This window comes from Stenotrophomonas sp. YJH_SMC_81, from assembly GCF_059370875.1.
The window spans coordinates 681677-782258 of the sequence record NZ_JCAFUB010000001.1; the positions used below are offsets into that span (position 1 = coordinate 681677).

Consider the following 100582-nt stretch of genomic DNA (forward strand, 5'->3'; position numbering starts at 1 on the left):
CGCCGCGACTGCGTAGCGCCTGGGATGCTGCCATTGCGCCGCGACGGCATCATCAAGCACCACGGGCTGCCCGTGCAGCTTCGCGCCGACCTGCGCTTCCTTTTCCTCGCAGAACACGGCGAGCCGCTGCAGAAGACGAGCCTGGACAGCACCTGGCAGCGCTTCATCCAACTAGCGATCAGCGCCGGGGTCATCTCGGTCGAGGAGCGCTTCAGCCTCCACGACCTCAAGCGAAAGGGCGGTACCGACACGGCTGGCAACCGCGCTGAACGCCAGGACGCACTGGGCGTGACCGATGCGATGATGAAGGTCTACGACAAGAGCGTTCCACGCGTGAAGCCATCCACGATGAAGGATCGCTGAGGAAGGAATACGCGGGGATTTACGGAGTGAATTACGGAGGCGATGAAAAAAGCGCCACTCGGGCGCTTTAAGTCATTGATCGCAATGGTGGGCCGTGAAGGATTCGAACCTTCGACCAAAAGATTAAAAGTCTTCTGCTCTACCGACTGAGCTAACGGCCCATTGCACTGCCCCAGCCTTTCGGCAGGGTGGGCATTCTACCCTACTTTGGCCGGTCGCGTGAAACCCCGGTGTGTCGAAGTTGCCGGCCAGCGGCCGGCACTACCAGTGGGCTTAAACCTTTCGGGCCATTGTCGCATCCCATCTGTGATCCTTTCCCGGAGCCATGGATGCGTCTGATCGCCAGCCTGCTTGCCGCCCTGCTGCCCTGCGCAGCCCTGGCCGCCCCGCCCCAGGTCGTCACCGACGACATCGCCCGCTTCTGGGCCACCTATGATGCGGTGCGCGCCGAACCCGATGGCGAACGCCGGGTGGCGCTGGTCCAGCAACGCTACATCGATCCCGGCAGCCCCGGGCTGCATGCGCTGATGCAGGTGCGCCACTACACTGCCCGCGAATACGCCGTGGCCATGTGGGCGTGGCCGCGCTTCTGGACGTCGGTGCGGCCGCTCACCGCCAACGCACAGCTCGCCAGCGCCACGCTGGAGCGCGACCTGACTGCGTTCCGGGCGCTCTACCCGGCACTGCGTCCAGCCACCATCACCTATGCAGTGGGCGTGCTGCGCACAGGCGGCACCACGCTGGGCAACAAGGTATTGATCGGCGCGGAGATGGCGCTCGGCGATGAGCGCGTGGACGTGAGCGAGCTGCCCGAGCCGATGCGCAGCCGCCTGCGGATCTTCTACGACAGCCGCCCCGGTGCGAACAACGCGCAGAACAACCTGCACGAATACGTGCATACCCAGCAGCGCGAGACCACCGGCAGCCTGGCCCAGTACGCGGTACGCGAAGGCGTGGCCGAATACGTGACAGAGCGCATCAGCGGGCGCCGCCCGGCGTTGCCGCTGTACACCTATGGGCCAGCGCACGAAGCGGAAATCCGCGCGCGCTTCCGTGCGGAGATGCACGGGGACAACCTGGACAACTGGCTGTACAACAGCGCGCGCAATCCGTTCGGGGTGAGTGACCTGGGCTACTACGCCGGCTACCGTATCGCGCAGGAGTACATGCGCCAGCAGGCCGACGAGAAGGCCGGTATCGCGCGGATGATTGAGTTGGACTATGCCGATCCGGCTGCGGTGCGGGCCTTCATCGAGGCATCGGGATGGTTGCAGGCCCGCTAGGTCAAGGAGTGCGGACCAACGGTTGGCACCACCGAGGGAGTGATTGCCCCACCGGGGAAGCCGGCCAGCGGCCGGCTCTACCAGGCGCGGTCAGGCGTACCGCGTGGGGTCGGGCACGCCGGCTTCGGCGAAACCCTGCGCGCGCAGGCGGCAGGCGTCGCAGTGGCCACAGGCAGCGCCGTTGGCGTCGGCGTTGTAGCAGGACACGGTCAGGCCGAAGTCCACGCCCAGGCGCACGCCTTCGCTGACGATCTGGCCCTTGCTGAGGAACTGCAGCGGGGCATGCACCTTGATGCCGGCGCCTTCCACGCCCGACTTTGTGGCCAGGTTGGCCAGCGCCTGGAACGCGGCCACGAACTCGGGGCGGCAGTCCGGGTAGCCGGAGTAGTCGACAGCGTTGACGCCGCAGAAGATGTCATTGGCACCGAGCACTTCGGCCCAGCCCAGCGCCAGCGACAGCATGATGGTATTGCGCGCCGGCACGTAGGTGACCGGAATGCCGGCTCCGCCCGCCTCCGGTACGTCGATGTCATCGGTCAGCGCCGAGCCACCGATGCTGCGCAGGTCCACGTCCACGGTCTTGTGCGCGACCACGCCCTGGGCCTTGGCCACGCGGGCTGCGGCATCCAGTTCGGAGGTGTGGCGCTGGCCGTAGCGCACGCTCAGGGCATGCACGGCAAAGCCCTGTTCCTGGGCCATGGCGATGACGGCGGCTGAATCCATGCCGCCGGAGAGAAGCACGACTGCCTTCTTCATGGGAAATCTTCCGGTTGGGAGGGGAAAGCCAGCACGCTGTCCCGCGCCGGAGCTACATCAGGGAACGCTGCGCCGGCTCATCGGCCCGGCTCGTCGTTCCACAGGATTTTATGCAACTGCATCTGGAAGCGCACCGGCAGCCGGTCTTCGACGATCCAGTCGGCCAACTGCCGCGCGCTGATCTCGCCCTTGCTCGGCGAGAAGAACACGGTGCAACGCTCCACCAGGCCGTGCTCGGCGACCATGGCCTTGGCCCAGTCGTAGTCCTCGCGGTTGCAGATGACGAACTTGATCTGGTCGCGGACGGTCAGCAGCGGCAGGTTTTCCAGGCGATTGCGGACGGCTTCGGCCGAGCCCGGCGTCTTGATGTCGACCACGCGCGACACGCGCGGGTCCACTGCACTGACATCCAGCGCGCCGGAGGTTTCCAGCGAGACATCCATGCCCGCATCGCACAGCTTCTGCAGCAGCACCAGGCAGCGCTTCTGCGCCAGCGGCTCGCCGCCGGTCACGCAGACGTGGCGGACGCCCTGGGCCAGCACCTCGGCCACGATGTCGTCGATGTCCCACCAGGTGCCGCCGTGGAAGGCATAGGCGGTGTCGCAGTACTGGCAGCGCAGCGGGCAGCCGGTCAGGCGCACGAACACGGTCGGCCAGCCGGCGGTATCGGCCTCGCCTTGCAGCGAGGTGAATATCTCGGTGATCTTCAGGCGCGGCAGCGGCGACTGCACGATGTCGCTGGGGGTGGCGACGGCGTTTGACGGGGTAACGGCGGTCATGGCGGGTACTTCTTGGTGGGACACGTGGCGGGTGGGCTACCGTGGCCGGTAACGAAAGCAGCCGAGCATGGCTCGGCTCTACAACAGCAACCGGACGGCTTTGCTGGTCCGGAAACGAAAGCAGCCGAGCGTGGGCTCGGCTCTACAGGGCACCTATTGTACGCCCGCTCAGCGGATCAGCGGATCTGCCTGCCCAGGCGGATGGACTGCAGGCGGTCCTGCGCGGTGCGCGCGGCGTCCGAGCCGGGGTACTGCGCCACGACGGTCTCCAGCGTCTGCTGGGCCTGGTCGACCTTTCCCTCGCCGTACTGCGAGAGGCCGATCTTGAGCAGGCCGCCCGCGGCCTTGTCGTGGGTCGGATAGCGCGAGAGCAGCTCTCGGAACTGGGTCTCGGCCATCGGGAAATTGCGGGTGGCGTAGTAGCTCTCGCCCAGCCAGTACAGCGCGTTCGGCGCGTACACGCCGTTCGGGTACAACTCCAGGAAGCTCAGGAACAGCTGCGCCGAATCGTCGTACCTGCCGGCCTTCAACGCATCGAAGGCAACGTTGTAGGAGGTGCGCTCGTCGCCGGTGGCGGCAAGGCTGCCAGCATCACCATGGACCGAAGGCGGCCGCTCGGAAGTGGCCGCCGCTGCGGGTTTTGCCGGGGCCGGTGCGGCCTTCGGCGCGCTCGCCGGAACGGGCGGCAGGGCCGGGGCGGCGTTGCCCCCTTCCAACCGGTTCAGGCGGCTGTCCAGATCCAGGTACTGGTCCTGGGCGGACTGCTTGAGCTGGGCGTTGTCATGCTGCAACTGCTCGATCGAGGCCTGCAGGCTGGTGACCTGCTGCCGCAGCTGATTGATCTGGTTCAACAGGTCCTGGTTGGCACTGTTGTTGTACATCTGCTGCTCGAGCGCGCCGACACGGTCAGCCAGGCTCTGTCGCTGTGCGTGCGCCGGTGCGGCAGCCACGAGGGCTGCCGCAACGACCAGCATCAGTTTGATGCCAATGCGCATGGATTACTGCGCGGTGTAGACGATTTCGACGCGACGGTTCTGCGACCAGCACGACTCGTTCGACTCGGTGCAGACCGGACGCTCTTCACCGTAGGACACGACGGTCAGCTGCGAAGCCGAACCACCGTTGGCCTGCAGGGCCGAGCTGACGCCGTTGCCACGACGCTCACCCAGGGCCTGGTTGTACGCGCGCGAACCGCGCTCGTCGGTGTGGCCCTGCAGGGTGATGCGCGAGGACGGACGGTCACGCAGGTACTTGGCGTGGCACGCCATGATGGCCTGGAATTCCGGCTTCACGTCTTCCTTGTCCAGGTCGAAGTAGACAACGCGCTGGCGCAGGCAGGCGTCGGTGTCCAGGTCGCCCGGGCCGTACAGGCCGGAGGTCGACGGACCGGTCGGGGTGGTGGTCGAGGTGCCGGTGTCGACCGGGGCTGCCGGCTCTTCCTTCACCTTCTTCGAGCAACCGGCCAGGACGGCCACAGACAGCAGGGAAACAAGCAGAACGCGGGTGGACTTGTTCATGGCGATACCTTTGTGGCTCCTAAGCCGATGAGGGGTTCAAGACAACGAAAATATTAACACTCTTTTAGCGCTGGGTACGGTATGGGGACCATGCCGGTTCGCGCACATCACCGTCGGCCAGGACCAGGCGCTGGCGAACCCGCGCATCGGCCGAAACGGCATACAACACACCACGGCCACCTTCGCGGGCGGCGTACAGCACCATGCTTGCGTTGGGCGCAAAGCTCGGAGATTCATCCAGCGAACCCGGGGACAGCGTGCTCCAGCGGGGCGACCCCAGCGAGCTGTCCATCATCGCGATCTTGTAGCTGTTGCCCGAGCCCTGGGCGACGGCGATCTTCTTGCCATCGTAGGACACCGAGGGCTTGGCATTGTAGTTGCCCTGGAAGGTGACGCGCTCGGCGCTGCCGCCACCGGCACCGACCTTGTAGACCTGCGGACGGCCGCCGCGATCGGAGGTGAAGTACACCGCGCTGCCGTCCGGTGCCCAGGTCGGCTCGGTATCAATGGCGAAGTGGTTGGTCAGCTGGGTCAGCTGCTTGCTGCCCAGGTCCATCACGTAGATTTCCGGGTTACCGGAGCGCGACAGGGTCAGGGCCAGCTTGCGGCCATCCGGCGAGAACGCCGGGGCGCTGTTGATGCCGCGGAAGCTGGTGACCAGCTCGCGCGCTCCAGTGCCGATGTTCTGGATGTAGATGGCCGAATTGCCACGCTCGAAGCTGACGTAGGCCAGCTTGCTGCCATCCGGACTCCACGACGGCGACAGCAGCGGCTCGGCCGAGCGCACGATGGTCTGCGGGTTGAAGCCATCGGAATCGGCCACCATCAGCGCGTAGCGCATGGCGTCGCCCTTGCCACTGGCGGTCACGTAGGCGATGCGGGTCCAGAAGGCGCCGCGCACACCGGTGATCTTTTCGTAGATGGCGTCGGCCATCTGGTGGGCAACGTCGCGCATGGCGTTGCCACGGGCGGTCATCGCCAGGCCCAGCAGGCGCTCGCCCTTGGGCACGTCGAACAGTTCGTACTCGACGCGGTAGGCACCCGCACCGGCATCAAGCACGCGGCCGACCACGATGTAGTTCTGCTTCAGCGCGCGCCAGGTCGCGAACTGGATATCCCCCCCCCGCACGGGCTTCTCGACGATCTGCGCTTCCGGCAGCGTGCGGAACTGACCCGAACGCTCCAGATCGGCACGGACCACGCCGGCGACGTCGGTCTGCGGAGCGGCCGACGAACCCTGATAGGGCATCGGCACGATGGTGATCGGCAGCGCGGAGGCATTGCCGCCGATGATGTCGATATCCAGCCCCTTCTGCTGCGCGACAGCAGCAAAGGGCAGCAACAGGGCCGCAAACACGGCAAGCCAGCGAGGCATCTTTTTCATGGAGCGCTCAATAAGGGGAAACCGGAACGAGGGATAACAAAGCGGGAGTGAACCGCTTCGCAATCATGAACCAAGGGTACGTGAATTCCGGGTCAGTTCCAGCCCGTCTTCTCACGCACCGTTAACGTCGTGGCTAGCATCGCACCGTCTGCCCTGGTCACGCCGCCCCGGAGGACGGTGTTCGACAGCAGCCCACAGCCTGCCCGGTCGAAACCGAGCACACCAGAGGCAAGCGCGACAACCGTGGGCGCGGGTGGCTCGAGAGCCGCCCCGGCCCGCCGCCTCAGCGATCCTGGGCAGTAAACGTGAAGTTGAGCGTGCGTGCGAACACCGACTCGAAGCCACGGTACGGCAGCGGCTGCGCGTTGAGCACGGCGGCCTCGATCGAACGCTTGCCGGCCTCGTCGTACGGGCAGTTCGGGCTGACCTTGGCCTGCATCACCGTGCCACCCGGAATCTGGGTGATGGTGATCTGGCAGCGCTGGCCCAGCGGCACCGTGTCCGGCCGCACCCACTGCGACAGCACCTTGGCCTGGATCGCCGCGGCGTACTTGGCCGAAAGATCATCGCTGTTGCCACCACCACCGGCGGCCGGCTGGGACGCACCGCTGGAACCGGCGGCGGCACTGCCCGCGGCATTGCGCGCGGCGGCGACCTGGCGCAGCTTCTGCTCAGCCAGCTTGGCTTCCTTTTCGGCCTGTTCGCGGCGGGCACGGATCTCGGCGATCTTCTTCTGCTTCTCGGCCTCGGCCTTGTCCGCAGCCTGACGCGCCTGATCGGCCAGCTTCTTCTTCGCGTCTTCTTCCTGCTGCTTGGCCAGGCGCAGCTTCTGCTCGGCCTCTTCCTGGCGCTTGCGTTCGGTCAGGTCGATCTGCTCCTGGCGGCGCTTGGCTTCCTGCTCCTGCCTGGCCTTCTCCTGCGAGATGGCCAACGCGCTGACCGCTTCCTGGTCCTTGGTATCCGGCTGCGCGACACGCTCCTGTGCCTGTTGCTGCTGCGGCGTGGGGGCGTCCTGTGGGCGCGGCTCGGGAATCGGCTGTGGCGGCGGAATGGTGTCTTCCGGCACCGGAACCGGCTCGGCCACCGGCGGCGGCAGGTCCTCCAGCTTTTCGGACTGGCGCAGGGCCTGGCGGGCGGCGGACGCTTCGGACGCGGACAGCGCCAGGCTGGCCTCCACCGACGGATCACCGGCGGCGGCGTCGGTGTTGCGCTCGGGCGACCAGAACCAGGCCACGATGAAGACCAGCGCGACCAGCAGGTGCACCAGCAACGCCAGCGCCAGGGGCAGGCCCCAGCCGGGTTCGCGCTGCTGCGGAGGTGGCAGGGCGTCAGCGTGCATCGGTGGCCAGGCCTACCTTGTCTACCTTGGCGCGCTTGATGACATCCATCGCGGCGATGACCTTTTCATAGGCCACGGCACGGTCGGCGGCGACGATCACGCGCACGCCCTTGTCCTGGGCGGCGATGCCGGCCAGGCGGCCTTCCAGTTCCTCGGCCGACACGGCGGTCGGCTCCTTGGCGTCGGGCAGCTTCAGGCTGAGCTGGCCGTCCTGGCGCACCGAGACGATCACCGGGTCCTGCTTGCTTTCCAGCGCCTTGGCGTTGGATTGCGGCAGGTCGACGTCGAAGCTCAGGGTGAGCAGCGGCGCGGTGACCATGAAGATGATCAGCAGCACCAGCATGACGTCGATGTAGGGAACGACGTTGATTTCCGATTTCAGCTTGCGGCGCTTGCGGCGACCGATGGCAGCGGACATGGCTTGGACTCCCGGGTCAGGCGCTTACTCGTCGCCAGCGCTCTGGCGCTGCAGGATGGAGCTGAACTCTTCGGCGAAGGTCTCGAACCGCACCGACATGCGCTCCACGCGGGTGGTGAAGCGGTTGTAGGCCCACACCGCCGGGATCGCCACGAACAGGCCGATGGCGGTGGCGAACAGGGCTTCGGAGATGCCTGGCGCGACGGCGGCGATACCGGCCTGCGCACCGCTGCTGATCATGTCGTGCATGGTCACCATGATGCCGAACACGGTACCGACCAGGCCCACGTACGGGGCAGTCGAACCGATGTTGGCCAGCAGTTCCAGGTTGCGCTCAAGCTGGTCCACTTCGCGGGTGTAGGTGGTGCGCATGGCACGCTGCGCGCCTTCCAGCTGCGCACGGCCATCCAGGCGGCGCTTGTCGCGCAGGCGGGTGTACTCGCGGAAACCAGCTTCGAAGATGGCTTCCAGGCCGGTCACGCTGCGGCTGCGGTCGGTGGCGGCGCTGTACAGCTTGCCCAGGTCGGCGCCGGACCAGAAGCGGTTCTCGAACTCGTCAGCTTCGCGGGTGGCCTGCTTGAACACGCGGGCCTTGCGGAAAATGATCACCCAGCTGACGAACGAGCCGACCAGCAGCAGCAGCACGATGATCTTCACCGGCAGGCTGGCCTTGGCCATCAGTTCGAGGTAGTTGATGCCGCCGCCGGTGGTGGCCTGGGCAAGGGTCTGTGTCGCGGCGTTGCTGACGTCGGCCGGCAGTGCCTCGGTGACCGTGGCCTGCAGGGCCAGGAGCGTTGCGATCATCCGTTGTTCCTCAGTGTTCGGATTCGGGGTGGAGGTGGGGTTGCAGCATGGCAAGGACGGCCTCGTCCATGCCACGCGGGCGGAAACTGGCCGCTTCCAGTGCGGCGATGCGGACCCGGGCCGACAGCAGCAGCTCGCCGTCGCGCAGGATCTGCTGGTCGAAGACCATGCTGGCCTTCTTCAGCTGGACCAGGCGGGCGCTCACCTGCAGGGTGTCATCCAGCCGTGCCGGCTTGATGAAATCCATCTGCATCGAGCGCACCGCGAAGACCATCCCATGCTCGGCGCGCATGCGCTCCTGGCCGTAGCCGAGCGCACGCATCCATTCGGTCCGGGCCCGTTCCATGAAGGCCACGTAGCGGGCGTGGTAGACCACGCCGCCTGCGTCGGTATCTTCCCAGTAAATGCGTGTCGGCCAACTGAATAGTGGCTCAACCGACATCGGGAACCTCCGCGAACAGATCCTGCGGCGGGTTCTTCGGCTTCAAGCCCATGTGCCGGTAGGCCTTGTGGGTGGCCATGCGGCCGCGCGCGGTGCGCACCAGGAAGCCCTGCTGGATCAGGTACGGCTCGACCACGTCTTCCAGCGTGCCGCGCTCCTCGGACAGCGCCGCGGCCAGCGACTCGATGCCGACCGGGCCGCCATCGAAATAGTCGACCAGGGTCTTGAGCAGGCGCCGGTCGAGCTCGTCGAAGCCTTCCGGATCAACCTTGAGCATCTTCATCGCGGCCTGCGCCACGGCCTCGTCGATGTGGCCGCCCGCCTTCACCTGCGCGTAGTCGCGCACGCGGCGCAGCAGGCGGTTGGCGATACGCGGGGTGCCGCGCGCGCGGCGCGCGATCTCGCCGGCGCCATCAGCGGTGCAGTCGATGCCGAGGATGGTGGCCGAACGGCGCACGATCCGAGTCAGCTCCTCGACGCTGTAGAACTCCAGCCGCTGGACGATGCCGAAGCGGTCGCGCAGCGGCGCGGTCAGCAGGCCGGCGCGGGTGGTGGCACCGATCAGGGTGAACGGCGGCAGGTCGATCTTGATCGAACGGGCCGCGGGGCCCTCACCGATCATGATGTCGATCTGGAAGTCTTCCATCGCCGGGTACAGCACTTCCTCGACCACCGGCGACAGGCGGTGGATCTCATCCACGAACAACACGTCGTGCGGCTGCAGGTTGGTCAGCAGCGCGGCCAGGTCGCCGGCCTTCTCGATCACCGGGCCGGAGGTCACCCGCAGGGCCACGCCCAGTTCGTTGGCGATGACGTGGCTGAGCGTGGTCTTGCCCAGGCCGGGCGGCCCGAAGATCAGCACGTGGTCGAGCGCGTCGCCGCGCCCCTTGGCCGCTTCGATGTAGATCTCCATCTGCTCGCGCACCGGGGCCTGGCCGAGATAGTCGGCCAGGCGCTTGGGGCGGATGCTGGCGTCGGCGGCGTCATCCTCGCGGGTGGCGCCGGCGCCGATGATGCGGTCGTCGGTCATACCGTGATTATGCGGTAAATGGTTGCATTCCGGGGCCGGAAGCACGGTAGTGCCGGCCGCTGGCCGGCAACCCCATGAACACCGGTGGTGCGGCGGATGCCCGCCAGCGGCCGGCACTACCAGACCTCAGATCTCGACCTGGGCCCCGAGTTCGACCAGGCGGTTGCCGGGAATACGGAAGAAGCCCGTGGCCGGCGCGGCATTCCGGTGCATCAGCGCGAACAGCTTGTCGCGCCAAATCGGCATGCCGCGGTTGGCGGTGGCCACGATGGTTTCGCGGCTGGCGAAGAAGGTGGTGTCCATCGGGTCGAAGTAGATGCCACCGTGGTCGCACGAGCGCATCAGCGCCAGCGGCACGTCCGGGGTTTCCATGAAGCCGAAGCGCACATAGACGCGGTAGAACTCGTCGCCCACCGATTCGATCTTCAGCCGCTGCCCTTCCATCGCATACGGGATCGGCAGGGTCTCCACGTGCAGGAACACGTTGCGTTCGTGCAGCACCTTGTTGTGCTTGAGGTTGTGCATCAGCGCATGCGGGGCGACGGTCGGGTCGGCGGTGAGGAACACTGCAGTGCCCGGCACGCGCACCGGCGGTGCCAGCATCAGCCCAGGCAGGAAGGTATCCAGGCGGATGCCGTCCTTGCGGATCTCATCGCGCAGCAGTTCGCGGCCACGGCGCCAGGTGCGCATCATGGTGAACAGGAAGATCCCCAGTACCACCGGGAACCAGGCGCCCTGCAGCAGCTTGGCACCGTTGGCGATGACGAAGCCGAGGTCGATGATGAAGAACACCACGCACAGCGGCAGCAGCCAGGCGCGCGCCTTCGGCCACAGCGAACGGGCCACCAGGGCCAGCAGCAGGGTGTCGATCAGCATGGTGGCCGACACCGAGATACCGTAGGCCACCGCCAGGTTGGACGAGCTGCGGAAGGCCAGCACCAGGCCGATCACCATCACCGCGATGCCCCAGTTGATGCCCGGGATGTAGATCTGGCCGATGGTGTCGTGCGAGGTGTGCTTGATGCGCATGCGCGGGATGTAGCCCAGCTGCATCGCCTGACGCGAGACCGAGAACGCACCGGTGATGACCGACTGCGAGGCAATCACCGCCGCCATGGTGGCCAGGATGATCATCGGGTACAGCGCCCACGGCGGCACCGCCTCGAAGAACGGGTTTTTCAGCGCCTCGGGGTGGTTGAGCACCAGTGCGCCCTGCCCCAGGTAGTTCAGCACCAGGCACGGCAGCACGAAGAAGTACCAGGCGTGTCGGATCGGCTTGGCACCGAAGTGGCCCATGTCGGCGTAAAGCGCCTCGCCACCGGTCACCGCCAGCACCACTGCGCCGAGGATGAAGATCCCATGCCAGCTGTGCTCCATGAAGAAGCGGATCGCCCACCACGGGTTGAATGCCTTGAGCACTTCCGGCGCATCGACGATGTTGTAGATGCCGATCGCCGCCAGCGAGATGAACCAGACCGACGTGATGGGGCCGAAGGCCTTGCCGATCTTCTCGGTACCGAAGCGCTGCGCCGCGAACACCATCAACAGCACCACCACCGTGATCGGCACGATGAAGGCATGCAGGCCCGGCGCGGCCACCTCCAGGCCCTCCACCGCACCCAGCACCGATATCGCCGGGGTGATCACGCCGTCGCCGAAGAACAGCGACGCACCGAAAATGCCGAGGATGCCGACCACGTAGGCCGAGCGCGAGCCGTTGCGCAGCGTGCGCTGGGTCAACGCCATCAGCGCCATGATGCCGCCCTCGCCGTCGTTGTCGGCGCGCATGATGATGGTCACGTACTTCAGCGTGACCACGATGTTCAGCGCCCAGAACGCCAGCGACAGCACGCCCAGCACGGTGTCGTGGTCGCTGTTGAGCCCGTAGTGTGGCGAGAACGCCTCCTTCAGCGTGTACAGCGGGCTGGTACCGATATCGCCGAACACCACGCCGATCGCTCCGATGATCAACGCCATGCCTCCTGCTGGAGGGGCGTGACCGTGGCTGCCGGGGGCAGCTGCGTGCGGGGTTTGACTGCTGGACATGGGACTCCTGGCGACGCTCAGGCGGTTCGTTGAAGGAAAGGGACGCGGCTCAGCGCAGCGCCGACTGCAGCGCCTTGCGGATCACGGTGGCCACTTCGTCGCCTTCATTGAAGGCGTCGCGGGCCATGCGTGCCGCTTCGGCCGGCTTGTAGCCCAGCTGCTGCAGGGCCACGGTGGCATCGGACAGCGGGTCGGCCGGGGCTGGGCCGCTGCCGGTGGGCAGCGCGCCGCCGGCGCCGAACTGGGCTGCACGGTCACGCAGTTCCAGCACCATGCGTTCGGCAGTCTTCTTGCCGATGCCGGGAATGCGGGTCAGCGCGGTGATGTCACCGGCCTGGACCATGCGCGCGAACTCCTCGACGGAAACGCCGGACAGCACCGCCAGCGCGATCTTCGCGCCGATGCCACTGACCTTCTGCACGTTGCGGAACAGGCGCCGCTCCCCCTCGCGCAGGAAGCCGTACAGCGAAACGCTGTCTTCCTTCTGCGCGTAGTGGGTGTACAGCGTGACCTCGCGGCCGAGCTCGGGCAGGTCGTAGAAGGTGCTCATCGGCGCCTCCAGTTCGTAGCCCACCCCGTTCACGTCCACCACCAGCCACGGCGGCGCCTTGTAGGCGACGATGCCGCGCAGTCGACCGATCATTGCGTGCAGCTCCTCATTTGCGGCCCCACGCCTGGCGGGCACTGAGCCCCAGGCGGTTGGCCGTTGCCCGTACGTGGGCATGGGTGATCGCCACCGCCAACGCGTCGGCCGCGTCGGCCTGCAGCTTGGTTTTCAGGTTGAGCATGAGCCCGACCATGTGTTGAACCTGTTGCTTTTCGGCGCCACCACGGCCAACCACGGCGAGCTTGATTTCGCTGGCGGCGTATTCGTGCACCGGCAGGTCGCGCAGCACCACGGCCGAGATCGCCGCGCCCCGGGCCTGGCCCAGCTTCAGCGCCGAATCGGGATTGCGGGCCATGAACACCTTTTCAATGGCCACTTCCTGCGGCTGGTACTCGCGGCACAGGTCGGCCAGGCCCAGCACCAGCAGCTTCATGCGCTGCGGGAAGTCGTCGGCGCCCAGCAGCACCAGTGGCTGGTGGTGCACGTAGGTGACGCGGCCGGCGGCATCGACATCGATGATGCCGACCCCGGTCCGCTGCGAACCGGGGTCGATGCCGAGGATGCGGGTCATGCTGCACTCCTGGCGGGGCGGAACGGGATGCGCTGGCAGGCGTAGGGGGCTCATGGCTGTCCGCGGTGACCGTTCAACGGCCCGCGCCCAGGCCGTCGCAGACGGCTCAGGCGTAGGCGTCGGCGCCGAGTTCGGCGTTGGAATACACGTCCTGCACGTCGTCCAGGTCTTCGAGCATGTCCAGCAGCTTCTTGACCTGCAGGGCGACGTCGCCTTCAACCTTGATGTCGTTGTCCGCGCGGAAGGTGATCTCGGCGTGGTCGGCGACATGGCCGGCGGCGGCCATCGCATCCTTCACCGCGTTGAACGCGTCAGGGCTGGTGACCACATCGATCGAGCCGTCATCGGGGTAGACCACGATGTCATCGGCACCGGCCTCAATGGCCGCTTCGGTGATGGCTTCCTCGTCGGCCCCTGCGGCGAAGCTGAGCACGCCCAGGCGCTTGAACATGAAGGCCACCGAGCCTTCGGTGCCCATGTTGCCACCGCACTTGCTGAACGCATGGCGGACGTCGGCCACAGTGCGCACGCGATTGTCGGTCAGGCAGTCGACGATCACGGCCACGCCACCCGGGGCGTAGCCCTCGTAGCGGACTTCCTCGTAGTCGACGCCTTCCAGCTCACCGGTCGCCTTCTTGATGGCACGCTCGATCACGTCCTTGGACATGTTCACGGCCAGGCCCTTGTCCACGGCCACGCGCAGGCGCGGATTGTTGTTGGGGTCGCCTCCACCGCCGCGCGCGGCAACGCCGATCTCGCGGATGATCTTGGTGAAAATCTTGCCGCGCTTCGCGTCGGACGCGTTCTTGCGGGCTTCGATGGAGGGGCCTCTACCCATGGGTGCTACCGTCTGGCTGCTTCAGGATCAAGGCGCGGATTCTACCTGATCGGGCGCTGCAACCGTGTCTAGGCCCGTATTGTTGTAGAGCCGAGCCAATGCTCGGCTCAATGGGCCCGACGGAATGCAGCCGAGCATGGGCTCGGCTCTACAGGGCGGCCTGCCTCCCCTGCCCCTATGCTGCCGCCGCGTCGCGGCTGTGGTCGAACTTGCCATGGCGCAGGAAATGCGCGGTCTGCCGCGCAGCGTCGGGCGACACCACCAGGCCGCTGTGGCTGGTGCGGACCACGCAATGGTCGGCCAGGCCCGGCAGCCGGGTCTCGGCCAGTGCCACGGTGCCGTCGGAGGCATCGTCGATGGCACCCAGCAGGCTGCCCAGCCCGTGCGGCACCGAGCCGGCAATCAGGCCAACCTCGGCCCTGCCCTGCCAGTCCGGCAGGCCATCGAGCAGCAGCTCGCTGCTGCGTCCCAGCGCCAGGCCCCAGCCGTGCTCGGACAACGAGCGTGCGGTGCCACTGCCGCGCAGCGGTGAACCCAGGCAGACCACGCGCTGCACCGGCAGCTGCGGATTGCGCCGCAGCGCTTCCAGCGCCAGCAACCCGCCCAGGCTGTGGCCGACCAGCGACAACGGCCCGGCGTCGGCCAACCGTTCCAGCAGCTGGGGCACCGCCACGTCGGGACCACCGAACACCGAGGAGTAACCGAACGCATGCACCTGGAAACCACGCGCGCGCAGGCGCCAGGCCAGCGGCCCGACCCAGGCGCGGGCATTCCAGATGCCATGCAGCAGCAATACGGGGGGAGTCATGCAAACAGCCTGGCGGTCAGCGGGGCAGGAACGTGAGGTGATTGAACACGCGCGCGCAGCAAGCGGCGGTGAACGTCAGGCCGCGCGCGGTGCGCGGCGCAGGATGAATTCAAGATCGTTGGTATCGCCAACCGGGAACAGGTACTCGCCGGCCTTCTCGAAACCATAGCGGGCGTAGAAGCGTTGCGCGCCGAAGTTCTCCGACCACACGCCCAGCCACAGCGTGCGCGGGCCTTCGCGCTCCAGCCAGGCCAGTGCGGTTTCCAGCAGGCGGCTGCCCCAGCCGCAGCTCTGCTGCGTCTTGATCAGGTACAGGCGCTTGAGTTCGCCGTCACCGGGTTTCACATCCGGATGCGGCAGGCCACAGGGGCCGGCGGCGGCATGGCCGACCGCCTCCCCATCCAGTTCCAGCAGCCACACTGCGTAATCGGGGTGGGCCAGGATCACGCGCTGGCGCTCGACCGTGTAGGCCTCCTCCAGGAAGGCCTGCAGGTCCTGCGGCGGGTACAGATGGCCGAAGGTTTCGGTGAACGTGCGGGCGGCCAGCGCCGACAGGGTCGGCGCATCGTCCACAGTGGCGCGGCGGATCGAATACATGCAGGAAGTTGACGCCAGGGCGAAGCGGGGGTCAAGCCTTTTCAGGCGACTCCTCTTCTTCCTCGTCCTCTTCCTCGTACTCTTCTTCGTCCTCGTCCTCGTCCTCTTCTTCCTCGCCTTCCTCGTCCTCGTCGTACTCTTCCTCTTCGTCGTCCTCGTAATCCTCGACGCCGAAGTCTTCACCGTCCCAACGGCCTTCGCCGTCGGCGACGAAGGTCAGGGCCATCGCCGCCGGGTTGGTACCGACGCGGACCAGCCAACCACCGAACACGCGTGCACGCTCGGTGACCAGGTTGGCCTCGGAGCCTTCATTGCCCAGCTTTTCCCACTCCAGCGAAAACGCAAACTCGGTCATTGCCTGGATCTCCTGATCAGTTGGTCTTGGGGCGAACCTGGATGTGCACTTCGGCCAGCTGCGCGTCGACGATCGGCGACGGCGCGTCGGTCATCAGATCCTGTGCACCGGTGGTCTTCGGGAACGGGATGACGTCGCGGATCGACTCGGTGCCGGCCATCAGCGCGGCGATGCGGTCGATGCCGAAGGCGATGCCACCGTGCGGCGGCGCGCCGTAGTTCAGCGCGTCGAGCAGGAATCCGAACTTGGCGCGGGCCTCTTCGGCGCCGATGCCGAGCAGCTCGAACACTGCGCTCTGCATGTCCGGACGGTGGATACGGATCGAACCGCCGCCGATTTCATTGCCGTTGAGCACCATGTCGTAGCCGCGCGAGACGGCGGTACGGGCGTTGGCGCGCAGGTCGGCGATGTCGTCCACGGCCGGTGCGGTGAAGGGGTGATGCAGGGCGACGTAGCGCTGTTCTTCCTCGTCCCATTCGAACATCGGGAAGTCGGTGACCCACAGCGGCGCCCAGCCATCGGCGATCAGGCCGAAGTCCTTGCCGGCCTTCAGGCGCAGCGCACCCATGAAGTCGGAGACCTTGTTGTAGCTGCCGGCACCGAAGAACACGATGTCGCCATTGCCGGCGCCAACATGGGCGACCAGCGCAGCGAAGGAAGCCTCGCTGAAGAACTTCTGGATCGGCGAGCTGACTTCGCCGTTGTCGGCGATCTTGATGTAGGCCAGGCCCTTGGCGCCGTACTTGGCGGCGTGCGCGGCGTACTCGTCGATCTGCTTGCGGCTCAGCGCTGCACCGCCCGGGATGCGCAGCGCGGCGACGCGGCCTTCGGCATCGTTGGCCGGGCCGGTGAACACTGCGAACCCGCTGTCCTTGACCAGTTCAGCCACGTCGACCAGCTCCAGCGCGATGCGCAGGTCCGGCTTGTCCGAACCGTAGCGGCGCATCGCCTCGGCCCAGGTCATGCGCGGGAAGCTGGCATCCAGCTGGACGTCGACCACTTCCTTGAAGATGGCGCGGATCATGTCTTCGACGAAGTCCTGCACGTCGCGCTCGCGCACGAAGGCGAATTCCATGTCCAGCTGGGTGAACTCCAGCTGGCGGTCGGCACGCAGTGCTTCGTCGCGGAAGCAGCGCGCGATCTGGTAGTAACGGTCGAAGCCGGCCACCATCAGGATCTGCTTGAACAGCTGCGGGCTCTGCGGCAGCGCGTAGAACTCGCCCGGGTGCATGCGCGCCGGCACCAGGAAGTCGCGCGCGCCTTCCGGGGTTGCCTTGGTCAGGATCGGGGTCTCGATGTCCTGGAAGCCCTTTTCGTCCAGGTGGCGGCGCAGGGCCTGCACCAGCTTGATGCGGGTGCGCTGCATGCGCTGCATTTCCGGACGGCGCAGGTCCAGATAGCGGTACTTCAGGCGGGTTTCCTCGCCCGGGTTCTCGTGGGCGTGGAACGGCAGCGGCGCAGCCTTGTTCAGCACGGTGATGGCGGTGGCGATCACTTCCACCTTGCCGGTGCGCATCTTGTCGTTCACCGCGTGGCGGGCGCGCACGACGCCCTCCACCTGCAGCACGTCCTCGTAGCCCAGCGAAGCGGCCACGGCGAACACTTCGGCGTTGTCGACCTCCACGGTCACCTGCACGATGCCTTCATGATCGCGGAGATCGATGAAGCAGACGCCGCCCTGGTTACGGGCCACGTCGGTCCAACCGGCGAGGGTGACAGTCTGGCCAATCAGGGTCTCGTCGACCAGGCCGCAGAAGTGGGTACGCATTGGGGGAAGCTCCGCTGGAGAACGCCGGCACCGGATGGGGGCCGGAAAGCCCCGTATTCTGCGGCCGAGGCCCCGGCCGGGGCAAATCCGGCCAGTCACACCGGCTTGATCATCCCCCTCCCTATAGTCAGGCACCTGCCACCGTATGGGATGCCGCCATGAATCCGCTGTCCCTGGCCCGCCTGGCCGTGACCCTGAGCCTGGGCACCATCGCCACGCTCGCCCTGCCCTCCGCCCCGGCCGCCGCGCAAAGCGGGGTGATCCGTTGCGAGAGCCAGAACAACCGAGAACGCGTGTGCAATACAGGCTGGCGCAATGCGCAGCTGGTCCGCCAGCTGTCCGGCAGCGCCTGCGACGAGGGCCGCACCTGGGGCAGCCGCAATGGCAGCATCTGGGTCAGCAATGGCTGCCGCGCCGAATTCGTCGAGGCCCGTGGTGGCTGGGGCGGCGGCAACGGCGGTGGCTGGGGCGGCAACAACGGCCGGCCCGGCGAGACCATCCGCTGTGAGAGCCAGAACAATCGCGAACGCAGCTGCCCGGTCGGCTGGCGCAATGCCCGCCTGGTCCGCCAGCTGTCCGGCAGCCCCTGCGACGAAGGCCGTACCTGGGGGGTGCGCAATGGCGCGGTGTGGGTCAGCAACGGCTGCCGCGCCGAATTCGCCGAAGCTCGCGGCTGGGGCGGCGGGGGCGGTGGCTGGGGCGGCGGCAACAGCAACTACTCCATCACCTGCAGCAGCAACAACAACCGCACGCAGAACTGCGACTGGGATGAGCGCCAGGGCCGGCCGGTGCTGCAGCAGCAGCTGTCCGGCAGCGCCTGCCAGGAGGGCCGCAGCTGGGGCTACGCTCGGGGCCAGGTGTGGGTGAGCAACGGTTGCCGGGCGCGCTTCGGTACGCGTTGAGTTGAGGGGTTGGGGTCAGAGCCCTCCGCAGGTGGGGTCCGACCCGGGATCACGGCGCGGGTGCTGTGTCGTCGCCCCACGGTGGCGGTGGCAGGTCGACCGGCTTGCTCAGGTCGAACTGCACGCGGAAGCGGCGACCGTCCGGGCGCGTCAGTTCGTAGACGAACGTCTGATCCGGATCGATCTCCATCGCCCAGGTGTTATGCGTGGAAGCCAGCATGTCGGCGCGGCGGAACATCGCCACCGAATCGGCATCGGCCGGGAACTGCTGGCGCTCGGCGGTGCCCGGCGGCGTGCTGTCGCCACCGTACAGGGTGATCGCGTCGGGGCTGCCGTCTTCGTGGCGATGGTCGTGCTTCAGCCGCAGCCCGTTCGGCGTGCGGGTCAGCACCCAGGTCCGCGAGTGGTCATCACCGACATGGAACGGGATGCGCAGTTCGTGCGCCGGGTCGGCGCAGCCGCGCACATGCATGACCAGGCGCTGCCCGGCGAACGGATCCTTGGCGGTCGGTGCAGGCGTGTCCTCCACCACCTTGCCGACGTAGGCCTGGCCGCAATGTGCGGCGATGGCGGCCATGAACGCATCGGCCGGTGCGGTCGCCAGGTCATGGGCGACCGTGTCGGAGCGCTGCGTGCACGCAGCGAGGCTGAGCAGGAGGGCGGCGGTAGTGGCAACGGCAATCGGTCTCATACCCCAACCCTAACGGCCATGGACGATGGGCGCAAACCGCGCGCCAGTCCCGCTCAGCGCTCGGCAGACGGTGCTGCCGGCAGTGCTTCGGTCGCCGCCGCTACCGGCGCGGCCTCGCCCTCGCCCGCCGGTTCCTGCTCCACCGGATCGACGTCGAACGGCGTGCGGAACACCAGCGACGGCAGCAGCGTGGTCAGTGCGGCGTACAGCAGCAGCGCGCCGAACAGCACCGCCGGAATCTGGAAACGCTCGCGCATGATCGCCGCCAGCACCAGGGTGAAGATCAGGGTCGGAGCCAGCGCCAGCGAGACGCGCAGGCTGCTGCGGAAGCTCTCGCCGAACATCACCCGGCGCTGCAGCCAGACCACGCCGATGCGCAGCGGCAGCACCACCAGGGTGATCACGATGCCCAGCCCCAGCGCCTCGAAGCTCAACGCTTCGCTGGGCACCTTGGTGCCGGCGTTGAAGAAGTAGAACGGCACGAAGAACGAGGCGAACAGGCGCAGCGCGTGCAGGTTCTCGTGCGAGGCCAGCAGCGGCATGCGCTGGTGCAGCAGGCGCGCAACCAGGCCGGCGATGAACGCGCCCACCAGGTAATACACGCCCAGCAGGTAGGTGATGTAGGCCGCCACCATGCCGACCATCACCAGCAGCGAGAACTCCGAGCCCGGCGCGTGCGGCGCCACCCAGCGGCCCAGCGCGATGAACAGCAGCGGCAGGCCGACCATCATCGCCAGCAGCGCCAGGCTGGACAGCGCCATGTGCCCCGGGTCGCCGGCCTGCAGCACGATGAACAACGCCGCCAGCGCCAGCAGCTCACCGGCGATGGCCTTGCTGGTCACCCAGAACCGTTCGTCCTCGCTCAGGCCCAGCCGCGACAGCGAGTCCATGATGAAACCGGTCGAGGGCGTCAGCAGCGCCAACGCCAGCAGCCCGGCGGCCTGCCACGGCAATCCTGCGTAACGCCAGGCCAACCAGCCGACGCCGAACAGCGTGCCGGTACGGATGACCAGATGTGCCAGCAGCGGCCACATGCCCCGGCGCAGCGCCTGCAGATCCACTTCCAGGCCGGCGAACAGGAACAGCGAGGAAATGCCCAGGGTGGCCAGCAGTCCGATCACCGCATCATGTGCCTGATCCCCCAGCCAGAGCATGCCGATGATGCCGAACAGCAGGCAGGTCAACGGGGCGGGCAGGCTGAAACGCTGCAACGCGCGTGGGATCACCAGCAGCGCGAAGATCAGCAGCAGGTAGATCAGTTCATGGCTCATGGGGTCTTCCGTGGGGTTGGAACGCGCGCAGGATGCGCGCGCTGAACCGATCCGGCAAGCCGTTTCTGGATGACTCCCGGTTACCTCAACCGATCAGGCGATCGGCAATGCGCCCCACCTGCGCCAGCACCCCGGCGCGCTGCTCGTTGCTGATCGCACTGGCCTGCAGATAGGCGGTCAGCACCCACGGTGCGCCGCCGGACAAGGGCCACAGGACGGCGATGTCGTTGCGCGCGTCTTCACCATTGCTGCCGGTCTTGTCACCCACCCGCCAGCGCTTGCCGAGTCCCGCGCGCAGGCAGGCATCACCGGTCTCATTGTCGATCAGCCAGTCGGACAACTGCTGCCGCGACGCCGGTTGCAGCACATCGCCCAGCACCACACGCTGCAGGGTGGCGGCCATCGCCGCCGGGGTGGTGGTGTCGCGCGGGTCGCCCTCGGCGAAGCTGTTCATTTCCGGCTCCAGCCGATCGCTGCGGCTGACCGTATCGCCGCTGGCACGCAGGAACGCGGTCACCGCGGGCGGGCCACCGACCACGCCGAACAGCAGGTTGGCGGCGGTGTTGTCACTGGTGATCACAGTGGCCCGGCACAGGTCACGCACGGTCATGTCCTTGCCGGCATGACGGCGGGTGACCGGTGCATGCGAGAGCAGATCGGCATCGCGCACCGGCACGCGCCGGTCGAGCAGCGCGGGCGCACGCTCGGCCTGGCTGAGCACGGTGGCCGCCAGCATGCTCTTGAAGGTACTGCACATCGGGAAGCGCTCATCCTGGCGATGACCCAAGCGGCGACCGCTGGCGGTGTCGAGCAGGGTCACGCCCAGGCGGCCGGCGCAGGCCATCTCCAGCGCTGCGAAATCGTTGGCGGTGGTAATGGCAGCCTCGGTCGGTGCGCGTGCGCTGGCCTTGCCTGCCGCACGCGCCAGCAACGGCAGGGCAAGCGAAGAAGCGGCGGCGGCACCACTGAACTGCAGGAATCGGCGACGGGCGAGCATACGGAATCTCCTGGCAACCCCTCGATTATTCAGGCCAGCACGATGGGCGACCAGCGCGAAATATCAGCGAGAGACATGAAAATTATTCATGCCTGTCGCATTCAACCCACTGCTGTTACGAACAACTCTATCGACAGGGTAGGATCAGCCATCACTCCAGCTCACGACTGTACGATGCTGCACCCGACCCTGTCGCTGAATGCGCTGCGCGCGTTCGAGGCCGCCGCCCGCCATCAGAACTTCACCCGTGCCGCGCTGGAGCTGTGTGTCAGCCAGGCGGCGCTGAGCCACCAGATCCGGGGCCTGGAAGACCGGCTCGGCATCCGCCTGTTCCATCGCCTGCCGCGCGGCGTGGCGCTGACCGATGAAGGCGCAGCGCTGTATCCGGTGCTCAACGAATCGTTCGAACGCATCTCGGCCAGCATCGCGCGCTACACCGGCGGGCCGGCCCGCGAAGTGCTGACACTGGGGGTGGTCGGCACCTTTGCCACCGGCTGGCTGCTGCCACGGCTGGCCGCATTCGAGGCCGCGCATCCGGACATCGAGCTGCGCCTGCAGACCCACAACAACCGCATCGACCTGGCCGGCGAAGGGCTGGATCTGGCCATCCGCTTCGGTGATGGCGACTGGCAGGGCCAGGCCTGCACGGCGATCCTCGATGCGCCCTTCGCGCCGCTGTGCGCCCCGGCATTGGCGCGGCGGCTGAAGCAGCCGCGCGACCTGGCCACGCTGCCGCTGTTGCGTTCCTATCGCAGCGACGAATGGCCGCGCTGGCTGCAGGCGGCCGGCGTCAGCGGTGTGGAAGCACGTGGGCCGGTGTTCGATTCCTCGCTGACGGTGGCGATGGCCGCCGCCGGCGGTGCCGGCGTGGCCTTGCTGCCGCTGCGCATGTTCGAGCAGGAACTGGCCGAAGGCCGCCTGCTGCAGCCGTTCGGCACCACGCTGGAGCTGGGCCGCTACTGGCTGACGCGGCTACGCTCGCGCGCCGAGCGCGAGCCGGCCAAGCGCTTCCGCGAGTGGCTGCAGGCGCAGGCATGATGTAGCGCCGAGCCTACGCTCGGCTGCTCCGTGTCCAATGCCGCGCTACGCGCGAAAGCCGAGCGTGGCTCGGCTCTGCAGAAATGCCAGTCGGCCGCTGGCCGGCACGACCGGTCAGGACTCCAGCAGCTCCATCCACGCCGCTTCAGCCTTTTCCAGCTGCGCGGCGGCGGTTTCCCGATCGCGGCCAAGCACGGCCATGCGGCTGGCATCGGCGTAGTTGGCCGGGTCGGCCAGCTGGCGATCCAGTTCGGCCAGCGCACCTTCCAGCTCGGCCACCTTGGCTTCAGCGGCGGCCAGCTTGTGCGGGTTCACCGGCTTCTTCTGCACCACCTGCGCCACCGGGGCGGTCTTGACCACCACCGGCTCTTCCACCTGTTCCATGCGCGCCTTGGTGCCCTGTGCCTGCGGGCGGGTACGCAGCCACGCGGCGTAGGCATCCAGATCGCCGTCGAACGGCTCGACCACGCCATCAGCCACGCGCCAATAGGTATCGCAGACCAGGCCGATCAGGTGGCGGTCGTGCGAGACCATCACGATCGCGCCTTCGAAGGTGGCCAGTGCTTCGGCCAGCGCTTCGCGCATTTCCAGGTCAAGGTGGTTGGTCGGTTCGTCCAGCAGCAGCACGTTCGGCTGCTGCCAGGCGATCAGCGCCAGCGCCAGGCGCGCACGCTCGCCACCGGAGAAACCATCGACCGGCTCGAACGCGCGGTCGCCCGGGAAATTCCACTTGCCAAGGAAATCGCGGAACGACTGGTTCGGCGCATCCGGGGCGATCTCGCGGAAGTGCTCCATCGGCGACTGGCCTTCGTGCAGCGACTCCACCGTGTGCTGGGCGAAGTAGCCGATCTTCAGGTCCGGGTGCGCCATGCGCTCACCGACGATCGGCGCCAGTTCACCCACCAGGGTCTTCACCAGGGTGGTCTTGCCGGCGCCGTTGGGGCCGAGCAGGCCAATGCGCTGGCCCGCTTCCAGGCCGAAGCCGACGTTGTGCAGGATCACCGCATCCTGGCCGTAGCCGGCCTCGACGTGGTTGAGGCGGATCAGCGAGAACGGCAGCTTGGCCGGCGGCGCGAACTCGATGCGGAACTCGCGTTCGGCACGCACCGCTTCGGTGCCGGCCAGCTTGGCCAGGCGCTTCATGCGGCTCTGCGCCTGCGCGGCCTTGCTCGCCTGCGCCTTGAAGCGGTCGATGAAACTCTGCAGGTGGGCGCGCTCGGCCTGCTCCTTCTCGTGCGCGATCTGCTGCTGGCGCAGCTGTTCGGCGCGCTGGCGCTCGAAATCGGTGTAGCCGCCCGGGTAGAGCTTGGCGCCGCCGCCGTGCAGGTGCAGGGTATGGGTGGCCACGTTGTCGAGGAACTCGCGGTCATGCGAGATCAGCAACAAGGTGCCTGGGTACTTCAGCAGCCACTGTTCCAGCCAGTACACCGCGTCCAGGTCCAGGTGGTTGGTCGGTTCGTCGAGCAGCAGCAGGTCGCTGGGCATCATCAGCGCACGGGCCAGGTTCAGGCGCACGCGCCAGCCACCGGAGAACGAGGACACCGCGCGGTGGTGCGTCTCGGCCGGGAAGCCGAGCCCGTGCAGCAGCTTGCCGGCGCGCGCTTCGGCGTCGTAGGCGCCCATCTCGGCCATCTTCGTGTGTGCGTTGGCCACCGCCTCCCAGTCTTCGCGGGCGGTTGCCTCGGCCTCTTCGGCCAGCACCGCAGCCACCTCGGTATCGCCGCCCAGCACGAAGCTCAGCGCCGGGTCCGGCAGCGACGGGGTTTCCTGGGCCACGCTGGCGATACGGACCTTGCCGGGCAGGTCGACGTCACCCTTGTCGGCCTCCAGTTCGCCCTTCACCGCCGCGAACAGGCTGGACTTGCCAGCACCGTTGCGGCCGACCACACCTACCCGGTAACCGGCGTGCAGGGTCAGGTCGACATTGGACAACAGCAGCCGCTCGCCGCGGCGCAAGGCGAAATTACGAAGGGAGATCATCGGGGAAGGGGTCCATATAACCGGATGGAATGTGCTGGTGAGCACTGTTCCTGCGACGCAATTCTAGCGTTAACGAATACTTGACGCGTCCCGGGATGCGCAGTGGCCGACGTTCCTCTCTCCCACGTCCTCGCCGCGCGCTTCCCGGGTCTCCTCCCCGCCGATGCCTGTCCGGGCTAAATGGTTGCTACTGCAACGTTTTTTCCGATGACCGGCATTTGACAGGCACTGAATATCCCGTTAATTGCTGTATTGCGCACCGCAACAACCGCCGTCCGCCTCACCCCCGTGATGTCGATTCCGGTGCCGCCCCCGCCAACCGGAGCCCATCCCGATGACCCGCAAGACCAGCCTGATCGCCGCCGCCGTCGCTGTCGCACTCGGTGGCTCTCCGTTCGTCGCCGCCGCCCAGCAGGCCGGCACCGCCGCCAACACCCTGGACACCGTGATCGTCACCGGCACCCGCGTGGCCGACCGCACCGTCGCCGAATCGCAGTCGCCGATCGACATCATCACCCCTGAAGTGCTGCAGTCCACCGGCACCAGTGAACTGGCCACCGCCCTGTCACGCGCCCTGCCCTCACTGAACTTCCCGCGCCCTGCCCTGACCGACGGCACCAGCGGCGTGCGCCCGGCGCAACTGCGCGGCCTGTCGCCGGACCAGGTGCTGGTGCTGGTCAACGGCAAGCGCCGCCACACCTCGGCGATGATCAACGTCAACGGCAGCATCGGCCGTGGCTCGTCGGCGGTGGACATCAACGCGATCCCGATCGCCGCGATCGAGCGCGTGGAAGTGTTGCGCGACGGCGCGTCGGCGCAGTACGGCTCGGACGCCATCGCCGGCGTCATCAACATCGTGCTCAAGGGCAGCGGCCGTGGCGGCAGCCTGGCCGTGGACTACGGCCAGTACTCCGCCGGCGACGGCAACAAGTACCAGCTTTCCGGCGATACCGGCGTCGAGTTCGGCAACGGCCGTGGCCGCGTGCACGTGGCCGGCCAGATCAGCCAGCAGGACGAGAGCAACCGCGCCGGCCCGTACCGCGGCACCACGCCGAATACCGGCAACTTCCCGAGCATCGGCCAGAAGACCTTCATCGTCGGCGACCCGCGCGTGGACGCCACTGCCGCCTCGGCCAACGCCAGCTTCGATTTCAGCGACCACGTGACCGGCTACGCCAGCGCGCTGCTCAGCAACCGCGACATCACCTCGTTCGCGTTCTACCGTTCGCGCAACCATAGCGGGCAGAGCGCGCTGCTGGCGCAGACCTATCCGGACGGCTACGTGCCGGAGATCAACCAGTATTCCAAGGACCGCTCGCTGGTGGCCGGGGTCAAGGGCAACACCGACAGCGGCTGGACCTGGGACCTGAGCCTGAACCACGGCGAGAACACCCTCGATTTCCACACCCGCAACAGCATCAACTACAGCCTCGGTGCGACCAGCCCGCGCTCGTTCTACGACGGCACGCTGAAGTACCAGCAGGACATCTTCAACGCCGACCTGACCAAGTCGCTGGACTGGGGCCTGGCCTACCCGGTCACGCTGTCCTTCGGCGGTGAGTACCGCAAGGAGAAGTGGGACCAGAATCCGGGCGAACTGAACTCGTACACCGGCAGCGGCGCGCAGGGCTTCGCCGGCTTCACCCCGACCAATGAAGTGCATGCCGACCGCCACAACTACGCGGTCTATGCCGGCCTGGAAGCGGACCTGACCGAGAAGTTCTCGGCCGGCATCACCGGCCGCTACGAGGACTACTCGGACTTCGGCGACCGCTTCTCCGGCAAGCTGTCGGCGCGCTATGCGTTCACCGACAAGGTCGCGCTGCGTGCCACCGCCTCCAGCGGCTTCCGTGCACCGTCGCTGGCGCAGCAGGGCTACCAGGCGGTCACCAGCCAGTTCCTCAATGGCGTGTTCGTTGAACGCGGCACCTTCCCGACCACCAGCCCGGCCGCGCAGGCGCTGGGCGCCTCGCCGTTGAAGGCCGAAACCTCCACCTCCTACAGCCTGGGCCTGGTGCTGCAGCCGGTCGACCGCCTGTACATCACCGTCGATGCGTACCAGATCGACATTGATGACCGCATCGCGCTGTCGTCCAGCATCACCACCAACGCCGCCACCAGCGCGCTGCTGGGCACCCTCGGCCTGCCGCAGGTGACCGCGTTCTCGTACTTCACCAACGGCCTGGATACGCGCACCCGCGGCGTCGACTTCGTGTCCAGCTATACGGTGCCGTTCAACGCCAGCAGCCTGGAGCTGACCGCTGCGTACAGCTACAACGACACCGAAGTGCGCCGTGTCGGCGGCACCCCAGCGGTGTTCGGCACGCTGGGCCTGACCCAGTCGCTGATCGGCCGTGATGAGATCGGCCGCATCGAGGACAGCTACCCGCGCGACAAGGCGATCCTGAGTGGCACCTGGCGTTCGGATCACTGGGAACTGGGCCTGGCCGCCACCCGCTACGGCAAGTTCACCGTGCGCAACTCGGCCACCGCGCTGCGCGACCAGACCTACGGCGATGCCTGGGTGGTGGATGCCTCGGCCAGCTACAAGCCGAGCAGCAACTGGACTCTGACCGTGGGCGCCGACAACCTGCTGGACAAGTACCCGGACCGCACCGAAGACCTGCAGAACTCCACCTTCGGCATGCTGCCGTACAGCAACTACTCGCCGTTCGGCTTCAACGGCGCGTATGTGTACGGGCGGATCAAGTACACCTGGTAAGCGGTAGTGCCGGCCGCTGGCCGGCAACCCCGGGCCGCATCTGGAGGAGAGCCCCTTCTTGTTGAAGGGGCGCGCCGAAGGCGGGGGTAGAGGAGAAATGCGTGGCAAACCCGCCGGCCACGGCACGTGGACGGCAGGTTTGCCGTATCTGGCTTCATCGGTGAAAATCGGGGCACCCCCGATTTCCTGCGAGTGCCGATGCACCATGACACCGACCTGATCAACATCGTTGCCGTTGGCCTGGGGCTCGCCTTCATCTTCGGCGCGCTGGCCAACAAGCTCCGCTTGTCTCCCCTGGTCGGTTACCTGGTTGCTGGCATCTGCGTAGGCCCGTTCACCCCCGGCTTCGTCGCCGACCAGGCGCTGGCCAACCAGCTGGCCGAACTGGGCGTGATGCTGCTGATGTTTGGCGTCGGCCTGCACTTCTCGCTGAAGGACCTGATGGCGGTCAAGGCCATCGCCATCCCCGGCGCCATCGGCCAGATCGCGGTGGCCACCCTGCTCGGCTGGGGCGTGGCCTCGCTGATGGGCTGGCCGGCCATTCATGGCGTCATCTTCGGTTTCTCGCTGGCCACGGCCAGTACCGTGGTGCTGCTGCGGGCAATGGAGGAACGGCGCCTGCTGGAGACGATGCGCGGCAAGATCGCGGTCGGCTGGCTGATCGTCGAAGACCTGGCCTGTGTGCTGGCGCTGGTGATGATGCCGGTGATGGCCGGCGTGTTCGGTCCCGACGCGGCCAAGGAGTCGCACTCGCTGGGCAGCGTGCTGGCCGACATCGGCTGGACCTTCGTGCAGCTGGGCCTGTTCGTGGCGGTGATGCTGGTGGTCGGGCGCCGGGTCATCCCGTGGATCCTCGAACGTATCGCCGGTACCGGCTCGCGCGAACTGTTCACCCTGTCGGTGCTGGCAATTGCGCTGGGCGTGGCGTTCGGCTCTGCGATGCTGTTCGGTGTCTCGTTCGCGCTGGGCGCGTTCTTCGCCGGCATGCTGCTCAACGAATCGGAACTGAGCCACAAGGCCGCGCATGATTCGCTGCCGCTGCGCGATGCGTTCGCGGTGTTGTTCTTCGTCTCGGTCGGCATGCTGTTCGACCCCAACATCCTCGTCCAGCATCCGTGGCAGGTGCTGGCCACGGTGCTGATCATCATGTTCGGCAAGTCGGCAGCCGCGTTCTTCATCGTGCGCGCGTTCGGCTACCCGACCAGCACTGCGCTGACCATCTCGGCCAGCCTCGCCCAGATCGGCGAGTTCGCCTTCATCATCGCCGGCCTCGGCGTGGCGCTGCAGATCCTGCCGAAGGAAGGCCAGTCGCTGGTGCTGGCCGGCGCGCTGGTGTCGATCATGCTCAACCCGCTGGTGTTCGGCCTGCTCGACCGATGGCAGGCCAAGCAGGAAACACAGCCGCAAACGCCAGAGCCGGAAGAGGCGACCGGCCCGTCGCGCGACCTGCATGACCACGCCATCGTGATCGGCTATGGCCGGGTCGGCAGCGAGCTGGCACAGGTGCTGCGCGATCGCGGCGTGCCGGTGCTGGTGATCGATGACAACAAGGAGCACGTCGAGCAGGCGCACGCCAGGGGCCTGGCAGCGATCCGCGGCAGCGCCGCCGCCGACCGGGTGCTGGCCGAGGCCCATCCAGAGCGGGCCAAGATCGCAGTGCTGGCGATTCCGCAGCCGCTGGAAGCCGGTGAGGCGCTGGCCAAGCTGCGTGCGATCAACCCGGACCTGACCCTGCTGGCACGTGCGCACAGCGATGCCGAAGTGAAGCATCTGCTGGAGCATGGTGCCGATGGCACGGTGATGGCCGAGCGCGAGCTGGCCTATTCGCTGGCGGAGATGGTCATGTCCACGCCGCCATATCGGAATCTGGGGCAGCACAGCATTCCGGTGGTGTGAGGGGTGTGCTTGCGGCAGGGCTTGCAGCCCTGCACCTGCCAAGGCAACGGCAAAGGCAAAGGCAAAAGCTGACTATCCGTGGGATGGCGGGGTGGGTCCGCTTGCAGGGGCTGCTGCAAGTACGCCCATGTAAGCTCGGTCGCCGCTTGCTCGTGTGCGCAATCCTGCGCACACGGCAAGACCGGGGTTGGGCGTCCTGCCCAACCCGCCCGAGGCATGCCTCGGGCCCATGCGGCTCACGCCCCCGCAAGCGGACCCACCCCGCCTTCGACAATTTCCCACGATCTGCAGTAGATCCACGCCATGCGTGGATGCTGTTTGATGAACTGTCGGAATGTTCGATTCCGATGGTGATCCATCCACGCATGGCGTGGATCTACCAGGATTGATGCCGACCGTCGGCACATGGGGTCAGATCTGTTTTCCACAGGAAAACGGATCTGACCCCGGAAACAAAAAAATCCCCGGTCGACCCGCATCGACCGGGGATCTGGATCGCCACGTTGCCACGCCTTGGAGAGGCAGTTCCACCCTAGCGCATCGCGCCGCCGGTGGTGATCGCCTGTGGCGATATGCACCAAGCGCGCGGCTATCAGGCGACGGCCAGGGCCTGCTCCAGGTCGGCGCGGAGGTCACCGATGTGCTCGATGCCGATCGACAGCCGCACGGTATCTTCGCTGACCCCGGCCTTGGCCAGCTCTGCCGCATCCAGCTGGCGATGGGTGGTCGAGGCCGGATGGGTGGCCAGCGACTTCGCGTCGCCCAGGTTGACCAGGCGGGTGAACAGCTTCAGCGCATCGAGGAAGCGCGCGCCAGCCTCGCGCCCGCCCGGCAGGCCGAAGGTCAGTACGCCCGAGCCATGCCCGCCCAGGTAGCGCTGCGCGGCGGCATGCTCGGGGTCGTCTGCCAGTCCCGCGTAACGCACCCAGGCGACCTTGTCGTGCGCCTTCAGGAACTGCGCGACGGCCAGTGCATTGGCGTTGATGCGCTCCATGCGCAGGGCCAGGGTCTCGATGCCCTGCAGGATCAGGAACGCATTGAACGGCGACAACGCGGCACCGGTATTGCGCAGCGGGACCACCCGCGCGCGGCCGATGTAGGCCGCCGGCCCCAGTGCTTCGGTATAGACCACGCCGTGGTAACTGGGGTCGGGTTGGTTGAGGCGGGCGAAACGCTTCGGCTGCGCCGCCCAGTCGAAGCGGCCGGAGTCGATGATGGCACCGCCGAGGCTGTTGCCGTGGCCGCCCAGGTACTTGGTCAGCGAGTGCACGACGATGTCGGCACCGTGCTCGAACGGGCGCAGCAGGAACGGGGTGGCCACGGTGTTGTCGACGATCAGCGGCACACCCGCCGCATGCGCCACCTCGGCAATGGCGGCGATGTCGGTGACGTTGCCGCGCGGGTTGCCGATCGATTCGACGAACACCGCCTTGGTGCGCTCGTCGATCAGCGCGGCGAACGCAGAACGATCGGCCGGGTCGGCGAAGCGCGCCTGGATGCCGTACTGCGGCAGCGTGTGGGCCAGCAGGTTGAGGCTGCCGCCATACAGCGCGCTGGAGGCGACGATGTTGTCACCGGCCTCGGCGATGGTCTGGAGGGCATAGGTGATCGCGGCCTGCCCCGAGGCCAGCGCCAGCGCACCGATGCCACCTTCCAGTGCAGCCAGGCGCTGCTCCAGCACGTCGGTGGTGGGGTTCATGATGCGCGTGTAGATGTTGCCGGGCACCTTCAGGTCGAACAGGTCGGCACCGTGCTGGGTGTCATCGAAGGCATACGCCACGGTCTGGTAGATCGGCACCGCCACCGCGCGGGTGGTCGGGTCGGGACGGTAGCCACCGTGCACGGCCAGGGTTTCCAGTTGCCACTGCGGTTCGCTCATTGCACCAGGCTCCATCCGGGGAAACTGCCACCATAGGCCAGCTGGCACCCGCCGCTGAAAGCCACTGGCGATGACGCCCGTACCGGCGGTTATAAGGTTGGCCGCGATTCAGGCAGCCGTCATGGGGCGTTGCTAGGCTGCGCCGCCGGGCGCTCCTGCCCGGGCACGGAGGCCCCACCCATGCAGCCATCGCCCTGGCATCCCACCACCAGCAGTTCGCCTACGTCGGTCATGCTGGTAGAGGACGACCGTCGCCTGGCCGAACTGGTGAGCGACTACCTTCACCAGCATGGCTTCGCCGTGCAGCACATCGCACGCGGCGACCTCGCCGGCGCCGCCTGCCGCCAGCACGCGCCGGAGCTGGTGGTGCTGGACCTGATGCTGCCTGGCCTGGGCGGCATCGACGTGTGCCGGCAGATCCGCAGCTTCTCCGATGTGCCGATCCTGATGCTGACCGCCTGCGAGGACGACATCGAACAGGTGCTGGGCCTGGAATCGGGCGCCGACGACTATGTGCACAAGCCCATCGAACCACGCCTGCTTCTGGCCCGGCTGCGCGCCCTGCTGCGCCGCCGCCACGGCAGCAGCAACACCGGCACGCCCAGCCGGCTGATGCACGGTGAACTGCTGATCGACCGCATGCAGCGTGAGGTACACCTGCACGGCGCCACGGTGGACGTGGGCACCACCGAATTCGAAATCCTGTGGCTGCTGGCCAGCCAGCCCGGGCAGATCCTGTCCCGTGACCAGATCCTGCAGGCGGTGCGCGGTATCGGCTTCGACGGCCTGGACCGCAGCGTTGACGTCTGCATCGGCAAGCTGCGTCGCAAGCTCGGCGACGATGCGCGCGAGCCGCGGCGGATCAAGACCGTGTGGGGCCGCGGCTACCAGTTCAATCCGTCGGCCTGGACGGCATGAAGCGGCTGTTCCTGTGGCTGTGGTTCATCACCGGCGCCTGTTTCCTGGCCTCGGTATTCTTCCTCAACCGGGTGCTCGACAGCATCTATACCCCCGTGCAGGATCGCGTTTTCGTCCAGCAGGTGCGCGGGCAGGTGTACGCCCTGCGCAGCGGCCTGGCCGGCCTGGACGGTAGCCAGCAGCGTAAGCGCCTGCAGCAGTGGCAACCGCACTATGGCATCGCATTGACCCTGCTCGACACGCCTCCCGCGCTGGCCCCGCAGGAACAGGCAGCCGTGCAGGCCGATGGCTTCATCGTGCGCGATCAGTACCAGCAGGTCCTGCTGCCGATCGAAGGCATCGATGGTCGCTGGTTGCACCTGCGCCTGCCTGGCGCGGTGCAGATGACCACGTACATGACCATCGCGGCCTACCTCAGCATCCTGCTGCTGGTCGGCGCCAGCCTGTACGCCTGGGTTCGCCTGCTCTGGCGCGATCTGGAGGCCCTGCGCGTGCATGCCGACCGCATCGGCGCCGGCGATCTGCAGGCACGCGCGCAGGTTTCGCCACGCTCGCAGATCCGGGTCATCGTCGATCACTCCAACCGCATGGCCGCACGCGTGGCCGAACTGGTGCAGCGCCAGCGCGACCTGACCCATGCGATCTCGCACGAACTGCGCACGCCGATCGCGCGCGTGGCCTTTGGCCTGGACCTGATGCAGGACAGCGATGACCGCGAGCGCCGCGAACGACTGGCGCAGGGCCTGCATGGCGACCTGGCCGAGCTCAACCGGCTGGTCAGCGAACTGCTGGCCTACGAACGGCTCGAGCATCCGGGCGAGGGCGAACCGATGCAGCGGATCGAAGCCAACGACTGGCTGCAGGCCTGCCTGGCCGATGCCCGCCGCGATGCCGAACGTGCCGGCCTGGTGCTGCGCGTGCAGCCCAGTGCCCTGCCTCGGCTGGACGCGGAACCGCGCCTGCTGCAGCTGGCGCTGAGCAATCTGGTCGGCAATGCCCTGCGCCACGCGCGCTCGCAGGTGGACGTGTCGCTGGTGAGTGTGGGCGGGCGCGCCTGCCTGCGCGTGGACGACGACGGCCCCGGCATCGCCGAGGCTGACCGCGAAAAGGTGGTCCGCCCGTTCACCCGCCTGGATGACAGCCGCAGCCGCGACACCGGCGGCTTCGGCCTGGGCCTGGCGATCGTCGGCCGCATTGCCGCACGCCACCACGGCGAACTGCGCATCGGTCGCGCCGCCCTCGGCGGCGCACGCCTGGAAATGCACTGGCCGCTGGCTGCCAGCTGAACGCCCACGGGCGCAATTACAGTTGATTACAACTCCCGCACAACTGCGGACGGATCGGTCGCCGGCGTATCGCCACGCTAGCGACCCTGCAGCACTCGCCGGATGCGCGCGCTGCTTTCCTCCCATTGTCGAGAGTTTCCATGTCCCAGCTTCGCCGTTCCCCCGCCCTGCTCCACCTGGCCCTGTTGCCGCTGTTCGCCGCCCCGATCGCCCACGCCAAGGATGACCACTGGACCTTCGAGCTCGCCGCCGGCGGTGGCGTGGCGCCGCGCTACAGCGGCAGCGAGGAGTACCGTGCGACGCCTTCGCTGTCCTTCGATGTCACCTCGCCGGGGGGCTGGTTTCTGGGCACCAGTGGCATCGGCTGGGGCACGACCCTCGGCGAGCACACCCGCGTGCGCGCCTATGTCGGTGCCAGCGGTATCCGCAGGGACAAGGATTCGCTGCTCGGCGGTTCGGACTTCCTGCGCGGCATGGGCGATATCGATACCCGTCCCCTGGTCGGTGTCTCGGCTGGATATACGCTGGGCGAGGCCGTGCTGAGCGGCTCCTGGCAGTTCACCCGCAAGGACGAGGACAAGGCTGAGAATGGACTGGCTACCCAGCAGATCCACCTGAACCTGAGCATGCCGCTGTTCGACCTGGCCGGTGGCGTGGTCAGCGGCAGCGTCTCCACCGACTACGGCAACCGTGGCTACATGCAGACCTGGTACGGCGTCAGTCCGGAACAGGCCGCGCGCACCGGCTTTGCCGAGCACAAACCGAAGGCGGGCCTGGTCAGCGCCGGTGTCGGCCTGAAGTGGAGCCACCGCGTGGGCCGTAATGGCAACTGGTACATCTCGGCCGAAGGCACGCGCCTGCTCGGCGATGCCGCCGACAGCCCGATCGTGCAGAAGGCCAACCAGTTCGGCGTGATGAGCGGCTATACGCACCGCTTCTGATGCATGAAGGGCGCCGCGGGGCGCCCTCTTTCGCTGCGATCAGTGGCAGGCTTGTGCGGCGCCGCTGCCGCACAAGCCGACCTCGCGCAGCCAGCCGATCCACTGCACGACGTCGTCCTTCTCCGGCTCGGCGCGGAACGACTTCTGCACGGTGTGGAAGCCCTGCCTGCCCTGCATGCCCTTGATCCAGGTGAACTCCGGTTTGCCGGTGCCGGGGTTCAGCGGGCAACTGAGCATCAGCAGCGCGAATGGCCGTCCGCCCTCCTCGCCTTCGTGGATCCAGTGGCTCTGCGCTGCCGGACAGGCCATGCGCCACCCCGCCTCGATGATGCCGAGGAACTCGCGCGGACTCACATGGCCACTGTTCGGCGCATCATTGACAGTGACCATGTCGGTCCAGTCCTGCACGGTCTGGCCCTGCGGCACGTACTCGGTGATGCGGTTGCCTTGTGCGTCGGTGCTCTGGTGGGCCTGCTGGTAACCCTTCATCGGCGGCAGCTGGACCTGTTCGACGGCTGCAGCGTGTCCAGCAACAGCAGCGAGCGCCAGCGCCATGCAGAGCGAAACCCTGCGGGTAACGTCCATGCGGTTCTCCTCGTCCTTGCGAAAGTGAAACGGGATCATTGTGCCTTGCTGAGGCTTTGGTGGCGCGCCAGCCATGGCAGGCGCGCCACCGGTTCAGGCCTTGGCGAAGACCAAGTGCCCACCCTCATTGCCGACTTCGATGGTGTCACCGTTGACGAACGCGCCGGACAGGATCTGCTGCGCCAGCGGATTCTCCAGCTGCGACTGGATCGCGCGCTTCAGCGGCCGCGCGCCATACACCGGATCGAAGCCGACGTTGCCGAGCAGGTCGAACGCCGCATCGGAGACCGCCAGCTTCAGCCCGCGCTCGGCCAGGCGCTTCTCCAGCCCGCGCATCTGGATGCGTGCGATCTGCTTGATCTGCTGCTTGTCCAGCGGGTGGAACACGACGATGTCGTCCAGGCGGTTGATGAACTCCGGACGGAAGTGCGCCTGCACCACGCCCATCACGGCCGCCTTCATCTGCGTGTAGGCCTCCGGGCTGTCGTCGGTGCTCATGTCCTGGATCTGATGCGAGCCCAGGTTCGAGGTCATCACGATGACGGTGTTGCGGAAGTCCACCGTGCGGCCCTGGCCGTCGGTCAGGCGGCCATCATCCAGCACCTGCAGCAGGATGTTGAACACATCCGGATGCGCCTTCTCCACCTCATCGAGCAGGATCAGCGAATACGGGCGACGACGCACGGCCTCGGTCAGGTAACCGCCTTCCTCGTAGCCGACGTAGCCCGGGGGCGCACCGATCAGGCGGGCGACGCTGTGCTTCTCCATGAACTCGCTCATGTCGATGCGGATCATCGCGTCGGCACTGTCGAACAGGAACTCGGCCAGCGACTTGCACAGCTCGGTCTTGCCGACGCCGGTCGGGCCGAGGAACAGGAACGAGCCGGCCGGACGATTCGGATCGGACAGGCCGGCACGCGAGCGGCGTACCGCATCGGAGACGACCTTGATCGCCTCTTCCTGGCCGACCACACGGTTGTGCAGCACTTCTTCCATGCGCAGCAGCTTGTCGCGCTCGCCTTCGAGCATCTTGTTGACCGGGATGCCGGTCCAGCGCGAAACGACCTCGGCGATCGCCTCATCGGTCACGCGGTCCTGTACCAGCTTGAAGTCCTTGTGCTCGGCTTCCTGCGCGGCGGCCAGCTGCTTTTCCAGTTGCGGCAACAGGCCGTACTGGATTTCGCTCATCTTGGCGAAATCCTGGCGGCGCTGCGCAGCTTCCAGCTCCAGCTTGGCCTGCTCGACCTGTTCCTTGATCTTGGTGGCGCCCTGCAGCGCGGCCTTCTCCGACTTCCAGATTTCATTGAGGTCGGAGAACTCGCGCTCCAGCCCGTCGATATCGGTCTCCAGGTCGGCCAGGCGCTGCCGCGAGGCTTCGTCCTTTTCCTTCTTCAGCATCTCGCGCTGGATCTTCAGCTGGATCACCCGGCGTTCCAGGCGATCCAGCTCCTCCGGCTTGGAGTCGATCTCCATGCGCAGGCGTGAGGCGGCTTCGTCCATCAGGTCGATGGCCTTGTCCGGCAGCTGGCGGTCGGTGATGTAGCGATTGGACAGCGTGGCGGCAGCCACGATGGCCGGGTCGGTGATTTCCACGCCGTGGTGCACGGCGTACTTTTCCTTCAGCCCGCGCAGGATCGCGATGGTGTCCTCCACCGTGGGTTCGCCGACGAACACCTTCTGGAAGCGGCGCTCCAGCGCGGCATCCTTCTCGATGTACTTGCGATATTCGTCCAGCGTGGTCGCACCGATGCAATGCAGCTCGCCACGCGCCAGGGCCGGCTTCAGCATGTTGCCGGCATCCATCGCGCCATCAGCCTTGCCGGCGCCGACCATGGTGTGCAGCTCGTCGATGAACAGGATGATCTGGCCTTCGTTCTTGGCCAGGTCGTTGAGCACGCCCTTCAGGCGCTCCTCGAATTCACCGCGGAACTTGGCGCCGGCGATCAGCGCGCCCATGTCCAGCGACAGCACGCGCTTGCCACGCAGGCCCTCGGGTACTTCGTCATTGATGATGCGCTGGGCGAGCCCTTCCACGATCGCGGTCTTGCCCACGCCGGGTTCGCCGATCAGCACCGGGTTGTTCTTGGTCCGGCGCTGCAGCACCTGGATGGTGCGGCGGATTTCCTCGTCACGGCCAATCACCGGGTCGAGCTTGCCGCTCTCGGCGCGCGCGGTCAGGTCGATGGTGTACTTCTCCAGCGCCTGCCGCTGCTCCTCGGCGTTCTCCGACTGCACGTTCTCGCCGCCGCGCAGCTTGTCGATAGCCGCCTGCAGGCGGGTCTTGTCGGCACCGGCGGCGCGCAGCGCCATGCCCAGCGTGCCGCCGTCTTCCAGCGCCGCGAGCACGAACCACTCGCTGGCAATGAAGGCATCGCCGTGCTGCTGCGCCAGCTTGTCGGTCTGGTTCAGCAGGCGCCCCAGGTCATTGCCCATCGAGACGTTGCCGGCCTGGCCAGACACCTTCGGCAGTGCATCCAGCGCCTCGGTCAGGCGCTCGCGCAGCACCGGCACGTTCACCCCGGCCTGGGCCAGCAGCGGGCGCGTGCTGCCGCCCTGCTGGTCAAGCAGCGCGCTGAACAGGTGAACCGGTTCGATGATGCTGTTGTCGCGGCCCACGGCCAGCGACTGTGCGTCTGCCAGCGCCTGCTGGAAACGCGAGGTGAGCTTGTCCATCCGCATTGCGAATCCTCATCGGTCATCAGGGCCGGCCCGCGCCGGCGATGCTGGGAAGATGCGGCTGCCCCACCCCGTTTCAAGGGTGGCTGCGACTGCACCCCGTAGCGAGTCAGCCTGCGGCCAGCATGCCGGAACGGGTGTGGTCGGCGCGTTGATCCCGATCAGTTCGGCGCAGTGGACCGGTTCAGCGGATGATCGCAGAGCGGAGCGCCCGCAGCTGCTGCTTGACCGCCCGCGCCTGCGTGGCGTCCATGCGCAACAGCGCCTTCTGGCCTATCGAGCGCGACTGCAGGGTGGAATCGACGAAGCGGTAGCGACCGCGCTCATCACGCTGCACCAATGGCGCCTGCACCAGTTCCGGGGTCTCCAGCAGATGGTCGATCACCGCCACCAGACGGTCGTTGAAGTAGCCGTCGGGCCGGCCCAGGTCGACGTAGGCCTGCTGGATCAACGGATAGAAGCGCTTGTAAGCCGTAGCCGCTGCCGCTGGATCCAGCGCAGTAAAGGCCTGCACATAGGGCGCGTAACGCGCCGAGTTGCTTGCCGCGATGCGTTCCCCACCCTCGCCAGGCTCGACCTGCAGGTTGCCCGGCAGCGGCCGTGCGGCCAGCGCCGTCGGCGGCACGCTTGGTTTGTCCAGGTTGTCGACCTGGGTGACCAGGCGCTGGATCAGGTGATCGCGCAGCAGCAGGGTCATCGGGCCCTCGCCCTGGAACAGCTGGCTCAATGCACCCCAGGCAGCCGTATCGCTGTCAGCCAGCTTCGGTAGCGCCGGATCAGCTGCGGCCTCGGTATCCAGCGGATGCTTGATCGTCGGTGGCGCTGGCGCGGGTTCCGCGGCCGCCTGCGGTTGTGGCGGTGCGCTGGTACTGGCGGGGGGCGATTGCACCGGCACCGAGACACCGTCTGCCAGGCTCTTCAGCTGATCGCGGAACAACCAACCGCCCGCGCCACCGATCACCACCACTCCCAACACCCAGGGCCATACCGCCTTTCCACTCTGCATGATGCAGCACCTCGTTTCACACGCATGGAGAAGGTGTGACCCCACCGGTTCCAGCCGGTTCCCCGTCTGTTCCGCTGCCGTTCGGCTTCGGCCCGCGCCAAAGCCGCGCTCACGCCTGCTTTGCATGCCCCGCGCGACGCTGTGGGTCTTTTCATGTGGAGGCACTGCCATGCAGTACGCGCTGTATTACTGGACCGGCATCCAGGGCCGCGGCGAGTTCGTGCGCCTGGCGCTGGAGGATGCCGGCGCCGACTACATCGACATGGCGCGGGTGCACGGCGATGCGGTGATGCAGCCGTTCCTGGAGGGCCACAGCGAAGGCCCGCAGCCCTTCGCGCCGCCGTTCCTGAAGGCCGGTCGCCAGGTCATTGCGCAGGTTGCCGCGATCCTGGACTTCCTCGGCCCGGCGCTGGATCTGGTGCCGCAGGCCGCATCGCGGCGGATGCAGGCGCTGCAACTGCAGTTGACCATCGCTGACCTGGTGGCCGAAGTGCATGACACCCATCATCCGATCGCCGCATCGAAATACTACGAAGCGCAGAAGACCGAGGCCAAGGCACGTGCCGCGTCGCTGCGCAGCGAGCGCCTGCCGAAGTTCCTGGGCTACTTCGAACGGGTGCTGGCCGCCAACGGTGGCCGCCATGCACTGCGCGAGCATTCGTATGTGGACCTGTCGCTGTTCCAGCTGCTGAGTGGGCTGGACTACATGTTCCCGCGTCGCATGCAGGCACTGGCGCCCACACTGCCCCTGCTGCGCGCGCTGCAGGCGCGGGTGGCGAAGCGGCCGAACATCGCCGCCTACCTGGCCTCGGAACGGCGGCTGGCGTTCAACACGAATGGCATCTTCCGCCATTACCCGGAGCTGGACGCCGAGCGGTAGTGCCGGCCGCTGGCCGGCAGAGCGCGCTGTAAGCATTCGCCGCCTGCAACACGCCCCTGTAGAGCCGAGCCATGCTCGGCTCAGAGCAGCCGAGCGCAGGCTCGCCTCTACAAGGCGGCAGAAGCAGAAGGGCCGGCAATGCGCCGGCCCTTGGATACCCATGAGCATGCCGGCCGCCGGCCGGCACTACCGTGGGATCAGCTGTCCCCACCCAGCGGCTTCACCGGCTGCTTCTGCAGCGACAGCAAGCCCAGCAGCACCGCCAGGGCCACGTAGGCGCCGGCAAACTGCACACTGATGATGCGCGCCAATCCTTCCAGCTCCCACGGCAGGTAGATGCCGCCGCGCGGATCCACCGAGTGGATCAGCCCGAACAGGGTCAGTACCGCCGCCACCAGCAGGAAGCCGCAGGCACGGCGCAGGCGGCCATCGACCATCGCCGCCACCGCCGAAATCCACAGCATCGAGGTGATGATGAAGCCATTGCCCAGGGTGAAGATCACCGCCAGCTCCGGCAGGCCGTGGCCGTCGAGCTTGGTCAGCAGCTGGGGCAGCTGATCCGGTGCGATCCAGCCGGGTGCCTTGATCGCCAGCAGGTAGGCCACCGAAGGCAGGAAACCGAACACCATCGCGCCGGTATGGTGGCGCGGCGTGGCCTGGAAGGCCTGGGTGGTGATGTCGATGGCCACGTACACGATGATCGGTGCCAGCACCGCCAGCGGCAGCCACTGCACCAGCCCGGAGATGATGCCGAGCATGCCGCCGATGCCGACGAACAGGCCGGTCAGCAGCGTATAGCCGCTGCGCGCGCCCATGTGCTTGTACGCCGGCTGGCCGATGTACGGCGTGGTCTGCGCGACGCCGCCACAGACGCCTGCCACCAGCGTAGCCACCGCTTCCACCAGCAGGATGTCGCGGGTGCGGTAGTCATCGCCGGCCGCACGCGCGCTTTCAGACACATTGATGCCGCCGACCACCATCAGCAGGCCGAACGGCAGCAGCAGCGGCAGGTAGGTCATCGCAGTGGGCAGGCCGTCGAGGAAGCCCAGCGTCGGCAGCGGCAGCACCACCTGCGGCGGCACCCACTCCGGCACATGGAAGCCCGGCGCACCCAGCCCGGCCAGGCCCAGGCCGTAATACAGCACGGTGCCGAACACGAAGGCCAGCAGCACGCCCGGGCCACGCACCGGCAGCTTCCCCTTGGCGATCAGCACATACAGCAGCAGGCCCAGCGTGGTGAAGCCGACCAGCGGCGAGCGCAGCGTTTCCAGCAGCGGCAGCAGGCCCATCAGCACCAGCGCGATGCCGGCAATGGAACCCAGCAGCGCGGCACGCGGCAGCGCGCGGGTGACTGCTTCACCGAAGAACGACAGCACGAACTTGAGCACGCCCATGATGACCAGCGCCGCCATGCCCAGCTGCCAGGTGGCGATGCCCGCCGCGTGCGGGTTCATGCCCTGCTGCTTGAACGCGATGAAGGCCGGGCCAAGCACCAGCAGGGCCATGCCGATGCTGGTGGGGGCATCCAGGCCGAGCGGCATGGCGGTGACGTCGTCACGGCCGCTGCGCGCGGCCAGCCGGCGTGCCATCAGGGTGTACAGCAGGTTGCCTATCAGCACGCCGAAGGCCGTGCCGGGGAACATGCGGCCGAACACCACGTCGGCGGGGAACTGGAAGATCCCGACCAGGGCCATGGCGATGAAGCCGAGGATGGAGAGGTTGTCGACGACCAGGCCGAAGAAGCCGTTGAAGTCGCCGGCGACGAACCAGCGACGCGGTGCGGCGGAAGCGGGAGCGGACATGGAAGGGGCGGTGGGGGTGGGGAGCGCCGATGGTAGGCCCAGCGGGGCCTGGGCGCCAATTCCGCGGTGGAATGATGGGTTCCAGCCAACGGCGGCGCCCCTCATGGCTGGGCGCGGGTAGAGTCGACTGTTAGTCGACCGGCATTGCCAGTTGGGCCGGTCGGGTAGGCCGCGCAGGGGTCGCCGCAACCGGACCCACCCCGCCATCCCACGGATACCCAGCTGTTGCTGTTGCTGCTGATGTTGCCGGCCAGCGGCCGGCCCTACCTCGGGTGCAGGGCGCAGCCCTGCATCGACCACCTCACTTCTTCAGGAAGTTGTCCACCAGCAGATGCTTCACGTCGTCGAAGCGACCGTTCAACACCGCCTTGGCCGCATACAGCGCCGTGCCGGCGACCTGCTTGGCCTCGATCTGCGGCGGCATCACCAGCTCGGCGCGACTCGTGTGCACGTCCAGCAATGCCGGGCCGCGCTGCGACAGGAAATCCTGCACCGCTTCCTCCAGATCCTCGCTGCGGGTGACCGTGCGGCCATGGAAGCCGATCACTTCGGCCAAGCGGCCGAAGTCCGGGTTCTTCAGGTCGGTGTAGTTGTCCAGAAGACCTTCCACCTTCTGCTCCAGCTCGACGAAGTTCAGCGAACCATTGTTGAACACCACCACCTTGATCGGCAGGTTCTCCTGCGCCGCCGTCAACAGATCACCCAGCAGCATCGCCAGGCCACCATCGCCGGACAGCGAGATCACCTGCCGGCCGGGGAAGGCCTTCTGCAGCCCCAGCGCCTGCGGCATCGCGTTGGCCATCGTGCCGTGCAGCAGGCTGGTCAGCGTGCGGCGGCGACCGTTGACGCGGATATGGCGCAGCACCCACACCATCGGCGAGCCGCCGTCGGCGGTGAACAGTGCATCTTCGGTGGCGTGCTTCGAGAGCAGCGCGGTCAGGTGCTGCGGATGGATCAATTCACCTTCGCCCGGCTCCTCCTCCTGTTCGCGCTTCTTCAGCGCCTTGTCGCGATGCTCGATGCACTCGTCCAGGAAACTGCTGTCCTCGCGCGGCGGCAGCATCGGCAGCAACGCATCCAGCGTCGGTGCGATATCGCCGACCACGCCGAGGTTCACCGGGTGGCGGCGGCCAAGGTGGCTGCCATCGCGGTCGACCTGGATGATGGTGGCCTTGTCCGGGTAGAACTGGCCCCAGGCGAAGTCGGCGCCGAGCAGCAGCAGCGTGTCGCACGCCATCAGCGTGTGGAAGCCGGACTCGATGCCGAAGATGCCTGTCATGCCCATGTTGTACGGGTTGTCCGGCTCGACGAAATCCTTCGCGCGCGAGGTATGCGCGATTGGGGCCTGCAAGCGCCGGGCCAGTTCCAACAGCTGTGCGTGCGCGCCCTGGCAACCGGCACCGGCGTAGATGCCGATGCGCTTGCCCTGCCCCAGCAGCTCGGCGATGCGCTGCAGTTCGGCGTCGGAGGGGCGCAGTACCGGCTGGGTGTAATGCACCGAGAACGGCACATCGTGCTTCACCTCGGCCTGGCTGATATCGGCCGGCAGGATCACCACCGCCACGCCACGGCGGCTGATCGCGGCCTGGCAGGCCAGGGCCACCACGCGTCGCGCCTGCTCCGGGCTGTGCACCTGCTCGCAGAACACCGTGCAGCTGCCATAGACCGACTTGAAATCCACTTCCTGCGGGAATTCCATGCCCAGCTCGCTGGTCACCACCTGGCTGGCGATCAGCACCATCGGCGCACGGTTGCGGTTGCTCTCGAACACGCCATTGATGAAGTGCAGGCCACCGGGACCACAGGAACCCGCGCAGGCGGTCAACTCGCCGCTCACCAGCGAATCGGCGCCAGCAGCGAACGCTGCCACTTCTTCATGGCGCACGTGCACCCAGGCGATCTCGCTGCCATGCATCGCATCGGTCACATGGTTGAGCGTATCGCCCACGATGCCGTAGCAACGGCGGACACCGGCCTGCTGCAGGGCGTCCACCACGATTTCGGCCACGCGCTTGCTCATCGGATACATCCTCGAACGGGGGAACTCCCGAGGCTAGACCCGATGAAGTGATGCCTCCGCAAAAAAAGGGACGGAGGGAACTAACTCGCTTGTGCCGCAAGCGAGTTAATTCCCTCCGTCCCCTTTCTAGTCGTTGACGTTGATCCAGCCCAGCACGTCGCCGTGCTTCGGGCTGCGATAGCGCAGCTTCACCCAGCCGTTCTGTTCATCCAGCAATTCCACCCGATCACCCTGCACCAGGTAACGCTTGGTGCTGGACGCACCAGGCCGGTCGAACAGGAACAGCCGCGCGGATGCCACGGTGGCCTGCTGGCCGCGCAACGGTCCATCCGGCGGTGCGCCCAGGCCATCGGCAATGGCACTTTCCAACACACGGCCGGCGGGATCATAGGTGCGCCAGACCGCCAACGGCCCGTTCTCTTCGCGTTGTTCCCACTGCAGCGCGGCGTTCACCGTATCGCCCAGCATCAGCACGCTCTCGGCGCGGTACAGGTAGAGTGTCGCACCTGCAAAGCGATACTGGTCGGTGTACCACATCGGGCCGCTGCGGCAGCTACTGGTCAGGGTGCGGCTGAGGTGGTCGACCATCAGGCCCATCAGCTCGCCGCAGCTCTCCCTGCCGTGGGTTTCAGCCCGCAGCGCGCGGAACCCGGCACTGGCGGGATCGAACCGGTACACCGCCACCGCTTCGTTGACCATGCCGACCGGGGCACGTGCAACCAGCTCCGGGTAACCATCGAAATCGACATCTTCGAGCGACCAGCGCGAATGGCCGTCGGCATCCGCCGCGCCGGCCAGCGTCTGCCGCTTGCCCGACGGTGACAGCTGCACCACGATGCTGCCGTCCTGCAGGGGATCGGCATGCGCCTGCACATGCGCGGCCACCTGGAAGCGTAGCGTTTCGCCCTCGTCCTCCGCCTGCGCCGTCGGTGCCAGCGCGCCGGCCAACACCAGGCCCAGCAGGCATTCCCTGTAGTTCATCGTTGCTCCCTGCGGCACCGCGGCGGCACCTTCAACTCAGAACGATACCTCGACCGGCTGCCGCGACCACAGCACCGACTGATGCCTGGTCTGCTGCTTCCACGCCAGGCGGATCGCTTCGATATCGGCGCGGCGCTGCGGGGTGTCCTCATGCAGCACCACCAGCACCTTGGTGCGCAGGCGGTTGGGCGCGGTATCGCCGCGGAACAGCCACTGGCCATAGGCATCGAACACGGTCAGGCCATCGGGGAAGCGCGGGGTCACTTCCTTGTCCAGGAAGGTGCGCCACTGCGCCTCGCTGATGGTGTCGGCCTGCGGACGGTTGCCGGCGCCCTGCTCCTCGCCCACGCCGAAATACAGCTCGCTGCGCACCCAGCCGTGCGCGGAAGACGGGCGCGCGGCGTCGCCCTTCAGTTCGGCGGTAGTGGCCGTGGCATAGGCGCTGGGCGCCTGCGATGAGAGGCTGGCGCAGCCGCTGGTGGCCAACAGCACGGCGAAGACGAGGCCAAGGTGTTTCATCGGTACAGCTCCGGGGAAGGGGGACAAGGCGAGCCGGCAGCGTACCGCGCCACCGGCCCGGCGTGCTGATGCCAACCGGGCATCAGCTCATGCCGGACCGGCAGGGGCTTGCATCCGCACCGGTCATCACGCGAAGATAATATATCGCTTCATCCGGATGGATGTAAGTGAAACCATCTCCCCTTCCCCCGTCGTCGTTGTTGCTGGAGTCCCCATGTCCGCCCGCCTGCCCGCGTCGCCGCTCGGCCTCGCCATCGCCCTCGCGCTTTCCTCCGCCGCCGCCCCGGCCCTGGCCCAGGACGCCACCAACCTGGATACGGTGATCGTCACCGGCACCCGTGCCGCCGACCGCACCGTGCTCGAATCCACCTCGCCGGTGGATGTGCTCACCGCCGAGGACATCCGCAAGGCCGGCGTGGTCAACGGTGAGCTGGGCAGCGCGCTGCAGGCGCTGCTGCCGTCGTTCAACTTCCCGCGCCAGTCCAACTCCGGTGGCGCCGACCATGTGCGCGCCGCGCAGCTGCGTGGCCTGTCGCCGGACCAGGTGCTGGTGCTGGTCAACGGCAAGCGCCGCCACCACACCGCGCTGGTCAACACCGACAGCAAGATCGGCAAGGGCACCACCCCGGTCGATTTCAATTCGATTCCGGTCAGTGCGATCAAGCGCATTGAAGTGCTGCGCGATGGCGCCGGTGCGCTGTACGGCTCGGACGCCGTGGCCGGCGTGATCAACGTGATCCTCGACAACGGCGGTGACGGCGGCGAGATCGAGGCGAGCTACGGTGCCAACCACACCGACCTCAAGCCGATCGGCCGCACCCTCACCGATGGCCAGACCGGCAACATCAGCGCCAAGGTCGGCACCTCGCTGGGCGAAGACGGTGGCTTCCTGCGCGTCGGCCTGGAATACAAGCACCGCAACGGCACCAACCGCGCCGGCTTCGACCAGATTCCGCCGTGGGACCAGACCCCGGGCAACCTGGCACTGCGGGGCAAGCGCAACTATGTCCTGGGTGATGGCAAGAGCAAGGACATCAACCTGTGGCTGAACACCGAGATTCCGGTGGGCCAGACCTCGACGTTCTACGCGTTCGGTACCTTCAACCAGCGTGACACCGAAGGCGCGAACTACTTCCGCTATCCCGATGGCGATGCCAACTGGAAGCAGGTCTATCCGAATGGCTACCGGCCGATCTCCGAAGGTGAGAACCGCGACGTGCAGGCCGTGGCCGGCGTGCGCGGGCAGTGGGGCGAATGGAGCTACGACGGCAGCCTGGACTACGGCCAGAATGACTTCACCTATCGCCTGCGTGATTCGCTCAACGCCTCGCTGGGCCCGACCAGCCCGACCCGCTTCAAGACCGCCGATTACGAATATGCGCAGACCGTGGGCAACCTCGATCTGAGTCGCGTGTTCACCCAGAACGACAGCATCAGCCACACCCTGGGCCTGGGCGTGGAAGCACGCCACGAGCGCTACCAGACCCGCCCTGGCGACCCGGCCAGCTATGCCGCCGGCCCGTACACCGACCGCCCGACCGGTTCGCAGGCCGGTGGCGGCCTGACCCCGCAGGATGCGGCGCGCCTGTCGCGCGATGTGGCCAGCGCCTATGCCAGCCTGTCCAGCCAGTTCGGCGAGAAGTTTTCCACTGATCTGGCCGCGCGCTACGAGCACAACGACGACTTCGGCGGCGAACTGACCGGCAAGCTCGGCCTGCGCTATGAGTTCACCCCGGCGTTCGCGCTGCGCGGCGCGATCTCCAACAACTTCCGCGCGCCGTCGCTGGCACAGATCGGCTACGAGTCCACCTCCACCGGCTACAACGCAGGTGGCCAGCTGGTGCAGGGCCGCCTGCTGTCGGTCAACAATCCGATCGCACGCGGCCTGGGGGCACAGAACCTGAAGCCAGAGAAGTCGCTGAACACCTCGCTCGGTTTCACCAGCCGCATCGGCGAGCATTTCGACCTGTCGCTGGACTTCTTCCAGATCGACATCGATGACCGCATCGCACTGTCGGAGAGCATCACCGGTGATGCACTGACCGACTACGTGGCCGCCAACTACGGCGTCAGCGGCCTGCAGAGTGCCAGCTTCTTCGTCAACGCCGCCGACACCCGCACCCGAGGCGCCGAGCTGGTGAGCAACTGGCGGCAGTCGCTGGGCGATGGCCAGCTGCTGCTGACCGGCACCTATGCGTATACCAAGACCACACTGAAGAACGTGCTGGCCACCCCGGCCCAGCTGCGCGCGCTGAATCCGGACTACGTGCTGTTCGGCATCGAGGAGACCAACACGCTTACCGACGCCACACCGCGCACGCGTGGCAGTTTCTCGGCCGCATGGAGCAACGACCACTGGTCGCTGAGCACCCGCGTGAACCGTTATGGCAGCGCCACCCGTGTGTTCAACTTCGGAGACGGCTACATCCCGCGCCAGACCTACCAGGCCGAGTGGCAGCTGGATGCGGAAGTCGAATACCGCATCACCCCGCAGTGGAGCGTGGCCATCGGCGGGCAGAACCTGACCGACAACTATCCGGATCGATCCAACAGCGATATCCACTACTTCGGCAACCTGCCGTACGACGTGCTGTCGCCGATCGGCAGCAACGGTGCGTACTACTACGGCCGCGTCCGCTATACGTTCTGATTGCATTGGACCAATCACTCCCGGTGGGTACGGACCGTTGGTCCGCACTGCCCGGGTTCCATGCAAGCCTCCCCTTCGTGCCGACCAACGGTCGGCACCCACCGGAGGTGATCGCTCTGGGTGGGTGCCGACCGTTCGCCGGCACTACCCCGATCCGTAGCCTGCCCTCGACCCCACGTACACGCCCACGCTGGCAAGCTGGGCTTCATGGCTGAACCGCTCCCCCTGCGTCCGCCGCCGCCATTGCTGGATGACGCCTGCGCGTTGTTCCTCGATGTCGACGGCACCCTGATCGAATTCGCTGCACGCCCGGATGCCGTGCAGCTGCTGCCGGATGTGCGCGAAGCCATCGGCCGCATCAGCGACCGCCTGGAAGGTGCCGTGGCACTGGTCAGTGGCCGCCCGCTCGAACAGCTGGATCAACTGTTCGCTCCGCTGCAACTGCCTGCTGCGGGCCTGCATGGCCATGAACTGCGTGGGCAGGATGGTCGCGTACTGCGCGACGAACACGACGACGACACCGCCGAATGGCTGCACGCACTGCACCAGCAGGCGATGCGCTTCGCCCACGGCCATCCCGGCGTGCTGGTGGAAGACAAGGGTGTCGGCCTGGCCCTGCACTGGCGCGGCGCGCCGCATGCAGCCAGGGACGTCCGCGCCTTCGCCGACCGCCACGTGCGGGGCCGTGCCAGCTACCGCCTGCAGCCCGGCGACCATGTGGTCGAGTTCGTGCCCGTCGGCACCGACAAGGGCCGTGCGGTGCTTCGGATGATGCAGTACCTGCCCTTCCGCGGTCGCCTGCCAGTGTTCCTCGGCGATGACCTGACCGATGAGTTCGGCTTCGATGCCGCCAACGGCCAGCATGGCTGGAGCGTGCTGGTGGGTGAACGTGAACCCAGCGCGGCGGTGTTCGCGCTGCCCGACATACGCAGCGTGCACGCCTGGCTGCGTGAGAATGCCTATTGACCCGGCCAACCCCCACGGCCGCAACCGAGATGTACCGCGTGATGACCCAACCCGATCTTGATCTGGGCGTGGTCGGCAACGGCAGCTTCGGCGCCCTGGTCGACAAACGTGCCCGCGTTGTCTGGAGCTGCCTGCCCACCTTCGACGGCGACCCTACCTTCTGTGCGCTGCTCGGCCCCAGCCAGCAGACCGGTGGCGACTTCGCCATCGAGCTGGAAGACTTCGCCAGCAGCGAGCAGGAATACCTGACCAACACGGCGATCCTGCGCACCGTGCTGCGCGACGCGCACGGCGGCGAACTGGAAATCCTCGACTTCGCCCCACGCTGGCGCCAGAACGACCGTTTCTACCGCCCGGTCAGCCTGATCCGCCAGGTGCGTCCGCTGGCTGGCAGCCCGCGCATCACCGTACGCGCACGCCCGCTGGCGGACTGGGGCGCGCGCGTTCCGGAATCCACCTGGGGCAGCAACCATGTGCGCTGGGTGCTGCCCGAACACGTGCTGCGGCTGACCACCGACGTGCCGGTGCGCTTCGTGCGCGACGGCCTGCCGTTCGTGCTCAACCATCCCATCCACCTGATCCTGGGCGTGGATGAATCGCTCAACCGTTCGATCAGCGGCTATGTGCAGGAGGCCTTCCAGCGTACCCGCGATTACTGGCGCGAATGGGTGCGCTACCTGTCCATTCCCCTGGAATGGCAGGACGCGGTGATCCGCAGTGCGATCACGCTGAAGCTGTGCCAGTACGAGGACAGCGGCGCGATCATCGCGGCGATGACCACCTCCATTCCTGAAGCCCCCGGCAGCGTGCGCAACTGGGATTACCGCTACTGCTGGCTGCGTGATGCCGCGTTCGTGGTGCGTGCATTGAACCGCCTCGGCGCCACGCGCACGATGGAACAGTTCCTCGGCTACATCTTCAACCTGGCCACCACCGACGGTACGCTGCAACCGCTGTACGGCATCGGCTTCGAAGCCAAGCTGGACGAGGATGAGGTCCCCAGCCTGTCCGGCTACCGCGGCATGGGCCCGGTACGACGCGGCAATCTGGCCTGGGTGCAGCGCCAGCACGATGTCTACGGCAGCGTCGTGCTGGCGTCCACGCAGCTGTTCTTCGACCGGCGCCTGCAGGACCCGGGTGATGCGCACACCTTCGCCCGCCTCGAACCCCTCGGCGAGCAGGCCTTCGCCCTGCACGACGTACCCGATGCCGGCCTGTGGGAGTTCCGCGGCCGCACCGAGGTACACACCTACACCAGCGCGATGTGCTGGGCCGCCTGCGACCGCCTGTGCAAGATCGCCGTGCGGCTGAAGCGCGACGACCGCGCCCACTACTGGCGCACACGTGCCGACACCATCCACGCGCGCATCATGGCCGAATCCTGGAGCGAAGAGCTGGGCCACTTCACCGATACCTTCGGTGGCCATCGCCTGGACGCCTCGCTGCTGCTGCTGGCCGACATCGGCTTCATCGACGCGATGGACGCCCGCTTCATTGCCACCGTCGAAGCCATCGGCCGTGACCTCAAGCATGGCAATTCGCTGTACCGCTATGTCGCTCCGGATGACTTCGGTGAACCGGAAACCAGCTTCACCATCTGCACGTTCTGGTACATCGATGCACTGGCGGCGATCGGGCGCCTGGACGAGGCGCGCGAGATGTTCGAACTGCTGCTGAGGCAGCGCAATCACCTGGGCCTGCTGTCGGAGGATCTGGCCTTCGACACCGGCGAGGCCTGGGGCAACTTCCCGCAGACCTATTCGCATGTCGGCCTGATCACCGCCGCGATGCGCCTGTCACGGTCCTGGCAGGAGGCATCGTGAGTCGTCTGGTCGTGGTATCAAATCGTGTGGCCGTGCCCGGCGAGAACCGCGCAGGCGGCCTGGCGGTCGGCCTGCTGGCCGCCCTGAAGGAGCGCGGCGGGCTGTGGTTCGGCTGGAGCGGCAAGACCGTGAAGGAAGGCAGCGGCACGCTGCACCGGCAGAAGGACGGTGACATCGACTACGTCACCATGGACCTGAGCAAGCGCGAAGTCGATGGCTACTACAATGGTTTCGCCAACCGCACGCTGTGGCCACTGCTGCACTTCCGGCTGGACCTGGTCGACTACGACCGCGGCACCCGCGAGACCTACCACAAGGTCAATGCGCTGTTCGCCGACAAGCTCGCGCCATTGCTGCGCGAGGACGACATCGTCTGGATCCACGACTACCACCTGATCCCGCTCGGCGCACTGCTGCGCGAGCGCGGCATCGGCTGCCGCATCGGTTTCTTCCTGCACATCCCGATGCCGTCGGCCGACCTGCTGCAGGCCATGCCCGATCATCTGCGGTTATTCTCCGCGCTGTACGCCTACGACCTGGTCGGCTTCCAGACCCAGCGCGATGCCGATCGCTTCCAGACCTACCTGCGCCTGTTCGGTGGTGGCCGCGTGCTCGACAACGGTGAGCTGGAAGCGCCCGGTGGGCGCCGATTCCGCGCGGCGGCCTTCCCGATCGGCATCGACACCGAACTGATCGCGCGCCAGGCCGGCACCGCCGCGACCAAGACCGCAGTGAAGAACCTGCGCAGCAGCCTGCGGGACCGCCAGCTGGCGATCGGCGTGGATCGCCTGGACTACTCCAAGGGCCTGCCCGAACGCTTCCTCGGCTTCGAGCGCTACCTGCAGCGCCACCCCGACCAGCGCGGCTCGCTCACCTACCTGCAGATCGCGCCGGTCTCGCGCGGCGATGTCACCGAGTACCGGCAGCTGCGCAGCCAACTGGAACAGATCGCCGGCCACATCAACGGTGGCCACGCCGAGCCGGACTGGACGCCGCTGCGCTACGTCAACCAGAACTTCACCCATGCCACGCTCACCGGCTTCTACCGAGCGGCGGCGGTCGGGCTGGTCACGCCGCTGCGCGATGGCATGAACCTGGTGGCCAAGGAATACGTGGCCTCGCAGGACCCGGAGGATCCCGGCGTGCTGGTGCTGTCACTATTGGCCGGCGCCGCCGACGAACTGAAGCAGGCACTGCTGGTGAACCCGCACGACCTCGACGGCGTGGCCGATGCGATCGCCACCGCAGCGACGATGTCGCTGAGCAGGCGCAAGGAACGCTGGCACGCGATGATGGAACATCTGCGCACCTACGACATCAACCACTGGCGCCGCAGCTACCTCGACGCACTCGAAGGCTGAAGAAAAAGGGGACGGAGGGGATTAAGTCGTTTGTGCACAAACGACTTAATCCCCTCCGTCCCCTCTTTCGTCAATCCAGGAACCGCGCGGCCTGTTCCGGTGCGGGTAGATGGCAGGTGTCATGCCGACCGAACCAGCGGTAGCGGTTGCGTGCCAGCGCGCGATACGCCGCATCACGCCAGCCGCGCGGCACGAGCCGCAGCACGCCGGCCAGGCGCCAGGCGCCGCCCAGCCCCGCAAGTACGCGCAGGATCGCATCGGTATCGGTCCAGGCACCCTGTGCGTCCAGCAGCAGGAACGACATCGGGTCCTGCGGATCCAGCCCGTGCGCGCGCAGCATCGCGCTGCCCTTCTGCCCCTGCATCGCTGCAAAGCGGTAGCGCCCCCTGCGGTCGAAACGCAGCAGGAACCGCACCCAGCGATTGCACAGTGCGCACACGCCATCGAACACGATCACCGCGCTGCCAGCCTCGGCGGCAGCGTCACCGCGGTTCGAGCCAACCTTCATAGCGGATCAGGGCTCCGGCCCAGGGCAGCGTCACATCGACCAGGAAAGTGTAGCGCTCGCCCTGCCAGGCTTCACGGCAGCGCACACCGCCGAACCAACGCGTCGGCAGCGGCAGCAGCCCGAACGCCCAGACCCGGCGCACCGACCAGTCAATACCACCGTCGCGGGCCCGCAGCGCGAACTCGAAGCGCACCGCGCCCAGCTGCTCGCGCAGATGCCCGTCGTGCGCCCACAGCCGCGACACCATTGGCCAGCGCCCGAACCGCCGCGCCCACTGCTCGCCCTGCCGGTAGCGGTTGAACGCCACCTCGGTGGGCAGCGCGTCACCGTCCTGTGGCAACCGCGCCAACGCAGCCAGCAGCGGCACCAGCCAGTGCCGCCCCCTCACGATGCAGGCCTGCCCTGCGTAGCGGTGCGGCAACGGCGCGGCATGCAGCGCCTGCACCGGTCCTGCCAGGGTGGCGAAGGCCGGCCCCAGCACACGCGCGAACAGCGGCGGAGTCAGGGCGCGATCCAGGCCAGGGTCGCCATGCGCCCGGTGCAACGATCGCGCCGATGCGAATACAGGTCCGGGTCGGCCATCGTCGACACCGTGCCGCCATACACCTGTGCCGGGTCCATTCCCGCAGACTGCAGGCGCTGCCGCGCCAGCGCGAACAGGTCCACCTTCCAGTGTCCGGGACGGGTCACGACGAACGCCCCCTCAGCAGCGGGATCATGGCCGACGAAGGCGTGATAGACCTCCTCGCCGATCTCATAGTCGGACGGCCCGGCGGCCGGGCCCAGCCAGGCCCGCAGCTGCGCCGGCGGCGTGTGCATCGCGGCCACCGTCGCCTCCAGCATGCCATCGGCCAGGCCGCGCCAGCCGGCGTGGGCCGCGCCCACCTCGCTGCCGTCCGCGGCGGCGAACACCACCGGCAGGCAGTCGGCGGTCAGGATCGCCAGCACCACGCCCGGCACCGAGGTTACCGCCGCGTCGGCCACCGGCTCGCTCGCGCCGGGCACCGGCGGTGCATCGAAGCGCAGCACGGTGCTGCTGTGCACCTGGCGCAGCCAGTGCGGTGCCGAGGGCAGTGCCAGCCCCTGCTGCAGCAGCTGGCGGTTGTGCTCAACGTTGGCTGGGGTATCACCATCGGCCGCGTGCCGGTTGCCCAGGTTGAACTGCGCGAACGGCGCCGGCGAGATGCCCGCACCGTGCCGGCGCGTGGTCAGCGCATGGACGCCTGCGGGCGCCGGCCAGTCGGCCTGCAGCAACGGCAGCGCGGCCGCCATCACCAGCGGTCCCGCTCGCGGGCGGCGAAGGCTTCGCTGTCTTCGCGCAGCACCTTCATCAGGTGCAGCATGTCCTCCGGCACCGGCGCGGTGTTGCGCACCGGTTCACCGGTGATCGGGTGCATGAACTCCAGGGTCTCGGCGTGCAGGGCCTGGCGCTTGAAGCCGCGCAGCGCGGCCACCAGCTCGTCGCTGGCGCCCTTGGGCAGCTTCAGCGCGCCGCCATACAGCGGGTCGCCGATGATCGGATGGCGCACGTGCGCCATGTGCACGCGGATCTGGTGGGTACGGCCGGTTTCCAGGCGGCACTCCAGCGCGGTGTGTGCCCGGAAGCGCTCGCGCAGGCGGTAGTGGGTCACCGCTTCCTTGCCGTCCTCACGCACCGCCATCTTCAGGCGGTCGCGCGGGTGGCGGTCGATCGGGGCATCGGCAGTACCACCGGCCACCAGTGCGCCCATCACGATGGCCAGGTACTGACGGTGCACGTCACGTGCCGCCAGCTGCTCGACCAGCGCGGTCTGCGCTTCCAGGGTCTTGGCCACCACCATCACGCCGCTGGTGTCCTTGTCCAGGCGGTGCACGATGCCGGCGCGCGGCAGCACCGCCACCGACGGATCGCGGAACAGCAGCGCGTTGACCAGGGTGCCGCTGTGGTTGCCGGCACCCGGATGGACCACCAGGCCCACCGGCTTGTTGATCACCAGCAGGTGCTCGTCCTCGAACAGCACGTCCAGCGGGATGTCCTCCGGCTGGGCGTCGGTCTGGGTTTCCAGCACCGCGTTGAGGGTCACCACCTCGCCGCCACGCAGCGGATCGCGCGGGCGCACCTGGGCACCGTCCAGCAGGACCTCACCGGCCTTGATCCACTCGGTCAACCGCGAGCGCGAGTATTCGGGGAACAGTTCGGCCACGACCGCGTCGAAACGACGGCCCGCAGCGGTGTCGGGGACGATGGCCTGGCGGGCCGATTCAGAGGGTTGTTCAGACATGGCAGGGGGCATTCTTTGAAATTTTGGGGTCCCGGCGGCCGGTTTCAGTCGCTGGACAGGACACTAGGCTATCATCGACCCTTCGTATTCCAGCCGCGTCCCGCCTCGACCCCATGATCCGACGCTCCGCCATGCTCTCCGCGCCCGTCCGCCTCACCGCCCTGCTGCTGGTGCTGGTCATCGCCGCAACCGGCTGCCATCGCGGCGCCAAGAAGGGTGATCGCCCCGATGAAGGCGTGCCGGTCGAACAGCTGTACGAGAAAAGCCACAAGCTGATGCAGGGCGGCAACTGGAGCGGCGCCGAAGCCAGCTTCCGCCGCCTGGTGGCCCAGTATCCGTACGGTCCGTACACCGAGCAGGCGATGATCGAAACCGCCTACGCCCAGTACAAGGCCGGCAAGCACGATGACGCGGTGTCCAGCATCGACCGCTTCATCCGTACCTACCCGACCCACCGCAACATTGCCTATCTGTACTACCTGCGCGGCCTGGCCAACTCCAACCGCAGTACGGTTTTCCTGCGCCGCGTATGGTCGCTGGATGCCAGCCGCCGCGACCTGTCCACGCCGCACCAGGCGTACTCGGACTTCAACATCGTGGTTGATCGTTACCCGAACAGCCGCTACGCCGCCGATGCGCGCCAGCGCATGCTGGAGCTGCGTGACGTGTTCGCCCAGCACGAGCTGGACAACGCCCTGTACTACATGCGCCGCGGCGCCTGGGTCTCGGCCGCCGGCCGCGCCAACTACCTGCTGGAGACCTATCCGCAGAGCGCGTTCCAGTACGATGCCGTCGCCGTCCTGGCCGATTCCTACACCCACCTGGGCAACAAGACCCTGGCCGACGACGCCCGCCGCGTCCTGCAGCTGAACCAGCCGGACCACCCGTGGCTGGAAGGCAAGTGGCCGAAGTACCCGTGGATGATCCGCAAGCTGAACCCGTTCGCTGGCGAGAAGTCCGCCAGCACCGGCCAGCGCAACGCGCGACTGGAAAAGAAGTAAGCGAGGGCCCCGAAAGGGGCCCTTCTTCTTTGTAGAGTCGAGCCATCCTCGACTGCTTTCCTCGCCCGCCTCCCCGCGCCGGGGCCGGCACCTAGGAATGCTACGAATCCACGGCGGATGCGACGCCGGTCGCAGCCTGCCCGGGCACGGCCATCCACACTGCAGCGCCACGGCCACACCGGCCATCACGGAGCGCCCCATGGCCTCACTGCCCCGCAGTTTCCGCCCTCTGTCCTGCCTCCTCGCCATCGCGCTGCTGGCGCTGGCCTCGGCGCCGCCGGCCGCCGCACAGGGCGCACCGGGCGATCTGCTGTCCGCAGCCCCCTATCGCGCCACCTGGGTGCCGTCCCAGGCCGCCCAGGCCTACAAACTGCACTACCGCACCCCGGATCACCGCGGGCAGCTGGCCGAAGGCACCGGCCTGCTGTACCTGCCCGCCGGCACGCCGCCCATCGGCGGTTGGCCGGTGGTGTCGTGGGCGCATGGCACCCAGGGCATTGCGGATCGTTGTGCGCCCTCGGTCTCCGGCCCCTACCAACCCGAACGCGACGGGCGCTTTCTTGATCGGTTCCTGGCACAGGGCTATGCAGTGGTCGCCGCGGATTATCAGGGCCTCGGAAGCTCAGGCGACCATGCCTATCTGCATGTGCGCACTGCCGCGCGCAACGCCATCGACATGATCAAGGCCAGCCGCCAGTACCTCGGCAACGGGACGCTGTCGCCGCGCTGGGTCTCGGTCGGCCATTCGCAGGGCGGTGCCGCCGCGCTCACGGCGGGCCACATCGCCCCCACCTATGGCGGACCGTCGCTGCAGTACCGCGGCAGCTTCACCACCGGCACGCCCACCGCAGTCGAACTGACCGCGCTGGTGATGAAGCCGGACAACCGCACAGCCAATCCTGGCGCGCTCAACGCGTATCACGCGTATCTGCTCGATGGCCTGCTGCAGGTCGCGCCACAGATCGACCGCGTCCTCAGCGACGCCGGCCGCGCCCGTGTGGCCGTGGCACGCGAGCAGTGCCTGGGCGAACTGGCCACCACGCTGGACGGCGCCGACACCGGCAGCATGTTCACTGCACCGCTGGCCAGCGTGCCGGGCATCTGGGCGGTGCTGTACGACTATCTCGGCGTACCGCGCCGCGGCTTCAGCCAACCGCTGATGCTGGGCCATGGCAGCCAGGACCGCGATGTGCCCTACCTGACCACCCTGCTGTACGCCGCTGGCCTGGCCCTGCGAGGCGAGCCGGTCGCGTTCCGGCGCTACCCCGTCGACCACCGGGGCACGCTGGGCGCAGCAGCCGCCGATGGCCTGGGGTTCGTACGTGCGCGACTGGGGGACGATCCCTTCAACGACGCTGCGGAAACCGCCGGCCTCGAACAGTTGCTCGACGAAGTCCGGTAGATCCACGCCAAGCGAGGATGATCTTCGACCATCGTGCGGACCAAGATCCGCCCCCACCGGAGAGGGGCCAACGGGTTGCCGGCCAGCGGCCGGCACGACCCGCCAAGCGCTGCCTCAGCCCTTGTAGCCGTTGCTGATCGGGTAGCGCCGCTCGCGGCCGAACGCGCGGCGCGAGACCTTCGGCCCCGGCGCGGCCTGGTGCCGCTTCCACTCGCTGATGCGCACCAGGCGCAGCACGCGGTCGACCACGGCTGCGTCGTAGCCGGCGGCCACGATCTCACCGCGCGACTGCTCCTGGTCGATGTAGCGGTACAGGATGCCGTCCAGCACGTCATAGGCCGGCAGCGAGTCCTGGTCCAGCTGGTTCTCGCGCAGCTCGGCCGACGGCGGGCGGCTGATCACCGCCGGCGGGATCACCGGTGCGCCGCCCACGGTATTGCGCCACTTGGACAGGCCGAACACTTCGGTCTTGTACAGGTCCTTCAGCGGCGCGTAGCCACCGCACATGTCGCCGTAGATGGTGGCGTAGCCGACCGCGTACTCGCTCTTGTTGCCGGTGGTCAGCAGCAGGCCGCCGAACTTGTTGGCCAGCGCCATCAGGATCACGCCGCGGCTGCGCGACTGCAGGTTCTCTTCGGTCACGTCCGGCGCGGTGCCTTCGAACATCGGCGCCAGCGATTCCATCAGGCCCTTGAACGCCGGCTCGATCGACACAGCCTCAAGCTTCACCCCCAGTGCCCGGCACTGCTCGGCGGCCAGGTCGTTGGACAGGCCGGCGGTGTAGCGCGACGGCAGGCGCACGGCGGTCACGTTCTCCGCGCCCATCGCATCCACGGCCAATGCCAGCACCAGGGCCGAGTCGATGCCACCGGACAGGCCCAGCCACACCTTCCTGAAACCGTTCTTGCGGCAGTAGTCCTGGATGCCACGGGTCACCGCGCGCCAGGCCAGCGCGTCCATGCTCTCGTCGCCGTCGTCCATCCACACATGCGGCATGAAGCGGCGGGTCTCACCGTCATACTCCACCACCAGCCACTGGTCGACGAAGGCAGCAGCGGCCGGGTGCACCGTGCCATCACCATCCGCCACCACCGAAGCACCGTCGAACACCAGCGCATCCTGGCCGCCCACCACGTTGAGGTAAGCGATGGCCGCCCCGCTCTCGCGGGTACGCGCGGCCAGCACGGCGTCGCGCTGCGCGTGCTTGCCACGCTCGTAGGGCGAAGCATTCGGCACCACCACCAGCTGCGCACCCGCGCGCATGGTGTCGGCCAGCGGCTCGGCGAACCACAGGTCTTCGCAGATCAGCAGGCCGACCGGAATGCCATTGACCTCGAACACGCAGCTGCCACCATCCGGATCGACGTCGAAGTAGCGGCGCTCGTCGAAGACCGCGTAGTTGGGCAGTTCGCGCTTGCGGTAGGTCTGCTCGACCAGGCCGTCACGCAGTACGCTGGCAGCGTTGTAGACCACCGCGCCAGCCGCCTGCGGCCAGCCGACCACGGCGGTGATGCCACGGCAGGCGGTGGCGATGCGGGTCATCGCCTGCTCGCACTCGTACAGGAAACCCGGGCGCAGCAGCAGGTCCTCCGGCGGGTAGCCGCTCACCGCCAGCTCGGGGAACATCACCAGCTCGGCGCCGTACTCATCGCGCGCCTGGCCGATCATCTCGATGATGCGCTCGGTGTTGCCGGCGACGTCGCCGACCGGGAAGTCGAACTGCGCCATCGCGATGCGGATCGAAGCCATGGGAATCCAGCCTGTGGTTGCAATGCTTCCATTGTAACGCCGCGTCGTGCGCGCGCCGGGGGCGTTCACTGCGTGGACAGCCCCGGCTCAGTAGATCCACGCCATGCGTGGATGGGGTTACCGGAACCGTCAGGGCGCCAGACGCAGAAAGGCCGCCCATAGGCGGCCCTTCTGTTTCAGGCAGCCGGCCAGCGGCCGGCTCTACAGCATCGTCTGCGCGAGGCAGCCGATCTTATTTCACCAGCTTGGCGATGGCAGCGCCCAGGTCGCCCGGCGAACGGACGGTGACCACGCCAGCGGCTTCCATCGCGGCGAACTTGCCTTCCGCGGTGCCCTTGCCGCCCGAGGCGATCGCGCCCGCGTGACCCATGCGCTTGCCGGCCGGAGCCGACGCACCGGCGATGAAACCGACGACCGGCTTCTTCACGTGGTTCTTGATGTACTCGGCGCCGGCTTCTTCGGCGTCACCGCCGATCTCGCCGACCATGATGATGCCTTCGGTCTGCGGGTCTTCGTTGAACAGCTTCAGGCAGTCGACGAAGTTCAGTCCGTTGATCGGGTCACCGCCGATGCCGATGCAGGTGGACTGGCCCAGGCCGACTTCGGTGGTCTGCTTGACCGCTTCATAGGTCAGGGTGCCCGAACGCGACACGATGCCGATCTTGCCCGGCTTGTGGATGTGGCCCGGCATGATGCCGATCTTGCACTCGCCCGGGGTGATGACGCCCGGGCAGTTCGGCCCGATCAGCACGGTGTCCGGGTAGGAACGGGTCAGCACGTTCTTCACGCGCAGCATGTCCAGCACCGGGATGCCTTCGGTGATGCAGACGATGACCTTGATGCCGGCAGCCGCAGCTTCCAGGATCGCGTCGGCCGCGAACGGCGGCGGCACGTAGATGACCGAAGCGTTGGCGCCGGTGCTCTGCACGGCGTCGGCAACGGTGTTGAAGACCGGCAGGTCGATGTGGGTGGTGCCACCCTTGCCCGGGGTCACGCCGCCAACAACCTGGGTGCCGTACTCGATCATCTGAGTGGCGTGGAAGGTGCCCTGCTGGCCGGTGAAGCCCTGCACGATCACCTTGGTGTTCTTGTTAATCAAAACAGACATGGGAATTTCCTTCGGTGTCGTGGATCAGGCGGCGTTCTTGACCGCTTCAACGACCTTCTTGGCGCCGTCGTTGATGTTGTCAGCCGGGATGATGGCCATGCCGCTGTCACGCAGCAGCTGCTTGCCCTCTTCCACGTTGGTGCCTTCCAGGCGCACCACGACCGGAACCTTGACGCCCACTTCCTTCACGGCGGCGATGATGCCTTCGGCAATCATGTCGCAGCGGACGATGCCGCCGAAGATGTTGACGAAGATGCCTTCAACCTTGTCCGAGGACAGGATCAGCTTGAACGCTTCGATGACGCGCTGCTTGTTCGCACCGCCGCCCACGTCGAGGAAGTTCGCCGGCTCGCCGCCGTTGAGCTTGATGACGTCCATGGTGGCCATGGCCAGGCCGGCACCGTTCACCATGCAGCCGATGTTGCCGTCCATGGTGACGTAGTTGATGTCCAGCTCCGAAGCGGTCACTTCGGTTTCATCTTCCTGGGACTTGTCGCGCATCGCGACCAGTTCCTTGTGGCGGAAGTTGGCGTTGTCGTCGCTGTTGAACTTGCCGTCCAGCGCGTACAGGTTGCCGTCGTCCAGGATCGCCAGCGGGTTGATCTCAACCAGCGCCAGGTCCTTCTCGTTGAAGATGCGGTACAGGTTCACCATGATGTTGGCGAACTGGCCGGCCTGCTTGGCGGTCAGCCCCATCTTGAAGCCGATGTCACGACCGTGGTAACCCTGCACGCCCTCGACGAAGTCCACGTTCAGGGTGTGGATCTTGTCCGGGGTCTCGGCAGCGACCTGCTCGATTTCCATGCCGCCTTCGGAAGAGGCGATGTAGCTGATGGTGCGGGTGCCGCGATCCACCAGGACCGACAGGTACAGCTCCTTGACGATCTCACCGGCGGTGGTCACCAGCACCAGGTTGATCGGCAGCTCGACGCCGGCGGTCTGGTAGGTGGCCATCTTGGTGCCGAGCATCTTGGCCGCTGCGGCCTTCACGTCGTCGACGGTCTTGCAGAACTTGACGCCGCCAGCCTTGCCGCGGCCGCCAGCGTGGATCTGCGCCTTGACCATCCAGGGGCCCTGGCCCAGCGACTGGGCGACTTCAACCGCCTCGTCCGGGGTCGCCGCGACCTTGCCGGCCGGGACCGGGATGCCGTATTCGGCAAGCAGTTGTTTTGCCTGGTATTCGTGGAAATTCATGCGTCACCGTGGGAATAGGAACGACCGCACGCAATTCCTCAGGGCCCCCTGGAAGAGGCACCGGCACGGACCGCGGCGGGCCCACTATTGTGGCCGAGCCGGCGCCGGGGCGCAAAGAAGTCTGTACAAAACGCCAGACCCGGCCAGATTTCCGCCGTCATTCAGGCAGTTGCGCCCGGGCGCACGCTGGCTACCGGTATCCATCCCGGGCCAAATGCGCGATCCGAACCGCGCCGGCGGCGCCCTGCCGGGGGCCCTATACTGGTCAGCCAGGGTGCGTCGCGTCGGGGTTGCTCGGCCGCGTCCACCCCAGGCCACATCGAAGCGACGTGCCCGCCCGGCCTCAGGGGACGCCGGGCAGGCCCGCCGCAGATTCCAGACCCAGGCAGCCAGAAGGGGAGTTCCGGCGTGTCACCCAGTGCTTCATTGATCGACCGCATCGAATCGATTCCGCGGCGTGAGCTGTATTTCTTCGCGCTGTACCGGGTGCTGATCGCCTCGGTCATCGCCGCCCTGCTCTACAGCCCCCTGTCGGCGATGGTCGGCGAAGCCCACCACCCGCGGCTGGCCGACACCGTCGCCGCCATCTACCTGGTGCTGTCGCTGCTGGCCCTGGTGATCGGCCGCAACGAACGCTGGCTGCGCCCGATCGTGGTCAGCGGCGTGCTGGTGGACATCGTCGCCGCCACCCTGTTGTCGCATGCCCTGCCCGGTGCCAGCGCCGGCATCTCGATGTCACTGCTGTTCAACATCGCCGCTGCCGCCACCCTGCTGCCGCTCAGCCTGGGGCTGGGCCTGGCGCTGGCCGCCAGCCTCGCCACCGGCGTGGAATACACCTGGAAGCTGCTGGAAGGCGGCGACCCCACCCGTACCCTGGCCGAACTGGCGATGTTCGCCACCAGCTACCTGGCGCTGGCCTTCATCAGTTACCAGGTCGGCAGCCGCGCGCGCCGCAACCAGCAGCTGGCCAACCAGCGCGGCGATGAAGTGGCCAACCTGTTCCAGATCAACGAGCTGATCATCCGCCGCATGCGTACCGGCGTGCTGGTGGTCGACGCCGACAACCGCGTCACCCTGGCCAACGAGGCCGCCTCGATGCTGCTCGGTGACAGCGACGGCAGCGGCGAAAGCGGCCGCCTGGACCTGGCCAGCGCCGCCCCGGAACTCGCCCGTCGCCTGCAGCGCTGGCGCAACGGCTGGGCCCAGGACGAACTGCCGCTGCAGCTCAACCCCGACCAGCCCGAAGTGCAGCCCCGCTTTGCGCGCCTGCTGGCCGGCAGCGAGCTGGCCCTGGTGTTCCTGGACGACTCCAGCGTGGTCTCGCGCCGTGCCGAATCGCTCACCCTGTCAGCAATGGGGCGCTTCTCGGCCAGCCTCGCCCACGAGATCCGCAACCCGCTGGCCGCGATCAACTACGCGGTGCAGCTGCTGGAGGAAGGCACCGGCTTCAACGAAAGCGATCGCCGCCTGCTGCAGATCATCCGCCAGCAGTGCCAGCGCACCAACGGCATCGTCGAAAGCGTGCTGGGCCTGGCCCGGCGCGAGCGCGCCACGCCCGAAAACGTCGACCTGGCCGCCTTCGTGCGCCGCTTCGTGCTGGAGTACAAGCAGGGGCAGACGCTGGAAACCGACAGCATCGAGCCGATCATCAACGACACCTCGGTGCTGGCCCAGGTCGACAGCAAGCACCTCTACCAGGTGCTGACCGTGCTGGTGCACAACGCGCTCAAGTATGGCCGCATCGGCCAGCAACCGGCGCGGGTGCGCCTGCGCGTGGCGCAGCACGAGCGCAGTGCGGTCATCGACGTGATGGATCGTGGCCCCGGCATTCCCGAGAGCGTGGCCGCGCAGTTGTTCCGGCCGTTCTTCACCACGTCCGAGCACGGCACCGGGCTGGGTCTGTACATCGCCCGCGAGCTGTGCCGGGCCAACCAGGCACGGCTGGACTACATCCCGGTACCCGCCGGCGGCTCCTGCTTCCGCCTGGTGTTGCCCGGCCCGCATACGCTGTTGCCCACCTGATCTCGATTCTGTGCGTCAAACATTTGTCGCTTCCAGCCCCCTCGTTTATCTTTCACGCCCATGAACGAAACCCGCAGCGCCCTCGTCGTCGACGACGAACGCGACATCCGCGAACTGCTGGTACTGACGCTCGGCCGCATGGGGCTGCGCATCAGTACCGCAGCCAACCTTGCCGAAGCGCGCGAACTGCTGGCCAGCAATCCGTACGACCTGTGCATCACCGACATGCGCCTGCCGGACGGCAACGGCATCGAGCTGGTCAGCGAGATCGCCCAGCACTACCCGCGCACGCCGGTGGCGATGATCACTGCCTTTGGCAGCATGGACCTGGCGGTGGAAGCGCTGAAGGCCGGCGCCTTCGATTTCGTCAGCAAGCCGGTGGACATCGCCGTGCTGCGTGGCCTGGTCAAGCACGCGCTGGAACTCAACAACACCGAGCGGCCCGTGCCCGGCCCTGCCGCCGAACAAGGGGCGCGACTGCTCGGCGACTCGCCGGCCATGGACGTGCTGCGCACCACCATCGGCAAGGTCGCGCGCAGCCAGGCGCCGGTCTACATCCTCGGTGAATCCGGCGTGGGCAAGGAACTGGTCGCACGCACCATCCACGCCCAGGGCGCCCGCGCGGCCGGCCCGTTCGTACCGGTCAACTGCGGTGCCATTCCCGGCGAGCTGATGGAGAGCGAATTCTTCGGCCACCGCAAGGGCAGCTTCAGCGGCGCCCACGCCGACAAGCCCGGGCTGTTCCAGGCCGCGCATGGCGGCACCCTGTTCCTGGACGAAGTGGCCGAGCTGCCCCTGCAGATGCAGGTGAAGCTGCTGCGCGCGATCCAGGAAAAGTCGGTGCGCGCGGTCGGCGCCGCCAACGAAGAGCCGGTGGACGTGCGCATCCTCTCGGCCACCCACAAGGACCTGGCCGAGCTGGTCGAGGACGGGCGCTTCCGCCACGACCTCTACTACCGCATCAACGTGATTGAGCTGAGGGTGCCGCCGCTGCGCGAGCGTCGCCAGGACCTGCCGGAACTGGCCGCGTCGGTGCTGGCACGGCTGGCCCGCAGCCACGGCCGCCCGACGCCGTTGCTGGCGCCGTCGGCATTGGATGCACTGGCCCAGTACGCCTTCCCCGGCAACGTGCGCGAACTGGAGAACATCCTGGAACGCGCGCTGGCCCTGGCCGAAGAAGACCGCATCGGCGCCGACGACCTGCGCCTGCCGCAGCATGCCCCGCGCACGCCCGGCAGCGCAGCGCACGCCGAGGCCGTGGTGGACCTGCAGCCCGGCAGCGCCGCCCTGCCCTCGTACATCGAACAGCTCGAGCGCAGCGCCATCCAGCGCGCGCTGGAAGAAAACCGCTGGAACAAGACCCGCACCGCCGCGCAGCTCGGCATTACCTTCCGCGCGCTGCGTTACAAGCTGAAGAAGCTGGGGATGGAGTAAGGACAGGGCCCGACGCGGGCCCGCCAACCTGGTAGTGCCGGCCGCTGGCCGGCAACCTCATGCATCGCGGCATCCACGCATGGCGTGGATCGACCTCAATCCTTGGTAACGCGGTTGATCTCGGCCAGGCTGGTGATGCCCGCAGCAGCCTTCTTCAACGCCGACTGGCGCAGATCGTTCACCCCGATCTGCTGTGCGGCCTCGGCAATCTGCAACGCATTGCCGCCAGCCAGCACGATCGTGGCGATCTCGTCGGTCATCGGCATCACCTGGTAGATACCGGTACGGCCCTTGTAGCCCTCGGTGCACTCATCACAGCCGACCGCTTCGTACAGTTCGATACCCGCGTCCAGCTGCGCCTGGGTGAAGCCTTCGGCCAGCAGCGCATGCTCGGGCAGATTGGCCGGGCGCTTGCAGTTGTTGCACAGCCGGCGCGCCAGGCGCTGGGCGATCACCAGCGTCACCGAGCTGGTGATGTTGTACGGCGCGATGCCCATGTTCATCAGGCGCGCGATGGTCTGCGGCGCATCGTTGGTGTGCAGCGTGGACAGCACCATGTGGCCGGTCTGCGCCGCCTTGATCGCGATCTCGGCCGTTTCCAGGTCGCGGATTTCGCCGACCATGATGATGTCCGGATCCTGTCGCAGGAACGAGCGCAGGGCCGCGGCGAAGGTCATGCCGCGCTTGTTGTTCTGCTGCACCTGGTTGACGCCGGGCAGGCGGATTTCCACCGGGTCTTCGGCGGTGGAGATGTTGCGCGTCTCGTCGTTGAGGATACCCAGCGCGGTGTACAGCGACACCGTCTTGCCCGAACCGGTTGGGCCGGTCACCAGCACCATGCCGTACGGCTTGTGGATGGCTTCCAGGAACAGCTTCTGCTGGTCCGGCTCGTAACCCAGCTTGTCGATGCCCAGCTTGGCAGCGCTGCCGTCCAGGATACGCAGCACCACCTTCTCGCCGAACAGGGTCGGCAGCGTACTCACGCGGAAGTCGATCTGCTTGGTCTTGGACAGATTGAGCTTGATGCGTCCGTCCTGCGGTACGCGCTTCTCGGCGATGTCCAGCTGCGCCATCACCTTCAGGCGTGCGGCGATGCGCTGGTTCAGCTTCACCGGCGCGCGCGCGACCATCTTCAGCAGGCCATCGATGCGCAAGCGCACGCGGTAGTCGTCTTCATAGGGCTCGAAGTGGATGTCCGAGGCGCCCTTGCGGATCGCGTCCACCAGCACCTTGTTGACGAACTTCACCACCGGGGTGTCATCGCCCTTGGCATCGATGCCGGCGTCGCCGCCCCCGGAAATGTCCTCGTCACCGCCGGACACATCCAGGTTACCAATGCCATCGTCGTCACCGCCCAGCGCGTCGCCCAGCGTGTCATGGCTGGCATGCCACTGCTCGAGCGTGCGGCGGATCTGGTCCTCATCCACCAGGATCGGTTCCACCACCAGGTTGGTGTGGAACTTGATCTCGTCCAGCGAATGGGTCGGGTTGCTGGTACCCACGAACAGCTTGCCGCCGCGCTTGAACAGCGGCAGCACGTTGTGCTTGCGCAGCAGCTCTTCGCTGACCAGGCTCATCGCGTTCTGGCTGGCGTCGAACGTGGACACGTCGAACAGCGGCATGCCGAACTCGACCGAATTCGCGGCGGCAAGCTGCGCAGCGCTAACCAGCTTGTTCTGAGCGAACCAGGTCGGCAGCGGCTGGCGAGCGGCTGCGGCCTTGGCCATGGCGTCGCGGGCGGCGGCCTCATCCAGGGCGCTGTCCTGGACGAGGCGGCGGGCCAGGCCGGTGATGCCGACGAGGTTGGCGGTGGTTACGGCATTCATGTATGTAGCTCCTACTCCCCCGCGCAGGTTACCGAAGGCGCGTTGCGCGGGGAAGCGCCAGCGCGGTCAACCGTATTCAGCGGACATCTGTCCGCTTGTGCGCCCATGCCAACAGCGCCCCCCCCCCCGATCGCACACCGTCAACCAATTCACTACGTGCGGCAAACCGCTGGCACGTGCCGGCGGCTGCCCGCCTTGACCCTGCAGATCCAGACCAGCAATCCGTCTCCGTTGACGGACGGCACCAGATCGAGGGAAACGCCGCCTGCTGCTTCTGTCGTCCGAATACTCAGAACGCCGTCCCCCTCGCACTGAAGAGCAGCGACATTCCCGGTAGCCACATCCAAGGGCCGGACGTCTGCGCAAGCACGTGCGTCGAGTCTTCCATGGTCCACAATATTCTCCTCGACCGCGATCTTGAAGGGTGCCGTTAACAGGATGCCTTCAGATACCCGTGCCCTCACGGTGTAGTCGCGATAGGAGACCAGTGCAACAGCCGCCAGGATGGCAATGATCGATATCACAACCATGAGCTCGATCAACGAAAATCCGGTTTCCCGTTTCATCACTCCTCCTAGGCCCCCATTTCCTGAGAAGTAGTCCGAATCACACGCCTGCATAAAAAAGGCCCCGCGCAAGCGGGGCCTCATCAGCACTGCTCAGCCGGTGAAATTACGGCTTCTTAGCGGCCGTACGGCAGCTGGCCGGCACGTGCTTGGCTTCACCAGCCGACAGGTTGCAGGTCCAGGTGATCGGCGAATCCAGATCGGCCTGCGCCGGGGTCAGGGTCAAGATCGGCTGGACCTTCGCACCCGTAGCCTGGGTGGTCACAGTGATGACGCCATTGGCGATGCCAATGCTGGCAACATTCGTGGTCGCCTTGCTCACGTAACCGGCTGCAGCAGCATCGGCAACGGCCGTGGCGAGGATACCCTGGGACTGGGCGGTCTCAGCGACAGCCAGCTTGGCTGCGTCAGCCTGGACCAGGCCTTCCGACACCTTGGCGCGAATGGTGTAGTCCTGGTAGGCAGGCAGAGCGATGGCAGCCAGGATGGCAATGATCGCGACGACGATCATCAGTTCGATAAGGGTGAAGCCCTTCTGGTTCTTCATTTTGGTACATCCCCAAGATAGTGATGGTTGATTCAGCGGACAGGTTCGGTCCGGCCAGCGGTCGGTTGAGCGGTCCCTGTCCCCTGCGGGTGGATCAACGCAGGTTGCGTGCCAACCCCGGCACGCCTCCCCCTGGATTTCCCCGCGCCCATGATGGCAGCTATTTCACGGATGGGAACCCCCTGAATGCGAATCTGCGATGGACGCGGCAATGTGACGCAGTGCGTCACCTTTGGCCGGCGTCCGGCACGAAATCGCACATCCGGCCGCGCGCCAACTGCCCAGATGGCCCTGAACCGGCTACCATCGACGACTAGTTGCCCGCCTGGGGATGGCGGGTCTTGGGGAGCCAACATGTCCGTCAGTCGCAGTGCGATCAAGAAAGAACCCGTGGCGCGTAGCACCATGGAACTGCAGCCGTTTGTCTGGGAGGGGACCGACAAGCGGGGAGTGAAGATGAAAGGTGAGCAGTTGGCGAAGAACGCCAATCTCCTCAGGGCGGAACTACGCCGTCAAGGTATCAATCCCAGCCAGGTCAAGACCAAGCCCAAACCCTTGTTTGGTGCCGCAGGCAGCGCAGTAAAGCCCAAGGACATTGCCTTCTTCAGCCGTCAGATGGCCACCATGATGAAGTCCGGTGTGCCGATCGTCTCGGCGCTGGAAATCATCGGCAGCGGCCACAAGAATCCGCGCATGAAAAAGATGGTGGACACCATCCGGACGGACATCGAGGGAGGCTCTTCGCTGTACGAGTCCATCGGCAAGCATCCTGTGCAGTTCGACGAGCTGTACCGCAATCTGGTCCGCGCCGGCGAAGGCGCCGGCGTACTGGAAACAGTCCTTGATACGGTAGCGACGTACAAGGAGAACATGGAAGCCTTGAAGGGCAAGATCAAGAAGGCGATGTTCTACCCTGCCATGATCATCCTGGTGGCGTTTGTCGTTTCGGCCATTCTGCTGATGTTCGTGGTCCCCCAGTTCGAGGAGGTCTTCAAGAGCTTTGGCGCGGACCTGCCTGCATTCACGCAAATGATCGTCGCCGCATCGCGCTTCATGCTGTCTTGGTGGTGGGCGATCCTGATCATCCTCGTCGGCGGTGGAGTCGGCCTGTTCATGGCCTACAAGCGCTCGCCCGGCATGCAGCACACGTTTGACAGGCTGATCCTGAAAGTGCCGGTGATCGGGCAGATCATCAACAATAGCGCCATCGCACGTTTCGCTCGCACCACTGCGGTTACCTTCAGGGCGGGCGTGCCGCTGGTGGAGGCCCTGGGTATCGTGGCTGGCGCTACTGGCAACAAGGTCTACGAAGAGGCCGTACTGCGCATGCGCGACGACGTCTCGGTGGGCTACCCGGTCAATATGGCCATGAAGCAACGCAATCTGTTCCCGCACATGGTCATCCAGATGACCGGCATCGGCGAAGAGGCCGGCGCTCTCGACACCATGCTGTTCAAGGTTGCCGAGTATTATGAGCAGGAGGTCAACAATGCCGTGGATGCCTTGAGCAGCCTGCTCGAACCGATGATCATGGTCTTCATCGGTACCATCGTTGGCGGCATCGTCATCGGCATGTACCTTCCCATCTTCAAACTCGGCGCCGTCGTCGGATAACACATACATGGCATTTCTCGACCAGCATCCCGGCCTCGGCTACCCCGCCGCGGCCGCCCTGGGGCTGCTGCTGGGCAGTTTCCTCAACGTCGTCATCCTGCGCCTGCCCAAGCGGCTGGAGTGGCAGTGGAAGCGCGATGCGCGCGAGGTCCTGGAAGAACCGGACTTCTACGAGCCCCCGCCACCGGGGATCGTGGTCGAGCCCTCGCACTGCCCGCACTGCAAGCACAAGCTGAGCTGGTACGAGAACATCCCGCTGTTCAGCTGGATCATCCAGGGCGGCAAGTGCCGCCACTGCAAGGCGCCAATCTCGCTGCAGTACCCGCTGGTCGAGGCCCTGACTTCAGTGCTGGTTCTGGCCTGCGTCTGGCAGTTCGGCTTCGGCTGGCAGGGCTTCGGCGCCATCGTGCTGACCTGCTTCCTGATCGCCCTGTCCGGCATCGACCTGCGCACCCAGCTGCTGCCCGACCAGTTGACCCTGCCACTGATGTGGCTGGGCCTGATAGGCAACATCGACAACCTGTATATGCCGGCCAAGCCTGCCTTGGTCGGCGCGGCGGTGGGCTATCTGTCGCTGTGGATGGTCTGGTGGCTATTCAAGCAGCTGACCGGCAAGGAAGGCATGGGCCACGGCGATTTCAAGCTGCTGGCCGCCCTCGGCGCCTGGTGCGGGCTGAAGGGCATCCTGCCGATCATCCTGCTGTCGTCGGTGCTGGGCGCCATCATCGGTTCGATCTGGCTGTACACCCGGGGCCGTGACCGCGCCACGCCCATTCCGTTCGGCCCCTACCTGGCCATCGCAGGCTGGCTGTACTTCATGTGGGGCGCGCCCGTGGTCGAGCAGTACCTGGTGTTGAGCGGACTGCGCTGAGGGGAATCCCCATGAGCCGGTACGTGGTGGGCCTGACCGGCGGCATTGCCGCCGGCAAGAGCGAGGTGACCCGGCGCTTCGAGGCGCTGGGCATCGTGGTGGCCGACGCCGATCTGGCCGCCCGCGCGGTGGTTGCTGCCGGCAGCCCTGCCCTGGGCCGCATCGCCGAGCGCTTCGGCGCCGACATGCTGCAGGCGGATGGCAGCCTTGACCGGGCGCGCTTGCGTGCCCACGTATTCGCCGATCCGGCCGAACGGGCCGCACTGGAAGCGATCACCCACCCGGCCATCCGCCTGCTGATGCAACAGCAGTGCGCGCAGGCCGCCAGCCCCTATGCGATTGCCGCCATTCCGCTGCTGACCGAGGTCGGCGGGCGGCAGGCCTACCCGTGGCTGGACCGGGTATTGCTCGTGGATGCACCCGAAGCGGTGCAGCACGCCCGGCTGATGCAGCGCGACGGCATCGACGCCGCGCTGGCCGACAAGATGATCGCCGCCCAGGCCAGCCGCGCGCAGCGGTTGGCACTGGCCGATGATGTGGTGGTCAACGATGGCCACCCGGAAGACCTGCAGGCGCAGGTGGAAGCGCTGCATGAGCGCTATCTGGGGTTGGCTGGGGGTTGAGGCCTGGTTGCCGGCCAGCGGCCGGCACTACCGGAGCGCATCCACGCATTGCGGCGATCTGCCCGGCGCCAGCGTGGAATTGCTGCAGAGCCGAGCCCATGCTCGGCTGCGATCATCAAGCCGAGCATGGGCTCGGCTCTACAAAGTGTTCTGCATCCACGCATGGCGTGGGCCTACTCCAGCTGCAGGCGGGCATAACGGGCCAGTTCTCGTGCGCCAAGCAGCAATCCATCTACGACATCCGGGCTGAGCTGCTGATGGGCACCGCCCTGCTCGCGGGCGGCTTCGGCGGCGTGCAGCACCTGCATGAGTGCATTCAAGCCGGCCAGGGTGCGGCTGAGGCCGGCCATGGTGGCCGCCTGTGCCGGGCTCAGTCCCTCCGCTTCCAGCCGTCGACCGTCGGCTGCATCGCGCCCGTCCATGCGGGCCAGCAGCGCGGGCAGCAGATCCTTGGGATCATCGAGCAGGGTTTCGATGCGCTCGGCGACGTCGGCGGGCAGCAGGTCAGCGGCTTCGCCGATCAGGGCGTGCAGCTGGGGGAACAAGGGGCGTGCGGACATGGTGAATCTCCTCGCAGACGACGAGCCACCTGCGGATGCAAGGTGGCGGACGGTGCGGGTTGGCGTACCGGAGGTCCGACATTCAGCAAAAAGACTCCAGCGGATTCTGATGAATCCCCACGCACCGCCCGCCGAAGCAAGGCACGCGGTGCATTTTCGACGACTGACCGAGGGTCAGTTGAAGATTGCTGAATGTTGGATTTTTTTCAGGACGCCAATCCCGGCCAGGGCACCTGCCCCGGCCGACCCATCTGGCCATCACGCAGCGCTGTGATCTGTAAGGAAATTCTCAAGCCGCAGTTGAGGGTACGAATGCGTGCATGCGGACACGCACGCGGCGTGGCGGCGATCACGGTGATGTCGTGTTGGGCTTCTGGCGCATCACGACTGCGAAGTTAATTTGATGGCACAAGCGACACAGGGCGCAACACGAACCCGGTGTAGAGCCGAGCCAATGCTCGGCTCCGGGAAGCCACCGCAGCCGAGCGCGGGCTCGGCTCAGTGGAGCACCCACCAAAGTAAAGCTCCTTACAACGGCTTCGGCGAGAATGTCAGGGTGGCGATCACGCCGCGCTCGCCACCGGGGCGCACGCTCACCTGCCAGCCATACAGATCGCACAGGCGGCTGACGATCGACAGGCCGATGCCACCGCCCTGCGAATGGCCGGCATGCGTGCCGCGATAGCCCCGCTGGAACAGCTTGGCGGCATCCTCTTCGCTCAGCCCCGGTCCGCTGTCGGTCACCGACACCGAATTGCTGCCGACAAAGACGCGCACTTCGCCATCCTGCGAGTACTTCACCGCGTTGCCGATCAGGTTGCCCAGCGCCACCGACAACGCGGCTTCCGGCGCATCGATCACCAGGTTGCGCTCGCCTTCCAGTGCCAGTTCCAATGGCTTGCCGCCCAGCTGTGCACGGTGGGCGTCCAGCAGCTGTTCGGCTACGCGGGCGACGTTACTGGTGCCCTGCCCGCGTTCGTTGCGCGACAGCAGCAGCAGTGCGCCGATCAGGTCGCTGCACTGCTGTTCGGCGCGCTGGATGCGCTGCAGACGCTGCAGCACCTTCTCATCCAGGCCGGGCCGGGTCAGCAGCAGCTCGGTGGCGCCACGTATCACCGCCAGCGGCGTGCGCAGCTCGTGGCTGACGTCGGCATTGAACTCACGGTCGCGCTGCACCACTTCGGTCAGCCGCGACGAATAATCATCCAGCGCCTGCGCCAGCTGCCCCACTTCGTCATCGGGGAAACGTGGCGCCAGCGGCTCGGGCTCGCTCGTGCCGCCGCGATAGGCACGCAGCCGCGCGGCCAGGTCCGAGACCGGCTTCATCACCTTCGAGGCCGACCACCAGCCCAGCACCAGCGACAGCAGGCTGAACACCAGCACCGACAGTACCAGCGCGCGGTTGAGCTGCTGCCCACCGCGCACGCTGTCGGTCATGTCGTAGGCCAGGAACGCCCAGGCGTCGGGTGTTTTGCGCACGGCCAGCTTGTACGCATACGGTTGCCCGCGCTCGTCCACGCCAGAGATGTTGTGATTGCCATCGGGCAGCGCAGCCCAGTCCGGCTCTTCCTCGCGCAACGCCTCGAACTTGTCGGGTTTGACGAGGCGCGCACGCATCTGCTGCACGGGCAAGTCGGGGTTGCGATCCGGGCTCTCGTAGAACCGCCGCACGTACTCGTTGATGTTGCGGTTCATCACGTCTTCCACCAGCTGGTTTTCCACGCGCATGCGGGCCCAGTTGGTGGCGAACGCGAACAGTGTCGTCAGGCAGAAGCCCAACAACACGAACGAGACGATGATGCGGCTGCGCAGGCGCCGCCGATACGGCGAACGCCGGCGCTCCCCCTTGGTTGCCACGGAATCAGGCTTCCGGGGTGGCGATGCGGTATCCGATGCCATGGCGGGTCTGGATCAGCGGCACTTCAAACGGCTTGTCGACCACCGCACGCAGGCCGTGGATGTGGACACGCAGCGAATCCGAATCGGGCAGCTCTTCGCCCCAGACGCGGGTTTCCAGTTCCTGGCGGGTAACCACGGCCGGCGCGGCCTCCATCAGGGCCTGCAGGATCTTCAGCGCGGTCGGGTTGAGCTGCAGCAGCTTGCCCTGGCGGCGCACTTCCAGCGTGTCCAGGTTGTATTCCAGATCGCCGGTTTCCAGCACGCGGGTCTGCACGCCCTTGCCGCGGCGCGACAGCGCGTTCAAGCGCACTTCCACTTCCTGCAGCGCGAACGGCTTGATCAGGTAGTCGTCGGCGCCGGAATCGAAACCGGCCAGCTTGTTGTCCAGCGAGTCGCGGGCGGTCAGCATCAGTACGGGGGTCTGCTTGCGCGCTTCGTTGCGCAGCTTGCGGCAGACTTCAATGCCGTCCATGCCCGGCAGGTTCAGGTCCAGAACGATGGCGTCGAACTCGTGGACCACCGCCAGGTGCAAGCCGGTCACGCCGTCGGCGGCGAAGTCCACGGTGTGGCCACGATCCTCAAGGTAGTCGCCAAGGTTGGCGGCGATGTCGCTGTTGTCTTCGATTACGAGAATGCGCACTGGGACCTCTGGTTCTTGAAGGGTCGTCGGGGGGCCAGGCCCACCTGCTCAGGATGCCCCTGCGCGGGTGGACGCGACGTCTACCTGCTGAACGATACAGGTTCCATTCTTAACATTTCGTACCGACGGGGCGACACCGGGCAAGGCCCCTGCGGCGGCGGGTCAGCGGCTGATGCGCTGCTGGTCGGTCAACGCCTGGCGGCTGTCTTCCTGGGCCTTGCGACGCTGGGCCACGGTCAGGCAGACGCTGGTCGGCATGTTGCTGCCGGTCAGGCGCTCGCGGCGGCAGATCATGCGGCTGTCGGCCTGGGCGCGGGTCATGATGGTGTTGACGATCTCCTGCTCGTTGAACAGGTCGTTGCGCTCCTGCGGGACCAGCTCTTCCACCTTCTCGCGGCCATTCATCTTGATCCGGATCCGGTTCAGCGCCTGCTGCACGCGGCTCTTGTCCTCCAGCCCGATCACGCTGTAGTCCTCGCTGCCCATGGCCGTTTCAACGCGGCGGATCTGTTCGGATACCGGGGTGAAGGAATCCATCTGCACGGTGTCCTTCTGCGCCTTGGCCTGCACGGTGGCCACCAGGCCGAGCGACAGCATCAGGGCGAGCGTAGTGGCGCGGTACATGACGAGCTCCATGTTCGTCCATGAATAGGGTCTCGACTTTACGGTTGCGCCGATGCGTCCACAAGGGACGCACGGCAGGGTGACCGATGGCGGCCTGCGACCGGCCCAACCACGGTTACGGCTTGTAGTTGTTGAAGCGCTGGTTGTCGTTGAGCGTCTTGCGGCTGTCTTCCTGCGCCTTGCGGCGCTGGGCCACGGTCAGGCAGACGCTCTGCGGCATGTTGCTGCCGGTGGTGCGCTCGCGGCGGCAGACCATGCGACTGTCGGCGTGGGCGCGGGTCATGATCGTGTTGATCACTTCCTGGTCGTTGAATATCTCGGTGCGGTCCTGTGGGCTCAACTGCTCCACCCGTTCGTGGTCGCCCATCTTGATCTTGATGCGGCCCAGCGCCTGCTGCACGCGGCTTTTGTCTTCCAGACCGATCTCGCTGTAGTCCTCGGTGTTGATCGCCGTTTCAACGTTGCGGATCTGTTCGGCCACCGGTGCGTTGGCGTCGAACCTCACCTGCCCTTTCTCGGGCTTGGCGTGCGCGGTGGTGGCCAGTGCCAGGCCCAGCATCAGGGCGAAGGGGGTCATGCGCTGCATTGTTACCTCCAGGTTCTTCCATGAGTGGAACATCGGCCCTGCGGTGCCACCGATACGCCGTTACGGCACCCCGGTGGACCGAAAGGCGGTGCGGTCAACGCCCGGCGGGCGGTGGGCTGAGCGTGTTGTAGCTGCGCTGGTCGTTGATCAGCGCCTTGCCTTTCTCTTCGATCCGGCGCCGTTCGGCCACGGTCAGGCAGCGGCTCTTGGGCATGTTGCTGCCGGTGGTGCGTTGGTACCTGCAGATCTGCCGGCTGTCGTCATGGCCACGCGCCATCAGGGTGTTGATGCGTTCCTGCTCGTTGAAGACCTCGGCCTGCAACTGCGGCGGCAGCTCCTGCACGGTCTGGCGTTCGCCCATGTGCTGGCGGATACGCGACAGCGCCTGCTGCACCTGGCCGCGATCCTCGGCAGACAGTTCGGCATAGTCGGGGGCAGCCAGCGCGGTTTCCACCCGGCGCATCTGCTCGGCGACCGACCCCTGCCGGTCCATCTGTACAGCGACTTTCTCCGGCTTGGCGGCAACAGCGCCAGACAGGCCCAGCAGCAACGCGATCGTCATGATGCGGTACATCGCCAACCTCCCGATCCATCCCGGAACGAAGGGCCAACTCTACGACCGTCACGCGGCCTCCACAAGAGACCTTGGGCACAGAGCCGACATGCATAAAAAAGGCCCAGACGGTGCACCCGCCTGGGCCTGAAGTCGTATCCCGATACCGATCCTGCTGAGAGGCAGAGCTGCGGTTCGCTGAAGCCTACGCCGGGGCCGATTAAAGCCTCGTTAAAGCCCCGGATCATTTACCCATGAGAATCACAACCCCATGAATAATCAGGGTTTTTTGATCTTCTCTACGTGTTCGATGATGCGTGTGGCCACGTCGACCCCGCAGGCCGCTTCGATGCCTTCCAACCCGGGCGTGGAGTTGACCTCCAGCACCAGCGGGCCGCGCGCGGAGCGGATCAGGTCCACGCCGCACACCGACAGGCCCAGCGCCTTGGCCGAACGCACCGCCACCTGCTGCTCGGCGCGACTGGCCTTGGCCGCCACGGCGGTGCCGCCGGCGTGCAGGTTGGAGCGGAAGTCACCCTCCGGTGCCTGCCGCTGCATCGACGCCACCACCTGGTCGCCCACCACGAAGCAGCGCAGGTCGGCGCCCTTGGCCTCGCCGATGAATTCCTGCATCAGGAAGTTGGCGTACAGGCCGCGCAGCGCTTCGACGATGCCGCGCGAGGCACTGGCCTTTTCGGTCAGGATCACGCCGCGACCCTGGGTGCCTTCATTGAGCTTCACCACATGCGGCGGCGGGCCGAGCATGGACAGCAGATCGACGGTGTCATCGGGGTTGTCGCCGAACACGGTGACCGGCATGTCGATGCCCTTGGCCGCCAGCAGCTGGTGCGCGCGCAGCTTGTCGCGCGAACGCAGGATGGCATCGGACGGATTGGGCGTGCGCGCGCCCATCAGCTCGAACTGGCGCAGCACGGCGGTGCCGTAGCGGGTGATCGAGGCACCGATGCGCGGAATGACCATGTCCACGCCGGTCATCGGCCGGCCCTTGTAGTGCATGGAAAAGCCATCGGCGGCGATGCGCATGTAGCAGCGCAACGGGTCGAGGATGCGCACGGTATGGCCGCGCGCGCGCGCCGCCTCGACCAGCCGACGGGTGGAATACAGGGAGCTGTTGCGGGACAGGATGGCGAGCTTCATCGCGGAGGGATCGGTCGGCAGGCGCGCAGCATAGCGCGGGCGTGTGGCGGGCGGATGATGCCCGTCGCCGACGATCTCGAACGTTGTGGATGAAGCTTCAGCTGTCCCGTTCAGCACTGACCTGGAAGCCACGGGCCGCTTCGCCCAGCGCCGCCACGCAGGCCATCTGCAGGGCAGAATTGCTGAACGCCTGCTGGTAGATCTGCTCGAGCAGTTTCGCGGCCTTGGGACCACCGGCACGCCCGAGCGCGCGCACGGCCTCAAGCTGCTTGTTCGAGCCGACGCCGGCTGAAAGAAAGATCCGATGGATGCGCTCGACGACGTCGTTCCGGCAGTTCATGGAAGGCAGCTCCTGATCAGTATCCGCTCACGCTAGCTGCTCAGTGCCGGCCCGCCCATGGGAAAAGTTTGAAGCGTTACGCGCCCCTCCGCAGCGCCTCTAGGAGTTCTACGAAAATGTCGCTTTCGGCTGGAAGCAGGCGAGCGTGCCGATCACCATGGAAGCTCCTCCCAAAGCGGAAATCCCGATGTCGAAAATGGAGCGACTTGCACAGAAGCTGCAGCAATCCGCACACGCGGAGCAGGCCAGGGCCGCCGCCATCGAAAAGCAGTACCAGGACTGGATCCAATCGCTGCATGTGCTGTTCGACACCCTCGAACTGTGGCTGCAACCGTTGGTGCAGGCGAAGGTGGCCACGCTACGTCGGGACACGGTCACCATCACCGAGAATCCGTCATCCGGGGAACTGAAAACCTACGCGGCCCCCGCACTGACCCTGAACGTCAATGGCAAGGCCGCCGCGATCAAGCCTCTGGCCCGCTTCTGCTTCGGCTGCCAGGGACGGGTGGATATTCTGGCCCGGGAAAACCAGTGGCACCTGACACGGCACTTGGAGCCGGACGAGGTCTGGTACCTGCACACGCATGATCGCGCCCAGGGACGCGTGCTGGACGCGGACGCGTTGGCCGCGGTGTTCGCGGCGTACTGAGGCGGTCTGAAGGAACCTGCGCGGCGGAAACGCGACGCGGTCTTGAAGGATGGAGCGGGCGATGGGAATCGAACCCACGTCAGTAGCTTGGGAAGCTACAGCTCTACCATTGAGCTACGCCCGCAGTGCGCGGTGAAAGTCTATGCGGTTGGCCCGGTGTTGCGCAATGGCGGCTACCGCATCCGCGAGGGGTCAGAGCCCTTTCCTTGCGGAAAGGGATCCGACCCCGGCGGTTGCTGCTTAGAACGTGCCGCTGAAGTTGGCGAACAGGGTGGCGTCCTGCGCGCGCTTCTGGCCGGTCGACGCGCTCAGGCCGAAGTTGCTCTGCAGGCCGAACAGTTCGGTGCGGGCACCCAGCACGACGGTGGCGTAGTTCTTGTCGAACTTCAGGCCCGGCACGCGGTAGCTGCCCAGTTCCGGCAGGGTCTGCAGCCAGGCGCTGGCCTGCTTGGTGTCCTCGAACTCGTGGTCGTAGGTCACCTGCGCATACGGCTTGAGGGTGCCGCCATCGAAGCGGGCCTGCCAGCCAATGCGGCCGACGGTCGAATCGACGTTCTGGCGGTCATAGCCCAGTGCAGTGGCCAGGGTGCCGGCCGCGGCGCTTTCGGTGTAACCGTCGATCTTCACCTTCTGCCAGATCACCGAAGCGATCGGGCCGTGGCGGAAGCCGCCTTCGGTGCCGAACTCGTAACCGGCGTTCAGGGCGGCGGTCAGGTTGCTGCCGTCCGGCGAACCACCATGCTCACGGGTGGCCGGGCCCAGCTGGACCTTGCGGTTCACGTCATAGGACAGCCAGGTGTAGCTGACCTGACCGTTCACCCAGATGCGGTCGCCGTACCAGCCAGCGAACAGACCGGCCGAGGTGTCCTTCTGGGTGAAGTCGCCGCGGTTGTTGCCGAAGTCGGCGTTGAGGCGACCGAAACCGGCGAAGCCGCCGAACACCATGCCGTCGCGTGCCCAGTCGATACCGAACAGGCCGGCCGGGGCCAGCCCGTCGTACAGGTCGGCGTGGTCGTAGCGCTGCAGGTCGCCCCGCACGCCACCCCACCAGGACAGGCCGTCAGCCGGACGACCGCCCAGGTGCATGCTGACCTGATCGGCGCGCGAGCGGCCGATGGTCTGCGCCGAGTGGCTCAGCACCTGCTGCAGGCGCGGCGCTTCCAGCACCGAGACTGCGTACTGGCCCAGCAGCTGATGGCCGGCGGTGGTCGGGTGCACGCCATCGGCGAACAGGTAGGTGTTGGCCGCATCCGGGCTGACGTAGCTGGTCGGGTTGCAGGTCAGGATGCTCTGCGTCGAGTTGGCCGGATCGATCTTGCAGGCGGTGCTGGTGACGTTGGTGAAACCGTACATGCCCGGGTTGGCGGTCACTTCACGCAGGATGCTGAAGGTATCGAGCGGAATGAACTCGATGCCCGCCTGCTTCAGGCCACCGTACAGGGCCTTGTTGTAGCCGGCCGACAGTGCGGTGGCGGCGGCGGCATTGGGGCCGCGGAACTGTGGGGTGATGCCCACATCCGGCAGGTTCGGTACCAGCACGTACTGGGCGCCGGCCTGCTTCAGCGCACCCACCAGCGCGATCTGGTCGGTGACCGCTGCGCCGATGATGCCCTGCACCTGGGCCTGCGACGCGCCACCTGCCGCCGCACGGGTGGCCGCGAACAGATCATTGGCGCCTCCCCATACGGTGTACAGGGCGTTGCCGTCGGCCTTGCCACCGTTCGCAGCAAGGTAGCGGGTTGCTTGCGACTTCAGCGACGGAATCACGCCCAGGCCACCGGCCTCGTCCACCGACACGCGGGCACCGCCGACTGCATAGTTGTCACCGCTCTGGCCGTTGCCGTTGGCGGCGCCATTGAGGCCATAGTAGTTGGCGACCTGCTGCGACCACACCCAACCCGGGTTGGTGGTGAACTGGCCGGTGACCGGACGCACATCGGCCGGCAGCAGCGGGCGGAAATAGCCGGCGTCGGTCAGGCTGTCGCCGAAGAACACGGCCTTGGAATACGGGGATTCGCCTGCCATGGCCGGAACCGCGGCCAGCGCGATCGCGGCCGCCATCAGGGAGCGGATCGGGCGTTTGCTGAGCAGCATGTAAGAAACTCCTGTGGGGATATCGTTGAGGACCCGGCGGACGTACGCCGGCGCACGGTGAATGGTTTCACTGCGCCGCCTTTTGCTCACGCTGCGCCGCCGCATGGATTGTCGCCCGGCAGCGTCGGACAACGCTGTGCCGGGGCTGGCGGCCGAGGCAATTTGCAAGGGTTCCGATCCGCGAAGGCCATAGGCGACAATGCGGCGATGAACATCCAGCTCAACGGCGAACCCCGTACCCTGCCCGCCTCGGCGACCCTCCACGATCTGCTGCAGGCAGAGCAGCTGCTGCAACGCCGGGTCGCGGTCGAGGTCAACGGCGAGATCGTCAGCCGCAGCCGCCACGGCGAGCACGTGCTGGCCGAAGGCGACGTGGTGGAGATCGTGCACGCGCTGGGTGGGGGCTGAGACCTATCCGCGCAGTGCTGGCCGCTGGCCAGCAATCCGACGCTGTCAGGCACCCTGCATTTGCCGGCCAGCGGCCGGCACTACCCATACCGATCCGCGGCCGGCACGCCATTGCGTGACCCCATCTTCAGGCGGATAAGCGATAATCGCGCCATGAACGTTCATGTCTCCCCCGATTCGCTGGTGATCGCCGGCAAGACCTATGGCTCGCGGCTGCTGACCGGCACCGGCAAGTTCAAGGACCTGGAAGAAACCCGCCTGGCCACCGAGGCCGCTGGCGCCCAGATCGTCACCGTGGCCATCCGCCGCACCAACATCGGGCAGAACCCGGGCGAGCCGAACCTGCTGGACGTGCTGCCGCCGGAGCGCTTCACCATCCTGCCCAACACCGCCGGCTGCTACACCGCCGAGGACGCCGTGCGTACGTGCCGCCTGGCCCGTGAGCTGCTGGACGGCCACAACCTGACCAAGCTGGAAGTGTTGGGCGACCAGAAGACCCTGTACCCGGACGTGATGCAGACCCTGAAGGCTGCCGAGCAGCTGGTCAAGGACGGTTTCGAGGTGATGGTCTATACCTCCGACGACCCGATCCTGGCCAAGCGCCTGGAAGAGATCGGCTGCGCTGCGGTGATGCCGCTGGCCGCGCCGATCGGTTCGGGCCTGGGCATCCAGAACAAGTACAACCTGCTGCAGATCATCGAAGACGCCAAGGTGCCGATCATCGTTGATGCCGGCGTGGGTACCGCGTCGGACGCGGCGATCGCGATGGAGCTGGGCTGCGACGGCGTGCTGATGAACACCGCCATTGCCGGTGCGCGCAGCCCGGTGCTGATGGCCAGCGCGATGCGCAAGGCGGTCGAGGCCGGCCGCGAGGCCTTCCTGGCCGGGCGCATCCCGCGCAAGCGCTACGCCAGCGCCTCCTCGCCGGTGGACGGGCTGATCGGCTGATGACCAATCCTTTTGACAGCGCCGGTTCCAAGGCCCCGCCCAAGCCCTTCACCGTGAGCGAGGGCCGCCGCGAGGTGCGCAGCTTCGTGTTGCGCCAGGGCCGTTTCACTCCCGCCCAGCAGCGCGCATTCGACGAACGCTGGCCGCGCTTCGGCATCGATTACAACGGCCAGCCGCGTGACCTGGACGCCACCTTCGGCCGCCCGGCACACAAGGTGCTGGAGATCGGCTTCGGCAATGGTGCCGCGCTGCGCTTCGCCGCCCAGCACGACCCATCGCGCGACTACATCGGCATCGAGGTGCACGCCCCGGGCGTGGGCCGGCTGCTGAACGCGCTGGCCGAGGACAATGCCGACCACGTGCGCCTGTACCACCACGACGCGGTGGAAGTGCTGCAGAACGAGATCGCCGACGGCGCGCTCGATGAAGTGCGCATCTACTTCCCGGACCCGTGGCACAAGAAGCGCCACAACAAGCGCCGCCTGCTGCAGCCGGCATTCGCCGAACTGCTGGTGCGCAAGCTGCGCCCGGGGGGCCGCCTGCACTGCGCGACCGACTGGGAAGACTACGCCGAGCAGATGTGGGACGTGCTCGACGCCACCGCCGGCCTGGTCAACCGCGCCGGCCCGCGGGGCAGCGTGCCGCGCCCGGACTGGCGCCCGCAGACGCACTTCGAGACCCGCGGCCAGAAGCTCGGCCACGGCGTCTGGGACCTGTTGTACGACCGCACCTGACGATCGCCTGAGGACGCCGCGCCCCACATGGATACCGCGCTGACGCTGACCAACGACATGAAGCTCGTGCTCGGGCTGGTCGGCTTCACGATGGCGATGTTCCTGTTCGAGCGCATCCGCGCCGACGTGGTCGCGCTGGTGGTGCTGGTGGTGCTTGGTGTCACCGGCCTGATCGCGCCGGAGGAGATCTTCGGCGGTTTCTCCGGTAACGCGGTGATGAGCATCATCGCCACCACCATCCTCGGTGCGGGCCTGGACCGCACCGGGGCGCTGAACCGGCTGGCGGCCTGGCTGCTGCGGCGCGGCCACGGCGTCGAGCAACGGCTGCTGATGATGACCACCGCCATCGCCGGCCTGAACTCGTCCTTCATGCAGAACCCGTCGGTGATGGCGTTGTATCTGCCGGTCGCCTCGCGACTGGCGGCGCGCACCGGGCTGACGATGCAGCGCCTGCTGCTGCCGATCTCGGCGGCGATCGTGATGGGCGGTGCGCTGACCATGGTCGGCAATTCGCCGCTGATCCTGCTGAACGATCTGCTGGCCTCGGCCAACAACAACCTGCCTTCCGGCCTGGCCACCATCGAGCCGCTGCGCATGTTCGCGCCGCTGCCCATCGGTGTGGCGTTGCTGATCGCTTCGTTGCTGTACTTCCGCTACTACGGCGACCGCAAGCTGATCGAAGAGGAAAGCCTGGTCAATGACGGGGTCACCCCGGCGCGCACCGAGAGCTACTTCGCCAAGACCTATGGCATCGAAGGCGATGTGTTCGAGCTGGTGGTGACCGCCGAGAGCCCGCTGGTGGGCATGACCCTGGGCGAGGCCGAGACCCTGCACGATGCGCCGCTGCTGCTGGCCCTGAAGACCGGCAACGACACCCGCCTGGCACCGCCGGCGGAGATGCGCATCTGGGTCGGCAGCGTGCTTGGTGCGATGGGCCCACGCCAGCAGATCAGCGACTTCGCGCAGAACCAGTTCCTGCGCATGTCCTCGCGCCTGAAGCACCTGGGTGACCTGTTCAACCCCAGCCGCGCCGGCATTTCCGAGGCAGTGGTGCCACCGACCTCGAACGTGATCGGCAAGAGTGCGGCCGATCTGCGCCTGCGCAAGGAGCGCGGCATCAGCCTGCTGGCGATCAACCGCGACAAGCAGGTGATCCGCGAGGACGTGCGCGACGTGCAGCTGCGCGCCGGCGACATGCTGGTGTTCCACAGCATCTGGACCGACCTGGCGCAGGCCGCACGCAGCCGCGACTTCGTGGTCGTGACCGACTACCCGACCGGCGAGCAGCGCCCGCACAAGTTCAAGATTGCGATGGCGATCTTCGCGCTGACCATCCTGATCGCGCTGACCAGCAAGCTGCCGGTGGCGCTGACGCTGATGACCGGCGTGGCCGGCATGCTGCTGACCGGCGTGCTGCGCATGGACGAGGCGTATGCCTCGATCAACTGGAAGACGGTGTTCATGATGGCCGGGCTGATTCCGCTTGGCTGGGCGATGGATTCCAGCGGCGCGGCCGCGTGGGTGGCCGGCCATACCATCGACAAGCTGCCGACCGGCATTCCGGTGTGGGTGCTGGAGGTGGCGCTGGCGCTGCTGACCACGGCGTTCTCGCTGGTGATCAGCCATGTGGGTGCGACCATCGTGATGGTGCCGATCGCGGTGAACCTGGCACTGGCAGCGGGGGGCAACCCGACCGCGTTCGCGCTGATCGTGGCGCTGTCGGCGTCCAACAACCTGATGACAGCCTCCAACCCGGTGATCTCGATGATCACTGGCCCGGCCAACTACACCCCGCGCGAGATGTGGCGGGTCGGCGGCCCACTGTCGCTGATCTACACCTGCGTGGTGGTGCTGATGATCAACCTGATGTTCTGAGGGTTGGGGTTTGTTGGCAGGGCTGCGCCCTGCACCCGCAGAAGCCGAAGCAACAGCAACAGCAACAGCGTGCATTCCGTGGGATGGCGGGGGTGGGTCCGGTTGCGGGGGACGCTGCAAGTACGTCCCTGTAAGCTCGGTCGCCGCATCCATGCGGCTCACGCCCCCGCAACCGGACCCACCCCGCCTTCGACAGTTTCACGCGGCTGGTGGTGGGTGCCGACCGTTGGTCGGCACCGATCTCGCTCTGGTAGCTGTCGACCTTGGTCGACACCGTAGATCCACGCCATGCGTGGATGCCTTTTGTAGCGTCGAGCCATGCTCGACTGCTCCTGGCTTGATGGGGTCAGAGCCGTTTTCCTGCGGAAAACGGATCCGACCCCCAGCTGGCCTCAAGCCAGGTAAACCTGCCCGTCGCGCACGTCCACCGGCACAGCGCGCAGCCGGTCGCCCTTGCAGGGGCCGGCGATGCAGTCGCCGCTGTCCAGCGCGAACGAGGCACCATGCGCGGCACACACCAGATGACCCTCGCGGCTCTTCAGGAACTGGCCCGGCGCCCAGTCCAGGCGGCGGCCGGCGTGCGGGCAGATGTTCAGGAACGCACGCACCTGCGCGCCGTCGCGGTACAGCAGCAGCGATTCGGCATCGCCATCGACCACCGCTTCGACCTCGGCAAACGCGCCATCGGCAATGGCATCAAGGGCGATCAGGGCAGCAGCGATAGTCATGGCGAAGGCTCGGACGGTAAACCGGAATTGTCGCATGCCTGCTCAGGTGACTGGCTGCGACATGAACACAAGTCATTGATCCGTAATAAGCACAGGCTATATTTAACGAGTTTTTCACTCAATGAAAGTGGCGCGTCCCGATACTTTGGTTTCGCTGATCCCAGCCTATCGAGCCGCCATGTTCAATCGCGCATCCGCCTTCAACCAGTTCCGCACCCTGTTCGCGCCGCGCAAGCCGCGTCACCCGCTGGTGCGCGTTGCCGTTGGCCTGCTCGGCCTGGCGATCCTGGCGGCGATGGTGTTCATCGGTGTGTTCGTTGGCGCGGCGATGATCCTGGTCGGCCTGGCGTGGAAGCTGCTGGCCTCGCGCAAGCCGGGCGTTGCGCGTCCGGTTGACCCGACCGTGGTTGAAGGCGAGTACCGCGTGGTGCGCAAGCCGGTGTTGCCGGCCTCGCGCTGATCCAGGCCTTCCGCACCCGCTGACGGCGGGCGCCATGCGTTCTAGACTGCGGGCACGCCCTTCCTGGATGCCCGCATGTCCGATGTCTCCGATGTGATCCCTGCCGTAGCCCTGCCGCGTGTACCGGTAGCCGGTGGCGGCAGCTTCCCTGTGCACCGCATCTACTGCGTCGGCCGCAATTTTGCCGACCACGCCCGCGAAATGGGCGCGGCGGTGCCGGCGGCCGATGACCGCGGCCGCCCGATGTTCTTCAGCAAGCCGGCCGACGCCATCGTGGTCGGCCACGACGATGTCATCCCCTATCCGCCAGCAACCGCCAACCTGCACCACGAAGTGGAACTGGTGGTGGCGATCGGCCGCGATGCGCCCGCAGGCGAGCTGGCCGTGGCCGACGCCGATGCGCTGGTCTATGGCTACGCCGTCGGCCTGGACCTGACCCGCCGCGACCTGCAGGCCGCGGCCAAGGACAAGGGCCACCCGTGGGACGCGGCCAAGGGCTTCGACGCCTCCGCGCCGATCAGCGAAATCGTCCACGCCGAGGAAGTCGGCGACCTCGCCGCGCTGAACCTGTCGCTGGAGGTCAACGGCGAAGTGCGCCAGCAGGCACTGCTCGACCAGATGATCTGGAACGTACCGGAGATCCTGCATGAGCTGTCCAAGCTGTGGCAGCTGCGTGCCGGCGACCTGGTGTTCATGGGCACCCCGTCCGGGGTGGCTGCGTTGAAGCCCGGCGACCGCTTCAGTGCCCGCCTTGAAAACGTGGCCGAGCGCCACGGCGTGATCGCCGGCTGACATCACCTGCGCTACCCTGCGCGCTGTCCACTTCCCCACCGGAGAAAAACAACAATGGGAATGCTCACCGAGTTCAAGGAATTCGCCATGCGCGGCAACGTCATCGACCTCGCCGTCGGCGTGGTGATCGGCGCGGCCTTCGGCAAGATCGTGACGGCGCTGGTCGAGAAGATCATCATGCCGCCGCTGGGCTACCTGATCGGGCGCGTGGATTTCTCCAGCCTGGCCTGGACGTTGTCGCCAGCCCGGATCGGACCGGATGGCAAGGAGATCCCGGCGGTGGTGGTTGGCTACGGCGACTTCATCAACACCGTCATCCAGTTCGTGATCGTGGCTTTCGCGATCTTCATCGTGGTCAAGGCGATCAACCGGCTGTCTCGCAAGAAGGAAGCTGCCCCGGCGGCGCCGGCCGAAGAAGTGGTGCTGCTGCGCGAGATCCGCGACAGCCTGAAGAAATGAGGTATCGGGCGCCTATGGGCGCCCCTCCCATCTGTAGAGCCGAGCCCACGCTCGGCTGATCTGCAAAAGGCAGCCGAGCATTGGCTCGGCTCTGCAGAAGCAGGCGAAAGCCCCGCCCCGGCGGGGCTTTCGCTTTGCCGGTCATGGCGGAAAACAGCGTTCGCGCCAGCCATGACCTCCCGCCCATGCGCCGGGCTGAACGACTGTTAAGCTCCAAGGCTTAGGTCCCTTCCCGGAGTTGTCCATGCGTCGCCGCGTCCTTGCCATCGCATCCTCCCTCGCCCTGCTGGCCGCCCCGGCCTTCGCGGCGCCGCACACCACTACCCTGCCCCCGGCGTCGCTGGCCACCGCCGCACAGCTGCGCGACCAGGCGCTGGCCGATGACACCGGCTGGAAGGTTGTCGAGTCGCTCACCACCGAGATCGGTCCGCGCATCGCCGGCAGCGAAGCCGACGCCCGCGCCGTGGCCTGGGCCGAAGCCAAGTTCAAGGCCCTCGGTTTCGACAAGGTGTGGAAGGAGCCGGTGACATTCCCGAAGTGGGAGCGGCGCAGTGAACACGCCGCCGTGACCGGCAGGAACCCGCAGCCGCTGCAGATCACTGCACTGGGCGGCAGCCCAGGCGGCACCGTGGAAGCCGAGGTGGTGCGCTTCGCCGACCTGGCCGCGCTGCAGGCCGCACCGGCGGGCTCGCTGAAGGGCAAGATCGCCTTCGTCGATTACCAGATGCTGCCCTTCCGCGATGGCCGCGATTACGGCCGCGGCGGTGCGATCCGCAGCAAGGGGCCGTCCGAAGCGATCCGCAAGGGCGCGGTCGGTTTCCTGATGCGCTCGGCCGGTACCGACTCGCACCGCGTGCCGCACACGGGTATCACCCGTTTCGATGACGGCCTGACCCCAGTGCCGTCGGCCGCGCTGTCGGTGCCCGATGCCGACCAGCTGGCCCGCCTGCTGGCGCGTGGCAGCACCACGGTGAAGATGGCACTGGATTGCGGTTGGGATGGCACCGCCACCTCCTACAACGTGATCGGCGAGATCACCGGCCGCAGCCTGCCGAAGGAAGTGGTGGTGATCGGTGGTCACCTGGATTCGTGGGACCTGGGCACCGGCGCGGTGGATGACGGCGCGGGCGTGGGCATCACCATGGCCGCAGGCCACCTGATCGGCCAGCTCAAGCAGGCACCGAAGCGCACCATCCGCGTGATCGCCTTCGCCAACGAGGAACAGGGCCTGTACGGCGGCAAGGCCTACGCCGAAGCGCACGCGAAGGACGTGGCCCTGCACCAGCTGGCCGCCGAGAGCGACTTCGGCGCGGGCCGCATCTACGCCTTCAATACGGGTTCGCCGAATCCGGCAGGCTCGCGTGAAGCGACGAAGCAGATTGCCGAAGTGATGAAGCCGCTGGGCATCGAGTACCAGGCGGACAAGGGTGGCCCGGGCCCGGACGTCGGCCCACTGGCCGCCAAGGGCGGTGCGTGGGCGTGGCTGGCGCAGGATGGCTCGGACTACTTCCACCTGCACCACACCGCCGACGACACGCTGGACAAGATCGACCCGAAGGCACTGGCGCAGAACGTGGCCGCGTACACCGTGTTCGCCTACCTGGCGGCGGAAGCGGATGGCAGTTTCGGTAGCGAGGCCAAGGCGACCACACCGCCGAGCGAATGATGCGCTTGCGCCGGGCCATGCCCGGCGAGCACAGCGGGACGAGCGGTGCGAACCGAGGTTCGCACCCATCGGGTGATGGCGTGAGTCAGACCCCTCGCCATGGCGAGGGATCCGCCCCCGATCCGGTCAGCCTTCCCACACGCTGGTGTTGCGCACGCCCAGCAGTTCCGGGTTGAACAGTGGATCCTTGCCGGCATGGCGATGCTGTTCGTAGTCCCGCAGCGCCGCCAAGGCCGGTTTCTGCAGCAGCAGGATGGCGATGATGTTCAACCAGCTCATCAGGCCGACGCCGATGTCACCCAGCGACCAGGCCACCGTTGCACTGTTCACCGCCGAGTAGCCTGTTGCCGCCAGGAACAGCAGCTGGAAGCCGCCGATCACCCAGGGTGCCGGACGGTTGCAGCACAGATAGCTGACATTGGTCTCGGCCATGTAGTACAACGCCAGCAGTGTGGTGAACGCGAACGGCAGGATCGCCAGCGCCACGAATGAACGGCCGAAGCCCGGCAATGCCGATTCCACCGCATGCTGCACGAAGCGTGGCCCGGCCTCGACGCCCGGCAGATTGCCCAGCAGCAGGCGCGTCTCATCCGGAATGCCGTTCACTGCCGGGTCGTAGACGTTGTACAGGCCCGTGGAGAGGATCAGGAAGGCCGTGGCACTGCACACCACCATCGTGTCGATGTAGACCGAGAACGACTGCACCAGGCCCTGCTTGACCGGATGCGAGACTTCCGCGGCAGCGGCCGGATGCGCGCCACTGCCCATACCGGCCTCGTTGGACAGCACGCCGCGGCGCACGCCCCACTGGATGGCAGTACCGATCATCGCGCCGAACGCTGCATCCACGCCGAATGCACTGCGCAGCACCAGCATGATCACCTCCGGCACCTTCTCCGCGTTCAGCACCATCACCAGCGCCGTGACCAGCAGGTAGGCCACGGCCATCAGCGGCACCACCCATTCGGCCACGCGCGCAATGCGCCGCACACCGCCGATGAGGATGGCGCCCAGCACCACCAGCAGAACCGCGGTGGTGGTCATCACCGGTACGTCCCAGGCTTCGTTCACCGCACTGGTGATCGCATTGGACTGGGTGCCGGCCAGCATCGCGCCCGCCAGCACCGTCACCAGTGCGAACAGCACTGCATACCAGCGTTGGCCGAGGCCTTTCTCGATGTAGTACGCCGGGCCGCCCCGGTACTGCCCTTTGCCGTCTCGATCCTTGTAGATCTGCGCGAGCGTGGATTCGATGAAAGCACTGGACGCGCCGAGGAAGGCGACGATCCACATCCAGAAGATCGCGCCGGGGCCGCCGAAGGCGATGGCCATGGCGACGCCGGCGATGTTGCCGACGCCCACGCGGCTGGACAGCGAAATGGACAACGCCTGGAACGGTGAGACGCCGGCATCGGAGCGCTCATGGCGGAACATCAGGCGCAGCATGTCCGGCAATGCACGCAACTGGATGAAGCGTGTGCGCACGCTGAAGTACAGGCCGGCGAGCAGGCACAGCACCACCAGGTAGGGGCTCCAGACGACGCCGAGGATCGTGTTGACGATGGATTCGATGTTCATCGGCGGCCCCTCAGAAGAACATGCCCAGGGCAACCTGGGGGCTGACGATTCGACTGGTGTTGCGGCCCGCCACGCTGAACTCCACGCCGGCGATCAGGCCCAGCGTCGGGCTGAAGTGGTACTCCACGGCCGGCGCCAGGGTGACGCTGCGGCTGGCCGGGCGATGTTCGTCGATACGCTCGAAGGCACCGCTTGCGTTGCGCGCGAATCCACTCAGGCGCTGTCCGGTCTCACGGCTGGCGGCTACTTCCATCACACCTACCCAGCGCGAGTTGAAGCTGTACTCGGCACCCACCGACAGGCCCAGCACCGAGCCGCGGGAGATGTGGCCCTGGAAGCTGTCATCGGTGCCGTAAACGCTGGCCCCGGAAATCGCCGTGCGCGACGGCGCCGGCCCGGCGCTGAGCTGGGCACGCCAGCGCAGCGGACGCTCGTTGCCCAGCCACACCACCTGCTGCATGCCCAGCGCGGCGGTGGTGCGCTGCACGCCGTCGCGCTGCGCATCGAGTGGATTGCCGGTGATGCGGTCATGGCTGCCGGTGCTGAAGCGCTGCACCAGCGCGACCGAGATGGCCGGGCGCGTGCCATCGGCGTTGGGCGCCTGCAGCAGGTACTGCAGGCGCGCGGTGGTATCGCCAGCGCGGAAACCGCTGCTGCGTGCGCTGCCCTGTTCGGCGCGCGATGCACTGAGATTGACCTGGCCCATCACCCGGTCGCTGAAGCCGTAGATGATCGGCACCACCGCGGCCCATGCGCCGTTCCGTTGCCCACTGCGGCGGCGATGGCCGCCATCGTCGAAATGATCACGACTGTCGACCCGCACCAGATAGGGTTCGATGTACCAGTTGCCCTGCGGCAGGCCGGCCGGGTTGGGGGTGATCAGCGGACCGGTGAAGTTGACGCCGTCCAGGCTGCGTTCGCCGGCTGCGGCACGGCCGCTGGCAAGGACACTGGTCAGTACCAGCAATGCGATGAGGATACGGCGTGGGTGATGCATGGCAGCCTCTTCTGGACAACGTGGGATGGAGTTCCACCCTGCGTTGCCGGAAGCGGCTGACCAATAAGGAAACTTTCAAAACGTCATGCGCGCTTGACGCGTTTACCACCCTTGGAAGGGGTCAGAGCCCTCGCCTGCGGCGAGGGATCCGACCCGGGATACCGGATCAGCCGCGACGGCTCGCCCATTGCGCCAGCAGCACGGCCGTGGCCGAGGCCACATTCAGGCTCTCCACGGCGCCGCTGCCGGGAATCGAGACCTGCAGGTCGCACGCCCCCGCCAGGCTACGGTCCATGCCCTCGCCTTCGGCGCCCATCACGTACACCAGCCGCTCCGGCAGGGACGCGCGGAACACGTCATCCCCGCCCTCGACCAGGGTCGCGGCCAGGCCGAAACCGGCTGCGCGCAGTTGCGCCATTGCCTGAGCGGTCTCCGGCAGCTGCACCAGCGGCACCGCTTCGGCACCGCCTTCGGCCACGCGCGCGGCGGCGCCGGACAGGGCCAGCGTGCTGCCGGCCGGCAACAGCAGCGCCTTGGCACCGAAGTGCGCGGCCGAGCGCAGGATCGCGCCGAGGTTGTGCGGGTTGCCCACACCATCCAGCCACAGCGCCAGCGCCGGGCCGTCACCGACCTGCTGCAGCCACTGCGCCAGCGGCAGTGCCGGGGCGCGCAGCACGTCGGCCACCACACCTTCGTGGTGGGTGGTGCCGGCCAGCTTGTTCAGATCGCCGTCTTCAACCACGCGGTAGCCCACGCGGTTGGCCACGCACCACTTCAACAGCGGCTGCAGGCGCGGGATGCGTGCTTCCAGCAGGTACAGCTTGCGCAGCGCCTGCGGCCGCGCTTCGAACGCAGCCAGCACGGCATTCAGGCCGTACAGACGCAGCTCATCGCTGCCACCGCGCCCACCACCGCCCGTTGCCGGCACTTCCGGGCGCGGCAACGGCGTTGCGCGCGGCGGACGGGCGGACGGGCGGCGGTTGTTCCAAGGGTTGTTCACTTACACACTCTCCTGCTTGCGCTGGCGCCAGAAATCGGCGTTCTTGATGCCCAGGGCATCAGGGTCGAACACCGGATCCAGGCCCAGCTTCTTCTGTCGTTCGTAGTCACGCAGGGCCAGCATCGCCGGCTTCTGGATGATGAGGATGGCGATGATGTTCAGCCAGGCCATCAGGCCGACGCCGATGTCGCCCAGCGCCCAGGCCAGGGTGGCATTGTGGAACGCGCCGAACACCACCATGCCGATGATGCCCAGGCGCAGCAGCAGCACGGTCAGCGGCCGCTTCCTGTTGTGGTTCACATAGCTGAGGTTGGTCTCGGCCATGTAGTAGTACGCCATGATGGTGGTGAAGGCGAAGAAGAAGATGGCCACCGATACGAACGCCGAACCCCAGCCCGGCAGCACCGCTTCCACGCCGGCCTGGGCGTAACCGGCGCCTTCGGGAATACCGGCCAGGCCCTGGAAGATCGGCGCGGCACCCTCCACCGGCGAGTACACGTTGTAGGTGCCGCTGGCCAGGATCAGGAACGCGGTGGCGGTGCACACCATCATGGTGTCGAAGTAGATCGCGAAGGCCTGCACGTAGCCCTGCTTGGCCGGGTGCGAGACTTCCGAGGCAGCCGCCGCGTGCGGGCCCGAGCCCTGGCCGGCTTCGTTGGCGTAGATGCCGCGCTTGATGCCCCACTCCACCGCCAGGCCCATCATGGCGCCGAATGCGGCATGCGTGCCGAAGGCACTCTTGAAGATGATGCCGAACATTTCCGGCACGCGGTCGTAGTTGATGATCATGATGATGATGGCCATCAGGATGAAACCGGCGGCCATGAACGGCACCACCACTTCGGCGAAGTTGGCGATGCGCTTGACGCCACCGAAGATCACCACGCCCAGCAGCAGCGCCACCACGATGCCGATCCCCAGCTTCAGCGCCTGCACCGATTCCATGCCGAAGGCCTGGCCATCGAGCGGACCGCACAGCGCGGTGCCACGGCAGGCGTTGATGATGCTGTCGGCGATGGCGTTGGCCTGCACGCCCGGCATCAGGAAGCCTGCGGCGATGATCGTGGCGATGGCGAAGGCCAGCGCATACCACTTCAGGCCCATGGCCTTTTCGATGTAGTACGCCGGGCCACCGCGGTAGCGGCCTTCGGCGTCCTTGGTCTTGTAGATCTGCGCCAGGGTGCATTCGACGTACGAGGTGGATGCGCCAAGGAAGCCCATCACCCACATCCAGAAGATCGCACCGGGACCGCCGAAGGCGATGGCGGTGGCCACGCCAGCGATGTTGCCGATGCCCATGCGGCCGGCCATCGACATGGCCAGCGCCTGGAACGAGGACACGCCGGCGTCGGATTTCTCACCCCTGACGGTGAGGCGGCACATCTCGAAGAAGCCACGGATCTGCATGAAGCGGGTGCGCAGGCTGAAGAACAGGCCGGCGCCCAGGCACACGAAGATCAGTGCCTTGCTCCAGATGATGCTGTTGATGAAGTGTACGGTTGCTTCCACGCGCGCTCTCTCCAGTCGGCGGGTTGTAAGGACGTCCCGTCGGCTGGAGGGGACCGGTCGATTCTCCCTGATCGCAGGCCGCTGCGGTAGCGCTGTTTTGCAGAGCCGAGCCCATGCTCGGCTTGGGCTCCCGAGGGCAGCCGAGCATGGGCTCGGCTCTACAGCGGCCAGCCCGCGTGTTCAGGGCAGCTGCGTGCGTACCCGGGCAAAACGGCGCAGGTCGTGCAACACGCCGCGCTTGTAGACCGCGCAACGTTCCACGCCCTCTTCCTGGAAGCCGTTCTTCTCCAGCACCCGGGCCGAGCCGAGGTTGAAGTCGACCACGGTGGCCTGCAACCTGAACAGGCGCAGCTCATCCATCACCCACGGGGCGAACAGGCCGACCACGCGGGTCATCAGGCCCTGCCCCCAATAGGCCCGGCCCAGCCAGTAACCCAGTTCGGCGGTATGCCCACGCTCGGCCACGCCCTGTTGGGCACCGACGCTGCCGCAGGCCTGGCCGTCGATCTCGATGGCCAGGTTCAGGGTGTCGGGAGCCAGCACGCGGCCGGCGAGGAAGGCCTCGCCATCCCCGCGCGTGTACGGGTAAGGGAAGCGGTCGCGCAGACCGCGCGATACCTCGGCGTCGTTGGCGTGGCGCAGCAGGGAGTCCAGGTCGTTCGGGCGCCAGGGGCGCAGCTGGAAGCCGTCGCCTTGCAGGTCTGGGGTCAGAGCCCTTTCCCTTTGGGAAAGGGATCCGACCCCGCCGGCGTACCGGTCAGGCATGACCGCCTACCGAGGGCGACTCGGCTTCCTGCTTCTCCAGCTCGCGCTTCACCGCTTCCGGCGAACGAGTGTACGGCGCCAGCCGCGCGTAGAACGCCGGCACCACGAACAGCGACAGGAACGTCGAAAGAGTCACGCCGAAAATGATCACGATGCCGATCGTGCCACGGCTGGCCGAACCAGGCCCCCCGGCGACCACCAGCGGGATCGCGCCGACCACGGTGGCGATCGAGGTCATCAGGATCGGGCGCAGGCGCACCATCGCCGACTCGATGATCGCCTCGCGCACGCTGCGCCCATCGTCGCGCAGCTGGTTGGCGAATTCGACGATGAGGATGCCGTTCTTCGCGGCAAGGCCGACCAGCATCACGATGCCGATCTGGCTGAACAGGTTCACCGTACCGCCACTCACCCACAACCCGACCAGCGCGCCGAGCACGCCCAGCGGCACGGTCAGCATGATGGTGAGCGGATGGATGAAGCTCTCGAACTGCGCGGCCAGCACCAGGTACACCACCAGCAGCGCCATCGCGAAGGTCAGCAGCACCGCGCCGCCGGCGCTCTGGTACTCGCGCGATTCGCCCTTCCAGTTCACCTGCGCGTACTGCGGCAGCTCTTCCTGGGCGACGTTCTGTGCCCAGGCGATGGCCTCGCCCAGCGGATAGCCCGGCGCCAGGCCGGCACTGATGGTGATCGAGCGCAGTCGGTTGAAGCGGTTCAGGGTGCCGGCCTCGGCCACTTCACTCAACGTGACCAGGTTGGACAGCGGCACCAGCTCGCCGGAGTTGGCGCGGACGCGGATCGCGGCCAGGTCGGCCGGGCTGGCGCGACCATCGCGACCGGCCTGCACCAGCACGTCGTACTCCTCGCCGTTGTCGACGAAGGTGGTGACGCGACGCGAGCCCATCATGGTTTCCAGCGCCGAACCGATCGCGGTGACCGGCACGCCGAGATCGGCCGCACGCTGGCGGTCAATGTTCACCCGCATCTGCGGCCGGGTTTCCTTGTAATCGGAATCGGGGCCGACCAGGCCGGGATTGTCGGCCATGCGCAGCAGGATGCGGTCGCGCCACTGCGCGATCTCGGCATATTCCGGACCGCCCAGCACGATCTGGAACGGTTGGCCGCCGCTGCGCACCAGGCCACCACCCACCTGCGTGCGTACGCGCACGCCGCGGATGGTATCCAGTTCCTTCTGCAGTTCGTTGGCGACTTCGGGCGTACCCTCGCTGCGCTGGCGCCACGGCTGCAGGAAGATGCTGACGCGGCCGGTATGCATTTCCTCGCTGGCGCCCCAGCCGCCCGGCACGCGGGGGTTGGCACGCACGATCGGCTTGTCCGGGCCGACATGCGGTGCCAGCAGCGCTTCCACCTGCTGCACCTGCTGCACGGTGTAGTCGTAGCCGGCGCCTTCCGGGCCGTCGATCATGATCTGGAACGAACCACGGTCTTCGGCTGGCGCCAGTTCCGACGGCAGCAGCTTGAGCAGGCCCCAGCTGGCGGCCAGCGCAGCCACCATCACCAGCAGGTAGATCCAGGTGCGGTCGACGTGGTGATCGAGCACTCGCCCATAGGCACCCGCAAGGCGTTCCAGGTTGCGGTTGATGAAGCCGTGCAGGCCCCGCGGGGCCTGCCCGGTATGCGGCTTGAGCAGCTTGGAAGCCATCATCGGCGTCAGCGTGAGCGCAACGAACGCGGACAACGCCACCGCGGCGGCCAGCGCCACGGCCAATTCGCGGAACAGTCGCCCGGTGTTGCCCTCCAGGAAGCCGACCGGCAGGAACACCGCCACCAGCACGGCGGTGGTGGCGATCACCGCGAAGGCGACCTGCGCAGTGCCGCGCTTGGACGCCACCAGCGGTGGCTCGCCCAGGTCGATGCGGCGCTGCACGTTCTCCACCACCACGATCGCATCGTCCACCACCAGGCCGATGCACAGCACCAGCGCCAGCAGGGTCAGCAGGTTGATCGAGAAGTCGAACGCATACAGCGCGATGAACGCCGCCACCAGGCAGACCGGCACCGTCACCGCCGGAATCAACGCGGCGCGGAAGCTGCCCAGGAACAGCCAGATCACCGCCAGCACCAGGATCATCGCTTCCACCAGGGTGGCGTAGACGCGGTCCACTGCAGCTTCGATGAAGGTGGTGTTGTCGAAGGCGACGAAGATCTGCGTGCCCTTGGGCAGGGTCAGCGCCACCCGCTCGGCCTCAGCGCGCGCCGTGCGTGCCACGTCCAGCGAGTTGGCGGTGGAGGTCTTGACGATGCCCAGGCCGATGCCGGGCTCGCCGTTGCTGCGGTAGTACGCGCGGCGTTCGGCCGAGGCCAGCTCGATCTTCGCCACGTCGCCCATGCGCACCACGTAGCCGTCGCGGCCCTTGCCCAGCGGGATGGTCGCGAAATCCTCGGGCTTGATGTAGTTGCGTTCCACGCGCAGGGTGAAATCGCGGTCGGTCGACTCGATGCGGCCGGCCGGCAGCTCCACGTTCTCGTTGCGCAGTGCGGTTTCCACGTCGCCGGTGGTCAGCCCGCGCGCGGCCAGCTGGTCACGGTCCAGCCAGATCCGCATCGCATAGCGCTGGCGGCCGCCGATGCGGACCTGGGCCACGCCATCGAGGCTGGAGAAACGATCGACCACGTAGCGGTCGGCGTAGTCGCTCAGCTCCAGCGTGTCCATGGTCGAGGACACCATGTTGAACCAGATGATCGGGTCGGCATCGCTCTCGACCTTGGCAATCTCTGGTGGCCGCGCCTCTTCCGGCATGCGGTCGGCGACGCGGCTGACCGCATCGCGCACGTCGTTGGCCGCTGCTTCGATATCACGGTTGGAGGTGAACTCGATGCTGACCTGCGAGCGGCCGTTGGTGCTGCGCGCGTTGATCGTATCGATGCCTTCGATGCCAGCCAGCGCATCTTCCAGCACCTGGGTGATGCGGCTTTCGATGACCGCCGCCGACGCGCCGGTGTAGTCCACCGACACCGAAACGATCGGAGGGTCGATGGCGGGCAGTTCGCGCAGGGTCAGGCGGGTGAAGGACATCACGCCCAGCACCAGCAGCAACAGGCTCATCACCACGGCGAACACCGGCCGCTGGATGGAGATGTCGGACAGCTTCATCCGCCGTGGCCCTCGGTCGCGACCGGCGCCGGCGCGTCAGCCGGTTTGGCGCCAGAGGCCGGTGCGGCGTCCTTCGCAGCGACCTTCAGGCCCGGGCGCAGCTTGCCGGTGCCATCGACCACGATGCGCTGGCCTGCTTCCAGGCCCTGCCGGATCTCGACCACGCCGGCACGGCGCGCGCCGGTGACCACGTCCACCCGCTCGACGCTGTCGTCGGCCTTGATGCGGTACACGAAGGTATCGCGGCCGACCTGTACCACGGCGATTTCCGGGACCACCAGCGCCGGGCGCTCGGGGCGGAACAGGCGCACGTCCAGCAGCATGCCCGGGCGCAATGCGTGGTCGCCATTGGCGAAATCGGCGCGCACGGTCACCGCACGGGTGGCCGGATCGATGCGCGCATCGATGGTGCTGACCACGCCCTCGAAGGTGCGACCCGGCCAGGCCACGCTGGTGGCACTGACCTTGTCACCAACGCCCAGCGCAGCCAGCTCCACTTCCGGCACCTGGAAATCGACATGCATGTGCTCGATGTCGTCGAGCGTGGCGATGACCGTGGTCGGGGTCAGCAGCGATCCCGGACTGACCTGGCGGATGCCAAGCACACCGGCAAAGGGCGCACGCACGCGGCGGTCGCCAATGTCTGCCTGCATCTGCATCACGCGCGCCTCGGCGGCGTCGCGGATCGACTTCTGCGTATCCAGCGTGGCGCTGGACACCAGCCGCTGGGCGGCCAGTTCGCGCTGGCGCTTGTACAGCTGATCGGCTTCATGGAAAGTGGCCTGCGCCTGCACCAATGCGGCTTCCTGGGCCTGCCCGCGCAGCGTCACGATCGGCGCACCGGCAGCAATGTGCTGGCCGCTCTCGAAGTGCACTTTCTCGACGATCTCGCTGACTTTGGCAGTGACGCTGATCGACTCGCGCGCCTTGGCCGTGCCCAGTGCCTGCAGGGTGTCGTTCCACTGCGTGGGCTGCACGACCTGCGCAGTGACCGGCACCGCTTCGCCCTGCCGACGTGCGGCGGCCTCCTGTTTGCCTGCGCACCCGGCCAGCACGGCCAGGCTGAGGCCGAGGGCCAGGGTCGAAGCGATACGAGCCAACATGAACGGTCCTGATTGATCCACGGCCGCCGAGTGTAGGCAAGTGCCCATAAAAGCGGTATGTGCCAAGCGTTTACCGGCGTGGAACCAAGGCTGCGATAGCGCCTTGAACCCGTTCCGTGCAAGGCTGCCATGGGCGGTGTCGGCGTGTGTCGGGGTGTATCCAGTGGTGCACCACCGCGGCCGTCATCGTAGAGTCGAACCTGCCCGACCGAGGGCGTCGGGCGGGGACGGATCCTGGCGGGGATCCGGCCCCGTTTTTTTATGCCCGGCGGATCAATACCGGTAGTTCAACTTCATCCACGCGCTGCGCCCCGGCTCGTTGAAGCGCACCGGGTCGGCCGGGAAGCCGAAGTCGGCGCTGCCGGCCAGGTTCAGGTGCTCGCTGTAGGCGCGGTCGAACAGGTTGTCGACGCCGGCGCTGAGCTGCAGCTGCGAACTGAAACGGTACGCGGCATTGAGCGCGAAGGTGGCAAACCCGGCGCTCGGCCCGAGGTCCTGCGCGACCACGTTGCCCTGTCCATCTGCGACACGATGCTGATGGGTCACCGCGCGCAGCAATGCGCCGGCACTCCAGCGCTGGCCCTCCCAGTTCGCACTCAGGCGCGCTTCCAGCGGCGGCATCTGCGGCAGCGGACGCTGCTGGTCGCGGTTCTCTCCCCAGGCATAGGCCAGCGTGCCGCCCAGCCTCCACTGCTCGGTCAGGCTCGCTTCCAACCCGGCCTCGGCACCGGCAATGCGCGCCTCGACGTTGCTGGCCTGGCTCATGCCCATCATGCCGCTGCCGTGGTAGGTGAACAGGATGTAGTCCTGGATCTGCCCGGCATAGGCCGAAACCCAGGCCTGCACGCGCGGTCCCTTGTACTGCAGGCCCATGTCGAGCTGGGTGGTGCGCTCGGGCTGGATGCCGGCAAACGCGTTCACTGCGCCGGCCGGGCCGTGGTTGGGCGAGAACAGCTCCCAGTAGTCGGGCATGCGCTCGCTGTGGCCGAGGCCTGCATACCAGGTCAGGCCGTCGGCCAGGTCCTGCTCATAGCGCAGGAAGCCACTGCCGAGCCACGCCTTGCGCTTCTCGCCGGCCGTTGGGTTGGGCCGGCTGCCCATCATTCCACGGATGGACTGCCGCTCATCACGCACGCTGGCGCGATCGATGCGCAGCCCGCTGATCCAGCGCTGGTCGGTGCCGGCGCCGAGGGTCAACTCGGTGAACACGCCATAGCGGCGGAAGTTGGCATCGGTCTCCCAGACGGCCTGGCGGTAGGTGTCGCGGCCCATGCCCATGCGGCCACGATGGCGGCTGTCCTCGCCATCCATGCCCGCCACCAGTTGCACGTCCTGCCAGCGCCACTCGGAACTGACCCGGCCGCCCTGGGTGCGGCGGTCCACGTTCGACGCCATCGGCATCGGCATCATGCTGTTGGGATTCGGCGTGCGCAGCGTGTAGTTGTCCATCACGTGGTCGGCCTCGTTGTAGTACACGTTGGCCTGCAGCGTGTCCCACGCACCCGGCAGATTGCGCTTCTCGAAGCGCGCGGCGTAGCTGGTGCGTTCGAACGCGGCACCGTCCATGCCGCGCCCCGCGTAGCGTGCGATCGCATCGCCGGCACCGGCAGAAATTTCCAGCAGCGTGTCGGCATCCGGCGTCCAGCCGATCGCCACGTCACCGTTCCACTTGCGCCACTTCGATGGCACCACATCGCCGTTGCCGTCCTTGTAGTCATCGGCTTCGGAACGGTTGCCGCTGGCGCGCACATAGCCGGCCGGGTTGCCCAGGGTCAGGTCCAGCACCTGGTCGTTGCGGTTGCGCGAACCGACCAGCGCGCTGGCATCGGCACGCAGGCCCGGTTCCTCGAAGCGCGGTGTATCGCGTTCGAAGCGCACGGTGCCGGCCGAGGCACCTGCCCCCCAGCGCACGCTCTGCGGGCCCTTGATGATGGTCAGGCGGTCGAAGCTCTCCGGTGCGATGTAGGACAGCGGGTTGTCCATGCGCGAGGGGCAGGCGCCGATCAGGTTGCCGTCATTGCTGAGGATGTTCAGGCGCGAACCCAACATGCCGCGCAGCACCGGGTCACCGTTGGTGCCGCCGTTGCGGATGGCCGAGAAGCCAGGAACGGTCTTCAGGTAATCGGCGCCGTCACTGGCCGGAACCGGCTGCCGCGGCAGGCGTGGATCGGTCACCCAGTGCAGTGGCGACGAAGGCGCGGTGGCGGTGACCACCACCGTATCGAGAGTGCGCGCCTCTTCGGCAGGCGCGGCGTGGACCAGCGTTGCAGCCACGGCCAGGCCAAGGGCAACCGGCAGGCGCACGCAGGCGCCCGCGGGGCGGGAAGTCATTTTCATCGGAACAGCTCCAAGGTACGCACGCGCGCACGGCGCCCGGTCAGGCGTCGTGCGGCAGATTCGACAGGAAAATCAGCGGACGATGGAGGCGCGAGGTGGCCCACGCGCGGCGTGTGCCGGCCAGCGCGGTGCCGGCAGTACCTGCTGTGACCACGGGAATACCAGCCGCGGCCGCCACAGCAGCGGCAACAGCAGCACCAATACCGCCAGCCACGGCAGCAGGCGCATGGCCAGCACGCAGTATTCGCAGGCTTCGCCATGCATGGCGTGGGGGTCGGCCGGTGGGGTCGGACTCCGTTGCCCGTGCAAAGGGCTCGGACCCAATACGGCAGCGTCGTGGTGCATGTGCGCGTGGTCCATGCCTGCCATCGCCGCGTGGTCTATCGGCGGCGCCTGCAGCGCGCGGCTGACCAGTGGCGCAAGCACCATCAGCAGCGTCGCCAGGACGGCGAGCTGGAGCAGGAGGCGCTGCGGGCGGGACAGGCGGGTCACCCTGCTAGTGTAGAGCCGGGTCCCGGGTTGCCCGTGCGACGAACCGTCGCAGGAGGGGGTTTATCGGCAGGGCTGCGCCCTGCACCTGCTGCTAGCTGGAGCAACAGCAACAGCCGAAGCAACATCAAAAGCTGGCTTCCTGTGGGTGGGCGGGGTGGGTCCGGTTGCGGGGGGCGCTGCAAGTACCCCTCCGGGGCCCGGCCCAGCCGCTGGCGGCTGTGCGTTCGGGCGCTTGCGAAGCAGTGCTTCGCAAGCAAAGCGCCCTCACCCATGTAAGCTCGGTCGCCGC

At 67.0% G+C, this 100582-nt stretch carries 89 protein-coding genes and 2 tRNA genes; 30 read left to right on the plus strand and 61 right to left on the minus strand.

Features of this window, described 5'->3' with window-relative positions:
- Positions 1-24: 24 nt before the first annotated feature.
- A complete protein-coding gene (locus AC5P8U_RS03095) occupies positions 25-363 on the plus strand; it encodes a site-specific integrase (RefSeq protein ID WP_198422621.1) in 339 nt (112 codons plus the stop codon).
- Positions 364-448: 85 nt separating this feature from the next.
- Here AC5P8U_RS03095 and AC5P8U_RS03100 read toward each other — a convergent pair.
- A tRNA-Lys gene (locus AC5P8U_RS03100) sits at positions 449-524 on the minus strand.
- A gap of 168 nt (positions 525-692) precedes the next feature.
- Here AC5P8U_RS03100 and AC5P8U_RS03105 point away from each other — a divergent pair.
- Positions 693-1646: a DUF2268 domain-containing putative Zn-dependent protease gene (locus AC5P8U_RS03105; protein WP_072167672.1), complete on the plus strand. Its 954-nt coding sequence runs from the start codon at positions 693-695 to the stop codon at positions 1644-1646.
- A gap of 90 nt (positions 1647-1736) precedes the next feature.
- Here AC5P8U_RS03105 and queC read toward each other — a convergent pair whose 3' ends face one another.
- From queC to aspS, 18 genes are all read right to left on the minus strand, one after another.
- Entirely contained in the window at positions 1737-2402 is a 666-nt protein-coding gene (gene queC, locus AC5P8U_RS03110) for a 7-cyano-7-deazaguanine synthase QueC (protein WP_061480332.1), read from the minus strand.
- A gap of 77 nt (positions 2403-2479) precedes the next feature.
- Positions 2480-3181: a 7-carboxy-7-deazaguanine synthase QueE gene (gene queE, locus AC5P8U_RS03115; RefSeq protein ID WP_072167671.1), complete on the minus strand. Its 702-nt coding sequence runs from the start codon at positions 3179-3181 to the stop codon at positions 2480-2482.
- 176 nt (positions 3182-3357) lie between these two features.
- Complete coding sequence (gene ybgF, locus AC5P8U_RS03120; protein ID WP_053499377.1) at positions 3358-4176, minus strand: tol-pal system protein YbgF; 819 nt, start codon at positions 4174-4176, stop codon at positions 3358-3360.
- A 3-nt stretch (positions 4177-4179) separates the two neighbouring features.
- The gene (pal, locus tag AC5P8U_RS03125) at positions 4180-4698 is read right to left on the minus strand and encodes a peptidoglycan-associated lipoprotein Pal (RefSeq protein ID WP_005418510.1); all 519 of its coding nucleotides are present in this window, start codon (positions 4696-4698) and stop codon (positions 4180-4182) included.
- A 64-nt stretch (positions 4699-4762) separates the two neighbouring features.
- Positions 4763-6082: a Tol-Pal system beta propeller repeat protein TolB gene (gene tolB / locus AC5P8U_RS03130; RefSeq protein WP_005418511.1), complete on the minus strand. Its 1320-nt coding sequence runs from the start codon at positions 6080-6082 to the stop codon at positions 4763-4765.
- 283 nt (positions 6083-6365) lie between these two features.
- Positions 6366-7421: a cell envelope integrity protein TolA gene (tolA, locus tag AC5P8U_RS03135; RefSeq protein WP_069139342.1), complete on the minus strand. Its 1056-nt coding sequence runs from the start codon at positions 7419-7421 to the stop codon at positions 6366-6368.
- Positions 7411-7839, minus strand: a complete 429-nt coding sequence (tolR, locus tag AC5P8U_RS03140) for a protein TolR (RefSeq protein WP_005410751.1) — start codon at positions 7837-7839, stop codon at positions 7411-7413. Before tolR ends, tolA begins: the two co-directional genes overlap by 11 nt.
- Positions 7840-7863: 24 nt before the next feature.
- Positions 7864-8643 (minus strand): protein TolQ, encoded by a 780-nt coding sequence (gene tolQ, locus AC5P8U_RS03145; protein ID WP_005410752.1) that lies wholly within the window; start codon positions 8641-8643, stop codon positions 7864-7866.
- 10 nt (positions 8644-8653) lie between these two features.
- On the minus strand, positions 8654-9085 hold the full coding sequence (gene ybgC, locus AC5P8U_RS03150; protein ID WP_049413323.1) for a tol-pal system-associated acyl-CoA thioesterase: 432 nt from the start codon (positions 9083-9085) through the stop codon (positions 8654-8656).
- Entirely contained in the window at positions 9075-10115 is a 1041-nt protein-coding gene (gene ruvB, locus AC5P8U_RS03155) for a Holliday junction branch migration DNA helicase RuvB (RefSeq protein ID WP_005418515.1), read from the minus strand. The genes ybgC and ruvB overlap by 11 nt, the downstream gene beginning before the upstream one ends.
- A 126-nt stretch (positions 10116-10241) precedes the next feature.
- Positions 10242-12161 carry a potassium transporter Kup gene (locus tag AC5P8U_RS03160; protein WP_072167670.1) on the minus strand — a complete coding sequence of 640 codons (1920 nt, stop codon included), beginning with the start codon at positions 12159-12161 and terminating at the stop codon, positions 10242-10244.
- 49 nt (positions 12162-12210) lie between these two features.
- The gene (gene ruvA / locus AC5P8U_RS03165; RefSeq protein ID WP_439426339.1) at positions 12211-12804 is read right to left on the minus strand and encodes a Holliday junction branch migration protein RuvA; all 594 of its coding nucleotides are present in this window, start codon (positions 12802-12804) and stop codon (positions 12211-12213) included.
- 13 nt (positions 12805-12817) lie between these two features.
- Entirely contained in the window at positions 12818-13339 is a 522-nt protein-coding gene (ruvC, locus tag AC5P8U_RS03170) for a crossover junction endodeoxyribonuclease RuvC (RefSeq protein ID WP_005418518.1), read from the minus strand.
- Positions 13340-13445: 106 nt separating this feature from the next.
- The gene (locus AC5P8U_RS03175; protein WP_005418519.1) at positions 13446-14177 is read right to left on the minus strand and encodes a YebC/PmpR family DNA-binding transcriptional regulator; all 732 of its coding nucleotides are present in this window, start codon (positions 14175-14177) and stop codon (positions 13446-13448) included.
- Between the two features lie 175 nt (positions 14178-14352).
- Positions 14353-14985: an esterase/lipase family protein gene (locus tag AC5P8U_RS03180; RefSeq protein WP_032954421.1), complete on the minus strand. Its 633-nt coding sequence runs from the start codon at positions 14983-14985 to the stop codon at positions 14353-14355.
- A 75-nt stretch (positions 14986-15060) separates the two neighbouring features.
- Positions 15061-15582: a GNAT family N-acetyltransferase gene (locus tag AC5P8U_RS03185; protein WP_049415346.1), complete on the minus strand. Its 522-nt coding sequence runs from the start codon at positions 15580-15582 to the stop codon at positions 15061-15063.
- Positions 15583-15613: 31 nt separating this feature from the next.
- On the minus strand, positions 15614-15937 hold the full coding sequence (locus AC5P8U_RS03190; protein WP_072167668.1) for a DNA primase: 324 nt from the start codon (positions 15935-15937) through the stop codon (positions 15614-15616).
- A 16-nt stretch (positions 15938-15953) separates the two neighbouring features.
- The gene (gene aspS, locus AC5P8U_RS03195; RefSeq protein WP_188240677.1) at positions 15954-17705 is read right to left on the minus strand and encodes an aspartate--tRNA ligase; all 1752 of its coding nucleotides are present in this window, start codon (positions 17703-17705) and stop codon (positions 15954-15956) included.
- Between the two features lie 158 nt (positions 17706-17863).
- Between aspS and AC5P8U_RS03200 the strand changes: the two genes are divergently transcribed.
- Positions 17864-18607, plus strand: a complete 744-nt coding sequence (locus AC5P8U_RS03200; RefSeq protein ID WP_072167666.1) for a DUF3011 domain-containing protein — start codon at positions 17864-17866, stop codon at positions 18605-18607.
- Positions 18608-18656: 49 nt separating this feature from the next.
- Here the strand turns inward: AC5P8U_RS03200 and AC5P8U_RS03205 are convergent, their stop codons facing one another.
- The 3 genes from AC5P8U_RS03205 to blaL2 form a co-directional block, all read right to left on the minus strand.
- Positions 18657-19298, minus strand: coding sequence for a hypothetical protein (locus AC5P8U_RS03205; RefSeq protein WP_005410764.1), 642 nt, complete (start codon positions 19296-19298; stop codon positions 18657-18659).
- 53 nt (positions 19299-19351) lie between these two features.
- The gene (locus AC5P8U_RS03210; RefSeq protein ID WP_072167665.1) at positions 19352-20569 is read right to left on the minus strand and encodes a cation:proton antiporter; all 1218 of its coding nucleotides are present in this window, start codon (positions 20567-20569) and stop codon (positions 19352-19354) included.
- Between the two features lie 85 nt (positions 20570-20654).
- A complete protein-coding gene (gene blaL2, locus AC5P8U_RS03215) occupies positions 20655-21566 on the minus strand; it encodes a L2 family extended-spectrum class A beta-lactamase (protein ID WP_111007689.1) in 912 nt (303 codons plus the stop codon).
- 174 nt (positions 21567-21740) lie between these two features.
- Here blaL2 and ampR point away from each other — a divergent pair, with 174 nt between their 5' ends.
- On the plus strand, positions 21741-22604 hold the full coding sequence (gene ampR, locus AC5P8U_RS03220; protein ID WP_111007690.1) for a LysR family transcriptional regulator AmpR: 864 nt from the start codon (positions 21741-21743) through the stop codon (positions 22602-22604).
- Between the two features lie 114 nt (positions 22605-22718).
- On the opposite strand, the gene AC5P8U_RS03225 is transcribed toward ampR, so the two are convergent.
- Positions 22719-24584 carry an ABC-F family ATP-binding cassette domain-containing protein gene (locus AC5P8U_RS03225; RefSeq protein ID WP_061480402.1) on the minus strand — a complete coding sequence of 622 codons (1866 nt, stop codon included), beginning with the start codon at positions 24582-24584 and terminating at the stop codon, positions 22719-22721.
- Between the two features lie 334 nt (positions 24585-24918).
- On the opposite strand from AC5P8U_RS03225, the gene AC5P8U_RS03230 reads away from it, so the two are divergent.
- Together AC5P8U_RS03230 and ybaL are read left to right on the plus strand one after the other, a co-directional pair.
- Complete coding sequence (locus AC5P8U_RS03230; protein ID WP_111007691.1) at positions 24919-27306, plus strand: TonB-dependent receptor plug domain-containing protein; 2388 nt, start codon at positions 24919-24921, stop codon at positions 27304-27306.
- Between the two features lie 198 nt (positions 27307-27504).
- Positions 27505-29202 (plus strand): YbaL family putative K(+) efflux transporter, encoded by a 1698-nt coding sequence (gene ybaL, locus AC5P8U_RS03235; protein WP_495213877.1) that lies wholly within the window; start codon positions 27505-27507, stop codon positions 29200-29202.
- 592 nt (positions 29203-29794) lie between these two features.
- Here ybaL and AC5P8U_RS03240 read toward each other — a convergent pair.
- Positions 29795-31081 carry an O-acetylhomoserine aminocarboxypropyltransferase/cysteine synthase family protein gene (locus AC5P8U_RS03240; RefSeq protein ID WP_353080213.1) on the minus strand — a complete coding sequence of 429 codons (1287 nt, stop codon included), beginning with the start codon at positions 31079-31081 and terminating at the stop codon, positions 29795-29797.
- Between the two features lie 180 nt (positions 31082-31261).
- Here AC5P8U_RS03240 and AC5P8U_RS03245 point away from each other — a divergent pair, with 180 nt between their 5' ends.
- The 3 genes from AC5P8U_RS03245 (at position 31262) to AC5P8U_RS03255 (ending at position 34226) form a co-directional block, all read left to right on the plus strand.
- Positions 31262-31999 carry a winged helix-turn-helix domain-containing protein gene (locus AC5P8U_RS03245; protein WP_005418539.1) on the plus strand — a complete coding sequence of 246 codons (738 nt, stop codon included), beginning with the start codon at positions 31262-31264 and terminating at the stop codon, positions 31997-31999.
- Positions 31996-33285, plus strand: coding sequence for an ATP-binding protein (locus tag AC5P8U_RS03250; protein WP_072167661.1), 1290 nt, complete (start codon positions 31996-31998; stop codon positions 33283-33285). The genes AC5P8U_RS03245 and AC5P8U_RS03250 overlap by 4 nt, the downstream gene beginning before the upstream one ends.
- Before the next feature lie 140 nt (positions 33286-33425).
- Positions 33426-34226 carry a MipA/OmpV family protein gene (locus AC5P8U_RS03255; RefSeq protein ID WP_069139331.1) on the plus strand — a complete coding sequence of 267 codons (801 nt, stop codon included), beginning with the start codon at positions 33426-33428 and terminating at the stop codon, positions 34224-34226.
- 39 nt (positions 34227-34265) lie between these two features.
- Here the strand turns inward: AC5P8U_RS03255 and AC5P8U_RS03260 are convergent, their stop codons facing one another.
- The 3 genes from AC5P8U_RS03260 to AC5P8U_RS03270 form a co-directional block, all read right to left on the minus strand.
- Entirely contained in the window at positions 34266-34811 is a 546-nt protein-coding gene (locus tag AC5P8U_RS03260; protein ID WP_423172995.1) for a hypothetical protein, read from the minus strand.
- A 93-nt stretch (positions 34812-34904) separates the two neighbouring features.
- Complete coding sequence (gene clpB, locus AC5P8U_RS03265) at positions 34905-37490, minus strand: ATP-dependent chaperone ClpB (protein WP_494525134.1); 2586 nt, start codon at positions 37488-37490, stop codon at positions 34905-34907.
- 181 nt (positions 37491-37671) lie between these two features.
- Positions 37672-38493 carry a DUF3014 domain-containing protein gene (locus AC5P8U_RS03270; RefSeq protein WP_088497236.1) on the minus strand — a complete coding sequence of 274 codons (822 nt, stop codon included), beginning with the start codon at positions 38491-38493 and terminating at the stop codon, positions 37672-37674.
- 169 nt (positions 38494-38662) lie between these two features.
- Here AC5P8U_RS03270 and AC5P8U_RS03275 point away from each other — a divergent pair, with 169 nt between their 5' ends.
- Positions 38663-39373: a glutathione S-transferase gene (locus AC5P8U_RS03275; RefSeq protein WP_072167656.1), complete on the plus strand. Its 711-nt coding sequence runs from the start codon at positions 38663-38665 to the stop codon at positions 39371-39373.
- Positions 39374-39570: 197 nt separating this feature from the next.
- On the opposite strand, the gene AC5P8U_RS03280 is transcribed toward AC5P8U_RS03275, so the two are convergent.
- The 4 genes from AC5P8U_RS03280 to AC5P8U_RS03295 form a co-directional block, all read right to left on the minus strand.
- Positions 39571-41175 (minus strand): SulP family inorganic anion transporter, encoded by a 1605-nt coding sequence (locus AC5P8U_RS03280; protein WP_072167655.1) that lies wholly within the window; start codon positions 41173-41175, stop codon positions 39571-39573.
- A gap of 301 nt (positions 41176-41476) precedes the next feature.
- Positions 41477-43195, minus strand: coding sequence for a thiamine pyrophosphate-dependent enzyme (locus AC5P8U_RS03285; protein WP_495213882.1), 1719 nt, complete (start codon positions 43193-43195; stop codon positions 41477-41479).
- 126 nt (positions 43196-43321) lie between these two features.
- Positions 43322-44176, minus strand: a complete 855-nt coding sequence (locus AC5P8U_RS03290) for an XAC2610-related protein (RefSeq protein WP_445391254.1) — start codon at positions 44174-44176, stop codon at positions 43322-43324.
- A 36-nt stretch (positions 44177-44212) separates the two neighbouring features.
- Positions 44213-44695, minus strand: a complete 483-nt coding sequence (locus AC5P8U_RS03295; protein WP_111007652.1) for a DUF3574 domain-containing protein — start codon at positions 44693-44695, stop codon at positions 44213-44215.
- A 214-nt stretch (positions 44696-44909) separates the two neighbouring features.
- On the opposite strand from AC5P8U_RS03295, the gene AC5P8U_RS03300 reads away from it, so the two are divergent.
- From AC5P8U_RS03300 to otsA, 4 genes are all read left to right on the plus strand, one after another.
- Positions 44910-47345, plus strand: coding sequence for a TonB-dependent receptor plug domain-containing protein (locus AC5P8U_RS03300; protein WP_188240671.1), 2436 nt, complete (start codon positions 44910-44912; stop codon positions 47343-47345).
- Positions 47346-47552: 207 nt separating this feature from the next.
- A complete protein-coding gene (gene otsB / locus AC5P8U_RS03305) occupies positions 47553-48311 on the plus strand; it encodes a trehalose-phosphatase (protein ID WP_061480563.1) in 759 nt (252 codons plus the stop codon).
- Between the two features lie 41 nt (positions 48312-48352).
- Positions 48353-50134, plus strand: coding sequence for a glycoside hydrolase family 15 protein (locus AC5P8U_RS03310; RefSeq protein ID WP_072167689.1), 1782 nt, complete (start codon positions 48353-48355; stop codon positions 50132-50134).
- Positions 50131-51495 carry an alpha,alpha-trehalose-phosphate synthase (UDP-forming) gene (gene otsA / locus AC5P8U_RS03315; protein ID WP_061480565.1) on the plus strand — a complete coding sequence of 455 codons (1365 nt, stop codon included), beginning with the start codon at positions 50131-50133 and terminating at the stop codon, positions 51493-51495. Before AC5P8U_RS03310 ends, otsA begins: the two co-directional genes overlap by 4 nt.
- 70 nt (positions 51496-51565) lie before the next feature.
- Here the strand turns inward: otsA and AC5P8U_RS03320 are convergent, their stop codons facing one another.
- Genes AC5P8U_RS03320 through rluD form a run of 4 tightly spaced genes read right to left on the minus strand, consistent with a single transcriptional unit; the run spans position 51566 to position 54264 of the window.
- On the minus strand, positions 51566-52003 hold the full coding sequence (locus tag AC5P8U_RS03320; protein ID WP_072167650.1) for a thiol-disulfide oxidoreductase DCC family protein: 438 nt from the start codon (positions 52001-52003) through the stop codon (positions 51566-51568).
- Positions 51978-52484: a DUF4166 domain-containing protein gene (locus tag AC5P8U_RS03325; RefSeq protein ID WP_088497240.1), complete on the minus strand. Its 507-nt coding sequence runs from the start codon at positions 52482-52484 to the stop codon at positions 51978-51980. The genes AC5P8U_RS03320 and AC5P8U_RS03325 overlap by 26 nt, the downstream gene beginning before the upstream one ends.
- Positions 52485-52504: 20 nt before the next feature.
- Entirely contained in the window at positions 52505-53275 is a 771-nt protein-coding gene (gene pgeF, locus AC5P8U_RS03330; protein WP_088497231.1) for a peptidoglycan editing factor PgeF, read from the minus strand.
- Positions 53275-54264: a 23S rRNA pseudouridine(1911/1915/1917) synthase RluD gene (rluD, locus tag AC5P8U_RS03335; protein WP_083297626.1), complete on the minus strand. Its 990-nt coding sequence runs from the start codon at positions 54262-54264 to the stop codon at positions 53275-53277. The genes pgeF and rluD overlap by 1 nt, the downstream gene beginning before the upstream one ends.
- 113 nt (positions 54265-54377) lie before the next feature.
- Here rluD and AC5P8U_RS03340 point away from each other — a divergent pair, with 113 nt between their 5' ends.
- Both AC5P8U_RS03340 and AC5P8U_RS03345 read left to right on the plus strand, forming a co-directional pair.
- Positions 54378-55265 (plus strand): outer membrane protein assembly factor BamD, encoded by an 888-nt coding sequence (locus AC5P8U_RS03340; protein ID WP_026347042.1) that lies wholly within the window; start codon positions 54378-54380, stop codon positions 55263-55265.
- Positions 55266-55464: 199 nt separating this feature from the next.
- Positions 55465-56667: a lipase family protein gene (locus AC5P8U_RS03345; protein ID WP_088497230.1), complete on the plus strand. Its 1203-nt coding sequence runs from the start codon at positions 55465-55467 to the stop codon at positions 56665-56667.
- Positions 56668-56781: 114 nt separating this feature from the next.
- On the opposite strand, the gene AC5P8U_RS03350 is transcribed toward AC5P8U_RS03345, so the two are convergent.
- From AC5P8U_RS03350 to sucC, 3 genes are all read right to left on the minus strand, one after another.
- Complete coding sequence (locus AC5P8U_RS03350; RefSeq protein ID WP_053499187.1) at positions 56782-58416, minus strand: NAD+ synthase; 1635 nt, start codon at positions 58414-58416, stop codon at positions 56782-56784.
- Between the two features lie 232 nt (positions 58417-58648).
- A complete protein-coding gene (gene sucD / locus AC5P8U_RS03355; protein ID WP_005418610.1) occupies positions 58649-59524 on the minus strand; it encodes a succinate--CoA ligase subunit alpha in 876 nt (291 codons plus the stop codon).
- 24 nt (positions 59525-59548) lie between these two features.
- Positions 59549-60718 (minus strand): ADP-forming succinate--CoA ligase subunit beta, encoded by a 1170-nt coding sequence (gene sucC, locus AC5P8U_RS03360; RefSeq protein ID WP_005418614.1) that lies wholly within the window; start codon positions 60716-60718, stop codon positions 59549-59551.
- A 408-nt stretch (positions 60719-61126) separates the two neighbouring features.
- On the opposite strand from sucC, the gene AC5P8U_RS03365 reads away from it, so the two are divergent.
- Positions 61127-62740 (plus strand): sensor histidine kinase, encoded by a 1614-nt coding sequence (locus AC5P8U_RS03365; protein ID WP_061480577.1) that lies wholly within the window; start codon positions 61127-61129, stop codon positions 62738-62740.
- Positions 62741-62800: 60 nt separating this feature from the next.
- On the plus strand, positions 62801-64174 hold the full coding sequence (locus AC5P8U_RS03370; protein ID WP_072167645.1) for a sigma-54-dependent transcriptional regulator: 1374 nt from the start codon (positions 62801-62803) through the stop codon (positions 64172-64174).
- A 95-nt stretch (positions 64175-64269) separates the two neighbouring features.
- On the opposite strand, the gene pilB is transcribed toward AC5P8U_RS03370, so the two are convergent.
- The 3 genes from pilB to AC5P8U_RS03385 form a co-directional block, all read right to left on the minus strand.
- On the minus strand, positions 64270-66000 hold the full coding sequence (gene pilB, locus AC5P8U_RS03375) for a type IV-A pilus assembly ATPase PilB (protein WP_111008103.1): 1731 nt from the start codon (positions 65998-66000) through the stop codon (positions 64270-64272).
- Positions 66001-66152: 152 nt separating this feature from the next.
- Positions 66153-66566, minus strand: coding sequence for a pilin (locus AC5P8U_RS03380; RefSeq protein ID WP_065200572.1), 414 nt, complete (start codon positions 66564-66566; stop codon positions 66153-66155).
- A 106-nt stretch (positions 66567-66672) separates the two neighbouring features.
- Positions 66673-67113 carry a pilin gene (locus tag AC5P8U_RS03385; protein ID WP_111008104.1) on the minus strand — a complete coding sequence of 147 codons (441 nt, stop codon included), beginning with the start codon at positions 67111-67113 and terminating at the stop codon, positions 66673-66675.
- 354 nt (positions 67114-67467) lie between these two features.
- On the opposite strand from AC5P8U_RS03385, the gene AC5P8U_RS03390 reads away from it, so the two are divergent.
- Genes AC5P8U_RS03390 through coaE form a run of 3 tightly spaced genes read left to right on the plus strand, consistent with a single transcriptional unit; the run spans position 67468 to position 70221 of the window.
- Positions 67468-68727 (plus strand): type II secretion system F family protein, encoded by a 1260-nt coding sequence (locus tag AC5P8U_RS03390; RefSeq protein WP_111008105.1) that lies wholly within the window; start codon positions 67468-67470, stop codon positions 68725-68727.
- Positions 68728-68734: 7 nt separating this feature from the next.
- Entirely contained in the window at positions 68735-69598 is an 864-nt protein-coding gene (locus tag AC5P8U_RS03395; RefSeq protein ID WP_005418626.1) for a prepilin peptidase, read from the plus strand.
- A gap of 11 nt (positions 69599-69609) precedes the next feature.
- Positions 69610-70221, plus strand: a complete 612-nt coding sequence (gene coaE / locus AC5P8U_RS03400) for a dephospho-CoA kinase (protein ID WP_188240664.1) — start codon at positions 69610-69612, stop codon at positions 70219-70221.
- A 173-nt stretch (positions 70222-70394) separates the two neighbouring features.
- Here coaE and AC5P8U_RS03405 read toward each other — a convergent pair whose 3' ends face one another.
- The 8 genes from AC5P8U_RS03405 to AC5P8U_RS03440 form a co-directional block, all read right to left on the minus strand.
- Positions 70395-70781, minus strand: a complete 387-nt coding sequence (locus AC5P8U_RS03405) for a hypothetical protein (RefSeq protein WP_072167640.1) — start codon at positions 70779-70781, stop codon at positions 70395-70397.
- Positions 70782-71309: 528 nt separating this feature from the next.
- Positions 71310-72680: a sensor histidine kinase gene (locus AC5P8U_RS03410; protein WP_061479297.1), complete on the minus strand. Its 1371-nt coding sequence runs from the start codon at positions 72678-72680 to the stop codon at positions 71310-71312.
- Positions 72643-73320 carry a response regulator transcription factor gene (locus AC5P8U_RS03415; protein ID WP_005410804.1) on the minus strand — a complete coding sequence of 226 codons (678 nt, stop codon included), beginning with the start codon at positions 73318-73320 and terminating at the stop codon, positions 72643-72645. Before AC5P8U_RS03415 ends, AC5P8U_RS03410 begins: the two co-directional genes overlap by 38 nt.
- 162 nt (positions 73321-73482) lie before the next feature.
- Complete coding sequence (locus AC5P8U_RS03420; protein ID WP_111008107.1) at positions 73483-73944, minus strand: hypothetical protein; 462 nt, start codon at positions 73942-73944, stop codon at positions 73483-73485.
- A 115-nt stretch (positions 73945-74059) separates the two neighbouring features.
- Positions 74060-74530 carry a hypothetical protein gene (locus AC5P8U_RS03425; protein ID WP_111008108.1) on the minus strand — a complete coding sequence of 157 codons (471 nt, stop codon included), beginning with the start codon at positions 74528-74530 and terminating at the stop codon, positions 74060-74062.
- A gap of 94 nt (positions 74531-74624) precedes the next feature.
- A complete protein-coding gene (locus tag AC5P8U_RS03430) occupies positions 74625-75104 on the minus strand; it encodes a hypothetical protein (protein WP_111008109.1) in 480 nt (159 codons plus the stop codon).
- 258 nt (positions 75105-75362) lie between these two features.
- Positions 75363-76241, minus strand: coding sequence for a 30S ribosomal protein S6--L-glutamate ligase (rimK, locus tag AC5P8U_RS03435; RefSeq protein ID WP_005418651.1), 879 nt, complete (start codon positions 76239-76241; stop codon positions 75363-75365).
- A gap of 97 nt (positions 76242-76338) precedes the next feature.
- Positions 76339-76581: a hypothetical protein gene (locus AC5P8U_RS03440; RefSeq protein ID WP_111008110.1), complete on the minus strand. Its 243-nt coding sequence runs from the start codon at positions 76579-76581 to the stop codon at positions 76339-76341.
- A gap of 145 nt (positions 76582-76726) precedes the next feature.
- On the opposite strand from AC5P8U_RS03440, the gene AC5P8U_RS03445 reads away from it, so the two are divergent.
- A complete protein-coding gene (locus tag AC5P8U_RS03445) occupies positions 76727-77230 on the plus strand; it encodes a hypothetical protein (RefSeq protein ID WP_495213890.1) in 504 nt (167 codons plus the stop codon).
- A gap of 50 nt (positions 77231-77280) precedes the next feature.
- Here the strand turns inward: AC5P8U_RS03445 and AC5P8U_RS03450 are convergent.
- A tRNA-Gly gene (locus tag AC5P8U_RS03450) sits at positions 77281-77354 on the minus strand.
- A gap of 116 nt (positions 77355-77470) precedes the next feature.
- On the minus strand, positions 77471-79324 hold the full coding sequence (locus AC5P8U_RS03455) for an autotransporter domain-containing esterase (RefSeq protein ID WP_053501089.1): 1854 nt from the start codon (positions 79322-79324) through the stop codon (positions 77471-77473).
- Between the two features lie 207 nt (positions 79325-79531).
- Here AC5P8U_RS03455 and thiS point away from each other — a divergent pair, with 207 nt between their 5' ends.
- The 4 genes from thiS to AC5P8U_RS03475 all read left to right on the plus strand — a co-directional run bounded on the left by thiS (position 79532) and on the right by AC5P8U_RS03475 (position 83289).
- Positions 79532-79732, plus strand: coding sequence for a sulfur carrier protein ThiS (gene thiS / locus AC5P8U_RS03460; protein WP_005418796.1), 201 nt, complete (start codon positions 79532-79534; stop codon positions 79730-79732).
- Positions 79733-79885: 153 nt separating this feature from the next.
- Positions 79886-80680, plus strand: a complete 795-nt coding sequence (locus tag AC5P8U_RS03465; protein WP_005418798.1) for a thiazole synthase — start codon at positions 79886-79888, stop codon at positions 80678-80680.
- Positions 80680-81414 carry a tRNA (guanosine(46)-N7)-methyltransferase TrmB gene (gene trmB, locus AC5P8U_RS03470; protein ID WP_053501092.1) on the plus strand — a complete coding sequence of 245 codons (735 nt, stop codon included), beginning with the start codon at positions 80680-80682 and terminating at the stop codon, positions 81412-81414. The genes AC5P8U_RS03465 and trmB overlap by 1 nt, the downstream gene beginning before the upstream one ends.
- A gap of 27 nt (positions 81415-81441) precedes the next feature.
- A complete protein-coding gene (locus AC5P8U_RS03475; RefSeq protein ID WP_005418803.1) occupies positions 81442-83289 on the plus strand; it encodes an SLC13 family permease in 1848 nt (615 codons plus the stop codon).
- Between the two features lie 392 nt (positions 83290-83681).
- Here the strand turns inward: AC5P8U_RS03475 and AC5P8U_RS03480 are convergent, their stop codons facing one another.
- Entirely contained in the window at positions 83682-84017 is a 336-nt protein-coding gene (locus AC5P8U_RS03480) for a Rieske (2Fe-2S) protein (RefSeq protein WP_072167633.1), read from the minus strand.
- 178 nt (positions 84018-84195) lie between these two features.
- Between AC5P8U_RS03480 and AC5P8U_RS03485 the strand changes: the two genes are divergently transcribed.
- The 4 genes from AC5P8U_RS03485 to AC5P8U_RS03500 all read left to right on the plus strand — a co-directional run bounded on the left by AC5P8U_RS03485 (position 84196) and on the right by AC5P8U_RS03500 (position 87394).
- Positions 84196-84477 carry a hypothetical protein gene (locus AC5P8U_RS03485; protein ID WP_005410817.1) on the plus strand — a complete coding sequence of 94 codons (282 nt, stop codon included), beginning with the start codon at positions 84196-84198 and terminating at the stop codon, positions 84475-84477.
- Positions 84478-84552: 75 nt separating this feature from the next.
- Positions 84553-85269: a fumarylacetoacetate hydrolase family protein gene (locus AC5P8U_RS03490; protein ID WP_010481460.1), complete on the plus strand. Its 717-nt coding sequence runs from the start codon at positions 84553-84555 to the stop codon at positions 85267-85269.
- A gap of 54 nt (positions 85270-85323) precedes the next feature.
- Positions 85324-85728: a large-conductance mechanosensitive channel protein MscL gene (gene mscL, locus AC5P8U_RS03495; protein WP_072167632.1), complete on the plus strand. Its 405-nt coding sequence runs from the start codon at positions 85324-85326 to the stop codon at positions 85726-85728.
- A gap of 244 nt (positions 85729-85972) precedes the next feature.
- On the plus strand, positions 85973-87394 hold the full coding sequence (locus tag AC5P8U_RS03500) for a M28 family peptidase (RefSeq protein WP_334271963.1): 1422 nt from the start codon (positions 85973-85975) through the stop codon (positions 87392-87394).
- Positions 87395-87520: 126 nt separating this feature from the next.
- Here AC5P8U_RS03500 and AC5P8U_RS03505 read toward each other — a convergent pair whose 3' ends face one another.
- The 9 genes from AC5P8U_RS03505 to AC5P8U_RS03545 all read right to left on the minus strand — a co-directional run bounded on the left by AC5P8U_RS03505 (position 87521) and on the right by AC5P8U_RS03545 (position 100293).
- Positions 87521-88972 (minus strand): alanine/glycine:cation symporter family protein, encoded by a 1452-nt coding sequence (locus tag AC5P8U_RS03505; RefSeq protein ID WP_072167630.1) that lies wholly within the window; start codon positions 88970-88972, stop codon positions 87521-87523.
- Between the two features lie 10 nt (positions 88973-88982).
- A complete protein-coding gene (locus AC5P8U_RS03510) occupies positions 88983-89969 on the minus strand; it encodes a hypothetical protein (RefSeq protein WP_495213893.1) in 987 nt (328 codons plus the stop codon).
- Positions 89970-90135: 166 nt separating this feature from the next.
- Positions 90136-90969, minus strand: a complete 834-nt coding sequence (locus tag AC5P8U_RS03515) for a TrmH family RNA methyltransferase (protein WP_334271961.1) — start codon at positions 90967-90969, stop codon at positions 90136-90138.
- Positions 90970-92478 carry an alanine/glycine:cation symporter family protein gene (locus AC5P8U_RS03520; protein ID WP_049438457.1) on the minus strand — a complete coding sequence of 503 codons (1509 nt, stop codon included), beginning with the start codon at positions 92476-92478 and terminating at the stop codon, positions 90970-90972.
- Between the two features lie 180 nt (positions 92479-92658).
- Positions 92659-93243: a GNAT family N-acetyltransferase gene (locus AC5P8U_RS03525; RefSeq protein ID WP_353080592.1), complete on the minus strand. Its 585-nt coding sequence runs from the start codon at positions 93241-93243 to the stop codon at positions 92659-92661.
- Positions 93236-96361: an efflux RND transporter permease subunit gene (locus tag AC5P8U_RS03530; protein ID WP_005418827.1), complete on the minus strand. Its 3126-nt coding sequence runs from the start codon at positions 96359-96361 to the stop codon at positions 93236-93238. Before AC5P8U_RS03530 ends, AC5P8U_RS03525 begins: the two co-directional genes overlap by 8 nt.
- Entirely contained in the window at positions 96358-97464 is a 1107-nt protein-coding gene (locus AC5P8U_RS03535; RefSeq protein WP_111128032.1) for an efflux RND transporter periplasmic adaptor subunit, read from the minus strand. The genes AC5P8U_RS03530 and AC5P8U_RS03535 overlap by 4 nt, the downstream gene beginning before the upstream one ends.
- Positions 97465-97737: 273 nt before the next feature.
- Positions 97738-99801, minus strand: coding sequence for a TonB-dependent copper receptor (locus tag AC5P8U_RS03540; RefSeq protein ID WP_495213896.1), 2064 nt, complete (start codon positions 99799-99801; stop codon positions 97738-97740).
- A gap of 72 nt (positions 99802-99873) precedes the next feature.
- Positions 99874-100293 carry a DUF2946 domain-containing protein gene (locus AC5P8U_RS03545; protein WP_227837929.1) on the minus strand — a complete coding sequence of 140 codons (420 nt, stop codon included), beginning with the start codon at positions 100291-100293 and terminating at the stop codon, positions 99874-99876.
- Positions 100294-100582: the final 289 nt, after the last annotated feature.

What these genes read in the sequence shown, in the direction of transcription:
- AC5P8U_RS03095 (WP_198422621.1), top strand. Translation starts at nt 25, where the DNA reads ATGCTGCCATTGCGCCGCGACGGCATCATCAAGCACCACGGGCTGCCC.
- AC5P8U_RS03105 (WP_072167672.1), top strand. Translation starts at nt 693, where the DNA reads ATGCGTCTGATCGCCAGCCTGCTTGCCGCCCTGCTGCCCTGCGCAGCC.
- queC (WP_061480332.1), bottom strand. Translation starts at nt 2,402, where the DNA reads ATGAAGAAGGCAGTCGTGCTTCTCTCCGGCGGCATGGATTCAGCCGCC.
- queE (WP_072167671.1), bottom strand. Translation starts at nt 3,181, where the DNA reads ATGACCGCCGTTACCCCGTCAAACGCCGTCGCCACCCCCAGCGACATC.
- ybgF (WP_053499377.1), bottom strand. Translation starts at nt 4,176, where the DNA reads ATGCGCATTGGCATCAAACTGATGCTGGTCGTTGCGGCAGCCCTCGTG.
- pal (WP_005418510.1), bottom strand. Translation starts at nt 4,698, where the DNA reads ATGAACAAGTCCACCCGCGTTCTGCTTGTTTCCCTGCTGTCTGTGGCC.
- tolB (WP_005418511.1), bottom strand. Translation starts at nt 6,082, where the DNA reads ATGAAAAAGATGCCTCGCTGGCTTGCCGTGTTTGCGGCCCTGTTGCTG.
- tolA (WP_069139342.1), bottom strand. Translation starts at nt 7,421, where the DNA reads ATGCACGCTGACGCCCTGCCACCTCCGCAGCAGCGCGAACCCGGCTGG.
- tolR (WP_005410751.1), bottom strand. Translation starts at nt 7,839, where the DNA reads ATGTCCGCTGCCATCGGTCGCCGCAAGCGCCGCAAGCTGAAATCGGAA.
- tolQ (WP_005410752.1), bottom strand. Translation starts at nt 8,643, where the DNA reads ATGATCGCAACGCTCCTGGCCCTGCAGGCCACGGTCACCGAGGCACTG.
- ybgC (WP_049413323.1), bottom strand. Translation starts at nt 9,085, where the DNA reads ATGTCGGTTGAGCCACTATTCAGTTGGCCGACACGCATTTACTGGGAA.
- ruvB (WP_005418515.1), bottom strand. Translation starts at nt 10,115, where the DNA reads ATGACCGACGACCGCATCATCGGCGCCGGCGCCACCCGCGAGGATGAC.
- AC5P8U_RS03160 (WP_072167670.1), bottom strand. Translation starts at nt 12,161, where the DNA reads ATGTCCAGCAGTCAAACCCCGCACGCAGCTGCCCCCGGCAGCCACGGT.
- ruvA (WP_439426339.1), bottom strand. Translation starts at nt 12,804, where the DNA reads ATGATCGGTCGACTGCGCGGCATCGTCGCCTACAAGGCGCCGCCGTGG.
- ruvC (WP_005418518.1), bottom strand. Translation starts at nt 13,339, where the DNA reads ATGACCCGCATCCTCGGCATCGACCCCGGTTCGCAGCGGACCGGGGTC.
- AC5P8U_RS03175 (WP_005418519.1), bottom strand. Translation starts at nt 14,177, where the DNA reads ATGGGTAGAGGCCCCTCCATCGAAGCCCGCAAGAACGCGTCCGACGCG.
- AC5P8U_RS03180 (WP_032954421.1), bottom strand. Translation starts at nt 14,985, where the DNA reads ATGACTCCCCCCGTATTGCTGCTGCATGGCATCTGGAATGCCCGCGCC.
- AC5P8U_RS03185 (WP_049415346.1), bottom strand. Translation starts at nt 15,582, where the DNA reads ATGTATTCGATCCGCCGCGCCACTGTGGACGATGCGCCGACCCTGTCG.
- AC5P8U_RS03190 (WP_072167668.1), bottom strand. Translation starts at nt 15,937, where the DNA reads ATGACCGAGTTTGCGTTTTCGCTGGAGTGGGAAAAGCTGGGCAATGAA.
- aspS (WP_188240677.1), bottom strand. Translation starts at nt 17,705, where the DNA reads ATGCGTACCCACTTCTGCGGCCTGGTCGACGAGACCCTGATTGGCCAG.
- AC5P8U_RS03200 (WP_072167666.1), top strand. Translation starts at nt 17,864, where the DNA reads ATGAATCCGCTGTCCCTGGCCCGCCTGGCCGTGACCCTGAGCCTGGGC.
- AC5P8U_RS03205 (WP_005410764.1), bottom strand. Translation starts at nt 19,298, where the DNA reads ATGAGACCGATTGCCGTTGCCACTACCGCCGCCCTCCTGCTCAGCCTC.
- AC5P8U_RS03210 (WP_072167665.1), bottom strand. Translation starts at nt 20,569, where the DNA reads ATGAGCCATGAACTGATCTACCTGCTGCTGATCTTCGCGCTGCTGGTG.
- blaL2 (WP_111007689.1), bottom strand. Translation starts at nt 21,566, where the DNA reads ATGCTCGCCCGTCGCCGATTCCTGCAGTTCAGTGGTGCCGCCGCCGCT.
- ampR (WP_111007690.1), top strand. Translation starts at nt 21,741, where the DNA reads ATGCTGCACCCGACCCTGTCGCTGAATGCGCTGCGCGCGTTCGAGGCC.
- AC5P8U_RS03225 (WP_061480402.1), bottom strand. Translation starts at nt 24,584, where the DNA reads ATGATCTCCCTTCGTAATTTCGCCTTGCGCCGCGGCGAGCGGCTGCTG.
- AC5P8U_RS03230 (WP_111007691.1), top strand. Translation starts at nt 24,919, where the DNA reads ATGACCCGCAAGACCAGCCTGATCGCCGCCGCCGTCGCTGTCGCACTC.
- ybaL (WP_495213877.1), top strand. Translation starts at nt 27,505, where the DNA reads ATGCACCATGACACCGACCTGATCAACATCGTTGCCGTTGGCCTGGGG.
- AC5P8U_RS03240 (WP_353080213.1), bottom strand. Translation starts at nt 31,081, where the DNA reads ATGAGCGAACCGCAGTGGCAACTGGAAACCCTGGCCGTGCACGGTGGC.
- AC5P8U_RS03245 (WP_005418539.1), top strand. Translation starts at nt 31,262, where the DNA reads ATGCAGCCATCGCCCTGGCATCCCACCACCAGCAGTTCGCCTACGTCG.
- AC5P8U_RS03250 (WP_072167661.1), top strand. Translation starts at nt 31,996, where the DNA reads ATGAAGCGGCTGTTCCTGTGGCTGTGGTTCATCACCGGCGCCTGTTTC.
- AC5P8U_RS03255 (WP_069139331.1), top strand. Translation starts at nt 33,426, where the DNA reads ATGTCCCAGCTTCGCCGTTCCCCCGCCCTGCTCCACCTGGCCCTGTTG.
- AC5P8U_RS03260 (WP_423172995.1), bottom strand. Translation starts at nt 34,811, where the DNA reads ATGGACGTTACCCGCAGGGTTTCGCTCTGCATGGCGCTGGCGCTCGCT.
- clpB (WP_494525134.1), bottom strand. Translation starts at nt 37,490, where the DNA reads ATGCGGATGGACAAGCTCACCTCGCGTTTCCAGCAGGCGCTGGCAGAC.
- AC5P8U_RS03270 (WP_088497236.1), bottom strand. Translation starts at nt 38,493, where the DNA reads ATGCAGAGTGGAAAGGCGGTATGGCCCTGGGTGTTGGGAGTGGTGGTG.
- AC5P8U_RS03275 (WP_072167656.1), top strand. Translation starts at nt 38,663, where the DNA reads ATGCAGTACGCGCTGTATTACTGGACCGGCATCCAGGGCCGCGGCGAG.
- AC5P8U_RS03280 (WP_072167655.1), bottom strand. Translation starts at nt 41,175, where the DNA reads ATGTCCGCTCCCGCTTCCGCCGCACCGCGTCGCTGGTTCGTCGCCGGC.
- AC5P8U_RS03285 (WP_495213882.1), bottom strand. Translation starts at nt 43,195, where the DNA reads ATGAGCAAGCGCGTGGCCGAAATCGTGGTGGACGCCCTGCAGCAGGCC.
- AC5P8U_RS03290 (WP_445391254.1), bottom strand. Translation starts at nt 44,176, where the DNA reads ATGAACTACAGGGAATGCCTGCTGGGCCTGGTGTTGGCCGGCGCGCTG.
- AC5P8U_RS03295 (WP_111007652.1), bottom strand. Translation starts at nt 44,695, where the DNA reads ATGAAACACCTTGGCCTCGTCTTCGCCGTGCTGTTGGCCACCAGCGGC.
- AC5P8U_RS03300 (WP_188240671.1), top strand. Translation starts at nt 44,910, where the DNA reads ATGTCCGCCCGCCTGCCCGCGTCGCCGCTCGGCCTCGCCATCGCCCTC.
- otsB (WP_061480563.1), top strand. Translation starts at nt 47,553, where the DNA reads ATGGCTGAACCGCTCCCCCTGCGTCCGCCGCCGCCATTGCTGGATGAC.
- AC5P8U_RS03310 (WP_072167689.1), top strand. Translation starts at nt 48,353, where the DNA reads ATGACCCAACCCGATCTTGATCTGGGCGTGGTCGGCAACGGCAGCTTC.
- AC5P8U_RS03320 (WP_072167650.1), bottom strand. Translation starts at nt 52,003, where the DNA reads ATGAAGGTTGGCTCGAACCGCGGTGACGCTGCCGCCGAGGCTGGCAGC.
- pgeF (WP_088497231.1), bottom strand. Translation starts at nt 53,275, where the DNA reads ATGGCGGCCGCGCTGCCGTTGCTGCAGGCCGACTGGCCGGCGCCCGCA.
- rluD (WP_083297626.1), bottom strand. Translation starts at nt 54,264, where the DNA reads ATGTCTGAACAACCCTCTGAATCGGCCCGCCAGGCCATCGTCCCCGAC.
- AC5P8U_RS03340 (WP_026347042.1), top strand. Translation starts at nt 54,378, where the DNA reads ATGATCCGACGCTCCGCCATGCTCTCCGCGCCCGTCCGCCTCACCGCC.
- AC5P8U_RS03345 (WP_088497230.1), top strand. Translation starts at nt 55,465, where the DNA reads ATGGCCTCACTGCCCCGCAGTTTCCGCCCTCTGTCCTGCCTCCTCGCC.
- AC5P8U_RS03350 (WP_053499187.1), bottom strand. Translation starts at nt 58,416, where the DNA reads ATGGCTTCGATCCGCATCGCGATGGCGCAGTTCGACTTCCCGGTCGGC.
- sucD (WP_005418610.1), bottom strand. Translation starts at nt 59,524, where the DNA reads ATGTCTGTTTTGATTAACAAGAACACCAAGGTGATCGTGCAGGGCTTC.
- sucC (WP_005418614.1), bottom strand. Translation starts at nt 60,718, where the DNA reads ATGAATTTCCACGAATACCAGGCAAAACAACTGCTTGCCGAATACGGC.
- AC5P8U_RS03370 (WP_072167645.1), top strand. Translation starts at nt 62,801, where the DNA reads ATGAACGAAACCCGCAGCGCCCTCGTCGTCGACGACGAACGCGACATC.
- pilB (WP_111008103.1), bottom strand. Translation starts at nt 66,000, where the DNA reads ATGAATGCCGTAACCACCGCCAACCTCGTCGGCATCACCGGCCTGGCC.
- AC5P8U_RS03380 (WP_065200572.1), bottom strand. Translation starts at nt 66,566, where the DNA reads ATGAAACGGGAAACCGGATTTTCGTTGATCGAGCTCATGGTTGTGATA.
- AC5P8U_RS03385 (WP_111008104.1), bottom strand. Translation starts at nt 67,113, where the DNA reads ATGAAGAACCAGAAGGGCTTCACCCTTATCGAACTGATGATCGTCGTC.
- AC5P8U_RS03390 (WP_111008105.1), top strand. Translation starts at nt 67,468, where the DNA reads ATGTCCGTCAGTCGCAGTGCGATCAAGAAAGAACCCGTGGCGCGTAGC.
- AC5P8U_RS03395 (WP_005418626.1), top strand. Translation starts at nt 68,735, where the DNA reads ATGGCATTTCTCGACCAGCATCCCGGCCTCGGCTACCCCGCCGCGGCC.
- coaE (WP_188240664.1), top strand. Translation starts at nt 69,610, where the DNA reads ATGAGCCGGTACGTGGTGGGCCTGACCGGCGGCATTGCCGCCGGCAAG.
- AC5P8U_RS03405 (WP_072167640.1), bottom strand. Translation starts at nt 70,781, where the DNA reads ATGTCCGCACGCCCCTTGTTCCCCCAGCTGCACGCCCTGATCGGCGAA.
- AC5P8U_RS03410 (WP_061479297.1), bottom strand. Translation starts at nt 72,680, where the DNA reads ATGGCATCGGATACCGCATCGCCACCCCGGAAGCCTGATTCCGTGGCA.
- AC5P8U_RS03420 (WP_111008107.1), bottom strand. Translation starts at nt 73,944, where the DNA reads ATGTACCGCGCCACTACGCTCGCCCTGATGCTGTCGCTCGGCCTGGTG.
- AC5P8U_RS03425 (WP_111008108.1), bottom strand. Translation starts at nt 74,530, where the DNA reads ATGCAGCGCATGACCCCCTTCGCCCTGATGCTGGGCCTGGCACTGGCC.
- AC5P8U_RS03430 (WP_111008109.1), bottom strand. Translation starts at nt 75,104, where the DNA reads ATGTACCGCATCATGACGATCGCGTTGCTGCTGGGCCTGTCTGGCGCT.
- rimK (WP_005418651.1), bottom strand. Translation starts at nt 76,241, where the DNA reads ATGAAGCTCGCCATCCTGTCCCGCAACAGCTCCCTGTATTCCACCCGT.
- AC5P8U_RS03440 (WP_111008110.1), bottom strand. Translation starts at nt 76,581, where the DNA reads ATGAACTGCCGGAACGACGTCGTCGAGCGCATCCATCGGATCTTTCTT.
- AC5P8U_RS03455 (WP_053501089.1), bottom strand. Translation starts at nt 79,324, where the DNA reads ATGCTGCTCAGCAAACGCCCGATCCGCTCCCTGATGGCGGCCGCGATC.
- thiS (WP_005418796.1), top strand. Translation starts at nt 79,532, where the DNA reads ATGAACATCCAGCTCAACGGCGAACCCCGTACCCTGCCCGCCTCGGCG.
- AC5P8U_RS03465 (WP_005418798.1), top strand. Translation starts at nt 79,886, where the DNA reads ATGAACGTTCATGTCTCCCCCGATTCGCTGGTGATCGCCGGCAAGACC.
- trmB (WP_053501092.1), top strand. Translation starts at nt 80,680, where the DNA reads ATGACCAATCCTTTTGACAGCGCCGGTTCCAAGGCCCCGCCCAAGCCC.
- AC5P8U_RS03475 (WP_005418803.1), top strand. Translation starts at nt 81,442, where the DNA reads ATGGATACCGCGCTGACGCTGACCAACGACATGAAGCTCGTGCTCGGG.
- AC5P8U_RS03480 (WP_072167633.1), bottom strand. Translation starts at nt 84,017, where the DNA reads ATGACTATCGCTGCTGCCCTGATCGCCCTTGATGCCATTGCCGATGGC.
- AC5P8U_RS03485 (WP_005410817.1), top strand. Translation starts at nt 84,196, where the DNA reads ATGTTCAATCGCGCATCCGCCTTCAACCAGTTCCGCACCCTGTTCGCG.
- AC5P8U_RS03490 (WP_010481460.1), top strand. Translation starts at nt 84,553, where the DNA reads ATGTCCGATGTCTCCGATGTGATCCCTGCCGTAGCCCTGCCGCGTGTA.
- mscL (WP_072167632.1), top strand. Translation starts at nt 85,324, where the DNA reads ATGGGAATGCTCACCGAGTTCAAGGAATTCGCCATGCGCGGCAACGTC.
- AC5P8U_RS03500 (WP_334271963.1), top strand. Translation starts at nt 85,973, where the DNA reads ATGCGTCGCCGCGTCCTTGCCATCGCATCCTCCCTCGCCCTGCTGGCC.
- AC5P8U_RS03505 (WP_072167630.1), bottom strand. Translation starts at nt 88,972, where the DNA reads ATGAACATCGAATCCATCGTCAACACGATCCTCGGCGTCGTCTGGAGC.
- AC5P8U_RS03510 (WP_495213893.1), bottom strand. Translation starts at nt 89,969, where the DNA reads ATGCATCACCCACGCCGTATCCTCATCGCATTGCTGGTACTGACCAGT.
- AC5P8U_RS03525 (WP_353080592.1), bottom strand. Translation starts at nt 93,243, where the DNA reads ATGCCTGACCGGTACGCCGGCGGGGTCGGATCCCTTTCCCAAAGGGAA.
- AC5P8U_RS03530 (WP_005418827.1), bottom strand. Translation starts at nt 96,361, where the DNA reads ATGAAGCTGTCCGACATCTCCATCCAGCGGCCGGTGTTCGCCGTGGTG.
- AC5P8U_RS03535 (WP_111128032.1), bottom strand. Translation starts at nt 97,464, where the DNA reads ATGTTGGCTCGTATCGCTTCGACCCTGGCCCTCGGCCTCAGCCTGGCC.
- AC5P8U_RS03540 (WP_495213896.1), bottom strand. Translation starts at nt 99,801, where the DNA reads ATGAAAATGACTTCCCGCCCCGCGGGCGCCTGCGTGCGCCTGCCGGTT.